The following is a 114,024-nucleotide window of genomic DNA, read 5'->3' on the forward strand; positions in this document are numbered from 1 at the left end:
GCCGGGGCATCGGACTCGCGCTCGCGCGCGGTCTGGCGGAGGCCGGCTGCACGGTCGTGCTGAACGGACGCGACAAGGACCGGCTCGCCGAGGCCGCTGCCGGGCTGCCCGGCGACCGGGTGCACACGGCCGCGTTCGACGTGACCGACGGATCATCGGTGGCCTCGGGGGTCGCCGAGGTCGAGGAGCGGGTGGGCCCGCTCGACATCCTCGTCAACAACGCGGGCATGCAACTGCGCGCCCCGCTCCTGGAGTTCGGGGAGTCCGACTGGCACCGGATCCTGGACACCAACCTGACCAGCGCCTTCCTGGTCGGCCGTGAGGCGGCGCGCCGGATGACGGAACGCGGCCACGGGAAGATCATCAACATCTGCTCGCTGCAGAGCGAGGTGGTGCGGCCCGGGATCGCGCCGTACGCCGCCACCAAGGGCGCCCTGAAGATGCTCACCAAGGGCATGTGCGCGGACTGGGGGCCCTACGGAGTGCAGGTCAACGGCCTGGGCCCGGGCTACATCGAGACGGAGCTGACCCGGACGCTGGTGGAGGACGAGGAGTTCGGCGCCTGGGTGCGGCGGCGCACTCCGGCCGGGCGCTGGGGCCGTACGCAGGACCTGGTGGGCGGGGTGCTGTTCCTCGCCTCCCCCGCGGCGGACTTCGTCAGCGGGCAGGTGCTGTATGTCGACGGCGGTATGACGAGCGTGCTGTGACCTGCCGGGAGGCGGCTGTGATGCTGGGGTGTGTGATCCACGGTCAGGGCGATCTGCGGGTGGCGGAGCTGCCGGTGCCGCGGCCCGGACCGGGTCAGGCGCTGGTCGCCGTGCGGTACGGCGGGGTGTGCGGGTCCGATCTGCACTACTGGCGGCACGGCGGGGTCGGCGACTTCCGGCTGAGGGAGCCGATGGTGCTCGGGCACGAGGTGGTCGGGACGGCCCTCTCCTATGGTGACGGCGCGTCAGGCCCCCCTCCCGGTACGGCCGTCGCGGTGCACCCGGCGACTCCCTGCGGGGTGTGCCCGGAGTGCGCCGACGATCGGCGGAACGTGTGCCGGGACACGCGCTACCTCGGCAGCGCGGCCCGCTTCCCGCACGTCCAGGGCGGTTTCGCCGCCCAGGTCGTCGTACCCGCCGAGCAGGTGCGGCCCCTGCCGGCCGGGCTCGACCTGCGGCGGGCGGCACTCGCCGAGCCCCTGTCCGTCGCTCTGCACGCGGTGCGGCGGGCCGGTGGGGTGGCGGGCCGACATGTGCTGGTGACGGGCGCCGGGCCCATCGGGTGTCTGGTGGTCGCGGCGGCGAAGGCGGCCGGGGCCGCGCACGTCACGGTCTCGGATCTGCTGCCCGAGGCGCTCGCGTACGGGCGGATCGCCGGGGCCGGGACGGTCGTACGGGCCGATGATCCCGACGACCGCGGGTGGCCGGACGAGGTCGATGTGGCCATCGAGGCGTCCGGGGTGGCCGCGGGGCTCGACGCGTGTCTGCGGCGGGTGCGGCGGGGCGGGGTCGTCGTGCAACTGGGGATGCTGCCGGCGGGGCACAGTCCGATCGCGGGGAACCTCGTGGTGAGCCGGGAGACCGAGCTGCGCGGGGCGTTCCGCTTCGACGGTGAGTTCGACGAGGCGCTGGCGCTGCTGGCCGGGGAGCCGGCGTTCGACGGGCTGATCAGTGCGGTGGTTCCCGTGGGGGAAGCCGAGTCTGCTTTCGCCCTGGCCAGTGATCGGAGTCGGTCCTGCAAGGTGCTGTTGGATTTCGCCCCCGCGCCATGGACCTGACCGCCGGTAGCCGCGTGCGGGTGCGTCGTGGCTGTTCGCGCAGTTCCCCGCGCCCCTGAAGACTCAAGGACGCCACAGAGGGTGCTCCCGGTCCGCCCACTCGCTGCTCACCCTGCCCGTGCGCATACCCCTCCTGGATTCCGGGTCCGCCAGGGCCATGCCGATGTGGCCGGCCAGGACGATGCCGATGGTGAGGGCCAGCCAGTCGTGGACGAAGGTGGCGCTGGTACGCCAGAGCAGGGGGGTGAGGTGGGTGAACCACATCATCAGGCCCGTGGCGAGCATGACCAGGGTGGCGCCGGCGATCCAGGCCGCGTAGAGCTTCTGGCCGGCGTTGAACTTGGCCGCGGGGCGGGACGACCGGCTTTTGTCGCGGTGCAGGGCGGCGCGCAGCCAGGTGCGGTCGTGCGGGCCGAAGCGGTTGAGGCGGCCGAGGTCGGCGCGGAAGGCCCGGGAGGCGAGGGCGGCCAGGACGGGGACGGGCAGAGCGAGGCCGGCCCACTGGTGCAGGGTGACGACCAGGGCGCGGCGGCCGACGAGTTCGGCGAGCTGGGGGATGTAGAGGCAGGCCGCGGTGACGACGCAGATGCCCATCAGGACGGCCGTGGTGCGGTGGGTCCAGCGCTGCAGCGTGGTGAAGCGGCGCACGTCGGCCGTGACCGGCGGTGTGTCAGCTCGTAGGGGCATCGTCGCGTCCGTTCGAGCGGCCCACCCAGGCGTCGACGTCGTAGCCGCGCTCCTCCCAGTAGCCCGGCCGGACCTCGTCGGTGACGGTGATGCCGGAGAGCCACTTGGCGGACTTGTAGAAGTACATGGGCGCCACGTAGAGGCGGACCGGGCCGCCGTGGGAGTGGCCGAGGTCCTTGTCCTGCATGCGCAGGGCGACCAGGACGTCCGCGCGGCGGGCCTGATCGAGGGTGAGGCTCTCGGTGTACGTGCCGTCGAAGCAGGTGAAGCGGATGGCTCTGGCCGTGGGGCGGACCCGGGCGGCGTCCAGGATCCGGGACAGGCGTACGCCCTCGAAGGGGGTGTCGGGCACGCGCCAGCCCGTGACGCACTGGACGTCGCGGACCATGCGGGTCTGGGGCAGGGCCTTGAGGTCGTCGAGGGTGTAGGTCGTGGGGCGGTCGACCAGGCCGTCCACGGTGAGGCGGTAGGTGCCGGCGTTCTTGCGCGGGACGGAGGAGGCGACCGAGTAGTAGCGGAAGCCACCGCCGTTGGGGAGCAGGCCGGTCAGGCCGGTGGGGTCCTTGTCGGCCGCTCCGCCGAGGAAGGCCTCCAGGCCGCGTTGCAGCGGGGGTGCGGCGACCACGCCCGCGGCGCCCAGGGCGAGGGTGCCGAGGAAGACGCGGCGGCCGATCGGGGTGCCCCGCTCTTCGGGGCGCTCGTCGTTCACACCCTTGGGTACGTCCTGGTTCACGTTCTCATTCGAGCACCCGCGGTCCCGGTACGACAGGGATCGCGGGTGCTCGTCAGACTTCCGTAACCACTTCTTACGCGGGCCGCGTCAGGTGGAGGCCGCCTTGTCGAGCTGGAACGCCTCGTTGCCGAGGCCGATCCGGGCGTGCTTCTCGGGGGCGCGGGCGCGCAGCACCAGGCCGAGGACCACACCGGCGAGTGCCGCGAGGCCGATGATGCCGGGAAGCACCCAGCTCAGCGAGGAGCCGGGGCCGGCGCCGACCAGCACCTCGAAGTCCTTCACCGTGTAGCCGGCGATCACCAGCAGGGCGATGCCCGCCAGCGCGGACGTGACCAGCCGCCAGGCCTGGGCGCCGGCGGCGCCGCGGCGGACGAAGAAGACGACGACGGACAGGGACGCCGCCGCCATCAGCACGATCACGCCGAGGGCGCCGATGTTGCCGAACCAGGTGAACAGGTGCAGGACGGGGGCGGTCGGGTCGCCGGCCGGCTTGTCGTCGGCGAGGGCGAAGGCCGCCACGACCACCACGGCCACGACGGTCTGGAGCAGCGAGCCGGTGCCCGGGGCGCCGCTGCTGCCGCTGGTGCGGCCGAAGGCGGCCGGCAGCAGCCCCTCGCGGCCCATGGCGAAGGCGTAGCGGGCGACGACGTTGTGGAAGCTGAGCAGCGCGGCGAACATGCCGGTGACGAACAGGACGTGCAGGATGTCGGTGAAGGTGCCGCCCAGGCGGGACTCGGTGAGGAAGAACAGCAGCCCGGCGCTCTGCTTCTGGGACGTGCCGACGATGGCGGAGGGGCCGGCGGCGACGGTGAGGGCCCACGAGCTCAGCGCGAAGAAGACGGCGACCCCGCCGACGGCGAAGAACATCACCCGCGGCACCAGCACGTGCGGGCGGCTGGTCTCCTCGGCGTAGACAGGGGCCTGCTCGAAGCCGAGGAAGGCGGCGATGCAGAAGCACAGCGCGGTGCCGACGCCCGCGCCGGTGAGCGTGTCGGGGTTGAAGGCGTGCAGCGACAGGCCCTCCTTGCCGGGGTCGGCGAGGGCGGCGATGTCGAAGATCACGACGAGGAGCACCTCGATGACCAGCAGCACGCCGAGCACGCGGGCGTTGACGTCGATCTTCAGCCAGCCGAGCAGCCCAACGGCGAGCGCGGCCGCCAGGGCCGGTATCCACCAGGCGATCTCCAGGTCGGCGTAGGTGGCGAAGAGCCCGGAGACCTCGAAGCCGAAGATGCCGTAGATGCCGACCTGGAGCGCGTTGTAGGCGACGAGGGCGACCAGGGCGGCGCCCGCGCCGGCGGTGCCGCCGAGGCCGCGGGAGATGTACGCGTAGAAGGCGCCCGCGTTGTGGACGTGGCGGCTCATCTCGGCGTAGCCGACGCTGAACAGGATCAGGACGACGCCGAGGGCGACGAAGAGCAGCGGCTGGCCGACGATGCCCATCACCGCGAATGTGGTGGGCATGACACCCGCGACGACCATGAGCGGGGCGGTCGCGGCGAGGACGGAGAGCAGCAGGCCCCCGGTGCCGAGCCGGTCGGCGCGCAGGGCGCGCTCCTCCCCCTTGAACGTACTGATGCCGCCGGAGGCGGATGGGCTCGTTCTCGAACTGTCCGTGGTCATCGGGGGAGCGTCCTCACTCTTCGGGTCGGGGGGTCAAACCGTGCCGAGCGCCCTGGCGCGGGCGGCGGCGAAAGCGGTGTGCGGGTCGCGGTCCGGATACGACCAGGGCGCCGGGGTGGCGTGGCGGCCGATCCGGTGGAACAGGGCGGCGGCCTCGGCGCCCCGCCCCTCGCAGAACTTGGCGTGGGCGAGGAAGTTCAGGTCGATCAGCCGCCGCGGGTGCCCCTCCAGCTCCCACTCCAGCCACCAGTCGAAGGCGGCCTTCATGACCTGCCGGGCGCGGCGGCCCGTCCAGTGGCCGGAGGCGGCCGGGTCGGCGGGTGCGTGCCCGGCGGCGGCCAGCACGCGGTACCGCTCGGCGTGCGCGATGACAGGCAGGATCGCGAGGGGGGAGTCGGCGGGGGCCTGTTCGGCGGCCCAGTTGGCGAAGTCGTAGACCTCGTGCAGCGGGTCCGGACCGGCCTCGGTACGGCGGGCGGCGAGCCGGGCGATCATCAGATGGTGAGCGTGGTGGTGGTCGGCGTAGCGGGCGCGGACCGCCTCGAAGCCGCGGATCACGTCCTGGTCGGCGCCGACCGCGCAGTCCAGCATGAGCAGGCCGAGCCAGGGGGTGGGGTCGGCGGGAGCACGGGTCACGGCGGTCTGGCAGGCCTCGCGGGCCCGGACCGGCTTGACCTTGCCGTGCACGGCGCGCCGGACCTGGGCGAGGGCGAGCAGCACCGAGGCGTCGGCGGACTCGGGTTCGGCGAGCAGCCACTCCCGGGCCCACGCGGCGCAGTAGGACTCGCGGGCGAGGACGGTGACGCGGTGGCCGCGCCGGTCCCAGTCGTCCCCGGTGTGGACCAGCAGGGAACGGGCGTTCTGCCAGCGGCCCTGCGCCAGCGCGGCACGGGCGGCCACGAGCTCGGCGTCGTCGAGGGCCTCGTCGAAGGCCTGCGCCGCACGTCTGCGGCCACGGCCGAGGGGAGGCGGGGGTGGAGACACCGCGAACTTCCTCACGCGCTCTTCTTGTGTTCCGGCTCACGGCGACAGGGGGAGCGCGGTGTGCGCACCGCCATGAACTGATCACGCACAGCCAACCCCCAGCCAAGGGTCGTCGTCAAGGGCCACCTGGGCGTTACACGCGTCAATTGGCGTTACTTGTGAGGCAATTGTGATCCAAGGGGCATGGGAGACGGGTGTGACGAGCATCCGATTGATCCGTTTCGCCCTTTGTGACGTACGTCATAGCGTGGGCTGCCGTCGCCCCCGACGATGGCATGACGTACGGGCGCGCCGGGCGGAGCCGGCCGGTACAGTCGGCCCCTACGCAACCGTGACCCGACCTGACGATCGAGGTACACCGCGTGTCGGTTCCAGTACTGGCGCTCGCCCTGGGCGCCGCCTGCTGTCTGGGCTTCGGCTTCGTCCTCCAGCAGAACGCGGCTCAGCGTGCCCCGCTGAGCGACTTCCTCTCCTTCCGCCTGCTGATCGACCTCGTGAAGGTGCCCCGCTGGCTCGGCGGCATCGCGCTCATGGTGGTCGGCATGGGGCTCGGCGCCGCCGCCCTGGGGCAGGGCGAGCTGTCGCTGGTGGAGCCGCTGCTGGCGACGAACCTGCTCTTCGCTCTCGCGCTCTCCCGCAAGCAGACCCGGCAGCCGCTCGGCCGCCAGGGCTGGGCGGGCCTCCTCCTGCTGGCGGGCGGTGTGACCGCGTTCATCGTGGCGGGTCAGCCGGAGGGCGGCGCCGCGACGGCCGACCCGGTGCGGCAGTGGCTGATCATCGGGGTCATGATCGGGCTCGCCCTGCTCCTCACGACCCACGGCAAGCGGACCCGGCTGAGCTCCGGCCCGGTGCTGCTGGCCCTGGCCGCCGGGCTGCTCTACGGCGTGCAGGACGCACTGACCAGGGTCAGCGGGCAGAAGGTCGCCGACGGCGGCTTCGCCGAGCTGCTCACCGGCTGGGAGCCGTACGCGGTGCTGGCGCTGGGCGTCACGGGCCTGGTGCTCGTGCAGAGCGCGTTCGAGACCGCGTCCCTGCGCAAGTCCCTGCCCGCCCTGACCGCGGCGCAGCCGCTCGCCGGGATCGTCTGCGGCGTCGGCTTCCTCGGCGACCGGCTGCGCACCGACGCGGCGGCCCTGACCTGGGAGGCCGGCGGTCTGCTGGCCGTGGTCGCCGGGATCGTGCTGCTGGGTCTGCATCCGGCGATGCCGCACGGGGCTCCGGAGCGGGCCCGAGTGGCCGCACCCGCGGTCAGCCCCGCCTCGCCCTGACGCGCCTCGCGCCGCCCGGGGCGCGTGTCCGGCCGGCAACACCTGGGGCGCGCGTCCGGCCGGGATCGCTCGGAGCGCGCGTCCTGCTTGGATGAGGCCATGAGCGCTGCTGACGAGATCCTCGACATCGTCGACGAGAACGACCGGGTCGTCGGGCAGTGCCCGCGCGGCGAGGTCTACGCCCGGGGACTGCGCCATCGCTGCGTGTTCATCCAGGCCCGGGACGCCGAGGGCCGGATCTTCGTGCACCGGCGCACCCCGACCAAGCTGGTCTTCCCCTCCCTCCACGACATGTTCGTCGGCGGAGTCGTCGGCGCGGGCGAGTCCTACGACACGGCGGCCCTGCGCGAGGCCGAGGAGGAGCTGGGCGTGAGTGGTCTGCCGCAGCCGCGGCACCTCTTCACCTTCCTCTACGACGACGGCTCCGGCCGGACCTGGTGGTCGGCGGTCTACGACGTCCGCTGCGAGCTCCCGGTGCAGCCACAGGTCGAGGAGGTGGCCTGGCACGACTTCCTCTCCGAGGCGGAGGTCGAGCGGCGTCTGACCGACTGGGAGTGGGTGCCGGACGGGCTGGCGGCGTACGAGCGGCTCAAGGCGTTCCGGTCGGCCGGCTGAAGCGGAGGCGGACCGGGCGCCCGGGTAGGGTCGCGCACGTGATCGAGTTCGTACGGAACGTCCGGCTGTGGTTCGCGCCCACGGAGGTCCGGGAGGACGGCGAGACGCCGGACTACCGGTTCTCGCTGGCGAACGAACGCACCTTCCTGGCCTGGCTGCGCACCGCGCTCGCGCTGATCGGCGGCGGCTTCGCCGTGGACCAGTTCCTGCCGGACCTGCGCTGGGCCTGGCGGGTCGGGCTGGCGCTGGCGCTGCTGGCCGCGGGCGTGCTGTGCTCCCTGCGGGCGGTCAACCACTGGGTGCGCTGCGAACGGGCCATGCGCCGGGGCGAGGACCTGCCGGTGTCCCGGTTCCCGGCGCTTCTGAGCCTGGTCGTCGCGGTCGTGGCCGTCGCCATGGTCGTGGTGGTGCTCGTGGGGTGGGAGGCGTGAGCGCCCCGGCCACCCGGCCGCGGGACCCCGACCGCGATCCCGGAGTGCAGCCCAGGAGGACCCGGCGCACGACACCGCCGGACACGGGTGTCGCCGTACTCGCGGGGAGCGAGCGGTGAGCGCCCCGGCCACCCGGCCGCGGGACCCCGACCGCGATCCCGGGCTGCAGCCCGAGCGCACCCGGCTCGCGTGGCGGCGTACGACGCTGTCGGGCACGGTCGTCACCGTGCTGGCGGTGAAGACCGTGCTGCACGGTGGGGCGTCGGCGGCCGGAGTCGTCGCGTGCGCGCTGTGCTGTGTGCTCTGGCTGGGCTTCCTGCGCGTCGCCCACCGGCGCATCCACACCCTCTCGACCGCCCCGAGCCCCACCGCGTTCGCCCCCCGGCACGCGGCGGCCGCGGTGCTGTGCACGGTGGCGATGGCGGTGTGCGGAGCCGCCCTCGTGCTCTAGGACGGCCCGTTCCGCACCGGCCCTCCGGGGCGTGGCTCCTCACCGGCCCTCCAGGGCGTGGTTCCTTACTCGCCCTCGCCCTCGCCGCCCCAGTCCACCGTCACCACGATCTTGCCGCGGGTGCGGCCCTCCTGGTTCAGGCGGTGCGCGTCCGCAGCCCGCTCCAGGGGGAACGTCTCGTCGACGTGCACGCTCACCACGCCCTGCTCCGCGAGACCGGCCAGGTGCTGGAGGTCCTGCGCGTCGGGGCGGACGAAGTAGTAGCGGCCGCCGTAGGTCACGACGTCGTTGTCGGCGATCGAGACCAGCCGGCCCTCGGGCGCCAGCAGGTTCGCCGACACCTTCAGCGCGTCCCCGCCCACCGTGTCGAACACCGCGTCCACCCCCTCCGGGGCCAGCCCGCGCACCCGCTCGCCGAGGCCCTCGCCGTACACCACCGGCTCCCCGCCGAGGCCCCTGACGAAGTCGTGGTTGGGCTCGCTCGCCGTACCGATCACCCGGGCACCGAGGTGGACGCCGAGTTGCACGGCGATCGAGCCGACGCCCCCGGCCGCGGCGTGCACCAGGACGGTCTCGCCCCGCTTCACCTGGAGCACCTTGATCAGCACCTGGTACGCGGTGAGCCCGACCAGCGGCAGCCCGGCCGCCTCCTCGAAGGAGAGGTTGCGCGGCTTGCGGGCGAGGGTGCGCAGGGGCGCGGCCACGTACTCGGCGAAGGTGCCGCGGGAGAGGAAGTCCTCGCGCACGTACCCGATGACCTCGTCCCCGACGTCGAACTCCGAGACGGCCACGCCCGGCCGTACGACGACGCCCGAGACGTCCCAGCCGGGCACCACGGGGAAGACGGGGGCGAGGATCCCGTCGAGGTATCCCTCGCGGGCCTTCCAGTCGACGGGGTTCACGGCCGCCGCGCGCACCTTCACCAGCACCGCGTCGGGGCCGACCTTCGGATCGCGGACCTCGCCGAACGCCAGCACCTCGGGTCCGCCGTACCGTGAGTAGCTGATGGCCTTCATGGCTCTGACCTTCCGGGCTCGTCGCGCGCCACGCAAGCCGGATGGCCTGAACGAACCGGCCGAAACCTCCCCGGTCGCCTCCCGTGGACAGTCATCGGCCTATCGTGGCTCCGATCACGTTTCGGCCCCGCTCTGGACGACATACCGACCGGTCGGCATCATGAGTCGGGTACCTGTCCACCCCGCCCGTAGGAGCGACGCATGAGCCCCGACCACCCGCCCGGACTCGATCTCGAACGGTTGCGCGGCCTGCTCGACCGCGAGCGGCCCGGCCTGGTGACCGGCCCGCTGTCCGGCCGGCTGATCGAGGGCGGACGGTCGAACCTCACCTACGCGGTCTCCGACGGCACCTCCCGGTGGGTCGTCAGACGCCCCCCGCTCGGCCACGTCCTGGCCACCGCGCACGACATGAAGCGCGAGCACCGGGTGATCAGCGCCCTGCACCCGACCGCCGTGCCGGTGCCGGAGCCGGTGCTGCTGTGCGAGGACGAGGAGGTGCTCGGGTCGCCGTTCTACGTCATGGAGTTCGTCGAGGGCACCCCCTACCGCACCGCCGACCAGCTCCTCCCGCTCGGTGCGGAGCGGACCCGGGGCGCGGTGCTGAACCTGGTCGACACGCTGGTGGCGCTGCACGCGGTCGACCCGGGCGAGGTGGGTCTCGCCGACTTCGGCCGGCCCGAGGGCTTCCTGGACCGGCAGCTGCGGCGCTGGGGCAAGCAGCTGGACGCCTCGCGCAACCGCGACCTGGACGGCATCGACGAGCTGCACGCCGCCCTCGGACGCGAGCTGCCCGACTCCCCCGCCCCGGCCGTCGTGCACGGCGACTACCGGCTCGACAACGTGCTGATCGGCGAGGACGACCAGATCAAGGCGATCCTCGACTGGGAGATGTCGACGCTGGGCGATCCGCTCACCGACCTCGGCCTGCTGGTCATGTACAGCATGCCGCTCGGCATGCCCGACTCCCCCGTCTCCACGACCGCCGAGGCGGCCGGGCACCCGGCGCCGTCGGAACTGATCGAGCGGTACGCCGCGCGCTCGGGGCGCGACGTCTCCGCGGTCTCCTGGTACACGGCGTTCGCCTGGTTCAAGCTCGCCGTGATCCTCGAGGGCATCCACTACCGCTACACGCTGGGCCAGACGGTCGGGCGCGGCTTCGACCGCATCGGCGACCTCGTCCCCGTCTTCGTCCGGCACGGACTGACCACGCTGCACGAAGGCCTCCAGGAGGGCTGATCCACATGGACTTCGCTTATGACGCGCGCACCGAAGAGCTGCGCGGCAAGCTCCTCGCCTTCATGGACGAGTACGTCTATCCCGCCGAGGCGGTCGCTGACGAGCAGCGCGAGCGGCTCGCCTCCCCGTGGGAGACCGTGCCCGTGGTGGAGGAGCTGAAGGCCGAGGCCCGCAGGCAGGGCCTGTGGAACCTCTTCCTGCCGGACTCCGAGTACGGTGCCGGGCTCACCAACCTCCAGTACGCGCCGCTCGCCGAGATCACGGGCCGCTCCCCGCAGCTGGCGCCGACGGTGACCAACTGCGCGGCGCCGGACACCGGGAACATGGAGGTGCTCACCCAGTTCGGCGACGAGCAGCAGCGCAAGCAGTGGCTGGAGCCGCTGCTGGCCGGCGAGATCCGCTCGGCGTTCGCGATGACCGAGCCGGACGTGGCCTCCTCCGACGCCACCAACATCACCACCCACATCGAGCGGGACGGCGACGAGTACGTCATCACCGGCCGCAAGTGGTACATCTCCGGGGCGATGCACCCCGACTGCAAGATCTTCATCGTGATGGGCAAGACCGACCCGGACGGGGAGGACATCCGCCGCCAGCAGTCGATGGTGCTGGTGCCGCGCGACACCCCGGGTGTCACCATCAAGCGGGCCATGCGGGTGTTCGGGTACGAGGACCACTACCACGGCGGTCACGCCGAGGTGATCTTCGACCACGCCCGCGTGCCGGTGTCCAACCTGATCGGTGAGGAGGGCGGCGGTTTCGCCATCGCGCAGGCGCGGCTCGGGCCGGGGCGGATCCACCACTGCATGCGGCTGATCGGCATGGCGGAGCGGGCCATCGAGCTGATGTGCCGCCGGGCCGTGTCACGGACGGCGTTCGGGAAGGCGCTGGCGCAGCAGGGCGTGGTCCACAACTGGATCGCGGACGCGCGGGTGACGGTGGAGCAGCTGCGGCTGCTGGTGCTGAAGACCGCCTGGCTGATGGACACGGTGGGCAATCGCGGTGCGCACACCGAGATCCAGTCCATCAAGATCGCCACGCCGCGGGCGGTGGTAAACATCCTCGACCGGGCGATCCAGCTGCACGGTGCCGGTGGGGTGAGCCAGGACTTCCCGCTGGCGGAGCTGTACGCGGGGGCGCGGACGCTGATGATCGCGGACGGGCCGGACGAGGTGCACCAGCGGTCGCTGGCGCGGCGGGAATTGAAGCGGTACGTGTGACGGGCCAGTGAAGCGCTACGTGTGACGTGCTGCGGGCGGCCGGGGCGGCGGGGGCCTCCCCGGCGCCCCGGCCGCCCCTCGCCGTCAACGGACGGATGCGGCCGCCCGGGGTGTGGACGGGATGTGAAACTTCGCACGGTCTCGTGCCCGGCCGTCTGGGTACGGACCCTGTTCAGGGGGCGAATGCGACGCGGATCCCTCCTTCGTCGGGCCCTGTGCGAGCCCGGTGGTTGCACCACGCACCCGGACTGCGGGACTGTGCTGCGAGAACATTCAGTCTTCGCGAAGTGAGGTGTGGGTCACGCGTAGGGGCCCTGTACATGACTTCTTCCCCGGCCAGACCCCACACCGGTGCGGTGAGCACGGTGAGCGTCGCCTCCGCCCCGTGCCCGGTGGTGGTCCTGGACGCGGACGGGCACATCGCGGAGCTCAACGCTGCGGCCGGCGCTCTGCTGCCCACGGCACGCGTCGGTCGGCCGCTGTCCTCCCCCACCTGGCTCGCCGCCGGTGACCGGGCCCGGCCGGTCCCCCTCAGCGGGACGGTGGGCGACCGGTCGTTCTCGGCGCATCCCTCCGTGGCGGCGGACGGCCGCACGGTCTGGTGGCTGATGGAGGAGACCGCCTACCGCTCCGCAGTGGGAGAGCTGGAGGCGGAGCGCGCACGCACCCGGTTCCTCACCGAGGCCTCCGGCGCTCTGCTGGCCTCGCTGAACCTGGAACGGTGCATGGAGGTCACGGCCCGCCTGGCCACCGAGCATCTGGCCGATGCCGCGCTGGTCATCGCCCCCAGCGTCGCCAGGACACTGCCGGTGGTCGCCTGCGACCAGCGCGGCGAGCTCACCCGCAGCACCGTGTCCGAGGCGCCATATTCCGTGCCGGGACTCGCCGAGGCGCTGCGGGGCTTCCCGCCGGTGCCCTCGCGGTGGATAGACCCCGCGACGGCGCCGGACTGGCTGATCCCGGCGGGGTTCGGCGAGGTCGGCTCGCTGGTGATCACACCGCTGCCGGGGCTCGGCGTTCCGGCCGGGGCGCTGATCCTGCTGCGCCGGGCGCAGCAGGACGCGTTCAGCAAGGCGGAGGAGTCGCTGGCCGGGGTTTTCGCCGCCCGGGCCGGCGCGGCGATGTCGGCCGCCCGCCTCTACGCGGAACAGAACTCGATCTCCGACACCCTCATGCGGGAGCTTCTGCCGCCCACGCTGCGGCAGACGGAGGGCGTGGAGTTCGCCGGCGGCTACCGGGCCAGCAAGGACACGGAGCGAATGGGCGGCCAACCGCATGAGCGTGGCCGACGAGCACGCCGCCACCGCCATCAACGACCGGGTCATCGCCGTCCTGTCGGCCCGGCGTCCGGCGAACAGCCGGGGCCGGATCACGGTCGCCTGCGTGGACCAGGAGTGGCACGCCCTGCCCGCGCGCCTGGTGTCCGAGACGCTGCGGCTGCGCGGCTGGCGGGTGGACTACCTCGGCGCGCAGGTCCCCACCGCCCATCTGATCAGCCACATCCACCGCACCGGACCGGACGCGGTGTGCCTGTCCAGCTCGCTGCCCACCCGGCTGCCTCTCGCGCACAGCGCGATCACCGCCGTCCAGGCCGCCGGCACCCCGGTCATGGCCGGTGGTCTCGCCTTCGGTGCCGACGGCCGCTACGCCCGCCTGCTGGGCGCCGACGCCTGGGCGCCCGACGCCAGCGCGGCGGCGGACCGGCTCGCGACTCCATGGGGCTGTCGATCCTGCTCGAGATCCACCGCTCCGCCGGCCGGGACGGCATCGCCTTCCACCTGGGGGGCGTCGGCCCGGCGCTGCTGCGCCTGCTCGAACTCACCGGCACTTACGAGTACCTGACGAGCCCTCAGCGCTCCGGGACGTCCGCCGGGAGCCGCTACGGCCGCACCTGAGGCGGGGCGGGACGGCCACTCCGGGACGTCCGCCGGGAGCCGCTACGGCCGCACCTGAGGCGGGGCGGGACGGCCGCTACGGGCGCAGGGCGCGCAGCAGCAGGTCGGCCAGGTGGTCCGCGACCTGCTGGGGCGTGAGGGGCCCGTCGGGGCGGTACCAGGTCGACAGGTGGTGGACCGAGCCGAAGTGGTAGTCGACCACGAGGTCCGCCGGGGTCGCCTCGGAGAAGACGCCGGACTCCTGGCCCTCCTCCACGAGCGCGCGGAAGCGTTCGTGGTAGCGGCGGCGCTCGGCGCGGACCTGCTTGTCCTTCTCGGGGCTGAGGTGGTGCATGGAGCGCCAGAAGATCATCGCGTCGTCGAGGTTCTCGATGGTCGTCACCACGACGTCCGCGGCGGCGTGCCGCAACCGCTTCTCCACCGGCTCGTCGGCACCGGCCACGGCGTCCAGCCGCTCCTGCTGGATGCGCAGCACGCGCGCGTACACCTCGTGCAGCAGGTCGTCCTTGGAGCCGAAGTAGTGGTACAGCGCCCCCTTGGTGACGCCGGCCGCCTCGACGATCTCCTGCACCGAGGTGCGGTCGTAGCCCTGCTCGGCGAAGAGCCGGGTGGCGGCGGCCAGGAGCCGCTGAGGCACGGGCGTGCCGTCCGAGTCCGTGGTCCTGGGCACTGCCGCCACCTGCCTTTCCGTTCTGCTGTCAGTTGCCTTGCGTACGGGAACGCAGTTCCCGCCGGAGGATCTTCCCACTGGCCGTCTTCGGCAAGTCCGGCAGGATCTCCACCTGGCGCGGATATTTGTAGGCGGCCAGTCTCTCCTTGCAGTAGGCGGCGAGTGCATCCGGGTCCGTGTCGGCGTCCGGCCGCAGGCTGATGTACGCCTTGACGGTCTCCCCGCGGTACCCGTCGGGCACGCCGACGACGGCGGCCTCGCGCACCGCCGGGTGCGTGTAGAGAACGTCCTCGACCTCGCGCGGCCACACCTTGAAGCCGGAGGCGTTGATCATGTCCTTCTTGCGGTCGACGACGTAGAGCCAGCCCTGTTCGTCCATGAAGCCGATGTCGCCGGTGCGCAGTTCGGCGCCGGGGAAGGTCTCGGCGGTGGCGTCGGAGCGGCGCCAGTAGCCGGGCACGACCTGCGGGCCCCGGACGACGATCTCGCCCTGCTCCCCGAAGGGCACCTCCTCGCCGGCGTCGTCGACGATCCGTACGACCGTGTCGGGGCCGGGCAGTCCCACGGCGAGGGTCCCGGACACCGGGTCGACCGGCGCCTCGAGACCGGGCGGCACGGAGGCGCAGGGCGCGGTGCACTCGGTCAGTCCGTAGCCGTTGCGAATGTACGGGCCGAAGCCGGCCCGGAACTTCTCCACCAGGGCGGGCGGCAGCGGGGCACCGCCGGAGGAGATCACCCGGAAGGAGGAGAAGTGGTCGCGGGTGACGGAGGGGTGAGCGGCCAGTGCCATGAACGCCGTGGAGGGTCCGACGGTGTAGTGCGGGCGGTGCTCGGTGAACGCGTCCAGCACCACGCCCGACTCGAACCGGTAGGCCAGCACGAGCGTGCCCCGGCTGTTCAGGCAGGCGCCGAACTGGCAGACCATGCCGGTGATGTGGAACAGCGGCGCCAGCGCGAAGTACACGGGCCGCTCGGGCAGACCGAGGCCGGTCCGCTGCCGCTCGGCGTTGTACATGATGTTGCCGTGCGTGTTGGTGGCGCCCTTGGGCGTGCCGCTCGTGCCGGAGGTGTAGCTGATCAGCGCGATGTCGGAGGGGCCGGGATCTCGGTCCTCGGGCGCCTTGTGCCCGGCCCGTGCCACGGTCACCAGGTCGTCGGCGTCGGGGGCCTGCGGCAGGCGCTCGAAGGTCAGCACGCGCGCGTCGTCGCGGCTCTGGAAGTCCAGCTCGCACCCGGTGAGCACGATCCGCACCGGCGAGTCGGCCGCCGTCTCGCGCAGATACGACTCCCAGGCCCGGTCCGAGCAGATCAGCGCGGCGACCTCGCCGTCCCCCAGGACGTGGGCCACCTCGCCCGACTTGTACATCGGGTTGACGGGCACGACGACCGCGCCCGCCTTCCACGCGCCCAGCAGGGCGAGCACGAAGTGCGGGGAGTTCTGCAGCAGCACCGCGACCCGGTCGCCGCGCCGGAGACCGCGGGCGGCGAGGTGCCCGGCGACGGAGTCGCTGAGCTCGTCGACCTCCCGGTAGGTGAGCCGGCCGTCGAAGTAGGCCAGGAAGTCACCGCCGGGCGTCTCGGCCACCGCGGCGCGCAGTGCGTGCACGAGGGAGCCGGCCGGGCTGATCGCGCCCTTCTGGGCGTCGCTGAGCAGGCCGAGCCAGGGCTTGGCCGCGTAACGGGACTCGGTCACCGGGCCTCCTCCCACTGCTGCTGGATGCGGTTCATGCCGGACAGCCACCGGTCGGGGTCACCGGCCCGGGCCCGGTGGTAGGCGGCGACCTCGGGATGCGGCAGGATCAGGAAGCGGTCCGCCTCGATGCCCTGGAGCAGCGCGTCCGCCACGGCCTCCGGATCGATCGCGGTCGGCTGCAGCACGAGGTCGCCCGCGCTGCCGGTGGCGGCGAGCATGTCGGTGCGGACGCCCTGCGGGCAGATCGCGTGGACCTTCACCCCCCGGTGCCGGTACGTCAGGGAGAGCCACTCGGCGAAGGCGAGCGCGCCGTGCTTGGTGACGGCGTAGGGCGCGGCGCCGATCATGGTGAGCAGCCCGGCGGCGGACACGGTGGAGACGAACCGGCCGCTGCCGCGCTCCAGCCAGGCGGGCAGCAGTTCCTGCGCGGCCCGCACATGAGCCATGACGTTCACGTCCCAGGACAGGGCCCACGCCTTCTCGTCCAGCGGCTGCCCGGGTGCGATGCCGTCGGCGGCGACACCGGCGTTGGCGCAGTAGACATCGACGGTCCCGCCGAGCGCGTCGCGGGCGTCGGCGACGATCGCCGAGGCGTCGCCGGGCACGGCGATGCCGCCGATGCCGTCCGCGACCTGCTTGGCCCGCTCGGCGTCGAGGTCGTTGACGACGACCCGGGCCCCTTCGGCGGCGAACCGCCGGGCGAGCGCGGCCCCGATCCCGCCGCCGGCCCCCGTGACAACGACTCCGGCCTCTTGAAAGGCTCCCACCATCGGTCTCCTCAGTCGCGGCTCTGCAATGGCACCAGACTAACCGGTCGGTATGTACCACGGAAGGGGTGTCGACACCCCCCTTGAGGAGCGCGGGGCTGTACCCATATGCGGCTCCGCCGCGTGGGCGCGACAGGCCACAGGCGGCCCGCGGCCTCCCCACGGCCCGCGGAAGCGCATACCGTGCCCATGCCGGCCGTCCCCGCTCAAGGAGGTCACCCTATGCGCCCTTCCAGACGAGCTGTCATCACCACCGCCACGGCGGCAGCCGTATCGGCCACGTCCACCGCGTCCGCCGCCCAGCGCCGCAGGCGACTGCGCACCGGCTTCGAACGACTCGCCCAGGACGGCTACTCCCTGCTCGACGGCCAGAAGGTCGGCATCGTCACCAACCCCACCGGCATCACCCGCGACGCCCGCCACATCGTCGACGTCATGCACGCCGACACCCGCGTCGGCCTCACCGCCGTCTTCGGCCCGGAGCACGGCTTCCGTGGCACCGCCCAGGCCGGCGGCTCCGAGGGCCGTCACGACGACCCGGCGACCGGCCTGCCCGTCTACGACACGTACCTCAAGAGCGGCCGGGCGCTCGCGGACATCTTCACCGCGTCCGGTGTGGACACCGTCGTCTTCGACATCCAGGACGTCGGCGCCCGCTTCTACACGTACATCTGGACGCTGTACGACTGCATGGAGGCCGCCCAGCTCGCCGGCAAGCGGTTCGTCGTGCTGGACCGGCCGAACCCGGTGACCGGCCGCGCGGCCCTCGGCCCGGTCCTGCACAAGGAGTTCGCCACGTTCGTCGGGCGGCAGCCCGTCTCCCAGGCACACGGGATGACCGTCGCCGAGCTGGCGCGGCTGTTCAACGAGGAGTTCCTGACCGAGGCCGTGACCCTGGAGACCGTGACGATGTCCGGCTGGAGGCGCTCGGACTTCTACGACGCCTCCGGGCTGCCCTGGGTGCCGCCGAGCCCGAACATGCCGACTCCGGAGACGGCCCTGGTGTACTCGGGGACGTGTCTGTTCGAGGGCACGAACCTGTCGGAGGGGCGGGGCACGACCCGGCCGTTCGAGCTGCTGGGCGCGGAGGGCGTCGACCGGCGCTGGGCGGCCGCGGCGAACGAACTCGCCCTGCCCGGGGTCCGGTTCAGGGAGGCCTACTTCGCGCCCACCTTCTCGAAGTTCCAGGGGAAGACGATCGGCGGTGTACAGGTCCATGTGCACGACCGGGCCGCCTTCGATCCGGTCCGCACGGGGATCGCCCTGCTCGTCACCGCCAAGCAGGTATGGAGCGGTTTCGCCTGGCGCCCGGACAACTGGATCGACAAGCTCACCGGCTCCACCCGCGTGCGGACGATGATCGACGCGGGCGCCGACACCGACGATGTGGTGGCGGGGTGGCAGGGGGATCTGGCGGCGTTCCGCAGGACGCGGCGGACGTACCTGCTCTACCGCTGAGGCGAATGCGCCCGTGACGTATGGCCAAGCTCCCCCGTTGGCAGGACGATACGCCACATCGTGGCGTCACCCGGGGACCAGGGGGCCTGTCATGCCGGATCCGGCGATGAGTGTGACTCCCTACTGGGAGCTGACCTTCGACGCGGACGGGGACCCCGGGGGCCGCGGGCGCGACCGGCTGCTCGCCGGGGTGACCGAGCGGGGTGTGCGCGATCTGATCGTCTTCGCGCACGGCTGGAACACCGACCGCTCGGGCGCGAACCGCCTCTACGACCGCTTCTTCGCGCCCGTGCCGCGGCTGGCCCCGGCGGCCCGGGTCGGATACGTCGGGGTGCTGTGGCCGGCGATGCGGTTCTCCGACGAGCCGATCCCGGACTTCCCGCGGGCCGTGGCGGCCGAGCCGGCGAGGCGTCCGGTGCTGGACAAGGACACCCGGCACGCGCTGCTGGAGACGTTTCCGGGCCGGGCGATCCTGGTCGGCCAGATCGCCCGGCTGCTGGAGCAGCAGCCGCCGGAGGAGGCCGAACTGGAGGAGTTCGGGCGGCTGGTGCGGACCCTGGTGGAGGTGGTGGCGCCCGGGCCGCAGGCACTGTTCACGGCGGACACGGTGGCGGAGGGCGTGCCGCAGAGTGAGCCGGAGATGTTCGCCGGGTCGTCGGCGGCGGCCTGCGAGGAGTTCGCGCGGGCACTGGCGGAGCTCGAAGCGTCCGGTTTGCGGGAGGGATTCAGGATCCCCAACCCCTGGGACGGTGCGCACGAGCTGCTGCGGCAGGCGACGTACCACGCGATGAAGCGGCGTGCGGGAACCGTCGGGGAGCGGGGCCTGGGCCGGGTCGTCGGGCAGCTCGCGAAGGCGGCTCCGAAGGTGCGGGTGCACCTGGTCGGGCACAGTTTCGGCGCGCGGCTGGTGTCGTTCGCCCTGCGGGGCCTGCCCGAGGGCGTGCGCACGGTGAAGTCGGTGACGCTGCTCCAAGGGGCCTTCTCGCACTACGCGTTCGCGGCCCGGCTGCCGCACGACGCCCGGGCCGGAGGGGTGCTCCAGGGGCAGCAGAACCGCGTCGACGGGCCCCTGGTGTGCTGCCACTCCCGGCACGACGCGGCCCTGGGGACGATGTACCCGCTGGCCTCGCGGATGGCGGGCGACAGCCGGTCGGTCACCGACCTGGACCTGAGGCGGGCCCTGGGCGCCAAGTGGGGCGCGATGGGCCACGACGGGGTGCAGGCGGTGCCGGGCACGCGTGCCTACACCCTCGCCGAGGCCCTGGAGGCGAGACTGCCCGCCTCGGGGTGCGTGAACGTCGACGCGGCCGCGGTGGTCCGACGCGGCGGGCCGCCGGCCGGTGCGCACAGCGACATCCTGCACGCGGAGCTGGCCCGGCTGGTGCTGGCGGCGGGCCGCGTGCGCTGACCCGCCGCCGGTTCACGCGTCACCGGGTGTGAGGTGGTCACCGGTGCGCGGTCGACACCGGTGCGCGGTCGACACCGGTGCGCGGTCGACACCGGTGCGCGGTCGACACCGGTGCGCGGACGACACCGGTGCGCGGACGACACCGGTGCGCGGACGACACCGGTGCGCGGACGACACCGGTGCGCGGACGACACCGGTGCGCGGTCGACACCGGTGCGCGGTCGTCACCGGTGCGCGGTCGTCACCGGTGCGCGGTCGTCACCGGTGCGTGGTCGTCACCGGTGTGAGGTGAACTCCACGACCTGCTGGTAGGTCGGCCGGTTCTGCCAGCTGATCTTGCCGTGCTTGATGCCGCCGAGGGTGCGGTGGTTGATCGAGTCGGCGCACCACTGGTCGCCCGCCGCGCACACGTCGTCGCCGGGGTAGACCTGGGCCGCGGTCTTCGCGGCCGCCTGCTTCAGGGTGCCGATGAGGGTGTCCCGGCAGGCGCCGAAGTTGCCGTCGCCGCAGTACGTGCGGGCCAGCGGCCCCTTCACCTGCTCACCGAGGACCGTGCGGATGTCCTTGTCGACATAGCTCCACCAGCCGTACTGGAAGGAGCTTCCCGCGTGGGAGCCGGTCGGGCCGTGCGCGGCCGAGGGGGACTCGTCGACGGGGAGGTTGGCAGTGACGGCCGTGTAGAGGTCGCTGCCGAGGCCCGGTTCGAACTCGGCCTTGACCAGGAGCGGCCACCAGGCGTCCAGGATGCGGATCGCGTCGGTGTCGGCGTACTTCTTCGAGCCGGCGGTGGTCTCCGTGCGCTTGCCGCCGGCGGCGACCCAGGCCTGGAGTTTGCCGACGGCGGCCGACGCGGCCGGGTCGGTGACGGGCGAGCTGGTGACGACCTTCAGGAGCCTGGGCAGGACGTCCTCGGCCCGCAGGTCCGCCAGTGCGGCGTCGGCCATGGCCTTCACCAGGGCGGCCCGGGTCACCCCGCCCTGCCGGACCAGCTTCTTCACCCGGTCCTCGAGGAGGTTGCCGCGGTGCACCGAACCGTTGCCCCAGGGCGCGGTCGTGTAGTCCCTGGCCTGCTTGTTGTTCCAGGAGACGTAGTAGTCCTGGTCGGTGGAGTGGGGGTGGGCGGAGGGCGGGGTGTAGTCGGCCGTGTTGGTCGCCGGATTCCAGCCGCGCCACTCGTAGGCCGGCCGCGCCCACACCGGGAACTCGGCGTCGACGCCGCTCGCGCGGACCGGGTTGTCGCCGCTGTTGTAGTACGCGGTGTGCTCGGAGTCGGCGTAGAACCAGTTGAAGGTGTAGTTGATGTGCTGGACGGCCTTCTGGAAGGTGTCCGGGCCCTTGACGTAGTCCGGGTCGTTCAGCATCTGGAAGCCGATGATGGAGTCTGCCTCGTGCAGGAAGGACGAGCGCAGGGTGGTGTAGACGACCTTCTTGCCGCCGACCGTCGCGCGGTACTCGACGGGGCCGTACTTCGTGCGCCAGACGCGCATGGTGTACGAGCCGGCCGCCGTGCCGTCGGCGACCGTGGGCTTCCAGGCGTTCTTCTGCTCGATCTTCTCCATCGGCGTGCAGGTGCCGCGGTACAGGTAGTGGTAGTCGTCCTGGCACAGCTCGACGGCAAAGGAGTCGATGATGTCCTGGCCGGAGGTCGTGGCGCTCCACGCGTAGTCCTGGCCACGGCCGAGTTCGACGTACATGCTCAGGCCCGCGAAGGAGGCGCCGCGGGCGCTGATGCCCGGGCCCTGGATCTCCTGGAGCAGGAGCAGCTGGGGGGCGAAGTAGCCGGTCTGCGGACCGAACACGGCGACGGGGTGGCCACTGGCGGTGTGTTCGCCGCTGACCACGAGGGCGTTGGACATGCCGCGCTTGGCGGACGACGTGGCGGTTTTCGCCGCTTGACCGGACGCGCCGGTCGCGGCGGCCGTCGCGGCGCTGCCGGTGCGGTCGTACACGAGCGGCTCCGGCTCCACCGAGCCGGCGTCGGGCAGCGCCGTGCCCTGCGGGTCGGCCGGCTTGGTGCCGTACGGGAAGCTGCCGTCCTGCTGGGTGAGGACGGCCTCCGGGTCGTTGCGCATCCGGAAGGACTCCCAGACCTTGGTGCCCTCGGTGACGCCGTACCTCTCCTGGGCGGCCAGGAGCGAGAGGGCGTTGTTCACCTCGCCGCCTCCGCCGGAGCCGAACAGCGCGCCGATGACGGAGGCCAGCGCGACCAGGTCGGTGATCTTGAAGTGCTCGATGGTTCCGGCGTTGGTGACTGAGTCCTTGTGCCCGGTGAGTACGTACTCACCGGGGAAGGTGCGCCCGCTGTCGGAGGCGTCGATGTAGGAGTTGATGCCGTCGAGGTAGGCCCTGGCGTCGGCGAGGGCCTGCTGTCCGCGTTCGCCGTTGGTGGCCACGGCGTTGTCGATCTGCGCCTGCAGATCGGCCTCGCTGTACGGGGCGTGCCGCCAGAACTGCTGTTCGAGGCCCTGGTTGGAGGGCGCACCGCCCGCGAAGGAGGTCAGCTGACCGCGCCCCACGTGCCGGAAGACGTCCATCAGCCACAGCCGGTCCTGGGCCGCCGCATAGCCGGCGCCGAACTCCGTGCCGTATCTGGTGGTACCGGTGATGTGCGGCACACCGGTCTTCTTGTCCCGGACGATCGTCACGTCACCGCGGCCGGCGGGTTTGACGCTGGAGGCGACCTGGTCGGCGGGCACCCCGAAGGACGCGTCGTTGAAGAAGTCGTTGATCTTGTCGCTGGTGAGGCCGGGGTGGCCCTTGGCCAGGTTGGCGTAAGGCCCGAGCTGGTCCTCGGCGTGCTCGGGCTGGATGCCGAAGGCCTGGTTGAGGAGGATCTGGGCGAGGGTGGCGTTGCCGTTCTGGCCGGGCGGGAGGATGTCCGAACACTGGTTGCCGCAGTGGTCGTTCGCCGCGGCCGTGACCTGTGCCGCAGCTGTTTCCGAGGCGGCAGCCGGGGCAAGCGGCGACAAGAGACCTGCGATCAGGGTGCATACCGATGCTGTCTTCAGGAACCCGGGGATTCCGCTGGGAGTTCTCATTCTGTCGAGAACGGTGCGTGGGGCACGCCGTGGCATGGGGGGCTCCTCCCGACGGGGGTGGGCCGGATGTTACCGCCGGTATCCCCCGGCTTGAAGATGAACGAGCGTCACTTTTTGAAGTCAGCACAACAGGCACACGGGCCACGGCAGTCGACTCGCGAGCCTCTTCGGGCCGCTTATGGAGGCCATTTGAAATCGGATGGAGCCGATTCGCTTGTCGATACGTCTATTCGGCGACGTCCGTACGACGACGCCGAAGTGACCGGATTACAGGTGCAGGTGTGACGGAGGTGCAGGACGATGGCGGGTTTCCGGAGTCTGGCGAGACAGGTCCGCGATCCGCGGTGCGATCTGGCCTTGCGGCGTTATTCGCTGCGCAAGTGCCTTGAGAGGTTCGCGCCTTACGGACACAGGGCGACCTGGGACCACCTCTGCTCCCGGGCGGGGTTCGGTCCCGAGGACCGCTCCCCCGATCCGGTGCGGCTCGTGGCCGCACTGGACGAACTGGAGGAGGCGCGGGCGGTCTGGCTGGCCTACGAGGTCGAGTTCGCCGAGCGCCGCAAGAAGGAGAAGCACGACGGGCTGCGCAGGCCGGGCAGTGTGGACGACTGGCACCGGCTGACCTGGGGCGGCTTCGGTGTGGCGTGGTGCGACGATCCGGCGGTCCATCCCCGTGAACCGCTGGCCGAGGTGCTGCGCCGGCTGATCGCAGCGCTGGAGCGCGAGCCGGGCTCGTACTGCCCGGTGTGCGACGGGCAGCAGCTGGTGTGGAGGTACGACCTGGACCACGAACCCTCGTCCGGTCCGGTCTGCACGGACTGCGGAATCCTGGTGCCGCGCCCCGTGCTCACGCCCGAGTCCCTGGCGTACGCCCGGCGGACGAGGCTGTTGGTGTCGGCTTGACGGAAGCGGGTGCGGGGGGGTGCGCCGGGGATGCCGCACCCCCACTGTCGGTGGCGACTGGCACCATCGACGGCATGATGCAGGTGTGCCTGAACGGTTCGCGGACGGCCGCTGACGGTGTGGCCGTGCCGCTGACACCCGAGTCGATCGCCGACTCGGCCGCCGAGGCCGTCGCCGCCGGGGCGACGGACATCCATGTCCATCCCAAAACGCCCTGCGGGCGGGACACGTTGTCGCCGCGGGTGCTCGCGCCGGTGCTGTCGGCGATCCGGGCGCGGGTAGCGGTGCCGGTGGGCGTGACCACGGGCGCGTGGGCGGAGCCCGGCCCCACCGCCCGGCTGGAGCGGATCCGCGACTGGACCGTGCTGCCCGACCACGCCTCGGTCAACTGGCACGAGCCGGGGGCGGAGGAGACGGCCGCGCTGCTCATGGAGCTCGGGGTGGGCGTGGAGGCCGGCATCTGGTCGGGCACGGACGGGGCCGAGCGGTTCGCGGTCTCACCGCTCGGGCCGAAGGTTGTGAGGGTCCTGGCAGAGGTGACGGACACGGACCCGTCGGCCGCCGCTTCCTCCGCGCGGGCGCTGCTGTCCGGCATCGGGACCGCGCACGGACGCCCGGTGCTGCTGCACGGCGAGGACGGGGGCGCCTGGCCGGTGCTGCGGCTCGCCGGCCGGCTGGGCCTGGCCACGCGGATCGGGCTGGAGGACGTCCTGGTCCGGCCGGACGGGCAGCGGGCGGGGTCGAACGCCGAACTGGTCGCGGCCGGGCTGGCGGAGTACGGGGCGAGCCGGGCGGGCGTTACCCGCGACCGCCCCGGTCGACCATCAGGCGGGAACCCGTGAGGCGTTCACCGAAGGCGTCGTCGGGGTTGGACAGGACGCAGGATTCGAGGGAGAGGCAGCCGCAGCCGATGCAGTCGGCGAGGTGATCCCGCAGCCGGTTCAGCTGATTGATGCGCTCTTCCAGTTCGGTCCGCCAGACTTCGGAGAGGTGCGCCCAGTCCTCCCGGGTGGGCGTGCGCTCCTCGGGGAGTTCCGCGAGCGCTTCGCGGATCGTCGCCAGCGGGATGCCGACCCGTTGCGCGGCCCGGATGAAGGCGACCCGGCGGAGCGTGTCACGCGCGTACCGGCGCTGGTTGCCCGAGGTCCGGCGACTGGCGATCAGGCCCTTGGACTCATAGAAGTGCAGGGCCGAGACGGCGGCGCCGCTGCGCGCCGCGAGCTGGCCGACCGTGAGCTCATGGATCTTCTCTGGAATCTGGGGCACCCCTCGAACCCTACCCAGTCCGTTGACACAGCCCCCACGGCCGACCATGCTAAGCAGTCGCTTAGAGATTGAGCGCGCAGACCCCCTGTACACGAGAGGCCTGGAAGACATGGCAGAGCCGAGGATCTTCACGTCCGTCGACGACCTGAAGTCGGCGGTGGGCGACCACCTGGGGTACACCGACTGGCTCGACATCGACCAGAAGCGGATCGACCTCTTCGCGGAGGCCACCGGCGACCACCAGTGGATCCACGTCGACCCGGAGAAGGCCGCCGCCGGCCCCTTCGGCACCACCATCGCGCACGGCTATCTGACCCTGTCGCTGCTGCCCCTCTTCGGGCCGCAGCTGATCGCGGTCGAGGGCGTGAAGATGGGCGTCAACTACGGCACGAACAAGGTGCGTTTCCCCGCCCCCGTCCCCGTCGACTCCCGGCTGCGGGCCACGGCGACGATCAGCGCCGTCGACGAGGTGCCGGGCGGCGTCCAGGTGGCCGTCGCCTTCAGCGTCGAGCGCGAGGGCGGCGACAAGCCGGTCTGTGTCGCCGAGTCCGTGGCGCGCTACTACCTCTGAGACCCGGGCTCCCGGACCTCAGGCCGTCGCACCCCGGGCCCCGACCATCCGCAGCACGAGGTCGGCGTACAACTCGCCGACCTGCTCCGGCGTCCGGGGCCCGTCGACGTTGAACCACCGCGCCACGTCGATGCAGAGGGACAGCACGGCCAGCGTCGTGCCGTGCACGTCGATGACCTCGAACTCGCCCGAGCGCGTGCCCTCCTCGATGATCCCGCGTACCTCGCCGTCGACCTGGCGACGGAGCGCGAGGATCTCGGCGCGGGCGTCGGGCCCGAGCGACTCGAGTTCGTACTGCACGACCCGCGCGGTGGTGCGCCCGCCCGCGTGCCAGCGCACGAAGGAGCTCACCGCGTCGGCGAGCCGCTCGGTGGGGCTGCCCTCGCGCCGGGACGCCGTCCGCAGGATCTCCAGGGCCTTCTCGTGCCCGATCCTGCTGATGCGGTGCAGCAGATCTTCCTTGGTCTTGTAGTGGATGTAGAGCGCCGCCGGGCTCATCCCGGCGCGGCCCGCGATGTCGCGGGTCGTCGTGGCGTGGTAGCCACGCTCGGCGAAGGCCTCCACCGCGGCGACCAGCAGCCGCCGCGCCGCGTCGGGCGTGACCTCGCCCCACGCCTGCGCCTCGCCGCCGGCCGTCTCCTCCGCCGTACTCATCGCTCGCCCCTCTCCACTGGCAGGAGCAACACCATACCGCCGACGGTGAGCGAGCGCTTAGTGCGGCCGCTCAGCGCTTCTCGTAGGGGGCGTACGAGGGGGCCGCCCCTGCGCTCTCCTGCCGGTCCCGGATCACCTTGGACAGGGTGAAGGCCGAGGTGACCAGGTACAGGACGGCGATGGCGAGGAAGGCCCGCACCCAGGCGTCGGCGCTCAGCTGGTAGATGCCGATGGCGGTGGCCGCCATGGCGACGGCGAAGGAGGCGACGGCCTGGCCGTAGAAGGCGGCCGTGTTCTGCTGCTTGCCCGGTGTGTCACTCATGGGGGAAAGCATCGGCGGACGTGGCCCGCGCCACATCCGCCGAAATACTCAGGCGCGTACTCAGAACGCCGAGACCCCCGTCAGCGCCCGCCCGATGACCAGCTTCTGGATCTGGCTCGTGCCCTCGTAGAGGGTCATCACGCGGGCGTCCCGCAGCAGCTTGCCCGCCGGATACTCGTCGATGTAGCCGTAGCCGCCGAAGACCTGGAGCGCGTTGTTCGCGGCGCGGACGGCGGCCTCCGAGGCGAACAGCTTGGCCTTGGACGACTCCACGGCGAACGACCGCCCCCGGTCGATCAGGTCGGCGACCCGCCAGGTGAGCAGGCGGGCGGCGTCGACGTCGAGGGCGATGTCGGCGAGCAGCTCCTGGACGAGCTGGTGGTGGGCGATGGTCCTGCCGAACTGCTCGCGCTCCCCCGCGTACCGCACGGCCACGTCCAGGGCGGCCTGGGCTATGCCCACGCAGCCCGCCGCGACCGACATCCGGCCCTTGGCGAGGGCCGACATGGCGATCGAGAAGCCCTTGCCCTCCTCCCCCAGCAGGGCGGAGGCCGGTACGCGCACGTCCTGAAAAACGAGTTCGGCGGTGGCCTGGCCGCGCAGCCCGAGCTTGCCGTGGATGGTGCGGCGGGTCAGGCCGGGCGTGTCGGTGGGGACGAGGAAGGCGGAGACGCCCTTGTGGCCGGGGGCCTCCGTGGAGCGGGCGAAGAGCAGGACGACGTCGGCCCAGGTGCCGTTGGTGATGAACGTCTTGGTGCCGCTCAGGACGTAGTCGTCGCCGTCCCGTACCGCCCGGGTCGCGAGACTGCCCGCGTCCGAGCCCGTGCCCGGCTCGGTCAGGCCGAAGCAGCCGACCGACGCGCCGGACGTCAGGCCGGGCAGCCAGCGGCGCTTCTGCTCCTCGCTGCCATGGGCGGCGACGGTCTTGGCGACCAGCCCGAGGGAGACCGAGACGACGCCGCGCACCGACGAGTCGCCCCGGCCCAGCTCCTCCGTGACCAGGCAGTACGCGAGGTGGTCGCCGCCGGAGCCGCCGTACTCCTCGTCGATCGTCAGGCCCAGGAAGCCCACCTCGCCGAGCTTCTTCACGATCGCCCGGTCGACCTCCTCGGCACGGTCCCACGCGACGACGTGCGGGGTGATCTCGCGCTCCACGAAGTCCCGCGCGAGCTGCCGGACCGCGCTCTGCTCCTCGCTGAGCTCCAGATTCACCACAGGTCACCCCATTGAAAGCCGTACATTTAAATTAGCACTGCTAGTTTTGCTGTGCAGCCCTACTATGTGCGCCATGGCCCGACCGCGCAAGCCCTTGCTCAGCACCGACCGGATCGTCGAGACGGCCCGCGCGCTCGTGGACGCGGAGGGTCTGGCCGCCGTCTCCACGCGGCGGCTCGCCGCCGAACTGGGCGTCAGCGGGCCCTCGCTGTACAACCACTTCCGCACCAAGGACGAGATCCTGGAGGCGGTCGCCGACTCCGTGAGCGGCCAGGTGGACCTGTCGATGTTCCAGGACGGCCGGGACTGGCGGACCGCGCTGCACGACTGGGCCGTCTCCTACCGGGCCGCCCTGCGCGACCACCCGAACATCGTGCCGGTGCTGGCCCGCGGCCCCGGCCGCCGCCCGGCCGGGCTGCGCCTCGCGGACGCCGTCTACGGCGCGATGGTCGCCGCGGGCTGGCCGCCGGCGCAGGCCACGTCCATCGGCGCGCTGATGCGGTACTTCGTGATGGGCTCCGCGCTCGGATCCTTCGCCGGGGGTTTCGTGGACGACGCGAGCGCCTACGACCCCGCCGACTACCCCCATCTCCAGCAGGCCCATCTCCTCGCCGAGCAGCAGGAGAAGATCGACGAGCGCGCCTTCGAGACCGGGCTGACGGCCCTGCTGGACGGGCTGGCGCAGCAGTACGAGCAGGTGCGGCGCACGGCGTAGGCCACGCCCTGGACACTTCGGCGGTGGCCGAACCGTCCGTGTTCCATGCTGGGGGCAGCTGGCGGCGATCGCGTACGCCGGTGGTGTCGTGGCGCAGAAGCCGGCGCTGGGCACGGCGAGCCCGCTGCAGGTGACGACGTTCGGCTGCCTGGTCGGCGCGGTGCTGTGCCTGCCGTTCACGGGGCAGCTCGTTCCAGGAGGCCGCGTCGGCGCCCGCCTCGGCGACGCTCAACATGGTCTACCTGGGCGTCTTCCCGACCGCGCTGGCCTTCACGACGTGGGCGTACGCCCTGTCCCGCACGACCGCGAGCAAGATGGGCGCGACGACGTACGCGGCGCCCGCGCTGGTCGTCCTGATGTCGTGGCTTTTCCTCGGCGAGGTGCCGGGGGTGCTCACGCTGGTGGGCGGTGTGCTGTGCCTGGCCGGTGTGGCGGTGTCCCGGTCGAGGTCGCGGGCGGCGGCGCGGGCCGTGGCTCCGGGAGCGGTTCCGGAGCCACGGCCCGAGGAGGCCGAGAGGGCCGAGGAGGCCAAGGAGGCCGAGGACTCAGCCCGCTGACTCGGCCTTCGTCTCCGTCTCGGCCTTCACCTCCGGCTCCGACTTCATCTCCGTCTCGGCGCTCGTCTCCGTCCCGGCGTCCGACCCCGACTCGGCGTCCGTCGACGCCTCCGCCGCGCGCGCCCGGTCCGCGAGGATCTTGATCGACACCAGGGCGATCACCGAGAGCGCGACGATGTACCCGGACACCGCCATCGACGTGCCCGTCGCCTCCAGCAGCAGCACCATCATGAAGGGGGCGAGCCCGCCGCCCGCCACGGCCGCGATCTGATAGCCGAGGGAGGCGCCGGTGTAGCGCATCTCGGGCGTGAACAGCTCGGCGAACAGGGCGGCCTGGGGGCCGTACATGATGCTCAGGAAGCAGCTGGCGACGAACGTGCCGACCGCGAGCCACAGCAGGGAACCCGTGTCGATCAGCAGGAAGAGCGGTACGGCCCACAGGGCGATGCCGGCCGCGCCGAGGGCGTAGATCCGGATGCGGCCGACGCGGTCGGAGAGCGCCGCGGCTGCCGGGATCAGTACGAGCTGGGTGAGGCTGACGCAGAGCGAGACGGTGAGCACCGCGCTCTTCTTCATGTCCAGCTCGCGGGTCGTGTAGTCGAGGACGCCGGTGATGAGGATGTAGAAGGTGGCGGTGTTCACCGCGAAGGAGCCGCCGGCCAGGAACACGGTGCCGAGGTGGCCGCGCAGGATCGTGCGCAGCGGCGAGCTCTGCTCGGCCTCCTCCTGCTCGGCGAGCGCCCGCTCGGCCTCGCGGAACGCCGGGGTCTCCTCGACGCGCGTGTGGATGTACCAGGCGAGGGCGAGGACCAGCAGCCCGACCAGGAACGGCACGCGCCAGCCCCAGGCCGCGAACGCCGAGTCGGTGGTGAGGGCTCCGGCCAGCAGGAAGACGGTGTTGGCGGTGACCACGCCGATGGGGACGCCGAGCTGGACGACACTGCCGTAGACACCGCGTTTGCCCTCCGGGGCGTACTCGGTGGCCAGCAGCATCGCGCCGCCCCACTGCGCGCCGACGGCGACGCCCTGCGCGACCCGGAGCAGGACGAGCAGGATCGGGGCGGCCACGCCGATCGTGTCGTAGGTCGGCAGCAGGCCGATGGCCGTGGTGGACACGCCCATGAGGGTGAGCGCGAGGACGAGCATCGGCTTGCGGCCGCGCTTGTCGCCGAGGTGGCCGGCGACGATGCCGCCGACGGGGCGGGCGAGGAAGCCGACGGCGAAGGTCGCGAACGAGGCGAGGACGCCTGCCGTGGCGCTGCCGGCGGGGAAGTAGAGGTCGCCGAGCACGAGGGCGGCGGCGATGCCGAAGACGAAGTAGTCGTACCACTCGACGGCCGAGGCGAGCGCCGCCGCGGTGGCCACCCGGCGGCGGTTGCCGACGGCGGGCGTGGTCGTGACGGGCTGAGCGGAAGGTGCCGTGTCCATGCGGTGCACGCTCCGGGGGGTGCGGGGGACGGAACGGGGGGTGGCTCGAGTTCCGGGGAACGTACTGACCGGACGGTATGCCCGTCAACGGGTCGCACACCAGGAGTTTTGCCTGTACTCGGCATCGACCGCGGGCCCGGACATGCCGAAGACCCCGGCCTCGCGAGGAGGCCGGGGTACGCCGGAGCCGGGACTAGTGCCGCGGCAGGCAACGTTCGCCCCGTCGCGACGCCCGGCACGCACTCTCGCCGCACCGGGCACAAACCCAAGTACATCCAGTACGAGGGCATGCACCCGGCACGCCGAGAGCACGCACCGGACGCCGCTCCTTGACGGGCAAACGTTGCCTGCCGCGGCACTAGAAGACGACCAGGGCCCGGCCGCCCTTGCCCGCGAGCATGTTCTCGAAGGCCGCCGGAATGCCGTCCAGGGAGATGCGCTCGGTCACCAGCGCGCTCAGGTCGAGGCGGCCCGCCCGGATGTGCTCGGCCAGGACAGGGAGGTCCTGAGCCGGGTCGGAGTTGCCGTAGACGCAGCCGGAGAGGGTGCGGCCCCAGTGGAAGATCTCCAGGGCGTTGAAGGTGACCTGCTGGTCCTTGCCGCCGATGCCGACGACCGTGGTGCGGCCGCCGCGGCGGGTCGAGTCCCAGGCCGCGCGGATGCTGACCGCGCGTCCGGCGCACTCCACGGCGACGTCGACGCCCTGCTTGCCGGTGAGGCCGCGGATCTCGCGGGCGGTGGTGTCGGAGGCGACGACGTAGTCGGTGGCGCCGGCCGCCCGGGCCAGCTCCTCCTTCTCGGCGGACACGTCCACCGCGACGATCTTCGAGGCACCCGCGATCCGGGCGGCCTGGAGGGTGGCGAGACCCACTCCCCCGACGCCGAACACCGCGACCGTCTCGCCGGCCCGGACCCGGGCCGAGTGGTGGACGGCGCCGTAACCGGTGAGGACGGCGCAGCCGAGGAGGGCCGCGTCGGTCAGCGGGACGCCGTCCGGGACCGGCAGGGCGCAGGACGCGGAGACGACCGTCTCCTCGGCGAACGCGGCGACGTTCAGGCCGGGGTGGAGGTCGGTGCCCTCGGTGGTGCGGGCGTAGACGTCGGCGGCGCCGCTGAGGGCGTTGGCGCACAGCCACACCTCTCCGAGCGAGCAGGCGTGGCAGGCGCCGCAGGACGGGGCCCAGTTGAGGACGACCCCATCGCCGGGCGAGACGTGGCCGACGCCCTCGCCGACGGCGACGACCGTGCCGGCGCCTTCGTGGCCGAGGACGGCGGGGACGGGCACGCGCATGGTGCCGTCGGACAGGGACAGGTCGGAGTGGCAGACCCCGGCGGCGGCGAGCCGGACGCGGACCTGGCCGGGTCCGGGGTCGGGCAGGTCGATGCCGGTGATCTCCAGCGGGGAGCCGATGGCGGGCAGGACGGCGGCGCGGACAGCCATGACGGAAGGGACTCCCTGACTAGAACTGGAGGGACTTGGTCTGGAGGTACTCGGCCAGGCCGTGCACGCCGAGTTCGCGGCCCACGCCGGACTGCTTGTAGCCGCCGAAGGGCGCGAGGGGGTTGAAGCGGCCGCCGTTGATGTCGACCTGGCCGGTCTCCATCCGGCGCGCGAACGCCACCGCCTCCGCCTCGTCACCGGCCCAGACGGCGCCGGCCAGGCCGTACACCGTGCCGTTGGCGATGCGCAGGGCGTCCTCCTCGTCCTCGTACTTCAGGATCGACAGGACCGGGCCGAAGATCTCCTCCTGGGCGATGGTCATGTCCTCGGTGACGTCCGCGAAGACGGTCGGGGCGACGAACCAGCCCTGCTCGCGCGGGGCTTCGGGGCCGCCGGCGACCAGGCGGGCGCCCTCCGTGACACCCTTCTCGATGTAGCCGCGCACCCGGTTCTGCTGCTTGGCGTTGACGACCGGGCCGATCCGGTCGCCGTACTTGGCGGCGGCGGCAGCGGCGAGCTCGACGGCCTCGTCGTACCGGTCGCGGTGGACCAGCATCCGCGTCCAGGCGCTGCACGTCTGCCCGGAGTTGGACATGACGTTGGCGACCCCGACGTTGACCGCCTTGGCCAGGTCGGCGCTCGGGAGGATGACGTTGGCGGACTTGCCGCCCAGTTCGAGGGCGACCTTCTTGATCTGTCCGGCGGCGATCGCGGCGATCTGCCGTCCGACGGCGGTGGAGCCGGTGAAGGAGACCAGGTCGACGCCGGGGTGCTCGGCGAGGGCCTGTCCCGCGACCGGGCCGAGGCCGGTGACCAGGTTGAAGACGCCCGCCGGGAGCCCGGCCTCGTGCACGGCGTCGGCGAACAGCCGGGCGACCAGGGGGGTGTCCTCGGCGGGCTTCACCACGACCGTGCAGCCGGCCGCGAGGGCCGGGGCGACCTTGGCGACGATCTGGTGCAGCGGGTAGTTCCAGGGCGTGATCGCGGCCACGACACCGACCGGCTCGTGGTACACGACCGAGTTGCCGGTCTTCTCCTCGAAGGCGTACGTCGCCGCGAGCTCGGCGTAGGAGCCCGCCACCGCGATCGGCACGCCCGCGTGGACGGCCTGCGAGAACTTCAGCGGCGAGCCGAGCTCGGCCGTGACGGTCTCGGCGATCTCGTCCGCGCGGGTCACGAGCACGTCCCGCAGGGCGGCCAGGCGCGCCGCGCGCTGGGCGGGCGGGGTCGCGGCCCAGCCCGTCAGGGCGGCGCGGGCGGCCCGTACGGCGGCGTCGACGTCCTCGGCGGTGCCCGCCGGGACCGTGCCGATGACCTGCTCGTCGACCGGGTTCACGACCTCGATCACGTCCTGGCCGGCGGCGGGGCGCCAGGCGCCGTCGATGTACATGCCGTCATGTGCCTTCATCGCGCATCCTCCGGGGCGGGGCGTCGTCGTCCGACACATAAACTAGCGACGATAGTTTTCTGGCGCCAGACACCCCTGCTCATCACAGCACGCGGACGGCCGCGGCCGGATGTGCCGCTCCTCACTCCCCCAGGTCGGGCAGACGATCCGGGTGCGGGCAGATCCGGTCGCCGTGCTGGTCGAAGACGAAGAGGTGGGCGAGGTCCACGAGGAGCGGTACCTGCATGCCGTGACGGAGGGCCAGGTCCGGGGTGGTGCGGACGATGAGATCGCCGGGCAGGCGCGCTTCGGCGGTCGCGGGGACGGCGGCGGCCTCCGGGCGGTCCAGGGCGATCACGGGCCCGGCCCGCCCGGCCCCGGACCGCTCCCGGAGCCGCGTGAGGACCGAGCCGTCGCGGCGGCGCCGCCGGGCGGGTCGTCCGGGGCGGGGGCGCGGGGCCTCCAGTTCGGGGACGACGGCGGGGCTGGAGCCGGTGGCGAAGTGGACGAGGATCTCGTGCCCCTGGAACTCCACGTGCTCGACCAGGCCGGTGATCGGCACCTCGCCGGGGCGGGCCGCGCTGTGCTTGGCGATCCGGACGGCCTCGGAGCGCAGCCCGACGATGACCTCGCGGCCCTGCTGGACGCGCAGCAGTTGGTGGTCCAGGGAGAGCGGCTCGGGCAGGCGCAGGAACTGCTTGCCCAGGCTGATGGTCATCGCCCCGTCGAGCGGGGCACGCACCAGGCCGCGCAGCAGGTTGATGCGGGGGGTGCCGATGAACGCGGCGACGAAGACGTTGCTGGGCAGCGCGTAGACCACGCGGGGGCTGTCGACCTGCTGGAGCACACCGCCGCGCAGTACGGCGACGCGGTCGCCGAGCGACATGGCCTCGGCCTGGTCGTGGGTGACGTAGATCGTGGTGACGCCCAGCTCCTGGGTGAGCCGGGAGATCTCGGCCCGCAGATGGGTGCGGAGCTTGGCGTCGAGGTTGGACAGCGGCTCGTCCATCAGGAACGCGGAGGGGTGGCGGGCGATGGCCCGGCCCATGGCGACCCGCTGGCGTTCGCCGCCGGAGAGCTGGCCGGGCAGCCGGTCGAGGAGGTCCTCGATGCCCAGCATGCGGGCGGTGGCGTCGACACGCGGGCGGGGGTCCGCGCCCGGATCCTCGATGCGCAGCGGGAACCCGATGTTCGCGCGGCTGGTCATGTTCGGGTACAGGGCGAAGTTCTGGAAGACCATCGCCATGTCCCGGCCGGACGGCGGCAGGTCGTTGGCGTACTCGCCGTCGAGCAGCAGTCGGCCCTCGTCGATCTCCTCCAGCCCGGCGATCATTCTGAGCACGGTGGACTTGCCGCAGCCGGACGGGCCGAGCAGCACGAGGAACTCGCCGGGTGTGATGTCCAGCGACAGCCGGTCCACCACGCGGGCGCCCCGCGTGTAGGACTTGCTCACGTCGTGCAGGGAGATGGCGCGTGTCATGAGGTGCCCCCGAGGGGTCATCAGGGCGCTGGTGCTCCGCGGTCGGAAGCCCCGTGCGGGCCGTACGGGGCTGTGGGTCACGGAAGTTAACGGATTGTGCGCGGCCTGGGGAAGAGACCGGACACGATCGGGGGCTTCGGTCCATCTGGTGAGAAGGCCGACGGTCCGGTCAGGCCGCCGGCCGGGAGCGGTCCGGGTCAGCGGATGCCGGTGAGGTGGGCGAAGACGACCACGTTCCCGGAGTAGCCCTTCCTGCGGTCGTGGCTGCCGCCGCAGGTGATCAGGCGCAGCTCCGGACGGCCCCGGGCGCCGTACACCTCCTGGCTGGGGAAGTGCGCCTGCCTTCTCGTACGACCTGTGCGCCGGTGCGGGGCCCGGCGGGGGCGTGGGGGTCGACCGGCCGAGCAGCGGTGCCGGTGCCCGAGGGGCGCGGCGGGGTGGCCTCACCTGCGCCGGAGGCCCCGGGCAGGGCAGCAGCGCCTGCACCGGACACCCCGGGCAGGGCAGCCGTCCCCGTGCCGGAGCCCGCCGGGTGGGCGGCGGCGGTGAAGTCCGGTGGAGGGGCGTGACCGTGCCGCCGGGTTCTTCGCCCCGGTCCCAGGAGACTCCGACCACCACCGGCAGCGAAACGGCCACCACGATCGTCCGCGTCAGCCGATAGGCACGCCTCGTGCCTCGGGAACCTCGCCGCCCTCCTCCTCCGAAGCGTCGGGCCCGTCCGGCTCATCAGGGTCGCCCGTCTCCTCTGGTTCCTCCGGCTCCCTCGGCGACCGCACCGCGACCCCGGACGACAGCAGCAACAACACGCCCAGCATCACGAACGGCGCCGCCACACCCGCGACTTTGGCGATCACTCCCGCCGCGGCGGGCGCGGCGGCCTGGCCCAGCCGGTTGCCGGTCAGGCGCAGGGCCAGAGCCGTGGAGCGGGCGTCATCGGGGGCGGCCTGGACGACCGTCGTCATGGACAGCGGCTGACCGACCCCCAGGCAGAAGCCCAGCGCGACCAGCAGCAGGCCGAGCGCCCACACCGGCACCGGCAGGGCGATGCCCGCGCAGAGAAGGGCCGCGAGCAGACAGGTGAGCGTCAGCAGCAGGGTTCGGCCGAGCAGCCGCAGCAGGGGCGTGAGCACCATACGGCAGGCGATCGTCGCCGCGGCGCGCAGACTGAGCAGGACGCCGATCACGGACGGCGCGATGCCACGGTGTTCGCCGACCACCGGCAGGTAGGCGGTCAGGATGTCCGTCGCCGACAGCACGGCGAGGCTGATGAAGATGCCCGCCGGCACCCCCCGGGTGCGCAGGATGCCCCCGACCGGGATCCGGTCGCCCTTGTCCGGGCGGGACGCGGACGCCGTACGGCGGTGCTCGATGCGCCACAGCGAGGTGAACGCGACCGCCGCCGTCGCACCCGCCACGATCAGGGCGAGCGCGCTGCTGCCGGCCATGTCGTCGCCGCCGATGAGCGCGCCCGCGACGACCGGGCCGACCAGCTGGCCGAGGGCGGCGCCGATGGTGAAGTGGCCGAAGTTGCGGTCCTGTTCGTGCGGCGCGGACTGGCGGGCGACCAGGGACTGGGAGCCGATGACGAAGCACAGGTGCCCGAGGCCCATCACCCCGCTCCACAGGGCCATCGTCCACAGGGAGCCGGCGACGCCGCTGAGGGCGCAGCCGCCGGATATGAGCACCACGCCGACCGGCAGCAGGGGTGCGCAGCGGCCGTGGTCGGTGCGACGGCCCAGGGGCACGGCGGCGAACAGGGGCAGCAGCGCGTAGACACCGGCGATCACACCGATCGCGCGCTCGTCCGCGCCCAGTGCGAGGGCCCGGTAGGAGACGGCGGGCCGGGCCATCGACACCGCCCCCTGCGCGAAGCTGAAGGCGATGACGAGGCGGAGCAGCCAGCCGCGGTTCCCACCGGGCCTCACGATGACGTCCTCCACGGGGTGGCTAGTGCCGCGGCAGGCAACGTTTGCCCGTCAAGGAGCGGCGTCCGGTGCGTGCTCTCGGCGTGCCGGGTGCATGCCCTCGTACTGGATGTACTTGGGTTTGTGCCCGGTGCGGCGAGAGTGCGTGCCGGGCGTCGCGACGGGGCGAACGTTGCCTGCCGAGGCACTAGATGATCCCGAACAGCATGCCCGCGCCGAGGATGACCAGGCAGGTGAGGGCGGCCCACTTCACGACGAACTTGGTGTGGTCGCCGAACTCCACCTTGGCCATGCCGACCAGGACGTAGACGGCCGGGACGAGCGGGCTGGACATGTGCAGCGGCTGGCCGACCAGCGAGGCGCGGGCCATCTCCAGCGGGGTGACACCGTGCGCGGCGCCGGCCTCGGCGAGGACGGGCAGGACACCGAAGTAGAAGCCGTCGTTCGACATGAAGTACGTGAGCGGCAGGCTCAAAAGGCCGGTGACGAGGGCCATGTGCGGGCCCATGCTGCCGGGGATGACGTCCACCATCCACTTGGCCATGTGGTCGACCATGCCGGTGCCCTGGAGGACGCCGGTGAAGACGGCGGCGGCGAAGACCATGCCGGAGACGTTCAGGACGTTGTCGGCGTGGGCGGCCAGGCGGGCCCTCTGAGCGGGGATGTGCGGGAAGTTCACGGAGAGGGCGAGCGCGGCGCCGATCAGGAACAGCACCGGGATCGGCAGCCACTCCATGATCATGGCGGTGAGCAGGGAGACCGTGAGGAGCGCGTTGAACCAGTAGAGCTTGGGGCGCAGGGTTTCCCGGTTCGGGTCGAGGCCCTGGAAGCCGTCGTCGTCAGCGGAGTCCGCGGAGTCCCCGGCGCCCTCGGGAACGTCGGTGCCGGAGCCCGTGCCACCCGTACCGGCCGCGGCGCCCTTGCGCATCGAGACCTTGCCGTCGCCGGAGCCACCGGAACCGACGAGGACCGTCTCGGTCTCCTTCTCCTCCTCCAGCACGTCGTCCAGCGTCAGCACGCCCAGCCGCCGGCGTTCGCGCACACCGAGGACGTAGGAGAGGACGAAGACGAAGAGCAGGCCCACCAGGAGCGCCGGGATCATCGGGACGAAGATGTCGCTGGCGTCGAGCTTCAGCGCGGTCGCGGCGCGGGCGGTCGGGCCGCCCCACGGAAGGGTGTTCATCACGCCGTTGGCCATGGCGGCGACACCGGTCATCACGACCAGGCTCATCTTCAGGCGCTTGTACAGCGGGTACATCGCCGAGACGGTGATCATGAAGGTCGTCGAGCCGTCGCCGTCCAGCGACACGATCGCGGCGAGCACGGCGGTGCCGACGACGATCCGCATCGGGTCGGCTTTGCAGAATTTGAGAATGCCGCGGACGATCGGGTCGAAGAGACCGACATCGATCATCACGCCGAAGTAGACGATCGCGAACATGAGCATCGCCGCGGTGGGGGCGAGGTCGGTCACGCCGTCGAGGACGTAGTCGCCGAGGTGGGCGCCCTTGCCGACGAACACGCAGAACAGCGCGGGAATCAGCACGAGCGCCGCGATCGGCGACATCTTCTTCATCATGATCAGGACCAGGAAGGTCGCGATCATGGCGAAGCCGAGGATGGTCAGCATGAGTGGATACCTAACGTTCGCCCTTGAACATCCCACCAGGGCCGGCGGTGTCCGAGACGTTAGGTGCGTTCAAGCAGCGTTAACAAGACGTTGACGTGCGAGCAATAAGCGCAAAACTGCTGGTCACAGCTTTGCTCAGGTCAGAGCGGTGAGCTTTTCGGTCACTGCGGGGGATTCCGGCGCGGCTCCGGGGGTCACCTCGACGGGCACGCCGTTGAGGACCGCGTTGCCCGACAGCGGGTCGAGCAGACGGCCGTCGAGGAGCTGGTTGACGTTGACGCCGGGGTCGGTGGAGGCGTGGCTGAGGCGGGTGCCGGGACGGTCGTGGCCCCAGCCGTGCGGCATGCTCACCACACCCCGGCGGACCGCGTCGGTGACCTCGGCCGTCACCGTCACCTCTCCCCCGGCGCCCTTCACCCGTACCGGCTCCGCGTTCTGCACGCCCAGCCGCTCGGCGTCCTCGGGGTGGATGTGCAGGGTGCAGCGGTTCGAACCGCCGGTGAGGGCGGGCACGTTGTGCATCCAGCTGTTGTTGGAGCGCAGATGACGGCGGCCGACCAGGACCAGTCCCTCGGGGCGTTCTGCGAGGGCCGCGCGCAGGCGGGGCAGGTCGTCCGCGATCGGGCCGGGCAGCAGCTCCACCCGGCCGCTGCGGGTCTTCAGGGGCTGCGGCAGGCGGGGTTCGAGCGGGCCGAGGTCGATGCCGTGCGGGTGCGCGAGCAGCTTCTCCAGACTGAGCCCGTCCGGTCGTACGCCGAAGCCGTCGCCGTAGGGGCCGAGGCGCAGCATCAGGTCGAGCCGGCGCTCGGGGCCGGTGTCGCCGGTGAGCCGGCCGGCGAGCTCGCGCGGGTCGCCGCCGTGGACCGGCGAGTGCGGCTCCTTCACCGCCTTGCCGAGGGTCTGGTCGATGACCATGTGGTCGACGGCCGCCGGGTCGGCTCCGCTCGAGCAGGGGAGACCCCAATCGGTGACGGCCAGGATCAGCCGGGCCAGGATCTCCGTCTCCGCCATGCGGCCGGGTTCCAGGGGGATCGCGGGGCGGGTGTAGCGGACCTGGTTGCGTACGGCGAGGGTGTTGAAGGCGAAGTCGTGGTGCGGGCTCTGGGAGGGCGGGGGCGGGGGCAGGACCACGTCGGCGTGGCGCGAGGTCTCGTTGAGGTACGGGTCGACGCTGACCATGAAGCCGAGCGAGTCGAGGGCCCTGTCGAGGCGGTCGCCGTCGGGCGCGGACAGCACGGGGTTGGCGGCGACGGCGATCAGCGCGCGCACCGGCTCGCCCTCCTCGGTGGCGGTGTCGATCTCCTCCGCGAGGGCGGAGAGGGGCAGTTCGCCCTTCACCTCGGGGTGCCGGCTCACCCGGGAGTGCCAGCGCCCGAGGGCGAAGCCGCGGCCGGGTCCGGCGGGGCGCGGGGTCTTGTCGGTGGCGGCCTGCGGGAAGAGCGCGCCGCCGGGCCGGTCGAGGTTGCCGGTGAGGATGTTCAGGACGTCGACGAGCCAGCTGGTCAGGGTGCCGTGCGGGACGGTGCAGCTGCCGATGCGGCCGTAGACGGCGGCGGTGGGGGCGGCGGCCAGCTCGCGGGCGAGGGTGCGGATGACACCGGCCTCGACGTCACAGGCCTCCGCGACCGCCTCGGGCGTGAACTCCTTCAGCTCTCCGGCGAGTTCCTCGATGCCCTGGACGTGCGGGGTCGGGTCGACGAGGCCCTCTTCGTAGAGCACCTGGGCCATCGCCGCCAGCAGCAGCGCGTCGGTGCCGGGCCGGACGGCGATGTGCCGGTCGGCGAGCTTCGCGGTGCGGGTGCGCCGCGGGTCGATCACGACAAGGGTGCCGCCGCGGGCCTTGAGGGCCTTCAGCTTGCCGGGGAAGTCGGGAGCGGTGCACAGACTGCCGTTGGACTCCAGCGGGTTGGCGCCGATCAGGAGCAGGTGGTCGGTGCGGTCGAGGTCGGGCACCGGGATGGCGTTGGCGTCACCGAAGAGGAGGCCGCTGGAGACATGCTTGGGCATCTGGTCGACCGTGGAGGCGGTGAAGATGCTGCGGGTGCCGAGCCCGGCGAGCAGGACGGTCGGGTAGAGGGCACCGGCCATGGTGTGCACGTTGGGGTTGCCGAGGACGACCCCGACGGAGTTCGGGCCGTGCCGCTCCACGACGGGCCGGATGCCGGCGGCGACCGCGTCGAAAGCCTCTTCCCAGGTGGCCTCGCGCAGCTCGCCGTCCCGTCGTACGAGCGGGGTGCGCAGCCGGTCGGGGTCGGAGTCGACGGCCCCGAAGGAGGCGCCCTTGGGGCAGATGAACCCCTGGCTGAACACGTCGTCGCGGTCACCGCGGGCGTGGGTGACACGCGTTCCCTCGATGGTGAGGGTCAGGCCGCAGGTGGCCTCGCACAGAGGGCAGATACGCAGGGCGGTGCGGGACACGAGTCCTCCCGGGGCGGCGGCTACGGTGACGCGCTGACGCACCCGAGCATACCGACCGGTATGCACGAGGGGGAGGCCCTCGCGGGATTCGATCGGTCGGACAGTGGAGACCCTCGGAGGATTCAGCCGGCCGGACAGAGGAGACCCTCAGAGGATTCACGTCAGTCGAGCAACGGAGACCCTCGGAGGATTCAGCCGGCCGGACAGAGGAGACCCTCGGAGGATTCACGTCAGTCGAGCAACGGAAACCCTCGGAGGATTCGGCCGGCCGGACAGTGGAGACCCTCGGAGGATTCACGTCAGTCGAGCACCCAGGCCAGATAGGCCCGCAGCATCTCCCGGGCCTCGTCGATGATCCGCTCGTCCCCCTCCGGCGCGACCCGGAACGCCAGGTGCACGAGGGTGTCGGCGGTCTCGACGGCGACGAGGAAGACACGGCGCAGATCCTCGTCGGGCTCGCGGTCGAGGTATCCGGAGAGCAGCCCGGCGAGGCGGTCGGCGACGCGGTGGTTGGGTTCGGCGCGGGCGCCGACCGGGACCTGGTTGCCGAAGTCGACGAGGGAGAAGCCGGGCGCGGTGCGCTTCATCTCCAGGTACTCGTCGAGCACGACGTCCATGGCCGTGCGCCAGCCACCGTTCTCACCGGTCTGCCCCAGGCGCTCGGTGACGCGCACGGTGTACCGCTCCAGGTTGCGCTGCGCCAGCGCGTCGGCCATCTGGCGCTTGTTGCCGAAGAAGCGGTAGACCGAACCGATCGGGACCGAGGCCCGCTGGGCTACGGCACGGGTGCTCAGGGCGTCGTAGCCGACCTCGTCGAGGAGATCGGCGCAGGCGTCGAGGATCCGGGTCAGTCGTTCGGCACTGCGCCGCTGCACGGGCGCACGACGGAGCGATGTCGCGGGGGGCACGGGCTTCATGATGCCCCTACGGCGCGGTCGGGTGAACCTCGCCCCCCGGTGTCCGTGCCCTGCGTCCTGGCCTTGCGCCGGGAGGCCGCGTCCGGCGAGATGCCCGGGCCGGGCTCCGAGGAGGTGATGTCGGCCGTGCTCTCCACGGGCTTGCCGTCCACCGCCCACACGGTGCCGTCGTCGGCGTAGAGGCGGGCCGTGACGTGGTGGGTGCCGCGCGGCACGAGGCGGGTGTCCAGGCGGTAGGCGCAGGCACGCAGCCGGGCGACGGGGCGGCCGTCGACAAAGAGGCGCGCGAGACCCCGTCCGGCCACCGCGCGGGCCGCCGCACCGGTCGGGGAGAAGCGGAAGTTCCGCACGCTCAGGCGCACGTCCCAGCCGCCGGCGGCGTCGGGCTGCACCTCGATGCCGACGTCGGGGGCGTCCTCCTGCCCGACCTCGCGATAGGGCCGCCCCTCCTGGTCCCGGTCCTCCAGAATCTTGCCCACCGGTGTCGCCGACCCGGCACCCTCCCGGGCGTCGCCGGAGCCGCAGCCCGCGGATCCGGCCAGCAGGAGGACACAGACCGCGAGCGCAGCAAGGGGTCTCCGTGTCCACGTCATGTTCGGGAGCGTAGAACACACGTCCGGCCCGGCGGATCGTTCTCAAGTCGGGTTCAGGTCATCCGTCGAGAGGATGCCGCGCGCCCCTCTTGCGTCGGGGAAATCGCAATCCTACGGTACTGCATAGGAATCAACCGGCAAGGGAGCAGCGATCATGGGCGATGGGGGCACCACCCGCGCGAGCGGGTTCGAGCCTGGAGGAGCGCGGAAGACCGCCGAGGGGCTGGCCTACCTCTCCGGCTTCGGCAACGAGCACAGCTCGGAGGCCGTCCCGGGCGCGCTGCCCGAGGGCCGCAACTCGCCCCAGCGGGCCCCGCTCGGGCTGTACGCGGAGCAGCTGAGCGGTTCGGCGTTCACCGAGCCGCGGGCGCACAACCGCCGCTCGTGGCTGTACCGGATCCGCCCCTCGGCGGCGCACCCGGCGTTCACCCGGACCCACAGCGGCTCGATCCGCACCGCCCCCTTCACCCAGACCGTGCCCGACCCCAACCGCCTGCGCTGGAACCCGCTGCCCGACCCGGGGCCCGAGACCGATTTCCTGGCGGGTCTGTGGACCCTGGGCGGCAACGGTGACGCCACCCAGCGGACCGGCATCGCCGTGCACCTCTACTCGGCCAACGCCTCGATGGACCGGGCGTTCAGCGACGCCGACGGCGAGTTGCTGATCGTCCCGGAGCGCGGCGGGCTGCTGCTGCACACCGAGTTCGGCCTGCTCCATGCGGAGCCGGGACATGTGGCGCTCGTTCCCCGTGGGGTCCGCTTCCGTGTGGAGCTCCAGGACACGGCGTCCGACGGCGGGCAGAGCCCGACGGCCCGAGGCTATGTGTGCGAGAACTACGGCGCCCCCTTCCGCCTCCCCGACCTGGGCCCGATCGGCGCCAACGGGCTCGCCAACCCCCGGGACTTCCGCGCACCGGTGGCGGCGTACGAGGACGTCGAGGGCCCGGTGGAGGTGGTGAACAAGTTCTGCGGCAACCTGTGGACGGCCACCTACGACCACTCCCCGCTCGACGTCGTCGCCTGGCACGGAAACCATGTGCCGTACATCTATGACCTGCGCCGTTTCAATGTGCTCGGCACCATCACCTACGACCACCCCGACCCGTCGATCTTCACGGTGCTGACGTCCCCGTCGGACACCCCGGGCCTGGCCGGTGTCGACTTCGTGGTGTTCGCGCCGCGCTGGCTGGTGGGCGAGGACACGTTCCGGCCGCCGTACTTCCACCGGAACGTGATGACCGAGTACATGGGTCTGATCGAGGGCGCGTACGACGCGAAGGCGGAGGGCTTCGTGCCGGGCGGCGGTTCGCTGCACAACATGATGTCGGCGCACGGCCCGGACCGGGAGACGTTCGACCGGGCGAGCGCCGCGGAGCTGAGGCCGCAGAAGATCGACGACGGTCTGGCGTTCATGTTCGAGACGCGCTGGCCGCTCACCCTCACCCCGCACGCGGCACGCGCGGAGCACCTCCAGCGGCGCTACGACGACGTATGGCAGGGCCTGGAGCGGCACTTCCGCCCCTAGCGGGCCCCTTGCACTGATCATTTCCTACCGGTACGGATGGCCCGTGACCTCCTTCGCCCCGGATTCCATCGTCCTGAACCGCAAGCTGCCGCTGTGGTACCAGGTGTCGCAGTCGCTGCGCGCCTCGATCCTCGGCCGCTCGCCCCAGGACCCGCTGCGGCTGCCCACCGAGGAGCAGCTGGCCGGGCACTACGGCGTGAGCGTGCTGACGATGCGGCAGGCGCTGAAGGAGCTGGAGGACGAGGGACTGATCTCGCGCCACCGCAGGCGGGGCACGTTCATCGAGCCGCACGCGCGCCGGGGTTCCCCGGTGCGCCTGCTCGGCTCGGTGGACGCGATCGTGGCCCAGCAGTCCGGCATGACGACCGAACTGCTGGACCACGGCAGCGCGCCCGTGCCGGGCGAACTCGCCGAGTTCTTCCCGGATGTGCGGGAGGTGTCGACGTACCACCGGCTGCGCAGCGACGAGAAGACCGGTGAGCCGACGAACCACGCCCGCAACTACGTGCGCCCCGAACTGGCCGCGCGGATCGACCTGGACGACCTCGTCCGGTGGCCCATGACCAAGGTGCTGCGGGACGTGGTGGGGGCGGACATCAGCCGCATCACGGACACGGTGGAGGCGCGGCTGGCCGACCCGGTGACCTCGAAGCTGCTCCACGTCCCCCTGTTGAGCCCGATCCTGCACTACACCGGGGTGACGTACGACGCCGACGGGCGGCCCCTGGACGTGGCCGTCATCCACTACCGGGGGGACCGGTTCTCCTTCACGGTGACCCTGGACGCCACGTGAGCGCTCCGCTGGAGGCACCGCGTCCGTCCGCGCGCCGGTGGGGGCCGGTCGCGCCGTTCCCCGCGCCCCTTCGGGGCGCTGGATACGTCGTACGATGCCCAGCGTGACGCACGACGACGCTCCGCTGCTGGCGGACCTCATGCCGTGGTCCGTCGCACCGCCGCGGCTCGGCCGGGGCTGGCCGGCGGCCCCCGACGCGGGGTCCCTGAAGGCCCGTTGGGACGCCCTGGTCAAGGCCGAGGGCCCCGACCGCGAGTCGCTGTTCGAGCCGACGCGGTCGCGCACGCTGCACACGGCGGTCGGCCGGTTGCCGGGCCGAAGCGGCAGCGGCGGCACGGAGAAGCTGGTGCGCGCCTCGGGACCCTGCCCGGAGCCGGTGCGCGTGCTGCTCGCGCCCTACGACGAGCAGTGGCTGATCCCCGACCAGCGACTGATCGACGCGGCCCGCCCGGAGCTGTGGCGGGTGGCGGACGAGCGGCAGGTCTTCGTGGCGGAGGCGCCCGGGGCCACCCCTCCCCTGCTCGCCACCTCACTGCTCCCGCTGCTCCGTCCCGGCCGGGTCCGCCCGCTGTTCCGCCGCCCGGGCGGCAGCGAGCCGAATCTGGCCCCGGGTCTGCTGGAGCACCTCGGCAGCCGGCTGGGCAGCGCCCCGTCGCCGCTGGACGTGCTCGCCTGGATCACGGCCACGGCCCGCCCGGACCTCACCGTCCCGCTCACCGGGGACGCCGACGCGTGGGAGCGGGGCCTGGAAATGGGGCACCGGATGCTGTGGCTGATGCGCCGCGACGGCGAACGCCCGAAGCTGCCCGGCGGCCGCCGCCCCTACGTCCGCGCCCCGCTGCCCTCCCGGCCCGTGACGCTGCGCTACGACCGGGACGAGGAGGCCCTGTTCCTGGACGAGGGCCGCGTCTCCCCGGTGCCGCCGCAGGCCTGGGACTTCGAGGTGGGCCAAGTGCGTGTCCTGGAGCAGTGGTTCGCGACCCGCGTCGCCGTCCCCGAGCCGGGCACGCTGGCGGCGATCCGTCCCGCCACCTGGCCCCAGACCTGGACGTCGGAACTGCTGGAGCTGATCACCGTCCTCGCGCTCCTGGCCGAACTGCGACCGCTGGAGGAGCCGGAGCTCCCCGACCCGGTCACGGCGTCGGAGCTGGGCAAGGCCGGCGTCCTCCCGGTGCCGAGCGCGGCCCGCCGCCCGGCGTCGGTGCTGGAGGGGCCCGAGGAGGGCCCCGAGGGGCAACTGGCGCTGCTCTAGTCGCGCCGGCTGCGCGACTCGGGGTCGAAGGCGTCCAGGAGGCGTTCGAGCGCCCGTCTGAACACGGCCTCCAGATCGACCGGCCCGCTCTGCTCCGTGAAGGCCGCCGTCATCCGCGGATAGGCGCCGGTGGCGATCCGGCTGCCCAGACAGGCCATGCGGACCGCGTTCTCCTCCTCCGCCGGCGGCCGGTCAGCTGGGCGGTGCGACGTTCCTGCTGCCGCTGCTGTCCAGCGCCTACCTCCCGACGAGCGGGCTGCCGGGCTGGCTGCGGACGGTCGCGGAGTGGAATCCGATCAGCGCGGTGGCCACGGCCCTGCGGGACCTCTCCGGCAACGCGCCGGTGCCCGACGGGGCGGCCTGGCCGGTGGCCCACCCGGTCGCGGGGTCGCTGCTGTGGTGCGCCGTACTGCTCGGGGTGTTCGTGCCGCTGGCCGTGCGCCAGTACGCGCACGGGGAGCGGTGAACGGGCGGCCTGAGCCGCGGACGTGGCCCCCGGTCACTGCCGGGCGGGGATGAGGCACCGACAGGGGGCGTGCCGCGCTCGGGAACACACCTGGCGTCGCTGCGAAGCCGCGGGGATGACGGACGACGAGTGTCGCAGCGCTGCGCCAGGGGCGGTGTGACCGCCCGAGCGCGGACCCCTACCTGCTGCCGAACAGCGAGCGGCGCAGTCGACGCAGCGGCGCGAAGAGCGAGACGCGACGCACGCGCGCGCCCCTGCCACTGCGGTCGTGCGGCTGACGCGCGGTCAGTTCCCGCATCAACGAGGTCGCCTCGACCGTCTCCCGCTGAGGGACGGCGGGGCCGCCCAGCACCGAGAGGTGGCGGTCGAGGCGCGAACTGGTCGCGCTGCTCCCGCAGGTGATCGCAGGGACCCTGGCCCTGCTGCGCACTGTTATCTGATCCATGTCACTCCCCACCCGTACGAGTCCACCCGGCCCGGGCAGGTTAACCCTATCGCCCCGTCCGGGCACTCGTGTATCGCGGTCACAGGATTCACCTTCCCCATAAGGGGGTTGACGATGTATCTCCGATCACTCTCCGAATCCAACAGATTTTAGGGCGAGTTGGACGATCGGCTGGGTAGTGGGCTGTGACGATCCCCCGCCGGGCTCGACGGTCACGGCCAGTGACGTCGCGGAGGTGCCCAAACCCGTTGCGACCAGGGGCGTGTCGCCCTCGAAGAGCCCGAGGGAGCGCGGTTGCGCGCCCGGGCGCATGAGCCACAACTGGTGCACGCGGCCGCCCGCGGGCGTCCCGTGTCCGCCGAGGGTGACCACCGCGCTCCCCTCCGTGGCGGAAGCGACCACTCCGATGGTGCGGCCCCGGCCGTCGCGGCCACTGCTCGCACGGGCGTCCGGAGCTGCCAGAACGTGGGCGATCTCACGTGACCGGTCTTGCTCGGCGGTCAGCCGGTCCTGGGTCCGGTCCGCCTGCACGGCGAACAGCGAGGCGACGACGAGGGCCGCGGCGGCGGTGGCCGTGGCGAAGGGCACGAACAGCGGGATCCGGCGCCGCTGCCGCTGCCGCGGCGGCGGCTTGTTGCCCCAGACGTGCGGCGGCAGCTGTGTCGCCCGCGCCGGCTCACGCGCCGCGCCCCGGGGCGGCGGGTCCTGCGGGGTCGTCCGGACGGCGAGCATGACCCGGTCGCGCAGCGCGGCCGGGGGCGGGGCGGCGGTGGACCAGGCGAGCCGGACGGCGTCCTCGGTCAGGGCGCGCACCTCGGCGGCGCAGCGGTCGCAGTCCCGAAGGTGCTTTTGGAAGCGGACCCGCTCCGGGGGTTCGAGGGCGTCCAGTGCGTAGGGCGCGGCGAGCGAGTGAAGGTCCTCGCGGCGGAAGAGGCTCATGCCACTCCTCCCAGGCACTCGCGCATCCGGGTCAGCCCGTCCCGCATGCGGGTCTTGACGGTGCCCAGCGGCAGGGAGAGCTGCTCGGCCACTTCACGGTACGTGTAGCCCTCGTAGTAGGCGAGGGTGACCGACTGGCGTTGCAGGACGGTGAGCCGGTCCAGGCAGCGGCGCACCCACTCGCGTTCGAGGCCGGCCTCGACCTCCTCGGTGACCTGGTCGAAGGCGGGCTGGTTCGCGCGCAGTGCCTCGCGCTGCTCGCGCTCCCCGGCCGCCCGGGCGCTGCGGACCCGGTCGACGGCGCGGCGGTGGGCCAGGGTGAGGATCCAGGACATCGCACTGCCCCGGCCGGGGTCGAACTTCGCCGCGGAGCGCCACAGTTCGAGCAGCACCTCCTGAGCCACCTCCTCCGACTGGGCGGGGTCGCGCACCACGCGCCGTACGAGACCGAACACCGGGCCGGACACCACTGCGTACAGCTCCTCGAACGCCTTCTGGTCCCCACCTGCAACGAGCAGCAGCAGCTCGTCCGCCTCCACTCGGTCCCCCTCTCCGAGGCCGCACCGGGCCTGTCCCCTCACGCGAGGCATTCGCAACGCACACACCTCCGGACGGTGTTACGGATCAGCGCGCCGAAAACGCGGGTCGCCCGGCGATGAAACAACTTTCCCCACTCGCCGTAAGAACGTTTGAGATTCGACCAATCCGCTCTGCCGACCACTCCGAATGGCGTGTGTCAGGCAAGTTGGCACCGAGGACGGACGGCATGACACCTACCTTCAGGACCGGCGCGGGGCGCCGGAGCATCGCGACCGTGATCTGTGGTGCGCTGGCCACCGGCGGGCTCGCCGCCGCCGGTGTGACCGCGCTGGCCCCTGAGGAGGCCTCCGCCTCCAGCCACCGCGAAGCCCCGCTGATCTCGGGGACCCCGCAGTACGACAACACCGACGTGTACGCGTTCGTCAGCCCGGACAAGCCGGACACGACGACCATCGTCGCGAACTGGATCCCCTTCGAGGAACCGGCCGGCGGGCCCAACTTCTTCCCGTTCGCCGAGGACGCCCAGTACGACCTGCGCATCGACAGCAACGGGGACGCGCAGGAAGACCTGCTGTTCCGGTACACGTTCAAGACGCACACGAAGAACGACAAGACGTTCCTCTACAACACAGGCCCGGTCGAGAGCCTCGACGACCCCGACCTCAACATCACGCAGACGTACGACCTCGAGCTGATCAAGCTGAAGAACCTCAAGGCCGTGTCGAAGACCAAGGTCGCCGACGACGTGCCGGTGGCGCCGTCGAACGTGGGCAAGGCGTCGATGCCGGACTACCACACCCTGCGCAAGCAGGCGGTCCACAAACTCGCCGGGGGCGCCCAGACGTTCGCCGGGCAGGCCGACGACCCGTTCTTCCTGGACCTGCGCGTCTTCGACCTGCTGTACGGCGGGAACCTCTCCGAGGTCGGCAACGACACCCTCAAGGGCTACAACGTCAACTCGATCGCCCTCCAGGTGCCCAACAGCTTCATCACCGAGTCGCACGAGCAGCCGGTCGTCGGCATCTGGTCGACGACCCAGCGCAAGAACGCCAAGGGCTACTTCTCCCAGGTGTCGCGCCTGGGCAACCCGCTGGTGAACGAGGTCGTCAACCCGCTGAAGGACAAGGACAAGTTCAACGCGTCCACGCCGCGGGACGACGCCGAGTTCCTGGAGAACGTCACCAACCCGGAGCTGCCCAAGCTCATCGAGGCGATCTACAAGATCCCGGCACCCGCCGAGCCGCGCAACGACCTGGTCGACGTCTTCCTCAAGGGCGTCAAGGACCTCAACCAGCCGCCGCATGTGACGCCGTCGGAGCAGCTGCGCCTCAACACGTCCATCAAGCCGGCCGCCAAGCCCAAGCGACTGGGTGTCCTGGACGGTGACAACGCGGGCTTCCCTAACGGCCGTCGCCTCACCGACGACGTGATCGACGCCTCGCTCCAGGTCGTCGAGGGCGAACTGCTGGGCGCGAAGAACGACCTCGGTGACGCGGTCGACAAGAACGACAAGAAGTTCGAGAAGTCCTTCCCGTACGTGGCCCTGCCGACCGAGGGTTCGCGCGGCCCGCTCGCCAAGGGCGTGGACGGCGGCAACGACGTCCGCAGCCAGCTGGGCGACGCCCTCCAGCCGGCCGGCGCCGAGGGTTCGGACGACACGCGCCTGATGGCCGCCTCCGCGGGCGCCGGGGCGGGCGGCATCGTCCTGATCGGCGCGGCCTTCATGTGGTGGCGCCGTATGCGGAACCGGGCCTACTGACCCGCTCCGCACTCACGAACCGGAGCGGCCCGTTCCCCGTCCCCCACGGCGCGGGCCGCGCCGCCGAGTCCACTCCCCCACCCGCACATCCGATCGAGGAGAGGTCATGCCTGCGCGTACGACCGACAGCACACCGGAGAGGCCCGACGACGACCACGCGCCGTCGACGGCCCCGGAGCCCTGCGCCGGTGACGACGCGCCCACCCCTCCTCCGGCCGGCGAGGGCGAAGCCGAGGACACGGCCGGCGTCGGGGCCGAGGGCAAGGAAGAGAAAGAGGACAGGACCGGGGCCGACTCCGGTCAGCGGATCGTCGCGGTGCGGCGGGCCGCCGACGGGGGGCGGCGGTGGCGGGCTCTGCATCTGACGGGGTGCGCCGTGCTGCTGGCGGTCGCGGTGACCGGTGGGGCCATCGCGGTCGGGGGCGGGCAGGACCGCGGGGCCGGGGTCGACGCCGTCTCCGCGGCCGGGGCGTTGTCGCCGGGCGACCTCGCCCGGGGGGATCTCGACGCGGGGATCGCCTCCCTGCAGAAGCATCTGCGCGCCCAGCCCAAGGACTTCGGCAGCTGGGCCACCCTCGGGGTCGCCTACGTCGAGCAGGCCCGTACGAAGGGCGACCCCTCCCGGTATCCGCAGGCGCAGCGCGCCCTGAAGCGGTCCCTCGGGCTTGAACCCGGCAACGACCAGGCCCTGGCGGGGCAGGCCGCCCTCGCCGCCGCCCGGCACGACTTCCCCGGCGCCCTGACCCACGCCGACCGGGCCCTGAAGCAGAACCCCTACAACGAACGCGCCCTGTGCACCCGGATCGACGCCCTCGTCGAACTCGGCCGGTACGACGACGCCGCGAAGGCCGCCGACACCGCCGACGACAGGCGCCCCGGGATCCCCGTCTTCACGCGGTACGCGTACGTGCGCGAGCTGCGCGGCGACGTCCGCACGGCGCGTGAGGTGCTGGAACGCGCCCTGGGCTCGGCGCACGCGCCGGCCGACGTCGCGTACGTCGCCACCAGCCTCGGTCAGCTCGCCTGGAACCAGGGCGAGTACAAGACGGCCCTCGACCACTACGCCCGTGCCCTCGCCGCCGACGACGCGTACCTGCCCGCCCTGGAGGGCCGCGCCCGCGCGCAGGCCGCGAGCGGGGACGGGACGGCCGCCGTGCGGGGGCTGGAACAGGTCGTCGCCCGGTTCCCGCTGCCCGGCCCGCTCGTCGCCCTCGGCGAGCTGTACGAGGACCGCGGCGGCGACGGCGACCGGGCGAAGGCCGGCGACCAGTACGCCCTCGTCGACGCCTGGACGGCCCTCGCCCGCGCCGGCGGCGCCAACACCGACCTCGAGACGGCCCTGGCCGCCGCCGACCACGGCGACGAGAAGGAGGCCCTGCGCGCCGCCCGCGCCGAGTGGGACCGCCGCCACAGCGTGCACACCGCGGACGCCCTCGCCTGGGCCCTGCACGTCAACGGCCGGGACGAGGAGGCCCTGCCGTACGCCCGCCGGGCGACCGCCACCGGCTACCGCAACGCCGTCTTCCTCTATCACCGCGGCGTCATCGAGCGCGCCACGGGCGACAAGCGCGAGGCCCGCACGCACCTGAAGGCCGCGCTGGACCTGAACCCCGGCTTCTCGCCGCTCGGCGCGCGTGAGGCCCGTACCGCACTCAAGGACCTGGAGGGGAACCGGTGACCCTGCGCCGGCTGTTCGCGTCCGGCGCCGCCGTCCTCACGGCCGCCTGCGCGCTCACCCTGCTGCCCGCCGCCACGGCGAGCGCCCACCCGCTGGGCAACTTCACCGTCAACCGCTACGACGGCCTGGTCGCGGCCCCCGGCGAGCTGCGGGTCCATCACGTCGAGGACCTCGCCGAGATCCCGGCGACCCAGGCCGGGCCCGACATCGAACGGCTGGGCATCGCCATGTGGGCCCGCGAGCGGTGCGCCACGGCCGCCGAGGACAGCCGCGCGTCCGTCGACGGACGCGCGGTCGCCCTCACCGCCGAGCGCGGCCACGCTCGCGTGCGGCCCGGGCAGGCGGGGCTCGACACCCTCCGGGTGGAGTGCGAGCTGACCGCGCCGCTCCCGTCGGACGAGAGGACCCTGTCCCTCGGCTTCCGCGGCGCGGGTGCCTCGACCGGCCCGGGCTGGCGGGAGATCACGGCGCGGGGCGACCGTATGACGCTCGCCGCTTCGGATGTGCCTGAGAAGTCGATATCGGACGAACTGACGAGCTACCCGGAGGAGTTGCTGTCCTCCCCGGCCGACACCGCGTCGGCCGCCCTGCGGGTGCGCCCCGGCGGCGCCGCCCTGGCCGAGGAGGAGTCGGACGCCCCCGCGGCCTCCGTGCTCCCGCGCGGCGCGGACCGCTGGACGCGTGCCCTGGACGACCTGGTGGCCCGGCAGGACCTCACCGCCGGCTTCGCCGCGCTGGCACTGCTCGTCGCCGTCGTCCTGGGTGCGATGCACGCGCTCGCCCCGGGCCACGGCAAGACCATCATGGCCGCGACGGCGGCGGCCCGGGGCGGCCAGGCGAGGATGAAGGACGTCCTGCCCATGGCCGCCTCGGTGACCATCACGCACACCCTGGGCGTGGTCGCGCTGGGCCTGCTGGTCACGGCCGGCTCGGCGGCGGCGCCCTCGGTGATCGCCTGGCTCGGCGTCGCCAGCGGCCTCCTGGTGACACTGGCGGGCGCGAGCCTGGTCCGCCGCGCCCTGCGCAACCGCGCGCACACCCACCACCCGCACGGTCATCCGCACGGCCCCCCTCACGGCCACGGAAGCCACACCCACGACCACGACGGCCACACCCACGATCACGACCATCACGGCAAGCACGACCACGACCACAAGCACGACCACGACCACGACCACCCGCACGATCACAGCCACCCTCACTCCCACCCCCACACGATCGAGCACACCCACGGCGGTTCCACCCACAGCCACGCCATCGCCCCCACCCTGCGCGGCACGATCCTCATGGGCTTCGCTGGCGGGCTCGTGCCCAGCCCGTCGGCGGTGGTGGTGCTGGTCGGCGCCGCCGCCCTCGGGCAGGCCTGGTTCGGTCTGCTCCTCGTCGTCGCGTACGGCGTCGGGCTGGCGCTCACCCTCACGGCCGCCGGGTACGCCGTCGTCAAGGCGGGCAGCGGCATGACCCGGCTCCTGGACCGGCGCCCCCGCTGGACGGGGGGCCCGATGGCGGCCCTGGTGCGCCGCACCGCACCGCTCGGTTCGGCCTTCGCCGTGGTGGTTCTCGGCGCCGGACTGGTGTTCAAGGGGGCGGCATCCGCACTCGGCTGAGTTACGTTCGTGAGACATCGGGCGTCAGGAGAAAGCGGACGTCGTGAGGAAAACCGACCTCATGGGGAAGACACACCCCATGAAGATTTCGCCCGGCTGCGAATGGGGGCGCCGTGTTCGAAGAACCGGGCCATGAGCGTGTGATCGCGGGCCGCTACCGGCTCCTGGCACCGCTGGGCGAGGGCGGCATGGGAACGGTGTGGCGCGCCCGCGACGAGGTGCTGCACCGCGAGGTCGCCGTCAAGGAGGTGCGCGCCCCGTCCGGCCTGGCGGGCGACGACGTGCAGCGGATGTACGCGCGGCTGGAGCGGGAGGCGTGGGCGGCGGCCCGGGTCGCCAACCGCAACGTGGTGACCGTGTACGACGTGGCCACGGACGACGGCCGGCCGTGGATCGTCATGGAACTGGTCCGCGGCCTCTCCCTGGCCGAGGTCCTCGACGCCGAGGGCCCGATGGCGCCGCAGCGCGCCGCGCACATCGGCGCCGAGGTGCTGGCCGCGCTGCGTTCCGCGCACGAGGCCGGGGTGCTGCACCGCGACGTGAAGCCGGCCAACGTGCTGATCTCGAACGACGGCCGGATCGTGCTCACCGACTTCGGCATCGCCATGGTCGAGGGCAGCTCGGCGCTGACCATGACCGGGGAGGTCATCGGCTCGCCCGAGTTCCTCGCCCCGGAGCGGGCGCTGGGCCGTACGCCGGGCCCGGAGTCGGACCTGTGGTCGCTCGGGGTGCTGCTGTACGCGGCGGTCGAGGGCCACTCCCCCTTCCGTCACGACACCCCGCTGAGCACGCTGCGGGCGATCGTCGACGAGGAGTTGCCGCCTCCGTACCGGGCCGGTCCGCTCGCCCCGGTGATCGAGGGGCTGCTGCGCAAGGATCCGGAGCAGCGGCTGCCGCCCGAGCGGGCCGAGGAGGATCTGCGGGTCGTCGCCGCAGGGGGTTCCGCTCGTCCGGACACCACGCGGGCGGTTCCGTTCCCGCCGGCGGTCGTGGGCCACCCCGAGCCCGCTCCCACGCCCCCGATGCCGTTCCCCGGCCGTCCGGCGGCGTCCGGGTCGACCGCGACCACGACGGCCGCCGGCCGGGACGGGGAGCGCAGGACCGGGCGGGTGCTGGTCGCGGGTGTGATCGCGCTGGCGCTCGCGGTGGGCGGGCTGACGTACGCGCTGCTGAACAACGGGGACGGTTCCGACGGCAACGACCAGGGCGCCGGGGACGGTACGCCCACGGCGACCAAAGGCCCGCCGCGCAGCACCGGGAAGGAGAAGTCCAGCCCGTCGCCGACCCCGAGCGAGTCGAAGGAGAGCAGTCCGCCGCCGCAGTCGGTGCGGGTCGCCCTGCAGGGCAGGCGTACGGATTATGCGGGCCCGTGTCCGCCGCCGAACGCCCAGGCGCCCGAGTTCACGGCGACGCTCACGGTGGGCCGGTTGCCGGCCGAGGTGAGCTACCGCTGGGTGACCCAGGACGGCCAGGTCCTCGACGGGGGCTGGAAGACGCTGTCGTTCGCGGAGGGCGGCGGCCGTTCGAAGCGGGACACCGTGCGGGTGACGACCGAGGAGGAGAGCGGGACGTTCGAGAACGAGATCAGCGTGGAGGTGCGCGAGCCGGTGCGGACGACGTCCGAGTCGGTGCCGTTCTCGGTGGCGTGCGAGACGGAGACCCCGACGGGCGGGGCCTCCCCTTCTCCCTCCGGTACGGATCCGGACCCGGGCTCGGATCCGGAGTCGAATGCGGATCCGGACTCCGGCTGAGCGGTCAGTCGTTGCTGTTGAGCACGGGCAGATAGCCGCCCGACTGGCCGGGTGCCTTCGGGTGGTACGACTCGCCGATGTTCAGCCAGCTGACGCTGTGCAGCCAGGAGTCGCCGGAGCAGATCTCGTGGCCGGTGAACGCGGTGCGTACGTCGCCGAAGGCGAAGCCGTGGTTCGCGGCGCGCTTGGCGATGGCGGTGTTGAGGTGGTCGGAGGCGTCGTTGATGGCCTTGCGCTTGGTCTCGGACAGACCGAGGCAGGTGGCGCCGAGCTTGTAGAAGCGGGGGTAGCCGAGGACGACGACCCGGGCGGCGGGGGCCTTGGAGCGGATGGCCGAGTACACGCCGTCGAGCTTGCCGGGCAGCGTGGAGTCGACGTACGCGCGGGCGGTGTTGATGCGGGCGACGCAGGAGCTGTCGGACTGGGTCACGCAGGTCGTCATGACGTCGGCGAATCCGGCGTCGTTGCCGCCGACGCTGATCGAGACGAGGGCGGTGGAGGCGCTGAGCGGGGTGAGCTGACTCGCCAGAACATCACCCGTTCGGGCGCCCGAGCAGGCGGTGAAGTCGAAGGTCGAGGGTGAGTGGGCGGCGGCCCAGAGGTAGGGATAGGCCTTGGTGCTGCGCTTGCAGTCGCCGCTGGAACTGATGTAGCTGCCGGCTCCGACTCCCGAGGAATAGGAGTCACCGAGCGCCACATAGCCGCCAGTTGCGGCGAGTGAGGACGCCTGCGCCGTCGCTGCCCCGGTGAGGGCGGTGCCGACGGCGAGGAGGAGCGAGCTCACGAGGACGACAAGTCGGGAACGTCTCATGGAACCTCCCTTTAGCAGGATCTCTGCCATAACCGTCGTAGCAGCTACGCGTGTTGACAGGAAGTGTCCATGCCAAGTCTTTTCGGCCCTTCCCGGCTTCACGTGGCCTGTTCACGACGGGTTGTGTTACGCGCCCACCTCCCCCTGTTGCGCGGACATGACAAATTTGTTGACGGGTGCTCAACTCCCTTGTTCTACGCCGGTAGTTGGCCGACGCTTTACTCCGGCCGGGAGCGGAACGCGACGCTCCCCGGCCCGTGTGCGCGAGCACGCGCACATCCCCCACATGACGCGCGCCCCACCCAGGCGCGCGCCGCCTAGAGGAGGACTCCCTCGTAATGGCACAACTGCGCAGCAAGAGACTCGGGTTCGCCGCACTCACCTCGCTGGCGGCCGCCGCCCTCGTGGGCGGGCTCACCACCGTTCCCGCCCAGGCCGCACCCGCCGAGGGCCGGGTGCTCGCCGCGGGCTCCCCGACCGCGATCAAGGACAGCTACCTCGTCACGCTCAAGAAGAGCGCGGGCCTGAAGGCGTCCTCGGCCGCGGGCAAGAGCCTGGTGAAGGAGTACGGCGGCTCGGTCGACAAGACGTTCGGCAAGGCTCTGAACGGCTACTCCGCCACCCTCTCCGCCACCGAGGCCAGGCGGCTCGCCGCCGACCCGGCGGTGGCCTCCGTCGAGCAGAACCAGCGCGTCACGCTCGCCGCCACCCAGACGAACGCCCCCTGGGGCCTGGACCGCGTCGACCAGGCCTCGCTCCCGCTGTCCGGCACCTACACCTACCCGGACAGCGCGGGCAGCGGTGTGACGGTCTATGTGATCGACACCGGTGTGCGCATCACCCACCAGCAGATCAGCGGCCGTGCCTCACACGGCTACGACGCGGTCGACGGCGACAACAACGCCTCCGACGGCAACGGCCACGGCACCCATGTGGCCACCACGATCGCGGGCACGACCTACGGCGTCGCCAAGCAGGCGAAGATCGTGGGCGTGCGGGTGCTGAACAACAGCGGCTCCGGCACCACGGCCGGCGTGATCGCGGGCATCGACTGGGTCACGCAGAACCACTCCGGCCCCTCGGTCGCCAACATGTCGCTCGGCGGCGGCGCCTCCGCCACCCTGGACACGGCCGTCCGCAACTCCATAGCCAGCGGCGTCACGTACGCCGTCGCCGCGGGCAACAGCAGCACCACCGCCTCCTCGTCCTCCCCCGCCCGGGTCGCCGAGGCCATCACGGTCGGCGCCACCACCAGCACCGACGCCAAGGCGAGCTACTCCAACTACGGCTCCGCCCTGGACATCTTCGCGCCCGGCTCCTCCATCACGGCCGGCTGGCACACCAGCGACACCGCGACCAACACCATCTCCGGCACCTCGATGGCGACCCCGCACGTCGCGGGCGCGGCGGCGGTCTACCTGGCCGGTCACACCTCGTCCACCCCGGCCCAGGTCGCCACGGCCCTGGTGAACGGCGCCGTCACCGGCAAGGTCACCAGCGCGGGTTCCGGCTCGCCGAACCGGCTGCTGCAGATCGTGCAGTGACCGGCGTCCGCACCGGCACCTGAACACGTGTTCCCCGGAGGCCCTGATCGCCTCCGGGGAACGCATGTTTATGGGACGGGAACGTGCAACTCGCGTCGCACAAGGTGTCTGACGCAACGGCCAAACCAACAAAAACGTGAGCGGCTGTTCCAGGTCTTGCCATACGGGTTCAATCGTCAATACCGTCATACATCTCACCCGCATCGGTCCGTCAGTACGCGGCTCCAGGGGAGGGCTCAAGGACCGCGACGAACCGGCGCGGGGCGCGGTAGGGGGGTGCCGTGCTCGGTGACCGCACGTGGTGACCGGGCCGTGCCGCGCGGTCGGCTGCCGTTTTCGCGGCCGGCCAGCTTTGCCAGCTCACCCGGCGTGCCCGCAGCTCCATTCGGCGTGCCTCGAGTGAGAACCCCCCTTTCGAACCGGATTGGATCCGGACTGCCCTGGGGGGGCGGTCCACCGGACGAGAGGGACCAGACTCATGAGCTCAGTTCTGCAGCCGGCCGCCGCGGAGCAGCATCCGCCGGTCGCCGGGAAGTACCGGCCCGTCTCCTCGCACCTGGCCATCGCGCCGCCGGTGAGCGTGGTCATCCCGGCCATGAACGAGGCGGAGAACCTTCCGTACGTCTTCAAGTCCCTGCCCGACTGGATACACGAAGTGGTCCTGGTCGACGGCAACTCCACCGACAACACCGTCCAGGTGGCCCGTGAGCTGTGGCCCGAGGTGAAGGTCGTCGAGCAGCGCGGCAAGGGCAAGGGCGACGCCCTGATCACCGGGTTCCAGGCCTGCACCGGCGACATCATCGTGATGGTCGACGCGGACGGCTCGGCGGACGGGGGCGAGATCCTCTCGTACGTCTCCGCCCTGGTCTCCGGCGCGGACTTCGCCAAGGGCTCCCGCTTCGCCAACGGCGGCGGCACCGACGACATGACCTTCATCCGCAAGCTCGGCAACTGGGCGCTGTGCACGGTCGTCAACCGCAAGTTCGGCGCCCGCTACACCGACCTCTGCTACGGCTACAACGCGTTCTGGCGGCACTGCCTCGACAAGATCGACCTCGACTGCACCGGCTTCGAGGTCGAGACGCTGATGAACATCCGGGTCGTCAAGGCCGGGCTGAAGGTGCAGGAGATCCCGAGCCACGAGTACCTCCGCATCCACGGCGTCAGCAATCTGCGGGCCGTGCGGGACGGACTGCGCGTGCTCCGGGTGATCCTTCAGGAGCGCTCCAACCGCCGTGCGCTGCGCCGCCGTTCGCCCCAGTCTCCGATGCTGGACGCGATGCGGGGAGAGGTGTCTTGAGCGGTCCCGGCATCTCCGTCGTGATCTGCGCGTACACCGAGGACCGCTGGGAGGACATCCTCGCCGCGGTCTCCTCGGTCCACGCGCAGTCGCGGCCGGCCCTGGAGACGCTGCTGGTCGTCGATCACAACGTGACCCTGCGGGAGCGGCTGGCCAAGGAGTACAAGGAGTTCTCCGACGACGCCGTGGTGCGGGTGCTCGCCAACGCGGGCCCCCGCGGCCTGTCCGCCGGCCGCAACACCGGCATCGCCGCGGCCCGCGGCGAGATCGTGGCCTTCCTCGACGACGACGCCGTGGCCGAGCGCGACTGGCTGCGGCACTTCGCCGAGGCGTACACCGACGACCGGGTGATGGCGGTGGGCGGGCGTACGGTGCCGGTCTGGGCGTCGGGGCGGCGGCCGGACTGGTTCCCGGAGGAGTTCGACTGGGTGGTGGGCTGCACGTACCGGGGCCTGCCGCGCGGCCGGGTGCGGGTGCGCAACGTGCTCGGCGGCAACGCCTCGTTCCGCCGCAGCGCCTTCGACGCGGCCGGGGGCTTCGCCACCGGCATCGGCCGGGACGGCGACAAACGCCCGCTGGGCTGCGAGGAGACGGAACTGTGCATCCGCCTCAGCCGGGCCCGGCCCGACGCGGTACTGCTGATCGACGACCGGGCGGTGATCCACCACCGGGTGCCCGAGATCCGCGAGCACTTCCGCTATTTCCGCACCCGCACCTACGCCGAGGGCCTGTCCAAGGCGCTGGTGGCGCGCAGCGTCGGCGCCGAGAAGGGCCTGGAGTCGGAGCGCCGGTACGCCACCCGGGTCCTGCCGGCCGGGGTGGCCCGGGGACTGCGGGACGCCCTGCTGGCCCGGCCGGGCGGTGCGGGCCGGGCGGGGGCGATCGTGGCCGGGGTGCTGACGGCGGCGGGCGGTTACGTCGTCGGCAGCGTCCGGGCGCGCCGGGGCGGGACCACGTTCCGGGTGCCCGAGGTGGAGGTGGCGGCCCGTGAGTGACGTCCGCGTCCCGATCCTGATGTACCACGCGGTGTCGACCGACCCGAACGAGGCGACCCGCGCCCTGTCGGTGACCCCGGAGGCGTTCGCCGAGCAGATGGCGGTGCTCGCCGACCGGGGCCTCACGCCGGTCACCACGGCCGGACTGGCGGCGTGCTGGCGCTCCGGCCGCGCGCTGCCCGAGCGGCCCGTCCTCATCACCTTCGACGACGGCTACGAGGGCGTGCACCGGCACGCCCTCCCCGCCCTGGCCAAGCACGGTTTCCCGGCCACCCTGTTCGTCTCGACCGGGTGGCTCAGGGGGCCGTACGACACCGGGGGCGGCCTGGACACCATGCTGGACTGGGACCAGGTGCGCGAACTCGCGGCGGCGGGCGTCGAGATCGGCGGGCACAGCCACAGCCACCCGCAGCTCGACCAGGTCTTGGACGCCACCCTGCGGTTCGAGCTGATCCACTGCAAGGAGATCGTCTCGGACCAACTGGGCACCGTCCCGGCCTCGTTCGCCTACCCCTACGGCTACTCCAGCCGCCGGGTCCGGCAGGCGGTGCGCGAGACGGGCTACGCCCAGGCCCTCGCCGTCGGCAACGGCCTCGCGCGGCGCGCGCAGGGGCCGTACGCGCTGCGGCGGGTGACGGTGCGCCGCAGCACGGACATCGAGGAGTTCGAGCGGGTCGTCGAGGGCCGCGCGATCGCCCGTACGTTCGCCGGGGACCGTGCCCTGACCAAGGGGTACGCCGTCGTCCGCAGGGTCCGGCAGGCTCGCCGGCTGGTCTCCCGCTCCGTGGGCTGACCTGCACGGGGGCGACATGCCGCGTGCACCTGGAAACCGGGTGCACGCGGCGTCCCCGTGCCGGATCATGGCGGGCATGTCTGGAAACCCGCACGAGGCGCTGCCGATCCGGCTCAACGTCGACGACTCCGACTCCCCGTCCGACGTCGTCGACGCGCTGTTCCTCGGCCGCTTCGCGACGGGCGAGCAGCCGTTCTCCCACGCGGTGAACATCGACCGCGTGCGGTCCGGTGCGACGCTGCTGCCGCCCGGCGCCCGGGTGCTGCGTGTCGCCCGGGACGACGACCGCAGCGCGACGCTCGCCGAGGGCGACGGCTGGACGCTGCTCATCTCCCGCTGGAACCGGGGCGCCGACGTCACGGTCACGGCGACCGGCGAGGACCTCGCGAAGAAGATCCTCGACCAGGCCACGGACGGCGCGGCGGACGAGCCCGAACCCCAGCCGGAGAACGTCACGATGGGCTTCTGGTACGTCTCCCCGCGCCGCGGCCCGCACCGCACCACCCGCCAGATCGCGGCGGGCACCTGGGACGAGGTCCGGCCCAACTACACCGCGCCGGTGGCGGACGCCATGGACCGTCTGATGAAGACGACCCCCGAGGACATCGCGGGCCGGCTCCTGCTGCTGCACGGGCCGCCGGGCACCGGCAAGACCTCGGCGCTGCGGACGCTGGCCCGGTCCTGGCGCGACTGGTGCCAGGTGGACTGCGTCCTGGACCCCGAGCGGCTCTTCTCCGACGTCGGCTACCTCATGGACATCGCCATCGGCGAGGAGGACGCGACGGGCAAGGGCCGCTGGCGGCTGCTGCTCCTGGAGGACTGTGACGAGCTGATCCGCGGCGAGGCCAAGCACACGGCGGGCCAGGCCCTGTCGAGGCTGCTGAACCTGACGGACGGCCTGCTCGGCCAGGGCCGCAACGTCCTGGTCGGCGTCACGACCAACGAGGACCTGGAGCGCCTGCACCCGGCCGTGGTCCGCCCGGGCCGCTGCCTCGCCCGGATCGAGGTCGGTCCGCTGACCCGCAACGAGGCGGTGAACTGGCTGGGCCGGGAGGACGGCGTCGGCCGTGAGGGCGCGACGCTGGCGGAGCTGTACGCGCTGCGCCGGGGCACATCCCCGACGTCCCTGCCGGAGCCGCGCGGGGGCGTCGACGCGGGCCTGTATCTGTAGGAGGTCCCCGCCCGCCGGTGTTTTGATGGGTGTATGACCCTGTTCGTCGGCACGTCCGGGTGGCAGTACAAGGACTGGCGGGACGTCCTGTACCCCTCCGGGCTGCCGATGCGGCTCTGGCTCGAGGCGTACACGCGGCACTTCGCCACCGTCGAGATCAACAACGCCTTCTACCGGCTGCCCGCGCGCGAGACGTTCGAGGACTGGCGGGGGCGGGTGCCCGGGGACTTCGTCGTGGCGGTCAAGGCGAGCCGCTATCTGACGCACATCAAGCGGCTCAAGGATCCCGAGGAGCCGGTGCACCGCCTGATGAGCCACGCGGCGGGCCTCGGCGACCGGCTCGGCCCGGTCCTGCTCCAGCTGCCGCCCACGCTGCGCGCCGACCCGGGCCTGCTGGACGCGTGCCTGGCCTGCTTCCCGGCCTCGACTCGGGTCGCGGTCGAGCCGCGCCACGACTCCTGGTGGACACCGGAGGTCCGCCGCGTCCTGGAGTCCCGGCGCGCCGCCCTGTGCTGGGCCGACATCCTGGCCCGCCCGGCGACCCCCCTGTGGCGCACCACCGACTGGGGCTATGTCCGCTTCCACCAGGGCCGCGCCCAGCCCTGGCCCCGCTACGGCCGCCGCTCGCTGGCCACCTGGCTCGACCGCATCGCCACAACGTGGTCGGGCGGCGAGGACGTCCACGCGTACTTCAACAACGACCCGGGCGGCGCGGCGGTGGAGGACGCGATGGCGTTCGCGCGGGCGGGGAGGTCTGCGGGGCTCGACATCACGCGGACACCCGAGCATCTGGCACGCGCCGGCTGAACCCCGGACCTTCGCCACGACTGGTGTGCGGCGGAAGGCCGTAAGCCGACCGCGGCGCAGTCCTGGCCGGTCGCGCACTTCCCCGCGCTCCTCACGGGCATCGCCCTGGGGGCGCGGGGAACCGCGCGAGCAGCCCCACCGGCCCGCACCCGGACGACAGCCCGGCCCGACCAGCAGCCCGACGCCCTACTCCCCGTATGCCGCCCGCAGGGCGTCCCGTACCGCTGCCAGCGCATCGGCCTCCGTGAGCCCGAGCCGCCGGGCCCGCTCCACGTAGGCCTGCGCCGCGCTCGCCAGCTCGCGGTCCGCCGCCGAGCCGGCTGCAGCCACGAACGTGCCGTTGCGACCTCGCGTCTCGATCACCCCGTCCGCCTCCAGCGCCCGGTACGCCTTGGCGACCGTGTTCGCGGCGAGGCCCAGCGACTCGGCCAGCCCTCGCACGGTCGGCAGGCGGTAGCCCACCGGCAGCGCACCCGACCGTGCCTGCTCGGAGATCCGCGCCCGCACCTGCTCGTAGGGCGGGGCACTGTCGTCGATGTCGATCTTCAAGGTCACAGGCCGATTGTCGCGCACCCGGCGGAAAATGAGAGGCACCCCGGTCGGCTCCACGCGTAGCGTGCGCCTCCATGACCGTGATCGTGCGCGACCTGCGCCCCGGCGTCCGAGCCGATGCCGAGGGGTTCTCCGACACCCGCCGCCTCGCCCTGCCGTACATGCTCTCCACACCCGAGTCCGTGGTGCACACCCTGACGCACGTCCACCCCGACGCCCACTTCGGGCAGCTCGTCGCCGAGGAGGACGGCGAGATCGTCGGCACCGCCCAGATCAGCGTCGCCCACGACAGCACCGAACCGGGCCAGGGCTCGGCCACCATCTATGTGCGCCCCGACCGCAGGAACCGCGGCGCCGGTTCGCTCCTGCTGCGCACCGCCGAGGAGCGCCTGGGGCGCCTGGGCGTCACGAAGCTGTTCACCTGGGTGCTGGACGAGCCGGACAACCGCGCCTTCGCCGAGCGGCACGGCTTCCGGGCCAGCCGCTCCGCCTGGTTCCTGCGCCTGGACCTGGCGGCGGGCACGCTGCCGCCCCGAGCGGACGTCCCCTCCGGCGTCGAGCTGCGCACGGCCGCCGACTTCGCGGACGACCCGCGCCCGATGTTCGAACTGGACGCGGCGACGTCGTCGGACGAACCGAGCGACATCGACGTCGAGTTCACCGACTACGAGGCCTGGGTCGAGGAGCACTGGAAGCACCCGCTCCTGAACCGCGATCTGACCACGGTCGCGGTCGTCGACGGCCGGCCCGCCGCGTTCAGCGTGGCGTACACCGACGGCGCGTCCCGCTATGCCACGGCCATGACCGGCACCGCCCGGGAGTTCCGCGGCCGGGGCCTGGCGAAGCTCGCCAAGAACGACTCCCTGCACCGCGCCCGCGCGGCGGGATGCACGGAGGCGTTCACCGGCAACGACACCGGCAACGAGCCGATGATCGCCATCAACAAGTGGTTCGGCTACGAGATCTGCGCGAAGGAGGTGCGCTATGTCCGCGAACTCGGCTGACCTGCCCGCGCGGCTGGAGGTCGTGCTCGTCAAGGCCGGCCGTACGAAGATCCGTTACGCCGGTGAGCTGCTGGCGGACGACGGGACGCGCGTGGCGGTCCGCGCACCCTGGGCGGGCTCCGGCGTCCGCGACTTCGGGTTCGTGCGCTTCGAGCCCGGGGACGTCTTCACGGAGTACTACTGGCGCCACCGCTGGTACTCGGTGAAGGAGGTCCGCTCCGCCACGGGCGCGCTGAAGGGCTGGTACTGCGACGTCACCCGCCCGGCGCGGCGCTCCGGTCCGGAACTGGTCGTGGAGGATCTCGACCTGGACCTGTGGCGCTCCGCGGACGGCACGGACGTACGGCGCCTGGACGAGGACGAGTTCGCCGAGAGCGGCCTCGGCGCGTCGGATCCGGAGGCGGCGCGGGCCGCCCTGGCCGCGCTCGACGAGCTGGAGTCACTGGCCCGCAGCGGCGGGTTCACCGCGCTCCTGGCCTGACGGGCGGATCTCGGCGACCACCGCGTACCGCTCGTCCGTCACCTCCCCGCCCCACAGCAGCGGGTCGTCCGAGAGCCGCTCCACCCGCACCGGTGAGGCGATCGGCTCGAGCAGTGCGGTGAGCCACTCGGCGGGTATGCCATCCGGCTCGATGCCGCCCCACACGCCCTCGACCAGCACGAGCCGCCCGCCCGGCCGCAGCAGCCCGCGCCAGTGCCGCAGAGCGCGGCCGGGGCCCGGCAGGGCCCACAGGACGTGCCGGACGAGCACGGTGTCGAAGCGCTGCTCCCCGACCGGCGGTGACGCGGCGTCCCCCACGAGGAACACCGCGTCGCGCCCGGCGAGCTTCTCCCGGGCGAGCGTCACCATGGCCGGGGAGAGGTCCACGCCCGTCACCCGGTGACCCTGCTCGGACGCGAGGAGTGACAGGCTGCCGGTGCCGCAGCCGAGATCGAGGACGTCTCCCGCCCGCCCGGGCAGCCAGCCGCGCAGCCGCGCGGCCCAGGCGCGGCGCACCTCGGGGTCACGCAGGCCGTGGTCCGGCTCCGCGTCGAAGGAGGCGGCCTCGGAGTCCCAGTCCACGTTCGTCATGGGCCCAAGAGTGACACCCGCCACTGACACTCGAATCGTGACTGCCGCCACTGACAGACCGGGAGCGATGAGCAACTCTCCCCCGAAAGGTCTACCTCCGTGAGAACGCGGAACCCGGTAGACCCTCAAGGAGGCAGCCATGCGCCGTGTGACCGTGCAGAAGCCCCTGAAGAAGACGGATGTCCGCCGGGTCCGTGAAGAGGCCGACGAGTGCCTCGCGGGGCGCCCGGAGGTCCGCAGGGACATCGCCCGCATCTGGTGGCCGGACGCCTGAACGGCCGGTGCCGATCATGAGACGCACTCCTCAGAGCAGCCTCTTGCGGTAGTGGACGCGGTCGTAGGGCCCGTCCACGCGACGATCCACCAGTTCGTAGCCGTATCTCGGATAGATCTGCTGGTTCTCCCACATCAGCGCGTTCGTGTAGAGCCTGGCCTCGGGCCGCCCGAGCGCACGCGCGTGTGCGTCCACGAACCGCAGCAGCCGCCGCCCCACTCCCCCGCCGTGCGCGCAGGGGTGGACGGCGATGGTGTCGAGGAAGAGATGGTCCGCGAACGCCTCGACCACGACGAGCCCGGTCACGGGATCGCCCGTCACGAACACCTTGCCCGCGGCCACGTTCGCCGTGTGGTCCTCTTCCATGGGCTGCGGCACCCGCCCGATGCGCGCGATGCAGGGGCGGAAGGCCGCGTCGATCACGTCCGCGACGACCGGTACGTCGGCGGCCCCGGCCGGCCGGATGTCCTCGTCTGCCATGCCGCGACGGTACCTACCTGATGCCAGTCCGAACACTCCCTTAAGCGGGCCATAAGGATCTCCTCCACCCGCCCTCAGCAGGCGATTTCACGGTTCTCACGGGCTAGCTTCGGAGCACCCCACGGGATCCGGCCCACCCGGGCCCGGACCTGTCCCATGAACTGTTCGAGGAGTTCCCGCATGCCCGCACGACGCCAGGTGGCCACCGTCGCAGCCCTCGGCAGCCTCCCGCTCGCCCTGACCGCGCTGACCGCCGCCCCGGCCGCCGCGCACGGTTCGATGGGCGACCCGGTCAGCCGGGTCTCGCAGTGCTACGCCGAGGGTCCCGAGAGCCCGAAGTCGGCCGCGTGCACGGCGGCTGTCGCGGCGGGCGGCACCCAGGCCCTCTACGACTGGAACGGCATCCGCATCGGCGACGCGGGCGGTCGGCACCAGCAGCTCATACCGGACGGCAAGCTGTGCAGCGCGAACAACGCCGAGTTCAAGGGGCTCGACCTCCCCCGCGCCGACTGGCCCGCGACCGGCGTCCGCAGCGGCTCGCACACCTTCAAGTACCGCGTGACGGCCCCTCACAAGGGCACCTTCAAGGTCTACATCACCAAGCCCGGCTACGACCCGGCCAAGCCGCTCGCCTGGAAGGACCTGGATCTCGCGAAGCCGGTCGCGACGTCCACCGACCCGGCCGCGGCCGGTGGTTTCTACACCTTCTCCGGCGCCCTGCCCCAGCGCTCCGGCAAGCACCTGCTGTACGCGGTCTGGCAGCGGTCGGACAGCCCGGAAGCGTTCTACTCCTGCTCGGACGTCAGCTTCGGCGGCGGCGCGACAGGCGGCGCCGGCAATGCGGCAGGCGGCGCCGCTCCGGCCCCGTCCGCCTCCGCTCCCAGCGAGAAGCAGATCAAGGACGGCAACGCCAAGTCGACCGTCGAGCACCACGGGCACGGCGACAACGACCCCAGCACCTCGGCCGAGCCGGCCGCGGCTCCGAAGGAGAACACGCCGAACCGGCCGAAGGCCGCCGCACCCACAAACAACCGGCCCGAGGCGGCCGGTGCCACGGAGAACCTCGCCGAGACCGGCGGTGACAGCACCACCCCGTATGTCGCGATCGGCGGCGCGGCGGCGCTGGCCCTGGGCGCCTCGGCGCTGTTCCTGTCGGCCAGGCGCCGGCCGGTGAGCGGCGGCCCCCAGCGCCGCTGACCCTCACCGCCCCACGACCCGGGGCCTGTCCGGCGGCTCAGGCCGGACAGGCCCCGAAACGTTTCCCTGGCACGTGTCAACGGACGACACGCCAACGGGTGACACGTGTCATTCGAAGGCCGACAGACAGGTGGTGGGTTTGGCCCGCCCCGGATCGAGGGCGTTGGCCACCTCGTGGAAGACGACCCGGTCCAGCAGCCCGACGGCCACGTGCTCGGACAGGTCGACGGAGCACAGGTCCTGGAGCAGGACGTTGCGCACGTCCGGCCCGTTCAGGTACTGACTGCGCCACGGCGTGACCACCTCGTCGTACTTGGTGGCGATGACGGTGTACCGCACGCCGGGCACGGTGTCGCCGCCCGCGTTGAGCTTGCTGAGGAAGGCGGAGCCGGTGACCTGGTCGGCGAGGGCGGGGGTGTTCTTCGACAGCAGGTCCGCCGCGCCCGGGAAGTAGGGCAGCAGCTTGGTGAATCCGTTCAGGTCGGTGCCGTGGTTGCTGGGCGCGATGCCGACCAGGGCGTTCACCTTGGCGGCTCCGCCGAGGAACTTCAGGTAGTAGCGGGGCATCATGCCGCCCTGCGAGTGCCCGACGACGTCGGTCTCGGCGGCTCCGGTCGCGGCGAGCACCTTGTCGACGAAGTCCTTCAGCTGTCCGGCGGACTTCTCGGCGGGTCCGAGGCCGTGGAAGAAGGGGACGCCCTCCAGCTGGCCGTAGTCGAGGGAGAAGACGCAGTAGCCGCGGACCTTCAGGTAGGGGGCGAGGCCCAGCCAGTTGTCGACGGAGTTCCCCAGGGTGCCGTGGACGAGGACGACGGGGCGGGGGTGGGCGGCGGACGGCTTGCAGGAGTAGTCGTTCCAGCCGGAGCTCGGGGCGCCGGCGGCCTGGGCGGTGGTGGCGGGGACGGTGAGGGCGGCGGCGGTCAGCAGCAGCGCGGACAGGGGTCTGAGCACTCGCTTCCAGGGCAGCATCGGGTGATCTCCTTGCGGCTCAAGGGGGATGCGACGGCACGGTGCCCTGTGATCCGGATCACGAGGATGCTGTTCACTCGTCAAGTTACGGGCGAGTAGTCAAACTGGGAAGTTACGCGTCAGTAAAAACTCGCAGTGGTATCGGGCGCGCGCGACTCCGGCCGACACGCCTTCACCAGGCAGGCCGGATGGGCCCGTGCGGTGCGATGCGCAGCAACTGCCGGCCCAGCGAGCGCACTTCCCGCTCCCCCAGCAGGTCTCCCCACTCCCGCACGGCTTCCGCGGCCGCCTCCTCCGCGGCCCGGGTGCAGGCCCACCCCCGCTCGGTCAGCACGACCAGCCGCGCCCGCGCGTCCTCGGGGTGCGGCCGCCGCTCGGCGTACCCCTTGCGCACCATGTCGTCGACGAGCTGGCTCGCGGCCTGCTTGGTCACCCCGAGATGGGCGGCGAGGTCGGTGACCGTGGCGCCGTCCGGGGCGAGCCGGGCGAAGGCGAAGCCGTGCGCGGGCCGCACCCCTTCGAAGCCGCGGGCGAGCACGCCCTCGTGGATGCGTTGCGTGAGCCCGCCGGCGACTGGCTGGCCGACGGCACCCGCATCGTGCCGCCTGGGCCAACTGACCTCAGGAGCAGGGCTCTACGCCGCCCGCCCCCCTAGTCCCCCGGGCATCACCGCCCGCGGCCCGAACTTCGCCCGCGCCTGGTCCGCGACCTCCTCGATACGGCGGACCTTCTCGTCCACCGGGTCGAAGGTCAGCTGGTGGGAGGCCTGGTCGGCGGGGTCGAGCCCCTCGGCGCGCAGGGCGATGGCCCGCACCCGGGCCCGCTGCAGCCCGAGTACCTCGTACATGCCGTACGCGGCCCTGGTCAGCTCCGGGGAGTGCGCGGTCGGTTCGGTCAGAGTGCGGCTGCGGGTGGTGGCGGACCGGTCGGCGTAGCGCACGGTGAGGGTGAGCGTGCGGCAGACCTTCTCCAGGGCGCGCAGCCGGGCGCCGATCTCCTCGGCGGCCGACAGCAGCGCCCGGCGGTGCCGCTCCGGGTCCAGCTCGTCGCGTCCGAAGGGGCGTTCCGCCGCGAGGGACCGGGAGACGGCGTTCGGCACGACCCGGCCGCGGTCGACGCCGTTCGCCTTCTCGCGCAGCTCACGGCCGGGCTTCGCGCCGATCAGCCGTTGCAGCGTGGACAGCGGCGCGGCGGCGACCCGGCCGAGGGTGTCGAGGCCGTAGTCGCCCAGCGTGCGGGCGGTCGCGGTGCCCACGCCGGGCAGCGCGGCGACGGGTCGGTCCGCGAGGAACTCCGCGATGGCCTCCGGCTCGTCGGGCACCGTACGCGTCACCCCGGGGGCCGCGTCGCGCAGTGCCATCCGGGCCAGCATCGGCCCGGGCCCGGCCCCGATCACGCAGTCGACGCCGTGCAGCGCGAGCGATCGCACCCGGACCACCGAGGCCAGTTCGACGGCGTCCCGCCGGAAGTACCGCTCGGCACCGCGCAGGTCGGCCAGCGCCCCGTCCGGTGGCAGGGCCTGGACGACGGGGGTGAACTCCTCGAGCATCCCGAGCAGACGGGGCAGATCCGCCTCGCTCGTCGGAGGCAGCTGGAAACGTACGCAGAGGATGGTCATCCCGCACTCCCCGGACTCTGGTGCCACAACTTCCTTGTGTTCGCGGGCCCTTCGCCCGCCGGACGCAGATCGGCCCAGGGGTGCATCTCGTACCCCGTGGACATGCGGATCTTCCGCTGTTCCATCGGATCCTTGGCCGCGGAACCCGTTGGCGCGGGCGCACCGTCCGACCCGGCGAGCCGCCGCCGCGCGGCTCCCTCGCCGTCGTCACCGGAACCGCCGCCGGCGGAACCCTCCTCGCCGGAACCACCGTCACCGGAATCGGGGGCGGGCCCGGCCAGCCGGGCCGCGACCCCCTCCAGCCCCTCCTCCCGGCGCACTTCCAGCAGGTCCGCGAGGTTCCAGGCGGCGGCGCCCACCACGCTGAGGCTGCGCGGGCCGCGGCGCTGCACCACCCCGCGCACCAGCAGCAGCCAGGAGTGGAAGACGGTGTGGGCGCAGGCGTCGTGGGAGTCGTCGAAGAAGGCGAGGTCGACCAGGCCCGTGCCGTCGTCCAGGGTGGAGAAGATGACGCGCTTGCCGGACCGGATCGGCGGCGTCTGGGTGGCCGCCTTGGCGCCCGCGACCAGCACGGTCTCCCCGTGCCGGGCCTCGCGCAGCCGCCGCGCCGAGACGACGCCCAACTCGTCGAGGAAGACACGGTGGTCGTCCATCAGATTGCGCGAGGCGTCCATGGACAGCACGCCCAGCTCAGCGCTGAGCCGCTCCGAGGAGGTGAGGTCGGGCAGCCCGGCCGGCGCGGTCCTGCGCCCACCGGCCAGCGGCAACTGACCACCGCCCCCGCCCCGGGCGCCCCGGTGCAGCTCGGTCAGATGCAGTTGCAGATCACGGCGGTTGGCGCCGAACGCGTCCAGCGCTCCCACCTGCGCGAGCCGCCGGGCCAGCGGCCGGCTGGGCCGGCCCCGCTCCCAGAAGTCGACCAGCGAGTCGTACGGCTGCCCCTCGGCGATCCGCGCCGCCTCGGCCTCGCTGATGCCGTGGACATCGGAGAGGGCCAATCTCAGCCCCCATTTACCGGACACCAGTTCGATACGGTGGGCGACTCCCGATGCGTTCACGTCCAGCGGCAGCACCGGCACCCCCCGCCGCCGCGCGTCCGCCAGCAGCAGCCGCTTCGGGTACATCCCGGGGTCATGCGTCAGCAGCCCGGCGTAGAAGGCGGCCGGGTGATGCGTTTTCAGCCATGCCGACTGGTAGGTCGGCACGGCGAAGGCGACCGCGTGCGCCTTGCAGAAGCCGTACGAACCGAAGGCCTCGACGATCTCCCAGGTCCGCTGAATCGTTTCCGCGTCATACCCCCGGGCCGCCGCACGCTGCGCGAACCACACCTTGATCCGCGCCTGCGACTCGGCGTCCGACAGCCCGCGCCGCACCCGGTCCGCCTCGCCGCGCCCGCAGCCGGTCATGATGTCGACGATGTCGATGATCTGCTCGTGGAAGACGACGACCCCGTACGTGTCCCGCAGCGGCCCCTCCAGATCAGGGTGCGGATAACGGATCGGCGCCCGCCCGTGCCGTGCCTCGATGAACGGCCGCACCATGTCGGCGGCGACCGGCCCGGGCCGGAACAGCGAGATGTCGACGACGAGGTCGTGGAACGTGGCCGGCTGGAGCCGCCCGACCAGATCCCGCTGACCGGGCGACTCGATCTGGAAGCACCCGAGCGTCTCGGCGGACTGGACCAACCGGTACGTCTCCGGGTCTCCCGGCGGCAGGGCGTCCAGGTCGACCCTCACCCCCGACACCCGCTGCACCTCCCCCACCGCGTGCGCCATGGCCGACTGCATCCGCACACCCAGCACATCGAGCTTCAGCAGCCCGAGGTCCTCGACGTCGTCCTTGTCGAACTGCGACATCGGAAAGCCCTCGCCACTGGTCGGCATGACCGGCGTACGCGCGAGCAGCGAGGCGTCCGACAGCAGCACCCCGCACGGATGCATGGCCACCCCGCGCGGCAGGGCGTCCAGCGCCTCGACCAGCTCCCACAGCCTCCCGTACTTCTCCTTCTCCCCGGCCAGCGCGCGCAGCTCGGGCAGTTCCTCCAGCGCCGCACGGGCGTCCCGCGCCCGGATATGGGGAAAGGACTTGGCGATACGGTCGATCTCGGCCGGATCCATCGACAGAGCAGCCCCCACATCACGTATCGCGTGCCGCACGCGATACGTCTCCGGCATCGCGACCGTCGCGACCCGTTCGGTGCCGAACCGGCCGATGATCGCGCGGTAGACCTCCAGCCGGCGCGCGGACTCCACGTCGATGTCGATGTCGGGCAGCACGACCCGTTCCTTCGACAGGAAGCGTTCCATCAGCAGCCGGTGCTCGATCGGATCGGCGTGCGCGATCCCGAGCAGATGGTTGACGAGCGACCCGGCCCCGGACCCGCGGGCGGCGACCCGGACGCCCATCGTCCGTACGTCCTCCACCACCTGGGAGACGGTCAGAAAGTAGGAGGCGAAGCCGTGGTGGGCGATGATGTCCAGCTCGTGGTGCATCCGCTCCCAGTACTCCCGCCGCCGGTCGTATCCGCGCAGCACCAGCCCGGCCGCCGCCCGTGAGGCCAGCGTCCGCTGGGCGGTGCGGCGCCCCGCGCCGACCAGATGCGGCTCGGGAAAGTGGACGGTGCCGATCCCGAGATCGTCCTCGGGGTCGACCAGGCACTCTGCGGCCGTGGCCTCCGTCTGCTCCACCAGCCGGTGAGCGGTCTCCCGACGGAACCCCGCGGCCTCCACGATCCGCTCCGCCACACCGACCATGTCCACGGCACCCTTGAGCCAGGCCGCGCCGGAGTCCAGCCCCTTGGCCGGGTCGATGGGCACCAGCCGCCGGGCGGCGTCCAGCACGTCGGCGACCGGCCCGAGCCCCGGGTCGGCGTACCGCACCGCGTTGGTGAGCACGGGCCGGATGCGCTGCTCGGCGGCGAACCCGACGGTACGGGCGGCCAGCCGCAGCGACCCCGGCCCCGTCCCCTCCCGGCCGTGCCAGACGGCCTCCAGCCGCAGGTCGTCGCCGTAGACGTCCCGCCAGGGCGCGAGCAGCCGCGCCGCCCGGTCGGGCCGCCCCGCGGCCAGGGCGCGCCCGACATCCGACGCGGGCCCGAGCAGCACGGTCAGCCCCTCGGCATGATTGCGCCCCCAGGGCAGCAGGGGCGCTCCCTCCCCTTCATGGGCAGCCGAGACGAGCCGGCACAGCTCCCCCCACCCCCGGGCACCGTCCCGGGCGAGAAAGGTCACGCGGGGAGCCGACTCATCGACAAAGGCACCACCCCGCACCGGGGTCCGCCGCCGCCGCTCAACCCTGGGCTCCGCACCCGCAACCGCCAGATCGACCCCGAACAGCGGCCGGACCCCCGCCTTCCCGCAGGCCTTCGAGAACCGGACCGCACCGGCGAGCGTGTCGCGGTCGGTCAGCGCCAGGGCGTCCATGCCCCGCTCGGAGGCACGTTCGGCCAGCCGCTCCGGGTGCGAGGCTCCATAGCGCAACGAGAATCCGGAGACGGTGTGCAGATGCGTGAACCCCGGCACACGCACCTCCCGCACTCGTGAGCCACACCAGCTCTCGAACATCTGTTCCCAACTACCTCACCCCCACCATACCCCCATCCTCGAATGTATGTGCGACATCCGTTCGGCCCCGCCCCACCTGCGGAAACACCCCATATCCCCCGACCGTGGAGGCATGCCGCGCAGCTCGTTCCCCGCCGAGGTGAGAGACGCCGTCACCCCGCGGGCCACCCTGCTCATCTTCGGTGTGATCGCGCTCCAGCTGCTGTTCATCGCCTCGTACGTGGGAGCGCTGCACGACCCCAAGCCCAAGGACGTGCCCTTCGGTCTCGTCGCCCCCCAGGCCGCGGCCGCACAGGCGATCACCCGACTCGAACGCCTCCCCGGCTCCCCCCTGGACCCCCGCGCCCTCCCCGACGAGGCGACGGCCCGGACCCAGCTCACCCAGCGCGACATCGACGCGGCCCTGATCATCGATCCCAGGGGCAGCACCGACACCCTCCTGGTCGCCTCCGGCGGCGGCAGGGTCCTCTCCACCACGCTGACAGCCCTCGTCACCACCCTGGAGAAGTCCGAGCGGCGCACGATCCGGACGATCGACGTGATCCCGTCCGCGCCCCACGACCCCAACGGACTCTCGTCCTTCTACCTGGTGATCGGCTGGTGCGTGGGCGGCTACCTGGGCGCCGCGGCCCTGGCCATCAGCGCCGGGGCGAAACCCTCCAACCCCACCCGCGCCGCGATCCGCCTGGCGGTCATGACCCTGGTCGCGATCACCGGCGGCCTCGGCGGAGCCCTCATCACCGGCCCCATCCTGGACGCCCTGCCGGGCAGCACCGCGGCCCTCTGGGGCCTGGGCACCCTGATCATCTTCGCCGTGGGCGCGGCCACCCTCGCCCTCCAGGGCGTCTTCGGCACGATCGGCATCGGCCTGGTCATCCTGCTGGTGGTCATCCTCGGCAACCCCAGCGCGGGCGGCGCCCTCCCCCCGCCCCTCCTCCCACCCTTCTGGAAGGCGATCGGCCCGGCCCTCCCCCCGGGCGCCGGCACCTGGTCGACGCGCTCCATCGCCTACTTCGACAACAACGCGATGACGACATCACTCCTGGTCCTGGCAGCGTGGGCGGTGGCGGGAACAGCGATCACCTTGGCGGCGGCCACGGTACGAAAGCATGCAAACCCGACGTAACCCAGCCGGCGACGACCCGCGCACGCGCACGGCGAGAAGGGGCCGTGTCGGGGGGTGCCCGCCCGCAGCGGTTGGCTCGTCAACGAACAGTCAGTCGGCGTCCGACCCCATCGCGCCGTTCCGAGGACGGACACCCCCCGGCACGGCCCCGACCCACACCCCACACCAAGGCGCAGGCGCGCACCCCCACCCGGCGCCACCCGAAACGCACACGCACCCCCCACCCGGCGCCACCCAAACGCACACGCACCCCCACAACCCGCCCCACACAGCGGAAAGCCCCACTCCTCACAAGGAGCGGGGCTTCCACAAACTCCGAGCGTCAGCCGATCTGCGTCCCGGTCGCCGACAGCGCCTCGGTCACCGGCTGGAAGAACGTCTCCCCGCCCGAGGTGCAGTCACCGCTGCCACCGGACGTGAGCCCGACCGCCTTGTCGCCCGAGAACAGCGACCCGCCACTGTCACCCGGCTCCGCGCACACGTCGGTCTGGATCAGCCCGTTCACGATGTCGCCGTTGCCGTAGTTCACGGTGGCGTCCAGCCCCGTGACCTTGCCCTCGTGCACCTGTGTGGTCGACCCGCTCCGGGTCACCGCCATGCCGACGGTCGCGTCCGCCGCGCCCGAGATCTTCTGGGTGGACCCGTTGTAGAGGTTCACCTCACTCGGGTGAGCAACCTCCGCGGTGTACTTGACCAGCCCGTAGTCGTTGTCCGGGAACCGGGAGTCCGCGTTGGTGCCGATCTCCTTGCCGCTGGAGTCCGACCACGTGGAGATGCCCTCGGTGCAGTGCCCGGCGGTCAGGAAGAACGGCTCGCCGCCCTTGACCACGTTGAAGCCCAGCGAGCAGCGCCCGCCGCCACCGGTGATCGCATCGCCACCGGCGATGAAGGGCCTGTACTCCCCCTTCGACCGCTTGAGTTCGGCCTTCGCCCCGAGCCCGTCCACGACCTTCGTCAGCGTCGTCCACTCGGCCTTGGACACCGTGCGGTCGGCGGTCACGACGACCTTGTTCGTCGTCGGGTCGGTCACCCAGGCGGTGCCCGGGATCGTCGCGTCCTGCTTCAGCGTGCTGCGGGCGCTCTTGAGCTCGGCGAGGGAGTTCGCCACGACTCTCGCCTTGGCGCCGGCCTTCTCGACGGCCTGGGCGGCGGCCTCGTCGAGCACGTTCACCACGAGGCTCTTGCTCTTGGCGTCGTAGTACGTCCCGGCCGCGTCGCCACCGAGGTCCTCGGCCAGCGTCGAGGCGAGCTTTCCGGCCGCCGTGACCGACAGGGTCCGGGGTGCGGACGCCTCAGGGGTCTCACTGGCGTTCGCGGTCTGGAACGTCACTCCCGCGGCAACCAGCGCGGCCATGCCCGCGCCTGCCACGACTGCACGCCGCTTGGGTATGCGTCGGTGCTTCAACTTCTGTCCTCCTGTGGGGGGTCGGCGCGAGAGGTTGTGGGGACCTCACGAGCCGGAAGGCTTCGTTGACGAGCGCCCACTATTCCGAGGACAACGGGGAGCACACAAGGGTGAGTTCGAGACGCGCGTAGACAGCGCTTCGCCCGCCCCGCCATTTTGACCGTCCGCGATCAAAAGGGACCCAACCCCCACGCGTTCACACTGCAAACATTACGCGTGAGTAATGTGTGCCCACTCTGCGAGGTCTACACGTGGCTGAAATTCGCCCCCGTGACGGCCTGTCAGAAGAGCCGCCCACAAAACCCAAACCCCCGCGAACAACACGAAGCCCCCGCACGCGTCGCGTGCGGGGGCGATGAACCGTGAAGTGCTGCGAACTGCCGCCGGGGCCTGGTGGACGACCTAGTAGACGCTGACGCCGTAGGCGCTCAGGGCCTCCGTGACGGGCTGGAAGAACGTCGTGCCACCGGAGGAGCAGTTGCCGCTGCCGCCGGAGGTCAGACCGTATGCCGTGCCGTTGCTGCCGTAGAGCGAGCCGCCGGAGTCACCGGGCTCGGCGCAGACGTTGGTCTGGATCAGGCCGGACACGACGTCTCCGCCGCCGTAGTTGACGGTGGCATTGAGGGCCGTGACACGACCGCTGTGCGTACCGGTCGTGGAGCCGTCGCGGATGACGGTGGTGCCCACGCTCGGGGTGGCCGCACGCGTGATGTCCACGCCGTTCGCGGTACCGGGACGGCTGACGGACCCGCTGTAGCGCACGATGCCGTAGTCGTTGCCCGGGAAGCTGGAGCCGGCGGTGGAGCCGATGACCGTGGTGCGGCCGGAGTTGGAGTACCAGGTGCCCGCGCCATCGGTGCAGTGACCGGCGGTCAGGAAGTACTCGGTGCCGTTGCTGGCACGGACGTTGAAGCCGAGGGAGCAGCGCCAGCTACTCGCATAGATGGCGTCGCCGCCCTGGATGAGCTTGTTGAACTTGCCGGGGGTGCGCTTGATCGTGAGCGCGTCGGCGTTGCCGCCGGCCTGCTGCTTGATCTTCGCTATCTCGGCCTGCGTGACCGTGCTGTCCACGGTCACGAGCACGCGGTTGGTCTTGCTGTCGACGGCCCAGGCGGTACCCGGGATGTCGGCCTTCAGCAGCGAGCCGCTGGCGCTCTTGAGCTCGGCGGCGCTGAAGGTGGTGGGGGCATCGGACGCGTTCGCGCTGGGGATCGCGATCGCTGCGGCGGCAACGAGGCCGGTGGAAACGGCGATCAGCCGGGTCCGTCTCGAAATGCCACTGCGAGGGGTGGTGCGCTTGATCCTCACTTTTCGTTCCTCCACAAAGGAAGTCGGGGGCCCTCGTGGGGTTTCGGGCCCGTGAGGCGCAGCCTGAGGCCGGCCGTCCGGATTCCGAACATGCCGTGCCCCTGACAAGCGCTGAGGGGGAGTATTCGGCCGAACGGCCGGTCGGCGCAAGAGTGCCTTTCGGACTTCGGCCTTTGACGGTTCTTTACGAAGCGACTCCTGGCCGGCTCCCGCACCGCGGCCCCACCGTCACGCCAGCGTGCGCTCCCCCGCCGCGACCTCGGCGTCCAGCGTGTTCCCCGGCGGCGGGAAGGGGCAGACGAAGTGGTCGGCGAAGGCGCACGGCGGCAGCAACGCGGTTGAAGTCACCGTCGTACGCCCCTCGGCGTCCGGCGCGGCGGGGTACAGGAACCGGAATCGGTAACTGCCGCTCCCGCTGGTGGCGCCGGCGAACACGGCCCACAGCGAGCCGTCGCCCTGGAGCGACACCTGAAGGCTCAGCTCCCGCCCCTCCAGTGCGAAGACCGGTTCCCCGCCGAGCCCGAGCCCGCGCTCCCGCCCGTCGGCGTTCGGCACCCGGACCGTGCGGCCGGTGTCGTCCGGGGTGAAGCGCCCCGTCACCGCCCAGCGCTGGTCGTACGGCGTGACGCGCAGACCGTCGAACGCCCGGCGTGCGGAGGATTCCGGGTCGAAGTCCCGCAACCCCACGCCCCCTCACGCACCAGCCCGACCAGCCGCCGCTCCCCGTACGCCACCCGGGCCGCGCTCGCGGGCCCCGGGTCGGCCGCGAGCCGCACCTCGCCACCGAAGGGCTGTCCGGCCACGGTGAGTCCGTCCGCCTCGGTGGCGGTCAGCACCACCGCGTCGCCGTCGCCCGCCAGGACCCGGGGATGTCCGGAAGTCGACCGTCCGGATAGTCCTCGAGCCAGTGGGTGCCGATGAGCGCGAGCGGTCCGTACGGCGCCGACACCGTCGCGGCGCGTCGCCCGTGCCACCGCTGCGCCAGTCCCCGGAAGCGTCCGCCGTCATACGGACGACCCTGCCACATGGGGCGGGCCGACCCTCGTAGGGCCGGCCGTCGCAGATCCGGCCGTCGCAGGTCCGGCGATCGTAGGGCCTGCGATCACGGACGGGTCAGCCGTCGCAGGGGCAGCAGCAGTCGCACCCGTCGCAGTCACAGTCCCGGCAGACACCCTCGCGCTTCTTTCGGGACCACGGCCCCTCGTACTCCTTGGCGCAGCACAGCTTGCAGGTGCAGCACAGCAGCCAGAACATCCCGCAGCCCGCCCAGAACCCACGCCGGCGGGGCGGCCGGGGCGCCGGAACGCCCCCACCGAAACCACCGCCACCGAACCCACCGCCGAACCCGTCCCCGCCGTACGCCCCTCCCCCACCGACGTACGGATTCCCGCCACCGCCCGCGTACGGGTGCTGCGGGGAGCCGGAAGGCCCCTGCGGCTGCTGCCCGTAAGGCCCCTGCGGCTGCTGTCCATGAGGTCCGGGCTGGCCGTGGGGTCCGCCGCCCTGGTGGGAGGCGCAGACCGGCACCGTGCCGAACGCGCGGTCGACCGAGCGCCGCAGTTCGTGCACGAGCAGCAGATGCACGAGCTGCGCGTCGGTGAACTCGGCGTCGCGCAGCGCGAGCCGCACGCCGTGCACCGCGTCGTCGGCGAGCCGCCGGACCTCCATCAGGGGGGTGCCGGTCGCGGCGATCGGGTTCCAGGCGCCTGACGCGGCATCAGCGTGCAGGTCCTCCACGGCGTCCAGCAGATGCGCGAGCCGCCCGAAGAGACGCCCGGCCTCGGCGAGCGGCCCGGCGTTGTCCGGCCGGCCGGCGAGGACCGCGGTGTGCGCGAAGGCCGCGGCGGTCGCGGTCTCGGCCGGTTCGGTGATGGCCAGGAGCGGCGTCCCGGGCCCGGCCAGCGCCTCGATCCCGGCCTGCCGGTCCACGGCGTCGACCAGGAGCGCGGTGTCGAATCCCACAGCGGAGCCGGTCCGCGCACCGGCCGTGTCCCAACTCACGGCGACCCGGCGCGCGGCACGCGCCACCGGTTCGCGGGCCAACATCCCGTCACCGTCGGTGACGTGGTCGCGCACCTTCGCCGACGCCAGCACCAGGGACACGGCCGCCGCGAGGCGGGCTCCCTCGCCCTGCGCGACGGAGGCGGTGCGCATGCCGCGCAGCGGGCACGGCCCGGCCGTACGCCGGCCACTGCCGTCCGCCTTCGCCTGAGCCTCCGTCAGAACGGAGACGAGCAGCCCGTCATAGTTCGTGACAATCCGGGCGAACTGCCCGTGATCTCCGCGCAGTGCGAGGCAAAGCCCGCACAAATGCGCCATCCACTGACTGGTGAGCTTCTCCCCGAGCCGGTGTCTGCAAGGCCTGACGATTCCGAACACGACGCTCCCCCGAACTCCATGACGACGTTGAGCTGCGGCATCGTACCGGCCCCGCATTCACCCGTACGCCCCGACCGTCACCCGTACGCCGAGAAGAATCATATTTCACTCACAGTCAGCAGCCGTTTGGGAAACGGCCCTTGGGACACACGGACTCTCGACGGAATCGCTGTGCACCAGTACCGTCACAAACCCCCCGTGCGGCGTCTATCCACTTGGCGCGCCATCCGCATCATGGACGACCATAGGGATGCGGAAAGCAGAAAGACCGCTGTGAGAGGAGGCGTCCATGGGATCGGTACGCAAGGCAAGTGCCTGGCTTGGCCTCGTCGACGACAACGAAGACGAGCGTTACTACGACGACGACTACTCCGACGGAAACGAGCCCGGGGAAGCCTGGGTCACCGATCCGCGAGTCAAGGTGGCCTCGGACGTCGCCGAGGAGAAGGGCCGCCGCATCGGCACGGTGACCCCGGACAGCTTCCGGGACGCCCGCGCCATCGGCGAGCTGTTCCGCGAGGGCGTGCCGGTCATCATGAACCTCACGGCCATGGAGGCCTCCGACGCCAAGCGCGTGGTCGACTTCGCGGCGGGGCTGATCTTCGGCCTGCGCGGTTCGATCGAGAGAGTGTCGACGCGCGTGTTCCTGCTGACCCCGGCGAACACGGAGATCGTCAACGGCGATCCGGCCGGGCACCGCAGGGACGGCTTCTTCAACCAGAGCTGAGGCAGGGCCGCTCACCGGCCCTGCCCCCGCGCGGGGATCACGGGACCGGCCTACCGGAAGGCATCGAGTCCGGTGAGCGCCTTGCCCAGCACGAGCTGGTGCATCTCGACGGTGCCCTCGTAGGTGAGCACCGACTCGAGGTTGGTCGCGTGCCGCATCACGGGGTATTCGAGCGAGATCCCGTTGGCGCCGAGAATGGTCCGGGCCGTACGGCAGATCTCGATCGCTTCCCGGACGTTGTTGAGCTTGCCGAAGCTGACCTGCTCGGGACGCAGGCGGCCGGCGTCCATCCGCCGCCCCAGATGATGGGCGAGCAGAATTCCCTTGTGCAGTTCGACCGCCATGTCGGCGAGTTTGGCCTGGGTGAGCTGGAAACCGCCGATGGGCCGCCCGAACTGCTCCCGCGACTTCGCGTAGTCGACCGCGGTCTCGAAACTGCTGCGGGCCGCGCCCATGGCGCCCCAGACGATTCCGTACCGGGCGTGGGACAGACAGCTCAGGGGTCCGCGCAGGCCGGTGACCTCCGGAAGGACGGCGTCGGCGGGCAGCCGCACGTCGTCGAGCACGAGCTCGCTGGTGACGGAGGCCCTGAGGGACCACTTGTGCTTGATCTCGGGAGCGGAGAACCCATGGCTGTCGGTGGGCACCGCGAACCCGCGGATCCCGTCCTCGGTCTGCGCCCACACGACGGCGACGCCGGCGACCGACCCGTTGGTGATCCACATCTTGCGGCCGTTGAGGATCCAGTCGGAGCCGTCGCGCTTGGCGTGCGTCCGCATGGCGGCGGGGTCGGAGCCGTGGTCGGGCTCGGTGAGCCCGAAGCAGCCGATGACCTCGCCGGCGGCCATACGCGGCAGCCACTGCCGCTTCTGCTCCTCGCTGCCGAAGCGGTGGATCGCGTACATGGCGAGGGAGCCCTGCACGGAGACGAGGGAGCGGATGCCGGAGTCGGCGGCCTCCAGCTCCAGGCAGGCGAGCCCGTACTGCACGGCTGACGCGCCGGCGCAGCCGTACCCGTCCAGGGACATCCCGAGGGCACCGATACCGCCGAGTTCCTTGGCCAGCTCCCGGATCCCCGGCAGCTCCCCCTTCTCGTACCACTCGGCGACGTACGGCAGCACCCGGTCCGCGGCCCACGCCCGCACCGTGTCCCTGATCCCGAGGTCCTCCGGCTCCAGAAGGTCGTCCAGGCCGAGGGGATCGGCGGGATCGAAGGAAGGCAGCTTGGACGAACCGGACATGACGACACCCTCCGAAACTCTTTAACTAGCACCGCTAGCCAAGACGCTACGACGTCCGCCCTCCCACGCACCACCCGTAGCTGCCAACTGGCAGCCGATCTCGCCAGTGGCCACCACCACACCGCGGGCCACCTCCCCCGCGCGCAGCCCAGTCCGGCTCCCCAGCCGGCAGTCCGAAGCAGACGGCCCGCCCCGCAGCCCTCCCACCACAAGCCGCCGGCGGCGCGGTGCCCCCACGGCGACCCCAGCCTCTCGGTCGGCAGTCACGGGTGGTGCGTGGGTGGGCGACAGCAGCGCAGTCACGGGTGGTGCGTGGGTGGCGACACCAGGGCGTCAGACCGAGACGCGTGACTCCGCCGCGTCCCGGGGGGCAGGCAGCTCCACCGGACCCGGCTCGCACTGCATGGCCCGGGGCAACCGCAACGCCATCACCGCGCCGAGCAGCAACAACCCCGCACTCACCAGCAACGTCACATGCAGCCCGTGCACGAACGCGTCCCGGGCGGCATGCCGCAGCGCCGCACCGGCGGACCCGCCCAGCTGCGCGGCGACCTCGTACGCCTCCCCCAGCGAATGCCCCGCCGAGGAGGACGCCGACGCCGGCACCCCGGGCACGCCCGAGAGCCTGGGCGTGTACGCCGCGTTCATCACCGTGCCGAGCAGCGCGATCCCGATGCCCGCCCCGAGCTGGTACGACGTCTCCCCGATCGCCGCCGCCCCACCGGCCTGCTCCTGCGGCGCCTCGCTCAGCATCGACTCGTACGCCCCGAAGAGCGTCGTCTCGAGCCCGAAGCCGAGCAGGACGAACCCGCTCACCATCAGCGCACAGTTGTCGGTCCGGCCCAGCGCCGTCAGCAGCACCACCGCGAACGCCGTGAGGCAGAACCCGGCGCACACCATCCGCCGCGGTCCGAACCGCCGCAGCATCCGCGCCCCGGCCAGGCCGGCCGCCATGGCCGCGAACGTCAGCGGCAGCAGCCGCAGCCCGGTCTCCAGCGGCGACAGCCCGAGCACCAGCTGCAGATACTGCGCCGCGATCAGTTCCAGCCCCACCAGCGCGAGCATCGCCAGCACGATGCACCCGACGGACGTGCTGAACGCCGGCCGCGCGAACATCTTGAGGTCCACCAGCGGATACGTCCGCCGCCGCTGCCGCCGTACGAAGGCGACCAGCAGTGCGGCGCCCACCACCAGCGACGGCACGGTGAGCAGGCTGCCCAGCGACTCCCCGCTGCCGAGCCGCTTCACGCCCAGCACGACACCGAACAGTCCGGCCGCCGCCATCAGCGCACCGACCACGTCCCAGGGACCCCTGCCGTCACCCTTCGACTCGGGCAGCAGCAGTCGTCCCACCGGAAGGCTGACCAGCATCAACGGAATGTTGACGAGGAACACCGAGCCCCACCAGAAGTGCTCCAGCAGGAAGCCGCCGAGCAGCGGACCGACCGCCGCGCCGACCGCGGCCACGGCGCTCCAGATGCCGATCGCGAGCGCCCGCTCGCGCCGGTCCGGGAAGACCTGCCGCAGGATCGAGAGGGTCGCGGGCATGATCATCGCGCCGCCCACGCCGAGCAGCGCCCGCGCCACGATCAGCACCTGGGCGCTGTCGGCCAGGGCCGCGAGCCCGGAGGCGACGCCGAACAGCGCGTACCCGAGGAGCAGGACTCTTCGGCGGCCGATGCGGTCGCCCAGTGTGCCGAACAGGATCAGCAGCGAGGCGCAGACCAGTGGGTAGACGTCGACGATCCAGAGCAGCTCGATCCCGCCGGGCCTCAGGTCCTCGGTGACGGCGGGGACCGCCACATGCAGCACGGTGGCGTCGACGGCGACCAGCAGCAGGCTGACGCAGAGGACGACGAGAACCACCCAGCGGTTGGCACCGGCCCCGGCCGCCCGACGGCGCAGCGCAGCGGCGGCCGTGGTCGTCCCGGACATGTACGTACCTCCCAGAAGCTTCCTCGCGATCGGCGGGCTCACGGGGTGGGGGACGCCCCCGCGACTCGGCCGGAGAGGAGCGGTGGTCCCCGGCCCGCGCAAACGAAAAGCGAGTGACACGTCAGAGTACGCGAGTCCCCGACGGAGACCAGTGGCGGACCTCTCACACCCCCGGCGGAAGGATGTGGCGTACGCCACTTCCTCCCACCTCGTCCACGCCCCGGCCGGCCGGGTGGTTCCGGCCCGGGTCGATAATCGGGCGCGTGACCGATCTTGAGACGCGCGCGGCTCCGACCCGCGCCGGGGCGCTGCGCCGGGCGGCCCCGGCGCTCGCCGGATACGTGGCCGTCCGCGCCCTGGGCCTGCTGGCCCTGTTCCTGTGGAGCGCGGCGCGGGACAAGAGCGCGTACACGCTGCTGACCGCCCGCTGGGACGCGCTCTGGTACGTCCGGGTCGCCGAGCTCGGCTACGGCTACGAGGTGCGGCTGGCGAACGGGGACGTGCACTCGAATCTGGCGTTCTTCCCGCTGCTGCCCTGGCTGGAGCGGCTGGTGGCGGCGGTGTCTCCGCTGACGTACGCGGACGGCGGGTTCCTCGTCAGCCTGGTCTCCTCGCTCGCCGCGGCCTGGGGGATCTTCGCGGTGGCGGACCGTGTGTACGGCCGCCGGGCCGGGGTGTGCGCGGTGCTGCTGTGGGCCGTTCTGCCGGTCGGGATCGTGCAGTCGATGGCGTACAGCGAGTCCCTGTTCACGGCGCTCGCGGCGTGGTCGCTGTACGCGGTGCTGACCGGCCGCTGGGTGACGGCGGGCATGCTGGCCCTGTTCGCGGGACTGACCCGTCCGGTGGGACTGGCCGTGGTGGCCGCGGTGTGGGTGGCGGCGCTGGCCTCCTTCGCACGGGACAGGCGCGCGGCCGGCACGGGTGCCCGGGACACACAGGACGCCCCCGACGCCCCGCGCACCCCGCCCGGCCCGGAAGCCCCGGCCGGCCCGGACACTCCGCCCGGCGAAACCCCGGCCGGCCCCGGGACCCGGCTCCGGCGGATCCTCGGCATGGTCCTGGCCCCGCTCGGCACCGCCGGCTACGTGCTCTGGGTCGGGCACCACACCGGCAAGGGTCCGCTGGGCTATCTGGACGTCCAGGCCGGATGGCGCAACGGCTTCGACGGCGGCCGGGCCTTCGCCCGGTTCGTCGCCGACAAGTTCACGTCGTTCCCGGCGGCTGTGGCCGGTATCGGGCTGACCATCGGGGTCGCGTCAGTCGTCTGGCTGTATGTGACCGGAGTACGTCAGCGCCAGCCGCTGCCGCTGCTGGTCTACACGGGGGTCGTGACCGCGCTGGCCCTGTGCGCGTCGAGCTACTTCGGCTCGAAACCGCGTCTTCTGCTGCCCGCCTTCCCCCTGCTCCTGCCTCTAGCACTGGCCTTGGCCGGAGAACGTATCCGCAGGTCAGCGGCGGTGCTCGGGGGCGTGGCGGTGGCCTCGGCGGTGTACGGGGCGTTCTGGCTGAACGGCTCGGGTCCCCCCTGACCCGCTGTGAGCGCGAGGGGAATTCCGCGCCATGCCCGGGTGAACGAATTCAAAAGCGCAATAAAACCCCCATCCGGAATGATCAAAGGAATTGAAGGCCACAGCGGCCGACGATTACAGATTCGCTGGAAATAAACCTCCACCTGAGAGGAATCCCACATCACATCGTCATCACAAAGCCGTTGATTCGCCCGGGATCTGAGCTCACTCGCTGTAACGTCGATTGGGTGCGTACCGAACCGAAGCTCACCCGTCTGGACCGGGTGTTCGCCCGGCTGGACCGTGAGCCGGAACGACCGGCCCACATCGATGTGCCGAAGATGAGCAGGCACCGCATCGTGCTCTTCGCGGCGACCCTGGCCTTCTACGGCGCGATCGTGTGGGCCGTGGTGATCACGTCCTGGCTGGTCCGGCTCGACTGGCAGGTCATGTTCTTCCGCCCGTACCAGCAGTGGTCGGAGATCCACTGGTTCGTCGACTACTACGTGGTCCTCGGCCAGCGCGGCCCGACCGCCGTGATGGTCGCGGCCTGGCTGGGCTGGCGCTCCTGGCGCCAGCACACCCTGCGGCCGATGCTCGCGCTCGGCGTCTCACTGCTGCTGCTGAACATCACGGTCGGCGCCGCCAAGTACGGCATGGGGCGCCTGGGACCGCACTACGCGACCACGATCGGCTCGAACGAGATGTGGCTCGGCGGCGATATATTTCCGAGCGGTCACACCGCGAACGCCGTGGTGACCTGGGGAATCCTGGCCTACCTGGCGTCCAGCGCGAGAGCGCAGCGCTGGCTGTCCGCCGTGTCCGCGGTGACCTCGCTCGGCGTCGGGATGGCCACCGTCTACCTCGGTACGCACTGGCTGAGCGATGTGCTCCTCGGCTGGACCGCGGGTCTGCTGATCCTGCTCGGCCTGCCGTGGTTCGAGCCGCTGATCGCCCGTGCCGAGGACGCGATCTTCGACCTGCGCGACCGTCTGCGGGCCCGCAGGCGCCGCACCCCGGCCGAACCGGTCGGCGCGCCTCCCGTGCTGGTCACGCCCGTGCCGGCCGACCGCGAGGATGTCGCGGCCCGTTCGCCCCGGGCCCCGGTGTACCTGGCGCCCGGCCCCCACACCACCCGCTCGGAGCGCACGCCGATCACCCCGGCCGGCAGCCGTCGCCCGCCGCACCCGGAGCGCCACCCGCGCGGCTCGACCCCGTCCGCCCGCCCCGTGACGGGCGGCTGACCACGGGACGCGCGCACCCCGTCCGGCATGGCGAAGGCCCCGGTTCCGCAGCGGAACCGGGGCCTCGCCGGGTCTCAGCCCTTCCAGGCCCGCGCCACCCGGCCGCCCTTGACCTCGAAGTTCAGCCGGCCCACGCGGTACTCCATGGTGATGATCGCCCCGGACGGCAGCGCGCGCACCGTCGGCCAGCCGCGCTCCCGCGCGAGGCGTTCGGCCCGGCCGGCCTCCAGGCCGACGTAGGTGTCCGGGCTGTCGTCGGGTTCCGTGGGGGGTGTCGAAGTCGGTGCCATGCCGCCACGCTATGTCCTGCCCGGCGAGCGCGGAAGTCCAGGGCCCGGCCGGTCACTGTCCGCCTCCGGTCACGCTTCTGTCACAAGATCACGACAGGAGTTTCGGGCGTCTTCCGTCACACGGACGAGCGGTTCCGTACGCCTTCCGCAGGCATTCGATCGTAATTCCCGCGTGTCACATGAGCTCATGGAAAAGCCCGGCGGAAAGTGCCGGGAGAAGTGCCGGTGAGGCTCCATTCCTTTCCGGTGCCGCACCGGCCCGGCGGGTCGGCACGGTACGGGAAATGCATGGCTTCGGCACCGAGAGGCCGGTACGCCCCCTGTCGGAGCGCGCGGTGACGCGAGCATCATGGCGTGAGCTCGCGGGCAGGTGGGGCGCGGGCTGCGGCGCGCCCGGCACGCGATGAGCGAAGGGGCGAGCGAGCGATGGGGACGCAGACCACAGAGGCCGTGGCGCCGTCCGTACCGCGCACGCGGCACGGACGGGTGGTGGTCGACTGGCTGACCACGACGGACCACAAGAAGATCGGCCATCTCTACCTGGTCACGTCGTTCCTGTTCTTCCTGATCGCCGGGGTGATGGCGCTGCTGATGCGCGCCGAGCTCGCCCGCCCGGGCCTGCAGATCATCGACAACGAGCAGTTCAACCAGGCGTTCACGATGCACGGCACGATCATGCTGCTGCTGTTCGCGACGCCGAGCTTCGCGGGTTTCGCGAACGAGCTGATGCCGTTGCAGATCGGCGCGCCCGACGTCGCCTTCCCGCGGCTGAACATGCTCTCGTACTGGCTGTTCCTGTTCGGCGGGCTGACCGTGCTCGGCTCGTTGCTGGTGCCCTCCGGGCCCGCCGACTTCGGCTGGTTCGCCTACGCCCCGCTCAACAGTGCGGAGCGCTCGCCGGGTCTCGGGGCCGATCTGTGGATCATGGGGCTCGCGCTGTCGGGCTTCGGCACGATCCTCGGCGCGGTCAACTTCATCACCACGATCATCGGGATGCGCGCCCCTGGCATGACGATGTTCCGGATGCCGATCTTCGTGTGGAACACCCTGTTCACGTCGATCCTGATCCTGATGGCGTTCCCGGTGCTCGCGGCGGCACTGCTGGTGCTGGAGGCGGACCGGCGCTTCGGCGCGCAGGTCTTCGACGCGGCCAACGGCGGGGCGATCCTGTGGCAGCACCTGTTCTGGTTCTTCGGCCATCCCGAGGTGTACATCATCGCGCTGCCGTTCTTCGGCATCATCACGGAGATCATCCCGGTCTTCAGCCGCAAGCCGCTGTTCGGCTATCTGACGCTGGTCGGCGCGACGATGGCGATCACGGGCCTGTCGATGGTCGTGTGGGCGCACCACATGTTCGCCACGGGCGCGGTGCTGCTGCCGTTCTTCTCCTTCATGAGCTTCCTGATCGCGGTGCCGACGGGTGTGAAGTTCTTCAACTGGGCCGGCACCATGCTCAAGGGCTCGCTGTCCTTCGAGACGCCGATGCTGTGGGCGACGGGCTTCCTGGTGACGTTCCTGTTCGGCGGGCTGACGGGGGTGATCCTGGCGTCGCCGCCGATGGACTTCCACGTGACGGACTCGTACTTCGTGGTCGCGCACTTCCACTACGTCGTCTTCGGCACGGTCGTCTTCGCGATCTTCGCCGGGTTCTACTTCTGGTGGCCGAAGTTCACCGGGAAGATGCTCGACGAACGGCTCGGCAAGATCCAGTTCTGGGCACTGTTCGTCGGCTTCCACACCACGTTTCTGGTGCAGCACTGGCTGGGCGCCGAGGGCATGCCCCGCCGGTACGCGGACTACCTCGCCGCGGACGGGTTCACCGCGCTCAACACCGTGTCGACGATCGGTGCGTTCCTGCTCGGCATCTCGACGCTGCCGTTCCTCTACAACGTGTGGAAGACGGCCAAGTACGGCGAGAAGGTCAGAGTCGACGACCCCTGGGGCTACGGCCGTTCCCTGGAGTGGGCGACCTCGTGCCCGCCGCCGCGGCACAACTTCACGACGCTGCCCCGGATCCGCTCCGAGTCCCCGGCGTTCGACCTGCACCATCCGCAGTACGCGGCGGTGACTGCGCAGCCCGAGCCAGAGCGCCATCAAGCCGGTCCCGAGTCCTCCTGATCGCCTCGATCAGCTCGACCGGCTCCAGCACCTCGAAGTCGAAGCCCAGCATCATCACGTGGATGACCATCACATCGAGGCTGCCGGCGCCGCAGCGCAGCAGACAGGTGTCCGCGCTCTCCGCCTCCAGCACCCCGGCGGAGGGCGAGATGCGCTGGACGGCCTCCTCCAGGGGCGTCAGGAGCCGCACGAGGGCGTGGGTGGCGTACGCGCGCGTGGAGACGCCCTGGGAGACGTAGGCGGCCAGGTCCTCGGCCGGCGGGTCGCGCGGCACGAAGCGCGGCCCGTGCGGGGGCTTGGGCGTGATGCGGTCCACGCGGAACGTACGCCAGTCGTCGCGGTCGAGGTCCCAGGCGACCAGGTACCAGCGGCGTTCGGTGCACACCAGGCGGTGCGGCTCGACGCTGCGGCGGGTGGGGGTGCCGTCGTGGCCGCGGTATTCGAAGCGCAGCCGTTCGGCGTCCCGGCACAGGTGGGCGAGGTCGGTGAGCACGGCCGGGTCGACCGAGGAGGGCAGCGTGCTGCGCAGCATCGGCACGGTGACGGCGTTCAGCGCGCCCACGCGGCGGCGCAGCCGGTTCGGCAGCACCTGCTCCAGCTTGGCGAGGGCGCGTACCGAGGTCTCGCCGATGCCGTCGATGCCCTGTCCGGCGGCGGTGCGCAGTCCGACGGCCACGGCGACGGCCTCGTCGTCGTCCAGGAGCAGCGGCGGCAGTTCGGCTCCGGCGCCGAGCTGGTAGCCGCCGCCGGTGCCGGGGCTGGCGTTGACCGGGTAGCCGAGTTCGCGCAGCCGGTCGACGTCCCGGCGCAGGGTGCGGGCGCTGACGCCGAGCCGGCCGGCCAGGTCGGCGCCGGACCACTCGCGGTGGGCCTGGAGCAGGGACAGCAGACGCAGCAGGCGGGCCGAGGTCTCCAACATGGGGCGAGTCTGTCAGGCCTTGCGGACAGCTGTTGTCCTCAAGGCTCGTAGGGCAGTTGCGGGACGGTGAAGCAGGTGCGGTTCATGTCCCCCTGCCCGACCCAGCCTCTGCCGTCCTGCCAGCGGGCCACCGACAGGCAGGTCCGGCTGGTCTTCGGAGGTTCGGGCAGGCGGTCGAAGCGGACGGGGAGCAGCAGTCCTCCGGCGGTGTAGCCCTGGCTGCGGTTCATGTGGGTGTCGACGCAGGCGCGCGTGATGCCCGTGGCCGCGCAGGACGTCGCCGCGTCCGTGAACCACCGCGCGGCGGCCCACCCCTCCAGCTGCCACTGGGAGTGCGTCTTCAGGTCCTTCGTCGCCTCGCGGAACTCCCGTACGGCCGTGTTGCCGGTGTCCTCGAAGTTGCGGCTGGCGCCGGTCGCCCACAGGGCGTTGCGGCAGCGCGGGGCGTCCTGGTAGTCGTCGGCGACGGTGGACGTCCAGTTCTGCACGTTGGTCACCTTGGCGGTGACGTGGGCGCCGGCCTCGTCCATGGCCTGGCAGAGACGGGCGTTGCCGTGCCCGTCGATGGCGTCGAACACCAGGTCGGCGCCCTGGTCCTTGAGGTCGGCGGCGACGGCGCGGAAGTTGGGCAGGGCGAAGTCGACCTGCTCGGTGACGACCTTGTAGCCCTCGGCGCGCAGACCGCGTTCGACGAGCCGGGCGTAGGCGGCCGAGGCGGACTGGTTGTAGGAGACGACGGCGGCGGTGCGGGCGCCGTGCTCGCGTTTGAAGTAGCGGTAGACCTCGGTGCCGCCGTACAGCGTGCCGTTCCAGCCGGGGGTGCCGTCGCGGGGCGCGAGGCTGCCGTAGATGCCGTAGAGGTGCGGGTAGGTGTCGTAGGCGGTGCCGATGGGCTGGCCGCCGATGTCGGGGACGCCCGCGCGGGAGACGCGGGAGGCGCCCGCGTAGTCGAGTGCGGTGGTGGCGACCAGGGCGACGACCTCGTCCTCCTCGACGAGCTTGTGCACGCATTCGTTGTTGCCGACGCCACTGCCGCCGTCGTCGCAGGTGCGCACCTCGACCCGGCGCGCGTCGACGCCGCCGCGCGCGTTGAGCCGGTCGAAGAAGGCCCGGGCGCCGTCGCGCGGGCCGGTGAAGGCGCTGCCGCCGACCGGGCTGGTGGCGCTGGTGATGATGCCGACCCGCAGGGGCGCGGCGTCGCGGGGCGCGGGGGTGCGGTCGTCGTGTTCGAAGTCGCTCTCCGGGAGCCGGCTGCCGCAGGCCGCGCTCAGGGCGAGCAGCAGCACCGCGGCTACGGCCTCAGCAGCCCGGGATCGGTGACGCATTGCCGCTCATCTGCACCAGCGCGCACAGCGTCTTGGCGGACAGCTTCCAGGTGCCGTTCTGCTCGACGGCGCTCCCGGAGGCGTCGGGCAGGACCGTGGCGCCCTTCAGTGTGAGCGTGTACGTCACGTTAGCCCCGGTCGCCGAGGTGAACTCGATCTTGGTGACCTGCGCCTGGACCTGCCCGCCGCGCTCGTCACCGCTGAAGGCCTGCAGGACCGGGCCCATCCGGTCGCCGTTCTCCAGGACGGCCTGCTTGTCCTCGGTCGAGGTCTTCGGGTCGAAGAACTTCTGCCAGTTCTGTTTGATCTCCGCCTCCGCGGCGGCCCGGTCCGCCGGCGCGGAGGCCGGCGCGCTCGTGGTCCGTTCTGCGGTGGGTGTGGGGGGCGTCGACTCGCTGCCGCCGCCACTGTCGTCACCGCACGCCGCGAGGGCCGGCGCGAGGGCCAGAACCAGGGCGGCCGCGATCGCCGTGCCCCGTCCCGCGGTGCGTGGACCCCCCGTCGCGTTCCCCCGCTTGAGGCCGCTGCCGAGAACCATCTGGCTCACCACCGGGTGTCGGTCCGGGCCATGTGCGCCCGGTGCTTTCAGGGTCGGCTTCCACAGGGCATAGTGCAAGCGATCGGCGGACTTGAACAGGCAGCCCGACGCACGCACAGCCGATTCCGACGTGTGGGAGCCAGCGATGCGGACCAGCCGACTGCGGACCGTGCATCCCGTCCTGTGGGCCGCTTGGGCGGCCCTGGCCGCCGGCGCGGTGCTGTGCGTCGTCGGCTGGTACGGAGTCTCCGGCGAGCGTTACGCCGAACGGCAGCTGCCCTACCTGGCCTCCTGCACGATCCCCGGCGCCGCGCTGATCATCGCCGGGGCGGTGCTGCTGGCCCGCGGCCGGGAGTCGATCGCCGCCCGGCGCGTGGAAGAGCTGTACGGCCTGCTGGTGGAGGAGGGGCCGGCCGGGCCGGAGGAGACGGGGCGGGCCGTGCTCGCGCCGCTCGCGGTCAGCGGCGACCTGCTGATGGTGCCGGGCGGCACGCTGTGGCACCGCGCGGACTGCCCGCTGGTCGCGGGCAAGGCGGAGGCGGTCCCGGTGGACTCCAAGCTGGTGGCGGGCGGCGAGCTGGATCCGTGCCCGATCTGCGAGCCGGCCGAAGAAACCGACTGATGTCCTCGCTGACGTACGACCTCACGCTCGCCGGGCTCTCGGTCGGCAGTGCGGCGGCGCTGACCGGGATCGGCCTGATCGTGACGTACCGCGCGACGGGCGTGCTGAACTTCGCGCACGGCGCGATCGCGATGGTGTGCGCGTACGCGCTGCGGCAGTGCGTGGTCGAGTGGGGCTGGCCGCTGTGGCTCGGGGCGTCGGCGACGCTGCTGGTGCTGGCGCCGGGGCTGGGTGTGGCCCTGGAACGGTTCGTGTTCCGGCCCCTGGCGGTCCTGGGCGGCGATCCGGCGCAGACGCTGGTGGCGTCCATCGGGGTGTTCGTGCTGCTGGTGGGCGGGGCGGCGCTGCTGTGGGGGCAGGGGGCGCGGGCCGACGCGCCGGTGCTGGTGCCGGACGAGCCGTGGGGGCAGCTGGCGGTGGTGCTGGTGCTGGCCGCCGGGGTCGCGGCGGTGGTCCGCCGGACGCGGTTCGGGCGGGAGCTGCGGGCCGTGGTCGACGACCGGCGGCTCGCCGAGCTGGGCGGCATCGACGCGGACCGGGTCGCTGCCACGGGCTGGGCGTTCGGCTCGTTCACGGCCGGTCTGACGGGTGTGCTGCTGGCGCCGTACGTGCGGCTCGACCCGTACGGTCTTTCGCTGCTCGTGATGGAGGTCGTCGCGGTCGCGGTGGCCGCCCGGATGCGGAGCCTGACCGTCGCGGTGGTCGTAGCGCTGGGGATCGGGGTGGCGCAGAGCCAGCTGACCCGGCTGCACCCCTCGGGCTGGGCCGAGCCGCTGCTCCAGGCGGCCGGCACGAACCTGTTCGTCGTCGCGCTGCTGGTCGCCGCCCTGGTCCTGCCGGGCGTCGGGGAGCGGGACGCGCTGCCCCGCACGGCCACGGCGCGCGTTCCGACCCCGCCAGGTGCCTGGATCGTGGTGCTCGTGCTGTTCCTGCTGCCGCTGGGGCTCGCCGGCCGGGACCTGCACACCTCGGTCCAGGTCCCGGCGCTGGCCGTGATCCTGCTGTCCCTGGTGGTGGTCACCGGCCGCGGCGGCCAGATCTCGCTGGGGCAGGCGGCGTACGCGGGCCTGGGCGCCCTGTTCACGGCCCTGCTCGCGGCGGGCCGCTTCCCGGGGCTGCCCGCGCTGCCGGAACTGGCCGCCCTCGCGGTGGCGGTGGTCCTGGTGGCGCCGCTCGGCCTGCTGACCGGCTGGCCGGCGATCGGCCGCCGGGGCCTGGCCCTGGCGCTGGCGACGTTCGCGGTCGGGGTGGGGGTGAGCCGCTTCGTCTTCGCCCAGCCGTACGCCACCGCGGGCCTGTCGCTGGGCCGCCCCGCGGGCTTCGACGGGGACCGGGCGTACTACGTCCTGGAGCTGCTGCTGCTCGCGGTCGCGCTGCTGGCGGCGCACACGCTGCGCCGGGGGCGGACGGGCCGGGCCCTGGCCGCCATGCGGGATCACGAGCGGGGCGCGCAGGCGGCGGGCGTCGGCGTGCCCTCCCTGAAGCTGCTGGCCTTCGTCGCGGGCGCCGCGCTGGCCGCGCTGGGCGGCGGCATGCTCGGCATGGGCCTGCGTGCGTTCGACGCCGCCGCCTACGACCCCGTGCGGGGCCTGCTGTGGTTCGCGGCGGTGGTGGTGCTGGGCGCCGACAGCACGCTCGGCGCCCTCGCCGCGGCGGCTCTCCTGGTCGGGCTGGACGCGGGCACCCGCGGCGGGTTCGCGGCGGCCCTCATCGGCATCCTGGCGATCCTGGTGGGACGTTTCCCCGGCGGCCCGTACGAGGCCCTGCGCACCGCGGCGGAACGCCTGCGGCCGCGCCGCGCCCCGGCCCTGACGGCGGTGGGCGCCCGGGCCCGCGGAAGGCTGCGCCCGGCGGAGCCGGAGGCGGCCCGGAGGGCACCGGTGCCGAGCGGCGCGACGGGCGTGACACGCGGGGCTGAGGGCGCGGGAGCGGGGGGCCGACGCGAACTTGGGGGCGACGTGAGCGGATCGGGTCCGCGGGGCGACGCGGGCCGTTCGGGACGTGGTCCGTCGGGCCGCGCCGCCACCCACCTGCCGGGCGACGACGGCCACCCGTCGGCCGGACGGTACGCGGGCGACGACGGCCACCCGTCGGCCGGACGGTACGCGGGCGACGACGGCCACCCGTCGGCCGGACGGCCCGAGAGGGGCCCCGAGCCACCCGACTCCTCCGCGGCCGCCAGTCCGGGGGCGACGCCCGAGAGGTCCGGGCCCTCCTCCGCCACCCGGGCCGACGCGACCCTCGGCCCCTCTTCCGGCCCTCGGACACGCCCGGCGGCGCCCGGCGGCGGCGCGCCGCCGTCCACGGGACCGACCAGCGCCCCCGCCCCCTCCGGTCCCCTCCTCACCGCCCGCCACCTCCACGCCCACTACGGCCGCTTCACCGCCCTCGACGGGGTGGACCTGGACGTCTCCCCCGGCCGGATCACCGCGGTCGTGGGGCCCAACGGGGCCGGGAAGAGCACGCTGTTCCACTGCCTGGCCGGGACGCTGCGGCCCGCGCGGGGGACGGTGCGGCTCGGCGGGCGGGACATCACCGCGCTGCCCGCCCACGCCCGCACCCGGCTCGGCGTCGCACGCACCTTCCAGCAACTGGCCGTCTTCCCCGCGCTGACCGTGGCCGAGAACGTGCGGGTGGGTGCCGAGCAGGGGCGGGTGACCGACCCGGGCGCCGTGGAGCGCACCCTCAGGCTGCTCGGCCTCGACGGCCCCGTGCGCGCTCTGCCCGCCGCCGGGCTGCCCACCGGGACACTGCGCCGCGTCGAACTGGCCCGGGTCCTCGCGGGCAGCCCCCGCGTCCTCCTCCTCGACGAACCCGCCGCGGGTCTGGACACCGCCGAGGTGTCCGCCCTGGCCCGGGTCCTGAAAGCCCTGGCCGCCGAGGGCGCGGCTCTCCTCGTCGTGGAGCACGACCTGGATCTGGTGGCCGGTCTCGCCGACGTCGTGCACGTGATGGCCGCGGGCCGGATCGTCGCCTCCGGGCCGCCCGGACGCGTCCTGGACACCCTGGAACCGGAGGCCGGCCGATGACGACCGTCGCCCTGCGCCACGCGCGCGTGCGCTACGGCCCCCTGGAGGCCCTGCACGGCATCGGCCTCACCGCCCCCGGCCCGGGCCTCACCGTGCTGCTGGGCCGCAACGGCTCCGGCCGCACCACCGCCCTGCGCGCCCTGGCGGGCACGGTGCCCCTGTCGGGCGGCGCGGTGCTGTGGGACGGCGCCGACGTGACCCGCGTACCCGCCTACGAACGGGCCCGGCGCGGCATGTGCCTGGTGCCGGAGCGGCGGGCCGTGTTCGGCTCGCTCACCGTGCGCGAGAACCTCGAACTCGCCGCGCGCGACCCCGCCGTGGCCCTCGACGCCTACCCGCAGCTGCGGCCCCTGCTGCAGCGGCGCGCCGGCACCCTCTCCGGCGGGGAGCAGCGGATGCTCGCCCTCTCCCGGGCGCTGCTCGCCCGGGCGCGCGTGGTGCTCGTCGACGAGCCCGCCCAGGGCATGTCGCCCGCGGTCGCGGCCCGGACGTACGCACTGCTGGGCGCGCTCGACGCGTGCGTGGTGGTCGCCGAGCAGCGGCTGCCGCCCGCCCTGCGGGAGCGGCCCGCGATCGTCTACGAACTGCGCCGCGGGGCCGTCGTGTTCGCCGGGGAGGCGGGTGAGCTCGACGCGTGATCCGGGACGCCGAGACCCCGCCCGGTCGGTCGACCGGACGGGGCCCGTGTCCCGGCGAGGGGGAGCAGCGGCTCAGAACTGGAGGCGCAGGCCGGGCACGATCACGTCGGGATCTTTGCCGATGGCGGCCTTGTTGGCGGCGTAGAGGCGCTGCCAGGTGGTCCCGTGCCGGGCGGCGACGCCGCTCAGCGTGTCGCCGCGGCGGACGGTGTAGTCACCGCGGGAGGAGCCGCGGTCCGCGTGTTCCGTGGAACGCGCCGGCGCCTTCGACGGTTTCGCCGGGGCCTGTTGGGGGGAGGTGACCGGGTCGGCGGCGGGTGCGCCGCCGCTCGCCCCGGCGCGTGCCGAGCAGGTCGGCCAGGCGCCCCATCCCTGGGCGCGCTGGACCTTGGTGGCGACGGCGATCTGCTGGGACCTGCTCGCCCGGTCGGCGGTGGGCGCGTAGGCCGTGCCGCCGTAGGCGTTCCAGGTGGAGGGGGCGAACTGGAGTCCGCCGTAGTAGCCGTTGCCGGTGTTGATGTGCCAGTCGCCGCCGCTCTCGCACTGGGCGATGCGGTCCCACACTCCGCTGTCGGCCGCCGCGGCGTTCCCGGTCGCGGCCAGCAGTCCGAGGGGCGCGAGCAGTGCGGCCCCGGCGAGGACCGCCGTCGTTCGAACCTGGTTCCTCCGGGCGGTGGAGCGAGTGATATCGGCACATTCGGACATGTAGGTCCCTCTCGGAACACCCGGGCTTCCCCCAAGGCGTGACGCCACTCCCGCGCCATGGGGCGCGGGGGTCGCGCTCGCCCCGTCCACCGGAGCGGTGCCGCGCCGGTTCCTGGGAACCCGGCGGCCGGTGGACGTACCCGAGCGGTGCTCGTTGCACACAGCGGAGGAATCTAAGGAGGCCGGCGGCTTCCATCAACCAGTCGCCCGTCCTGGCAGGCCAGTTCGGTAATACCTTGGGTAACGGCTATTTCCGGACATCCACTTCATTCGCGGATTTCCTGATTTGTCGGCCCACCCTCCCGGCGATCTGTGACCCACTTCACCCCCTCAAAGCCCTTGCCACAACGGCGAGTTGACGGTGAGTGCGGGATTCCGCGCCGAGCGTGACCCTGTGCGCTGGTTGGTTCGATTCCGTTCGCCCTGGGGCGTGACTCCCGCCACAGATCGCCCGTTGTCTTCTTCATGAGCCGGGACCTACCCGGACCACGGGCCGGGAGCAACCCGGCTTTGCCACGCACCGCATTCCCGAGGGAGCCACCCGTGCCGCGCATGCTCGACGTCAGCGACGAGGTACGCGCCGAGATCGGCGACGAAGAAGCCGACCGCCTGCTCGCCGGAGAGACCGCCCCGGGCAGCTACGACTGCACGTCGTGCCGCACGCCGGGCGACTCCGAGCAGGAGCGCACCAGCACCGTCCTGTTCATCGGGGACGAGACCGCCGTCCTCGCCTTCGCCCACGCCGGCTGCCTGCCCTCACAGGTCGTGCAGGTCACCGAGGAGCAGCTGCGGGGCGCCGTGAAGTCCATCACCGGCGACACCGTCGACCTGGAGCCCGACAAGACGGTGCCCGAGCAGGCGGTGCTCGGCGTGACCAGCGGGCTCGTCCTGATCGGCGGGGAGCTGCACCCGGCCCTGGTGGTGGAGCCGACGGGGCCCATCGCCCGGCCCGGCACGACCGGGGCCGGCGACGACTTCCTGCCGCTGCTCATCGAGCAGGGCTTCATGCCCCTGACCGACCTGTCCGCCGTACCGCCGGTGCTGCACGGCTGGTCGGTGCTGCTCGCCGTGGGCCAGCTGCACGCGGTGCTCCAGCCCGGCAGCAACGGCGGGCAGCCGGTGGCCTGGTGGCAGGCGCACCAGCCGCTCCAGGTGACCGACCCCTGGCGCGCGGCCGCCAACAAGCACCAGCAGGTGCTGATGTTCGCCGCGCCCGTCGGCTCGATCGGCCGCCAGCCGCGCGAGGACCTGCTGCGGGACGCGCTGGACAAGGCGGCGGCCAACGGCAAGCTGGTCGCCTCGGCGCTCCCGCTGGCCGGCACCTGAGCCGCGCGTCACCCGCGCAGCCCGTACACCCGCGAAAGCCGTACCCGGGCCGCATCCCTTGACCCGCGGGGTCGTTTGGACATACGTGCACGCATACGAAGTTCCCCGCCGCCACTCCTTCTCGCCGATTCCGTCCGCGCGATCGGCTCAGGACTCCCAGGGCGGCCCATCGGCCACGCCGATCTACGACGCGCTCTACGCCGAGTACGTCAAGTCCTTCCGCGCACTGCCCGGCGATCGCAGCGGCGAGGAGAAGCTGGGCTTCACCGCCTTCGGGAACACCCCGCACGGTTCGGGCTCGTACGGGGGCGGCTCGTACGGGGGCGGGTCTTACGGCAGCTCCTACAGCTCCTACAGCGCCTACAGCGCGGGCGCCCAGAGCGCCCGCCATGCCGCCGGGCAGCAGCCGCAGTGGCAGCGCGTCGGCACCATCGGCGCTCACGGCACGGGCATGCACTACGTGCCCGCCGGGCTGCCGCCGGGGCGGCGCGGCGACGTCTGAGCGAGCACCGGACACCGGAAAGGGCGGCCCCGACGGGGCCGCCCTTTCCGGTGTTCTCGCGTTACTTCTTCTTGCCGCGCTTCTCGCGCACCCGCACGGAGATGTGGATCGGCGTCCCGTCGAAGCCGAACTCCTCGCGCAGGCGGCGCTCGATGAAGCGCCGGTAGCCCGCCTCGATGAAGCCGGAGGCGAACAGCACGAACCGCGGCGGCTTGGTGCCCGCCTGCGTGCCGAACAGGATGCGGGGCTGCTTGCCGCCCCGGACCGGGTGCGGGTGGGCGGCGACGAGCTCACCGAGGAAGGCGTTCAGCCGGCCCGTCGGGACCCGGGTCTCCCAGCCCGCCAGGGCCGTCTCGATCGCCGGGACCAGCTTCTCCATGTGCCGCCCGGTGCGCGCCGAGACGTTGACCCGGGGTGCCCAGGTCACCTGGCCGAGCTCGGTCTCGATCTCCCGCTCCAGGTAGTAGCGGCGCTCCTCGTCGAGGGTGTCCCACTTGTTGTAGGCGAGGACGATCGCGCGGCCCGCCTCGACGGCCATGGTGACGATCCGCTGGTCCTGCACCGAGATGGACTCGGAGCCGTCGATCAGGATGACCGCGACCTCCGCCTTCTCGACGGCGGCCGCCGTGCGCAGCGAGGCGTAGTAGTCGGCGCCCTGCTGGAGGTGGACGCGCTTGCGGATGCCCGCCGTGTCGACGAACTTCCAGGTGACGCCGCCGAGTTCGATCAGCTCGTCGACCGGGTCACGGGTGGTGCCCGCCAGCTCGTTGACGACGACGCGCTCCTCGCCCGCCACCTTGTTCAGCAGCGAGGACTTGCCGACGTTCGGGCGTCCGATCAGGGCGATGCGGCGCGGACCGCCGATGCCGCCCCCGCCGAACGTCTCACGCGGCGCCTCGGGGAGCACTTCGAGGACCTGGTCCAGCATGTCGCCGGTGCCGCGGCCGTGCAGCGCGGAGACCGGGTGCGGCTCCCCCAGGCCCAGCGACCACAGGTAGGACGCGTCGGCCTCGCCGCTCGGGCCGTCCACCTTGTTGGCGCACAGCACGACCGGCTTGCCGGCCTTGCGCAGCAGCCGGACGACGGCCTCGTCGGTGTCGGTGGCGCCGACCTTGGCGTCGACGACGAAGACGACCGCGTCGGCGGCCTCGATGGCGTACTCGGCCTGGGCGGCTACGGAGGCGTCGATACCGAGGACGTCCTGCTCCCAGCCGCCGGTGTCGACGACCTTGAAGCGGCGGCCGGCCCACTCGGCCTCGTAGGTGACGCGGTCGCGGGTGACGCCGGGCTTGTCCTCGACGACGGCTTCGCGGCGTCCGATGATGCGGTTCACCAGAGTCGACTTGCCGACATTGGGGCGGCCGACGACGGCGAGCACGGGCAGCGGGCCGTGGCCCGCCGCCTCGATGGCGCCCTCGACGTCCTCGGGGTCGAAGCCCTCCTCCGCGGCGAGCTCCATGAACTCCGCGAACTCGGCGTCGCCGAGCGCCCCGTGGTCATGCTCGAGCGCGCCCTCGGACGCGTCCGAGCCGTCGGGCTGGATGTGGTCGTTCATGAAGTCCGTACCTCGTCGTTCATCGTGGTGGTCGGTGGAGTACCCGCTGTTCCGGGCTGATCCACTACTCAGTGTCGTCTAGCGCCCGGTGAGGCGCCTGGCGTTTTCCAGGTGGGCCGCGAGCTGCTTCTGGATGCGCCCGGTCGCCTCGTCCAGCGCCTTGCGCGTCCGGCGGCCGCTGCCGTCGCCCGCCTCGAAGGGCTCTCCGAAGACGACGTCGACGCGGGAGCGCAGCGGAGGCAGCCCCTTTATCAACCGTCCGGGCTTGTCGGAACTTCCCAGCACGGCCACCGGGACGATCGGAGCGCCGCTGCGCACCGCGAAGTACGCGAGGCCGGCGCGCAGCGACGCGAAGTCGCCCTCCCCCCGGGTGCCCTCCGGGAAGATGCCGAGCACGCCGCCTTCGGCCAGGACGCCGAGCGCCTGGGTGATTGCCGTGCGGTCGGTGGTGTCGCGGTCGACCTTCACCTGCCCGATTCCGAGCAGGAAGGGGTCCAGCGGTCCGATGAACGCTTCCTTCTTGATCAGGAAGTGGGTCGGCCGGGGCGCCACACCCATGACCATCGGACCGTCGATGTTGTGGGAGTGGTTGACCGCGAAGATCACCGGGCCGCTCGCGGGCACCCGCCAGGCGCCGAGCACGCGCGGCTTCCACAGCCCGTACATCAGGCCGACGCCGATGCGCCGCCCGACCTCGGCACCCCGCGCCGAAGGCAGCTCGGTCACTTTCCGGCCCGCTTCTCCTCGACGAGGGTGACGACGCACTCGATGACCTGGGCCAGCGTGAGCTCGGTGGTGTCCACCTCGACGGCGTCGTCCGCCTTGGCGAGCGGGGAGGCCTTGCGGCTGGAGTCGGCGGCGTCCCGCTTGATCAGGGCCTCGCGGGTGGAGTGGACGTCGGAGCCCTTCAGCTCGCCGCTGCGGCGGGCGGCACGCGCCTCCGGGGAGGCGGTGAGGAAGATCTTGAGGTCGGCGTCCGGCAGCACGGTCGTGCCGATGTCCCGGCCCTCGACGACGATGCCCTGCTCGGCGGAGGCGGCGATCGAGCGCTGCAGCTCGGTGATCCGGCTGCGCACCTCGGGCACCGCGCTGACCGCGCTGACCTTGGAGGAGACCTCCTGGGTGCGGATCGGACCGGCCACGTCCACGCCGTCGACCGTGATGGTCGGGCCCTCCGGGTCGGTGCCGGAGACGATCTCGGGCTTGCCCGCGACGGCGGCGATGGCCGACGGGTCGTCTATGTCGATGCCGTTGCTCACCATCCACCAGGTGATCGCCCGGTACTGGGCGCCGGTGTCCAGGTAGCTCAGCCCGAGCTGGGCCGCCACGGCCTTCGAGGTGCTCGACTTGCCGGTGCCGGCGGGGCCGTCGATGGCGACAATCACTGGCGTGGCGCTTTCCACAGTGGGGACCTTCCTGGACCGGCTCGGCGGGGGTGAGGGCGAGAGTGCCCCGCACAAGGTTACTGGGTTCGCGTCACTCGTCCGGCCGCGCGTCGGCCGGCTCCCTGCGTCCCGCCTACTGCCGGAGCGCCCAGCCCCTCTCCCGCAGCGCGGCGCTCAGGACCGGGGCCGCCTTCGGCTCCACCATCAGCTGCACCAGACCGGCCTGCTGCCCCGTGGCGTGCTCGATCCGAACGTCCTCGATGTTGACGCCGGCCAGGCCCGCGTCGGCGAAGATCCGGGCCAGCTGTCCCGGCTGGTCGTCGATGAGCACGGCCACGACCTCGTAGGCCCGGGGCGCGGAGCCGTGCTTGCCGGGGACGCGGACCTGCCCGGCGTTGCCGCGCCGCAGCACGTCCTCGATACCGCCGGCGCCCTCGCGGCGCTTGTGGTCGTCGGAGGACTGCAGGGCGCGCAGGGCCCGCACGGTCTCCTCCAGGTCGGCGGCGACGTCCGTGAGCAGGTCGGCGACCGGCGCGGGGTTCGCGGAGAGGATGTCGATCCACATCCGGGGGTCGGAGGCGGCGATCCGCGTCACGTCCCGGATGCCCTGCCCGCACAGCCGTACGGCGGCCTCCTCGGCGTGCTCCAGCCGCGCGGCGACCAGGCTGGAGACCAGGTGGGGCATGTGGGAGACGAGGGCGACGGCACGGTCGTGGGCGTCGGCGTCCATGACGACCGGCACGGCCCGGCAGTGCGAGACCAGCTCGAGGGCGAGGTTCAGCACCTCGGTGTCGGTGTCCCGGGTCGGGGTCAGCACCCAGGGCCGGCCCTCGAAGAGGTCGCCGGTCGCGGCCAGCGGTCCGGACTTCTCCCGGCCCGACATGGGGTGCGAGCCGATGTACGCGGACAGGTCGAGGCCGCGCGCCTCCAGCTCGCGGCGCGGCCCGCCCTTCACGCTGGCGACGTCGAGGTAGCCGCGTCCCGCACCGCGGCTGATGGCGTCGGTGAGCACGTCCGCCACGTGCGCGGGCGGGGCGGCGACGATCACGAGGTCGACGGGCCCGTCCGGCGTCTCGTCCGTGCCGGCGCCGAGGGCGGCCGCCGTACGGGCCTGCTCCGGGTCCGGGTCGGCGAGGTGCACGGTGACGCCCCGCTGGGACAGGGCCAGGGCGGCGGACGTCCCGATCAGGCCGGTGCCGATGACGAGTGCGGTCCTCACTGGGCGATGTCCTTGCGCAGGGCGGCGGCGGCACCGAGGTAGACGTGGGCGATGTCGGCGCGGGGCCGGTCGGACTCGATGTGCGCGAGGACCCGGACGACACGCGGCATGGCGCCTTCGACGTCCAGCTCCTGGGCGCAGATGAGGGGCACGTCGACGATGCCCAGCTTGCGGGCGGCGGCGGCCGGGAAGTCGCTGTGCAGGTCGGGCGTGGCCGTGAACCAGATGCTGATCAGGTCGTCGGCGGCGAGATCGTTGCGCTCCAGGATCTCCGTGAGCAGGGCTCCGACCTGCTCGTCCATGTGCCCGGCCTCGTCCCGTTCGAGTTGGACGGCGCCCCGGACCGCTCGTACCGCCACGGCGATGCTCCTTGCTGACGTGCGTGTCGCTCTACGTCCGACCAGCCTAGTCAGCCCGGGCGGCCCGGGTGCGCGGCGCCCGCCCGGTGAGACGCCAGGATCGGCATGTTCGGGCAAGTTCGGTGCCAAGATGATGCATATTCCGATTCATCCCTCTTCAGCACTTTCGGAGTGACGACATGACCTACGAGACCACGCGCCGCACGGTTCTCCTCGCGACGGGCGCGACCGGCGCGGCGGCGCTCGTCACGGCCTGCGGCGGAGGAGGCGGCGACAGCGGCTCCACGTCGACGCAGTCCCCCACCGGCGGGGACGCGACGAGCGGGCCCGCCGGCCAGGTCCTGGCGAACACCGACGAGATCCCGGTCGGCGGCGGCAAGATCTTCAAGGACGAAGAAGTCGTGGTGACCCAGCCGGAGCAGGGGCAGTTCAAGGCCTTCTCGGCGATCTGCACCCACCAGCGCTGCCTGGTGTCCACCGTCTCCGACGGCACGATCAACTGCCCCTGCCACGGCAGCACGTTCCGCGTCGCCGACGGCGCGGTGGCGCACGGCCCGGCGACCCGGCCGCTGCCCGCCGAGAAGATCACGGTGGAGGGGAACTCGGTTCGCCTGACGTGAGGACGGCCCGCGACCGGGGCCGAGGCGTCACGCGTCCCACAGCGCCCCGAGGGTGAGCAGGTCGGTCCGGTACTCGACGCGGTCGGCCCACTCGGTGGGCCAGGCCTCCGCGCCCAGGTAGGCACCCGCGAAGGCGCCCGTCAGGCAGGCGATCGAGTCCGAGTCGCCGGCGGTGCAGGCGGCGCGGCGCAGGGCCGTCACCGGTTCGTCGACGAAGAGCAGGAAACACAGCAACCCGGTCGCCAGGGCCTCCTCGGCGATCCAGCCCTCGCCGGTGGCCAGGCAGGGGTCGGTCTCCGGCGAGACGGTGCGCACGGCGTGCCGGAGCCGTTCGAGGACCTCCAGGCACTCGTCCCAGCCGCGCGCGATGAACTGCCCGGGGCCGGGGTCCCCGGCCCGCCGCCACAGGTCGCCGAGCCAGCGCTCGTGGTAGTGGCCGCGGTTCTCCAGGGCGTACGAGCGGAGCAGGCCGATCAGCCCGGTCGGCTCCGCGCCCTGCGCGAGCAGGCGTACGGCGTGCGCGGTGAGGTCGGACGCGGCGAGCGCGGTGGGGTGCCCGTGGGTGAGGGCGGACTGCAGCTGGGCGGCGCCCGCGCGCTGTTCGTCGCTCAGGCCGGACACCAGGCCCAGCGGCGCGACGCGCATGTTGGCACCGCAGCCCTTGGATTCGGTCTGGCTGGCGTCCTGCCAGGGACGGGACTCGTCCTTCAGCAGATGGCAGGCCTTCATGCAGGTGCGGCCCGGAGCCCGGTTGTTCTCCGGGGACTGGTACCAGTTCACGAACTCCTCGCGCAGGGGCCGCACCATTCGCAGCGGGGCGAGCACCCCGCGGTCCATCGCGGTCCGCACCGCGTGGCCCAGCGCCAGTGTCATCTGGGTGTCGTCCGAGACGACGGCGCGCTTCGGCAGCTCCATCTCCCGCCAGGGCCCGCACTTGGCGAGGATCGCCGGGACGTCGTCGAACTCGGTGGGAAAGCCCAGCGCGTCGCCGAGGGCCAGGCCCGTGAGCGCTCCGGTGGCGGCTTGCTTGTGGACGAGCGTGGTCATGCGGGGTGTCCTTCCCGGGCGGGCCGGAGGAGAGGCGGGTGGAGGGCGGTGGCGGTGCCGGCGCGGTACAGCGCGGCGGGTTTGCCGCGGCCGCCGGTCAGTCGCGCGGCGCCCGGGACGGGTGCGACGAAGCCCGGCGTGGCGAGCACCTTGCGCCGGAAGTTGGGCCGGTCGAGCTCGGTGCCCCACACGGTCTCGTAGACCCGCTGGAGCTCGCCGAGGGTGAACTCGGGCGGGCAGAAGGCCGTGGCGAGGCAGGTGTACTCGAGCTTGGCGCCGACGCGGTCGTGGGCGTCGGCCAGGATGCGGTCGTGGTCGAAGGCGAGCGGCCCCGCCGTGCCGTACGGCACCCAGCGGGCCTGCGCCGCGTCGCTGCCGCCGTGCGCCTCGGGGGCGTCGGGCAGCAACGCCGCGAAGGCGACCGAGACGACCCGCATCCGGGGATCGCGGCCGGGCTCGCTGTAGGTCCGCAGCTGCTCCAGATGCAGCCCCGAGACATCGGACAGGCCGGTCTCCTCGGCGAGTTCGCGCCGGGCGGCCGTCTCCGCCGACTCGTCCGGCTGCAGGAATCCGCCGGGCAGCGCCCAGTGCCCGGCGTACGGCTCCTGCCCGCGTTCGACGAGCAGCACGTGCAGCGTCCCCTCCCGGAGTGTGAACACCGCGAGGTCGACGGTGACGGCGAAGGGCTCGTGGGCGTATGCGTCGTAGCCGTTCATGGCGAACGCCGAAACACCCCCTTTAATAGTCAGCACGACTATAAAAGGGGGTGCGGGTGACTCACAAGCCCTCGGAGAGACGGGGTCCCTAGAGGTCGACCTCCTGCATCAGCATGCCGACCTCCGTGTTGGACAGCCGCCGCAGCCAGCCCGACTTCTGGTCGCCCAGGGTGATCGGCCCGAAGGAGACCCGGACCAGCTTGTCGACCGGGAAGCCGGCCTCCGCGAGCATCCGGCGCACGATGTGCTTGCGGCCCTCGTGGAGGGTGACCTCGACGAGGTAGTTCTTGCCGGTCTGCTGGACGACCCGGAAGTGGTCCGCGCGGGCGTAGCCGTCCTCCAGCTGAATGCCGTCCTTGAGCTGCCTGCCCAGGTCACGCGGGATGGGCCCGACGATGTGCGCGAGGTAGGTCTTCTTCACGCCGTACTTCGGGTGGGTCAGCCGGTGGGCCAGCTCGCCGTGGTTGGTGAGCAGGATGACGCCCTCGGTCTCGGTGTCGAGCCGGCCGACGTGGAAGAGCCGGGTCTCGCGGTTGGTGACGTAGTCACCGAGGCACTGCCGGCCTTCCGGGTCCTCCATCGTGGACACGACACCGGCGGGCTTGTTGAGCGAGAAGAACTGGTAGCTCTGCGTGGCGACGGTCAGGCCGTCGACCTTGATCTCGTCCTTCTCCGGGTCGACGCGCCGCCCCTGCTCCAGGACGATCTCGCCGTTGATCTCGACGCGGGCCTGCTCAATCAGCTCCTCGCAGGAGCGCCGGGAGCCGAAGCCCGCGCGGGCGAGGACCTTCTGCAGCCGCTCGCCCTCCTGCTCGGCGCCGGGGAAGGTCTTCGGGAGCTTGACCTCCTTCTTCCCGGCGTAGCGGTCGCGGTTGCGCTCCTCGACCTGCGCCTCGTACTCACGCGGGCGTGCCGGGGTCGTACGTCCCTGCCGCTGGGGCTGCTTGGGCCCGCCCTTGGCGCCGCCGCGCGCGGCACCGCCACGCCCGGCCTTGGGGCCGTCCTTCGTCGCCCCGGGGCCCACGTCGTAGCGCCGCTCCTCCGGGCGCGGCTTCTTCGGACGGCCGCTGCCCTGCTTGTCGTCGCGGTTGTTGCCGGCGCCGCGGAAGTTGCCGCGACCACCACCACTTCCGCCGCGGCCGCCGCTGTTGCCACCACGGCTCCCGCCGTTGTTTCCGCTGCTGTTCCTGCCGCTGCTGCTTCGCATCAAAGTTCCGTCTGGTCGTCTTCGTCGTGGGTCCCCGGGTTCCCCGGGCTGCCCGGCACGTCGTCGTCAGGCGCGTCCGGGTCGAACGACGGTACGCCTTCCTGGGTCTCGGCCTCGATCGCCTCCGCCTCGGGGAGGAAGGGCGCGAGTTCCGGGAGCTCGTCCAGACCGCGCAGGCCCATCCGCTCCAGGAAGTAGTTCGTCGTCCTGTACAGGATCGCACCTGTTTCGGGTTCCGTGCCCGCCTCCTCTATCAGACCGCGCTGGAGGAGGGTGCGCATGACACCGTCGCAGTTGACTCCGCGGACGGCCGAGACCCGGCTGCGGCTGACCGGCTGCCGGTAGGCGACGACCGCCAGGGTCTCCAGGGCGGCCTGGGTGAGGCGGGCCTGCTGGCCGTCCAGGACGAAGCGCTCGACGGCCGGGGCGTAGGCGGCCCGCGTGTAGAAGCGCCAGCCGTTCGCGACGTACCGCAGCTCGAATCCGCGGCCCTGGACGGTGTACTCGTCGGCCAGCTCGCGCAGGGCATCCGCGATCTGGCGCCTCGGCCGCTCCAGTATCTTCGCGAGGTGCTCCTCGGTCGCGGGCTCGTCCACGACCATGAGGACGGCCTCCAGGGCCGGTTTCAGATCGAGGTCGGCGACGGTACGCGGTCCGGCCGGCAGCTCGGTCGTTCGCTCGCTCACGCCTTCTTCTCCTCCTTCGGCGGCTCGGGCGGCCGGTCGAACTCGTCGGTGACGGTCGGGGTCTCGTCCCCGTCCCCGCCGGTCCATCGCACGAGCAGGTCCCCGAGCGCGGTCTCCTGCTCCAGCGCGACGGCCTTCTCGCGGTACAGCTCCAGCAGGGCGAGGAACCTCGCCACGACGGTCAGAGTGTCGTCGGTGTCCGCCACGAGGGCCCGGAAACTGGTTTCGCCCAGCTCCCTGAGCCGGGCCACGACGATCTGCGCCTGCTCCTGCACGCTGACCAGCGGGGCGTGGATGTGGTCCACGTAGACCTGCGGCTTGGGCCGCGGCTGCATCGCCTTCACGGCGAGCTTGGCGAATCCATCCGCCCCGATGCTGATGACGACGTCGGGCAGCAGCTCGGCGTGGTGCGCTTCGAGGCCGACGGTACGGGGGTAGCGCCGGGCCTCGTCGTCGAGCCGCCCGCTGAAGATGTCGGCGATCTGTTTGTACGTGCGGTACTGCAGCAGCCGGGCGAACAGCAGGTCCCGTGCTTCGAGCAGCGCGAGATCGCCCTCGTCCTCCACCTCGGCGGCGGGCAGCAGCCGCGCGGCCTTCAGATCGAGCAGGGTGGCGGCGACGACCAGGAACTCGGTCGTCTCGTCCAGGTCCCAGTCCGGCCCCATCGCCCGGATGTGGGCCATGAACTCGTCGGTCACCTTCGACAGCGCGACCTCGGTGACATCCATCTTGTGCCGCGAGATCAGCTGCAACAGCAGATCGAAGGGCCCCTCGAAGTTGGCGAGCCGAACCTTGAAGACCCCGTCGCCCGCCGCCGCGTCGGTGGTACCGGGAGGGGGCGGTTGGCTCGGGGCGGGGGCGGAGGGCCTGTCGAGCGCGCTTACCGCATCCGCAGGCCGCGTCTCGGCGCCGGCCCCCCTCGATACACCCCCGCCCACCGGCCCGGCCACGTCCACAGGCGGCGCCATGGGCCCGGACACGCCTACGGGCGATGCCGTGATCCCGACCACGTCCGCGAGAGGCGCCGCAGGTCCGACCGCCTCCGCAAGCCGCGCCGTGGCCCCGGCCACGCCCACAGGCGGAGCCGTAGGCCCGGCCGCGTCCGCAGGCGGAGCCAAGGGCGCGGCCGCCTCCACAGGCCGCGCCGAAGACCCGGCCACGTCCACAGGCGGCGCCATAGGCCCGGCCGTGTCCACCGGCCCGGAAGGCGCGGCTTTCAGGGATCCGGTCGGCGCAGCCGAGACGGGCCTGGCGTCGTCGGGCGAGAAGTTCGGCTCGGCCACCGGGGCGGCGGGGCCCGCACGCGCGGCTGCCGCGCTCGCAGGCGATGCTCCGTACTGGTCCGTCACCGCCCGCGGCTCAACCGGCGGAGCCGTCCCGTCGCTCTCCGCGGGAGGCATGGGCGACTCGGCCGCCCCGCTCCCGGGCCGCTCGGCCGGCAGCGCGGCGGGGCCGGCCTCCTCTGGTGCGAGGGGCGGCTCGCCCTGCTGAGGCGGGGCCTCCGGCGGCCCGACCTCTGGCCGCTCAGCCGGCGGAGCCGTCCGCGGAGCCCCCGGCCCCCTCCCCAGCGCACGCCGGCGGCCTGCCGGGCCGCCGGGGGGAGGTGGGAAAGCGTTCGAGGTCATGGCCCTCGCAGGCTACCGCTACCGCCCGCGCAGTCGTCGTACGAGGATGCTGGCGTCTCCGCGGGTCTCCAGGTCGGCGAGGACCACCGCGACCGCCTCGCGGACGATGCGTCCGCGGTCCACGGCCAGGCCGTGCTCGCCACGGAGCACCAGACGGGCGTGCTCGAGGTCCATGAGCTCCTCGGCCGACACGTACACCGTGATCTTCTCGTCGTGCCGCTCACGGCCGCTGGGGCGGCGCGAGGGACTCCGGCCGCGCTTGCGGGGCGCGGCCCCTGCGGCACCGGTGGCAGAACCTTCCTGCGCCGTCTGCTGACGGGCGGAGCCGGAGCGCTCTGCGGCCGCGGAACGGCTGTGGGCCTCCCCGGCCTCGGCCGGCTCCGCGTCCGCCGCGACATGCTCCGGACCCTCACCGTCACCGCCCTGCGCGGGTACCGACTGCGGCGCGTCCTCCCCGGCCGCCGCGTCGCCCTCCCCCGCCGGAGCGGGCACCCGGGCGTCGCCGTTGGCCTGACGCCTGGGCTGGGACGACTGAAGCGCCATCCCCCCTGTCGTACGGAAGAGTTCGTCGGCCCCCGGCAGACTCACTCGGCGTGACACCGGGCGAGCACCTCCCTGGCGAGCTGGCGATAGGCGGCGGCACCGACGGAGTTGGAGGCGTACGTGGTGATCGGCTCACCGGCGACCGTGGTCTCCGGGAAGCGGACCGTGCGCCCGATGACCGTGTGGTAGACGTGGTCGTCGAACGCCTCGACGACCCGCGCGAGCACCTCACGGCTGTGCACCGTGCGCGAGTCGTACATCGTGGCGAGGATACCGTCGAGCTCCAGCTCCGGGTTGAGCCGTTCCTGGACCTTCTCGATGGTCTCCGTCAGCAGGGCCACACCACGCAGCGCGAAGAACTCGCACTCCAGAGGCACTATCACCTTGTGCGCGGCCGTCAGGGCGTTCACCGTGAGCAGGCCGAGCGAGGGCTGGCAGTCGATGACGATGAAGTCGTAGTCGGGCAGCAGCGGCTTCAGGGCGCGCTGCAGCGTCGACTCGCGGGCGACCTCGGAGACGAGCTGGACCTCGGCCGCCGACAGGTCGATGTTGCTGGGCAGCAGGTCCATGTTGGGGACCGCCGTCTTCAGCAGCACCTCGTCGGCCGCCATCCCCCGCTCCATGAGCAGGTTGTAGACGGTGAGGTCGAGCTCCATCGGGTTGACGCCGAGTCCGACCGACAGCGCGCCCTGCGGGTCGAAGTCCACGAGCAGGACCCGGCGTCCGTACTCCGCGAGCGCGGCACCCAGGTTGATGGTCGACGTGGTCTTGCCCACGCCGCCCTTCTGGTTGCACATCGCGATGATTTTCGCGGGTCCGTGTTCGGGCAGCGGGCCCGGGATCGGGAAGTACGGCAGCGGGCGCCCGGTCGGACCGACGCGCTCGCGGCGCTGTCTGGCCGCGTCGGGCGCAAGAGTGGCCGCGTACTCGGGATCGGGCTCGTACTCCGCGTCGGGGTCGTAGAAGTGCCCCTCGGGCAGTTCGTCGTAGTCGGCGAAGTGGTTGTGGGGCGCGCCACTTCCGTCGCCGGCCATGGCGTTCACGTGATGGCCATCCATCTTCTGGTGTGCTGTGTGAGTCGCCTGCTGACTCTGGTGGGCTGCGAAGGTGCGCACAGCGACGGAGCCGACAGCCGCGAATCCCGCGGGCTCCTGGTCCCGTGCAGGCATTCCTGGTTGGCCACCCCCGGGAGTAAATGTCGACTCATTCACAAGTCGTCTTACCTCCTTGGTGACCAGGAAACTTCTAGACAGGTCAGCGTGGCACCATGCCGACAGCTGGCGACTCTATGGCGTGTCGGGCGTCCGCAGCAACACAATCCGCCGGACCCGGCCCGATGTGTCGGCAATGAAACATCCCGCTGTCAAGGGCGTACGGCCGTCGCACGGCAGGTTTCACCGGTGTGCGAATCGGTTGAAGGGTTACGTTCGAGGCGAGTTGCGCGAGAATCGCGAAGTGACCATACACACATCCGGCCGGACCTTGTCGGGCAAGGTCCGGCCGGATGGGCGGCGTTGACGACCCGTTATGGGGTCCCCCCGATCGAGCGAAGCCGAGATCGGGGGAGTATCGCCTTTGCCGGTTGGTCACTTAGCCGACTTTCCGGCTGTGCGGGCTCAGCCGAGCAGCGAGGTCAGCTCCACGTGCTCCACGCCGTGCGCCTCGGCCACCTCGCGGTAAACGACCTTGCCGTCATGCGTGTTGAGGCCCTTGGCCAGCGCCGGGTCGCGGCGCAGCGCGTCCACCCAGCCGTGGTTGGCCAGCTCGACGATGTACGGCAGCGTCGCGTTGGTCAGCGCGTAGGTGGAGGTGTTCGGCACCGCGCCGGGCATGTTGGCGACGCAGTAGAAGACCGAGTTGTGGACCCGGAAGGCCGGCTCGGCATGGGTGGTCGGGCGGGAGTCCTCGAAGCAGCCGCCCTGGTCGATCGCGATGTCGACAAGGACACTTCCGGGCTTCATCCGCGAGACGAGCTCGTTGGTGACCAGCTTCGGGGCCTTGGCGCCCGGGATCAGCACGGCGCCGATGACGAGGTCGGCCTCCAGGCAGCCCTTCTCCAGCTCGAAGGCGTTGGAGACGACGGTCTGGATCTTCGTGCCGAAGACCTTGTCCGCCTCGCGGAGCTTGTTGATGTCCTTGTCGAGCAGGGTCACGTGGAAGCCCATGCCGATGGCGATCTGCGCGGCGTTCCAGCCGGAGACACCGCCGCCGATCACGACAGCGCGGCCGGCCAGCACGCCGGGGACACCGCCGGGCAGCACACCGCGGCCGCCGTTGGCGCGCATCAGGTGGTAGGCGCCGACCTGCGGGGCCAGCCGGCCCGCGACCTCGGACATCGGGGCGAGCAGCGGCAGCGCGCGGCTGGGCAGCTCGACGGTCTCGTAGGCGATGGCGGTGGTGCCGGACTCCAGGAGGGCGTCCGTGCACTCCCTGGAGGCGGCCAGGTGCAGGTAGGTGAAGAGCGTCTGGTCCTTGCGGAGGCGGTGGTACTCCTCGGCGATGGGCTCCTTGACCTTCAGCAGCAGGTCGGCGGCGGCCCACACCTCGTCGGCGGTGTCGAGGACCTGCGCACCGGCGGCGACGTACTCGGTGTCGGGGATCGAGGAGCCGACGCCGGCGCCACGCTCGATGACGACCTGGTGGCCATGGCGCACCAGCTCGTGCACGCCGGCGGGGGTGATGGCCACCCTGAACTCGTTGTTCTTGACCTCGCGGGGGATGCCGACCTTCACGTCGATCACGGTCCTTGGCTCAGAGGGCATGGGGGGTTCTTACTAAGACATACCCGGGCACACACGGGCACACCGGGAGAGACCGCAGGAGAACGTGCGGCAGAGCCAGTCTAATGAAGGTGTTCTCGCTGTCTAGCCTTTCATTGCATCAATCTTCGACTGATGCGGTACGGATTTCGCAGGCGTCAGGGTCATTTTGAAGGTTTGAGTCGTCGAGAATCCGCTCGGCGGCGCCCCGGTGCAGCGCGGCCGAGGCAGGGTCACCGAGGTGTTCGAGGGTGTCGGCGACCCGCAGGTGCAGGGCCGCCTGCAACCGCGGATCCTCGGCGCGCCGGGCCCACTCCACGGCCTCCCGGCAGGTGCGCAGCGACTCCTCCGGGCGGCCCGCGTACTCCTGGACCCGCGCCAGCTCGCTCAGGGCCCGCGCCTGGGCGGCCACGTCGCCGTTCTTGCGGTGTCCGGCGATCGCCGCGCGCCAGTTCCGCAGGGCCTCGCCGTAGCGGCCGGCGAAGGTGTGGGCGGCGGCGATCCGCCCGTAGAGCCGGGCGGCCTCCGCGCGCTCGTCCCGGGCGAGCCGCTCGACCAGGGCGCGCCCGAACCAGTCGGCGGCCCGGTCGAAGTCGCCGAGGTCCAGGTGCGCACCGCCTACGGATTCCATCGCGCGGCCGGTCGCGTACGGGTCGTTCACCTCGCGTCCCGCGTCCAGCGCGGCCCGGTAGCGCGTCAGCGCGTCGGCCGTGCGGCCGGTGCGGGCGTCGAGGTCGCCGAGGTTGAGCAGGGCGGCGGCGCGCTCGCGGGGCAGTTTCCGGCGCTCGGCGATGCCGAGGAGCATGCGGTGGATGTCGTAGAGGTCGGGCGCGGCGGCCTGGGTGCCGATGTGGGCCGCCATCGCCCGGACCAGCTGGGACATGAGCCGTCGTGCCAGGGTGTCGAGCTCGCCGTCGGCGACCGCGAGCCGGGCCGAGGCCAGCAGGGCGGGCCGGGTCAGGCGCAGCCAGTCGGCGGCGGCCCGCGGGGTGGGGAAGCGCAGGGCGCGCGGCATGTCGAGGAGTTTCTGGCGGGCCTGGGGGCTGTCGGTCTCGGTGATGGCCCGGCAGGCCTGGAGCAGCCGTACGGTCCGCTCCAGCATGCGGGCACGGGCCAGCTGGAGCTCGGCGGGGCGTTCGTGGTGCTCGGCGAGGATCCGCAGCTGCGGGTGCAGACAGCCGGGCACCTCGTACTGCGGCAGCGGGGAGTCCACCGCGCGCAGGAAGCCCAGGGCGACGAAGTCGTCGAGGAGGGTGCGGGCGCTGCCGACCGAGGAGCCGACGAGGGCGGAGGCGGTCTGCGGGTCGACCAGCCCGGCCGGGGCGAGGGCGAGCAGGCGCAGCATCCGGGCCGCGGCCGCGGGCAGGGCGGCGTGGGCGAGCCGGAAGACCCGGGTCAGGGCGGTGCCCTCGGTGTCCTCGGCGCGCAGCTGCTTGGCGAGGTCGGAGACGGCGGCCTTGGGGCGGGCCGCGAGCCAGCCGCCCGCCAGTATCAGGGCGGCGGGCTGCCCCTGGCACTCCTCGGCGAGGCCCTCGGCGGCCCGGGGGTCGACGGTGATGCGGACCGAGCCGGTGTGACGGGCCAGCAGCTCCACCGCGGACTTGGCGTCCAGACCGCCCAGGGTGCAGGGGCGGACGTCGGAGATGCCGGTCAGCGGGCCTTCGGAGACCGCGACGACGAGGCAGTCCGGCGTGTCGGGCAACAGGGCGTCGACCTGCTCGGCGTCGGCCGCGTCGTCCAGCAGGAGCAGAACCCGGCGGTCGGCCAGGGCGGTGCGCAGGGCGTCGGTGAGGTCGTCCACGCAGGCACCGGCCGGCGCCCGCTCGTCCAGGGCGGTGAGGAGGTCCCGGGCGGCCCGGCCGACGGGGACGGGGGTTCCGTCGGGTTCGGTGAGGCTTGCGCGCAGTACCCCGTCGGGGTAACGGTCCGCAACCTGCCGGACGAGTTCCTCGGCGAGTGCGGTACGGCCCGATCCGGGCCGGCCGGCGATGAGCAGCACGCGCGCGCGGGGTGCCTTGCGGCCGGCCAGGGTGTCCAGTCCGGCGCGCTCGATATCGGCGCGCAGTTCCTTCAACTCCCGTGTGCGGCCCAGGAACTCGATCTCCCCGGCAGCGCGCCCGGCCGGCCGCACGT

General features: G+C 72.3%; 98 protein-coding genes and 6 pseudogenes (2 of these 104 cut by a window edge). 45 read left to right on the top strand and 59 right to left on the bottom strand.

The annotated features are described in order from the left end of the window. Together HDC93_RS10415 and HDC93_RS10420 are read left to right on the top strand one after the other, a co-directional pair. Positions 1 to 707, top strand: partial view of an SDR family oxidoreductase gene (locus HDC93_RS10415; protein ID WP_185009427.1) — the 3' portion only. Its footprint begins 58 nt before the window's first position; the window shows 707 of its 765 coding nt (coding positions 59-765); the start codon falls outside the window, past its left edge; its stop codon occupies positions 705 to 707. Between the two features lie 20 nt (positions 708 to 727). Further along, on the top strand, positions 728 to 1,765 hold the full coding sequence (locus HDC93_RS10420; protein WP_185009429.1) for an L-idonate 5-dehydrogenase: 1,038 nt from the start codon (positions 728 to 730) through the stop codon (positions 1,763 to 1,765). 63 nt (positions 1,766 to 1,828) lie between these two features. Here the strand turns inward: HDC93_RS10420 and HDC93_RS10425 are convergent, their stop codons facing one another. The 4 genes from HDC93_RS10425 to HDC93_RS10440 form a co-directional block, all read right to left on the bottom strand. Continuing rightward, the gene (locus tag HDC93_RS10425) at positions 1,829 to 2,452 is read right to left on the bottom strand and encodes a cytochrome b/b6 domain-containing protein (protein WP_185009431.1); all 624 of its coding nucleotides are present in this window, start codon (positions 2,450 to 2,452) and stop codon (positions 1,829 to 1,831) included. After that, positions 2,436 to 3,161: a molybdopterin-dependent oxidoreductase gene (locus tag HDC93_RS10430; protein ID WP_185009658.1), complete on the bottom strand. Its 726-nt coding sequence runs from the start codon at positions 3,159 to 3,161 to the stop codon at positions 2,436 to 2,438. Before HDC93_RS10430 ends, HDC93_RS10425 begins: the two co-directional genes overlap by 17 nt. Positions 3,162 to 3,272: 111 nt before the next feature. After that, a complete protein-coding gene (locus HDC93_RS10435) occupies positions 3,273 to 4,808 on the bottom strand; it encodes an APC family permease (protein WP_185009433.1) in 1,536 nt (511 codons plus the stop codon). A gap of 33 nt (positions 4,809 to 4,841) precedes the next feature. Further along, positions 4,842 to 5,792 carry a hypothetical protein gene (locus HDC93_RS10440; RefSeq protein ID WP_185009660.1) on the bottom strand — a complete coding sequence of 317 codons (951 nt, stop codon included), beginning with the start codon at positions 5,790 to 5,792 and terminating at the stop codon, positions 4,842 to 4,844. A 362-nt stretch (positions 5,793 to 6,154) separates the two neighbouring features. Between HDC93_RS10440 and HDC93_RS10445 the strand changes: the two genes are divergently transcribed. The 4 genes from HDC93_RS10445 (at position 6,155) to HDC93_RS10460 (ending at position 8,557) form a co-directional block, all read left to right on the top strand. Continuing rightward, positions 6,155 to 7,060: a DMT family transporter gene (locus HDC93_RS10445; protein ID WP_185009435.1), complete on the top strand. Its 906-nt coding sequence runs from the start codon at positions 6,155 to 6,157 to the stop codon at positions 7,058 to 7,060. Positions 7,061 to 7,159: 99 nt separating this feature from the next. Then, positions 7,160 to 7,675, top strand: coding sequence for an NUDIX hydrolase (locus HDC93_RS10450; protein ID WP_185009437.1), 516 nt, complete (start codon positions 7,160 to 7,162; stop codon positions 7,673 to 7,675). Between the two features lie 38 nt (positions 7,676 to 7,713). Continuing rightward, positions 7,714 to 8,106: a DUF202 domain-containing protein gene (locus HDC93_RS10455; RefSeq protein ID WP_185009439.1), complete on the top strand. Its 393-nt coding sequence runs from the start codon at positions 7,714 to 7,716 to the stop codon at positions 8,104 to 8,106. Positions 8,107 to 8,221: 115 nt separating this feature from the next. Next, positions 8,222 to 8,557 (top strand): DUF202 domain-containing protein, encoded by a 336-nt coding sequence (locus HDC93_RS10460; protein ID WP_185009441.1) that lies wholly within the window; start codon positions 8,222 to 8,224, stop codon positions 8,555 to 8,557. A 65-nt stretch (positions 8,558 to 8,622) separates the two neighbouring features. Here the strand turns inward: HDC93_RS10460 and HDC93_RS10465 are convergent, their stop codons facing one another. Further along, on the bottom strand, positions 8,623 to 9,573 hold the full coding sequence (locus tag HDC93_RS10465; RefSeq protein WP_185009443.1) for an NADP-dependent oxidoreductase: 951 nt from the start codon (positions 9,571 to 9,573) through the stop codon (positions 8,623 to 8,625). A gap of 201 nt (positions 9,574 to 9,774) precedes the next feature. Between HDC93_RS10465 and HDC93_RS10470 the strand changes: the two genes are divergently transcribed. The 3 genes and pseudogenes from HDC93_RS10470 to HDC93_RS10480 all read left to right on the top strand — a co-directional run. Further along, positions 9,775 to 10,809, top strand: coding sequence for a phosphotransferase family protein (locus tag HDC93_RS10470; RefSeq protein ID WP_185009445.1), 1,035 nt, complete (start codon positions 9,775 to 9,777; stop codon positions 10,807 to 10,809). Positions 10,810 to 10,814: 5 nt separating this feature from the next. Beyond that, entirely contained in the window at positions 10,815 to 12,029 is a 1,215-nt protein-coding gene (locus tag HDC93_RS10475; protein WP_185009447.1) for an acyl-CoA dehydrogenase, read from the top strand. 1,260 nt (positions 12,030 to 13,289) lie between these two features. Continuing rightward, positions 13,290 to 13,739 (top strand): annotated as a pseudogene (locus HDC93_RS10480) (B12-binding domain-containing protein); the annotation flags it as partial. A 261-nt stretch (positions 13,740 to 14,000) separates the two neighbouring features. Here HDC93_RS10480 and HDC93_RS10485 read toward each other — a convergent pair. Genes HDC93_RS10485 through HDC93_RS10495 form a run of 3 tightly spaced genes read right to left on the bottom strand, consistent with a single transcriptional unit; the run spans position 14,001 to position 17,057 of the window. Continuing rightward, positions 14,001 to 14,594: a TetR/AcrR family transcriptional regulator gene (locus HDC93_RS10485; protein ID WP_185009450.1), complete on the bottom strand. Its 594-nt coding sequence runs from the start codon at positions 14,592 to 14,594 to the stop codon at positions 14,001 to 14,003. A 28-nt stretch (positions 14,595 to 14,622) separates the two neighbouring features. Further along, positions 14,623 to 16,287, bottom strand: coding sequence for an AMP-binding protein (locus tag HDC93_RS10490; protein WP_185009452.1), 1,665 nt, complete (start codon positions 16,285 to 16,287; stop codon positions 14,623 to 14,625). Beyond that, a complete protein-coding gene (locus HDC93_RS10495; protein ID WP_185009454.1) occupies positions 16,284 to 17,057 on the bottom strand; it encodes an SDR family oxidoreductase in 774 nt (257 codons plus the stop codon). Before HDC93_RS10495 ends, HDC93_RS10490 begins: the two co-directional genes overlap by 4 nt. A 219-nt stretch (positions 17,058 to 17,276) precedes the next feature. Here HDC93_RS10495 and HDC93_RS10500 point away from each other — a divergent pair, with 219 nt between their 5' ends. Next, positions 17,277 to 18,512 (top strand): exo-beta-N-acetylmuramidase NamZ domain-containing protein, encoded by a 1,236-nt coding sequence (locus tag HDC93_RS10500; RefSeq protein WP_185009456.1) that lies wholly within the window; start codon positions 17,277 to 17,279, stop codon positions 18,510 to 18,512. A gap of 91 nt (positions 18,513 to 18,603) precedes the next feature. Next, positions 18,604 to 19,920: a serine-threonine protein kinase gene (locus tag HDC93_RS10505; RefSeq protein WP_185009458.1), complete on the top strand. Its 1,317-nt coding sequence runs from the start codon at positions 18,604 to 18,606 to the stop codon at positions 19,918 to 19,920. Between the two features lie 275 nt (positions 19,921 to 20,195). On the opposite strand, the gene HDC93_RS10510 is transcribed toward HDC93_RS10505, so the two are convergent. Further along, a complete protein-coding gene (locus HDC93_RS10510; protein ID WP_185009460.1) occupies positions 20,196 to 22,994 on the bottom strand; it encodes a penicillin acylase family protein in 2,799 nt (932 codons plus the stop codon). 264 nt (positions 22,995 to 23,258) lie between these two features. On the opposite strand from HDC93_RS10510, the gene HDC93_RS10515 reads away from it, so the two are divergent. Both HDC93_RS10515 and HDC93_RS10520 read left to right on the top strand, forming a co-directional pair. Next, positions 23,259 to 23,861, top strand: coding sequence for a hypothetical protein (locus tag HDC93_RS10515; RefSeq protein ID WP_185009462.1), 603 nt, complete (start codon positions 23,259 to 23,261; stop codon positions 23,859 to 23,861). Between the two features lie 74 nt (positions 23,862 to 23,935). Beyond that, a complete protein-coding gene (locus tag HDC93_RS10520; protein ID WP_185009662.1) occupies positions 23,936 to 24,703 on the top strand; it encodes a 3-keto-5-aminohexanoate cleavage protein in 768 nt (255 codons plus the stop codon). Here HDC93_RS10520 and soxR read toward each other — a convergent pair. Further along, positions 24,660 to 25,127 carry a redox-sensitive transcriptional activator SoxR gene (gene soxR / locus HDC93_RS10525; RefSeq protein WP_185009464.1) on the bottom strand — a complete coding sequence of 156 codons (468 nt, stop codon included), beginning with the start codon at positions 25,125 to 25,127 and terminating at the stop codon, positions 24,660 to 24,662. The two genes, HDC93_RS10520 and soxR, sit on opposite strands and share 44 nt — an antisense overlap. Before the next feature lie 109 nt (positions 25,128 to 25,236). Between soxR and HDC93_RS10530 the strand changes: the two genes are divergently transcribed. Continuing rightward, on the top strand, positions 25,237 to 25,698 hold the full coding sequence (locus HDC93_RS10530) for a MaoC family dehydratase (RefSeq protein ID WP_185009466.1): 462 nt from the start codon (positions 25,237 to 25,239) through the stop codon (positions 25,696 to 25,698). Positions 25,699 to 25,716: 18 nt separating this feature from the next. Here HDC93_RS10530 and HDC93_RS10535 read toward each other — a convergent pair whose 3' ends face one another. From HDC93_RS10535 to HDC93_RS10545, 3 genes are all read right to left on the bottom strand, one after another. Continuing rightward, positions 25,717 to 26,352, bottom strand: a complete 636-nt coding sequence (locus HDC93_RS10535; RefSeq protein ID WP_185009468.1) for a TetR/AcrR family transcriptional regulator — start codon at positions 26,350 to 26,352, stop codon at positions 25,717 to 25,719. A 70-nt stretch (positions 26,353 to 26,422) separates the two neighbouring features. Continuing rightward, positions 26,423 to 26,674 (bottom strand): YiaA/YiaB family inner membrane protein, encoded by a 252-nt coding sequence (locus HDC93_RS10540; protein ID WP_185009469.1) that lies wholly within the window; start codon positions 26,672 to 26,674, stop codon positions 26,423 to 26,425. 60 nt (positions 26,675 to 26,734) lie between these two features. Continuing rightward, complete coding sequence (locus tag HDC93_RS10545) at positions 26,735 to 27,886, bottom strand: acyl-CoA dehydrogenase family protein (RefSeq protein ID WP_185009471.1); 1,152 nt, start codon at positions 27,884 to 27,886, stop codon at positions 26,735 to 26,737. A 76-nt stretch (positions 27,887 to 27,962) separates the two neighbouring features. On the opposite strand from HDC93_RS10545, the gene HDC93_RS10550 reads away from it, so the two are divergent. Together HDC93_RS10550 and HDC93_RS10555 are read left to right on the top strand one after the other, a co-directional pair. After that, complete coding sequence (locus tag HDC93_RS10550) at positions 27,963 to 28,604, top strand: TetR/AcrR family transcriptional regulator (RefSeq protein ID WP_175431634.1); 642 nt, start codon at positions 27,963 to 27,965, stop codon at positions 28,602 to 28,604. A gap of 58 nt (positions 28,605 to 28,662) precedes the next feature. Further along, positions 28,663 to 29,161: pseudogene (locus tag HDC93_RS10555) on the top strand (DMT family transporter); the annotation flags it as partial. Here the strand turns inward: HDC93_RS10555 and HDC93_RS10560 are convergent. The 9 genes from HDC93_RS10560 to HDC93_RS10605 form a co-directional block, all read right to left on the bottom strand. Continuing rightward, positions 29,150 to 30,589 (bottom strand): MFS transporter, encoded by a 1,440-nt coding sequence (locus tag HDC93_RS10560; protein ID WP_185009473.1) that lies wholly within the window; start codon positions 30,587 to 30,589, stop codon positions 29,150 to 29,152. The pseudogene HDC93_RS10555 and the gene HDC93_RS10560 sit on opposite strands and share 12 nt — an antisense overlap. Before the next feature lie 358 nt (positions 30,590 to 30,947). Continuing rightward, positions 30,948 to 32,030 carry a Zn-dependent alcohol dehydrogenase gene (locus tag HDC93_RS10565; protein WP_185009475.1) on the bottom strand — a complete coding sequence of 361 codons (1,083 nt, stop codon included), beginning with the start codon at positions 32,028 to 32,030 and terminating at the stop codon, positions 30,948 to 30,950. Between the two features lie 19 nt (positions 32,031 to 32,049). Then, positions 32,050 to 33,438: an aldehyde dehydrogenase family protein gene (locus tag HDC93_RS10570; RefSeq protein WP_185009477.1), complete on the bottom strand. Its 1,389-nt coding sequence runs from the start codon at positions 33,436 to 33,438 to the stop codon at positions 32,050 to 32,052. 121 nt (positions 33,439 to 33,559) lie between these two features. Beyond that, a complete protein-coding gene (locus HDC93_RS10575) occupies positions 33,560 to 34,897 on the bottom strand; it encodes an ABC transporter ATP-binding protein (RefSeq protein ID WP_185009479.1) in 1,338 nt (445 codons plus the stop codon). Positions 34,898 to 35,547: 650 nt separating this feature from the next. Then, a complete protein-coding gene (locus HDC93_RS10585) occupies positions 35,548 to 36,822 on the bottom strand; it encodes an MFS transporter (protein ID WP_311774529.1) in 1,275 nt (424 codons plus the stop codon). Positions 36,823 to 37,009: 187 nt separating this feature from the next. Further along, on the bottom strand, positions 37,010 to 38,452 hold the full coding sequence (locus HDC93_RS10590) for a CitMHS family transporter (protein ID WP_185009481.1): 1,443 nt from the start codon (positions 38,450 to 38,452) through the stop codon (positions 37,010 to 37,012). 135 nt (positions 38,453 to 38,587) lie between these two features. Then, positions 38,588 to 40,870: a molybdopterin oxidoreductase family protein gene (locus HDC93_RS10595; RefSeq protein ID WP_185009483.1), complete on the bottom strand. Its 2,283-nt coding sequence runs from the start codon at positions 40,868 to 40,870 to the stop codon at positions 38,588 to 38,590. A gap of 299 nt (positions 40,871 to 41,169) precedes the next feature. Beyond that, positions 41,170 to 41,787 carry a TetR/AcrR family transcriptional regulator gene (locus HDC93_RS10600; RefSeq protein WP_185009485.1) on the bottom strand — a complete coding sequence of 206 codons (618 nt, stop codon included), beginning with the start codon at positions 41,785 to 41,787 and terminating at the stop codon, positions 41,170 to 41,172. Beyond that, positions 41,784 to 42,380: a hypothetical protein gene (locus HDC93_RS10605; protein WP_185009487.1), complete on the bottom strand. Its 597-nt coding sequence runs from the start codon at positions 42,378 to 42,380 to the stop codon at positions 41,784 to 41,786. Before HDC93_RS10605 ends, HDC93_RS10600 begins: the two co-directional genes overlap by 4 nt. 154 nt (positions 42,381 to 42,534) lie before the next feature. Here HDC93_RS10605 and hmgA point away from each other — a divergent pair, with 154 nt between their 5' ends. From hmgA to HDC93_RS10620, 3 genes are all read left to right on the top strand, one after another. Further along, complete coding sequence (hmgA, locus tag HDC93_RS10610; protein WP_185009489.1) at positions 42,535 to 43,905, top strand: homogentisate 1,2-dioxygenase; 1,371 nt, start codon at positions 42,535 to 42,537, stop codon at positions 43,903 to 43,905. Positions 43,906 to 43,948: 43 nt separating this feature from the next. Further along, positions 43,949 to 44,698, top strand: a complete 750-nt coding sequence (locus HDC93_RS10615) for a GntR family transcriptional regulator (RefSeq protein WP_185009490.1) — start codon at positions 43,949 to 43,951, stop codon at positions 44,696 to 44,698. A gap of 94 nt (positions 44,699 to 44,792) precedes the next feature. Continuing rightward, positions 44,793 to 45,950, top strand: coding sequence for a type ISP restriction/modification enzyme (locus tag HDC93_RS10620; protein WP_185009492.1), 1,158 nt, complete (start codon positions 44,793 to 44,795; stop codon positions 45,948 to 45,950). On the opposite strand, the pseudogene HDC93_RS10625 reads toward HDC93_RS10620, so the two are convergent. Then, positions 45,947 to 46,132 (bottom strand): annotated as a pseudogene (locus HDC93_RS10625) (TetR/AcrR family transcriptional regulator); the annotation flags it as partial. The gene HDC93_RS10620 and the pseudogene HDC93_RS10625 overlap by 4 nt on opposite strands. Positions 46,133 to 46,134: 2 nt before the next feature. On the opposite strand from HDC93_RS10625, the pseudogene HDC93_RS10630 reads away from it, so the two are divergent. Beyond that, positions 46,135 to 46,416 (top strand): annotated as a pseudogene (locus tag HDC93_RS10630) (ABC transporter permease); the annotation flags it as partial. Positions 46,417 to 46,594: 178 nt separating this feature from the next. On the opposite strand, the gene HDC93_RS10635 reads toward HDC93_RS10630, so the two are convergent. The 3 genes from HDC93_RS10635 to HDC93_RS10645 form a co-directional block, all read right to left on the bottom strand. Continuing rightward, positions 46,595 to 46,861, bottom strand: a complete 267-nt coding sequence (locus HDC93_RS10635; RefSeq protein WP_030850794.1) for a hypothetical protein — start codon at positions 46,859 to 46,861, stop codon at positions 46,595 to 46,597. 126 nt (positions 46,862 to 46,987) lie between these two features. Then, positions 46,988 to 47,800, bottom strand: a complete 813-nt coding sequence (locus HDC93_RS10640) for an anti-sigma factor domain-containing protein (RefSeq protein WP_185009494.1) — start codon at positions 47,798 to 47,800, stop codon at positions 46,988 to 46,990. Next, the gene (locus HDC93_RS10645) at positions 47,797 to 48,339 is read right to left on the bottom strand and encodes a sigma-70 family RNA polymerase sigma factor (RefSeq protein ID WP_185009496.1); all 543 of its coding nucleotides are present in this window, start codon (positions 48,337 to 48,339) and stop codon (positions 47,797 to 47,799) included. The genes HDC93_RS10640 and HDC93_RS10645 overlap by 4 nt, the downstream gene beginning before the upstream one ends. 227 nt (positions 48,340 to 48,566) lie before the next feature. Here HDC93_RS10645 and HDC93_RS10650 point away from each other — a divergent pair, with 227 nt between their 5' ends. The 4 genes from HDC93_RS10650 (at position 48,567) to HDC93_RS10665 (ending at position 55,135) form a co-directional block, all read left to right on the top strand. Continuing rightward, positions 48,567 to 50,099 (top strand): DUF4331 domain-containing protein, encoded by a 1,533-nt coding sequence (locus HDC93_RS10650; RefSeq protein ID WP_185009498.1) that lies wholly within the window; start codon positions 48,567 to 48,569, stop codon positions 50,097 to 50,099. A gap of 106 nt (positions 50,100 to 50,205) precedes the next feature. Next, positions 50,206 to 51,777 (top strand): lipopolysaccharide assembly protein LapB, encoded by a 1,572-nt coding sequence (locus HDC93_RS10655; protein WP_185009500.1) that lies wholly within the window; start codon positions 50,206 to 50,208, stop codon positions 51,775 to 51,777. Next, positions 51,774 to 53,384, top strand: a complete 1,611-nt coding sequence (locus HDC93_RS10660; RefSeq protein WP_185009502.1) for a nickel transporter — start codon at positions 51,774 to 51,776, stop codon at positions 53,382 to 53,384. The genes HDC93_RS10655 and HDC93_RS10660 overlap by 4 nt, the downstream gene beginning before the upstream one ends. A gap of 113 nt (positions 53,385 to 53,497) precedes the next feature. After that, positions 53,498 to 55,135 carry a serine/threonine-protein kinase gene (locus tag HDC93_RS10665; RefSeq protein ID WP_311774530.1) on the top strand — a complete coding sequence of 546 codons (1,638 nt, stop codon included), beginning with the start codon at positions 53,498 to 53,500 and terminating at the stop codon, positions 55,133 to 55,135. A 4-nt stretch (positions 55,136 to 55,139) separates the two neighbouring features. On the opposite strand, the gene HDC93_RS10670 is transcribed toward HDC93_RS10665, so the two are convergent. Then, complete coding sequence (locus HDC93_RS10670; protein ID WP_185009504.1) at positions 55,140 to 55,946, bottom strand: SGNH/GDSL hydrolase family protein; 807 nt, start codon at positions 55,944 to 55,946, stop codon at positions 55,140 to 55,142. A 338-nt stretch (positions 55,947 to 56,284) separates the two neighbouring features. On the opposite strand from HDC93_RS10670, the gene HDC93_RS10675 reads away from it, so the two are divergent. From HDC93_RS10675 to HDC93_RS10700, 6 genes are all read left to right on the top strand, one after another. Then, complete coding sequence (locus HDC93_RS10675) at positions 56,285 to 57,490, top strand: S8 family peptidase (RefSeq protein ID WP_185009506.1); 1,206 nt, start codon at positions 56,285 to 56,287, stop codon at positions 57,488 to 57,490. 478 nt (positions 57,491 to 57,968) lie between these two features. Further along, positions 57,969 to 58,790, top strand: a complete 822-nt coding sequence (locus tag HDC93_RS10680) for a glycosyltransferase family 2 protein (RefSeq protein ID WP_185009508.1) — start codon at positions 57,969 to 57,971, stop codon at positions 58,788 to 58,790. Then, positions 58,787 to 59,785 (top strand): glycosyltransferase family 2 protein, encoded by a 999-nt coding sequence (locus HDC93_RS10685; protein ID WP_185009510.1) that lies wholly within the window; start codon positions 58,787 to 58,789, stop codon positions 59,783 to 59,785. Before HDC93_RS10680 ends, HDC93_RS10685 begins: the two co-directional genes overlap by 4 nt. Then, the gene (locus tag HDC93_RS10690; protein ID WP_185009512.1) at positions 59,778 to 60,578 is read left to right on the top strand and encodes a polysaccharide deacetylase family protein; all 801 of its coding nucleotides are present in this window, start codon (positions 59,778 to 59,780) and stop codon (positions 60,576 to 60,578) included. Before HDC93_RS10685 ends, HDC93_RS10690 begins: the two co-directional genes overlap by 8 nt. Before the next feature lie 76 nt (positions 60,579 to 60,654). Further along, complete coding sequence (locus HDC93_RS10695) at positions 60,655 to 61,749, top strand: DUF5925 domain-containing protein (protein WP_185009514.1); 1,095 nt, start codon at positions 60,655 to 60,657, stop codon at positions 61,747 to 61,749. A gap of 33 nt (positions 61,750 to 61,782) precedes the next feature. After that, entirely contained in the window at positions 61,783 to 62,556 is a 774-nt protein-coding gene (locus tag HDC93_RS10700) for a DUF72 domain-containing protein (protein ID WP_185009517.1), read from the top strand. Positions 62,557 to 62,742: 186 nt separating this feature from the next. Here the strand turns inward: HDC93_RS10700 and HDC93_RS10705 are convergent, their stop codons facing one another. Then, positions 62,743 to 63,111: a GntR family transcriptional regulator gene (locus HDC93_RS10705; protein ID WP_185009519.1), complete on the bottom strand. Its 369-nt coding sequence runs from the start codon at positions 63,109 to 63,111 to the stop codon at positions 62,743 to 62,745. Between the two features lie 71 nt (positions 63,112 to 63,182). On the opposite strand from HDC93_RS10705, the gene HDC93_RS10710 reads away from it, so the two are divergent. Both HDC93_RS10710 and HDC93_RS10715 read left to right on the top strand, forming a co-directional pair. Beyond that, positions 63,183 to 64,112: a GNAT family N-acetyltransferase gene (locus tag HDC93_RS10710; protein ID WP_185009521.1), complete on the top strand. Its 930-nt coding sequence runs from the start codon at positions 63,183 to 63,185 to the stop codon at positions 64,110 to 64,112. Beyond that, a complete protein-coding gene (locus HDC93_RS10715) occupies positions 64,093 to 64,593 on the top strand; it encodes a DUF402 domain-containing protein (RefSeq protein ID WP_185009523.1) in 501 nt (166 codons plus the stop codon). The genes HDC93_RS10710 and HDC93_RS10715 overlap by 20 nt, the downstream gene beginning before the upstream one ends. On the opposite strand, the gene HDC93_RS10720 is transcribed toward HDC93_RS10715, so the two are convergent. Beyond that, a complete protein-coding gene (locus tag HDC93_RS10720; RefSeq protein ID WP_185009525.1) occupies positions 64,552 to 65,184 on the bottom strand; it encodes a bifunctional 2-polyprenyl-6-hydroxyphenol methylase/3-demethylubiquinol 3-O-methyltransferase UbiG in 633 nt (210 codons plus the stop codon). The genes HDC93_RS10715 and HDC93_RS10720 overlap by 42 nt on opposite strands. 139 nt (positions 65,185 to 65,323) lie before the next feature. Between HDC93_RS10720 and HDC93_RS38280 the strand changes: the two genes are divergently transcribed. Then, the gene (locus HDC93_RS38280; RefSeq protein ID WP_260419511.1) at positions 65,324 to 65,458 is read left to right on the top strand and encodes a hypothetical protein; all 135 of its coding nucleotides are present in this window, start codon (positions 65,324 to 65,326) and stop codon (positions 65,456 to 65,458) included. 30 nt (positions 65,459 to 65,488) lie between these two features. Here the strand turns inward: HDC93_RS38280 and HDC93_RS10725 are convergent, their stop codons facing one another. Next, positions 65,489 to 65,938, bottom strand: coding sequence for a GNAT family N-acetyltransferase (locus HDC93_RS10725; protein WP_185009527.1), 450 nt, complete (start codon positions 65,936 to 65,938; stop codon positions 65,489 to 65,491). 180 nt (positions 65,939 to 66,118) lie between these two features. Between HDC93_RS10725 and HDC93_RS10730 the strand changes: the two genes are divergently transcribed. Further along, on the top strand, positions 66,119 to 67,135 hold the full coding sequence (locus HDC93_RS10730) for a lytic polysaccharide monooxygenase (RefSeq protein WP_185009529.1): 1,017 nt from the start codon (positions 66,119 to 66,121) through the stop codon (positions 67,133 to 67,135). Positions 67,136 to 67,243: 108 nt separating this feature from the next. Here HDC93_RS10730 and HDC93_RS10735 read toward each other — a convergent pair whose 3' ends face one another. The 4 genes from HDC93_RS10735 to HDC93_RS10750 form a co-directional block, all read right to left on the bottom strand. After that, positions 67,244 to 68,104 (bottom strand): triacylglycerol lipase, encoded by an 861-nt coding sequence (locus HDC93_RS10735; protein ID WP_185009531.1) that lies wholly within the window; start codon positions 68,102 to 68,104, stop codon positions 67,244 to 67,246. A 172-nt stretch (positions 68,105 to 68,276) separates the two neighbouring features. Further along, positions 68,277 to 68,654, bottom strand: coding sequence for a MarR family winged helix-turn-helix transcriptional regulator (locus HDC93_RS10740; RefSeq protein WP_185009666.1), 378 nt, complete (start codon positions 68,652 to 68,654; stop codon positions 68,277 to 68,279). A gap of 84 nt (positions 68,655 to 68,738) precedes the next feature. Beyond that, entirely contained in the window at positions 68,739 to 69,722 is a 984-nt protein-coding gene (locus tag HDC93_RS10745; protein WP_185009533.1) for a DNA polymerase thumb domain-containing protein, read from the bottom strand. After that, positions 69,719 to 73,243 carry a DNA polymerase III subunit alpha gene (locus HDC93_RS10750; RefSeq protein WP_185009535.1) on the bottom strand — a complete coding sequence of 1,175 codons (3,525 nt, stop codon included), beginning with the start codon at positions 73,241 to 73,243 and terminating at the stop codon, positions 69,719 to 69,721. Before HDC93_RS10750 ends, HDC93_RS10745 begins: the two co-directional genes overlap by 4 nt. Before the next feature lie 154 nt (positions 73,244 to 73,397). Between HDC93_RS10750 and HDC93_RS10755 the strand changes: the two genes are divergently transcribed. Continuing rightward, positions 73,398 to 74,411 carry a DUF3533 domain-containing protein gene (locus HDC93_RS10755; RefSeq protein ID WP_185009537.1) on the top strand — a complete coding sequence of 338 codons (1,014 nt, stop codon included), beginning with the start codon at positions 73,398 to 73,400 and terminating at the stop codon, positions 74,409 to 74,411. Between the two features lie 322 nt (positions 74,412 to 74,733). Here HDC93_RS10755 and HDC93_RS10760 read toward each other — a convergent pair whose 3' ends face one another. The 4 genes and pseudogenes from HDC93_RS10760 to HDC93_RS10775 form a co-directional block, all read right to left on the bottom strand. Continuing rightward, positions 74,734 to 75,816 (bottom strand): S1 family peptidase, encoded by a 1,083-nt coding sequence (locus HDC93_RS10760; protein WP_185009539.1) that lies wholly within the window; start codon positions 75,814 to 75,816, stop codon positions 74,734 to 74,736. A gap of 402 nt (positions 75,817 to 76,218) precedes the next feature. Beyond that, entirely contained in the window at positions 76,219 to 77,124 is a 906-nt protein-coding gene (locus HDC93_RS10765) for an alpha-lytic protease prodomain-containing protein (protein WP_185009541.1), read from the bottom strand. A gap of 228 nt (positions 77,125 to 77,352) precedes the next feature. Then, a pseudogene (locus tag HDC93_RS10770) lies at positions 77,353 to 78,132 on the bottom strand (DUF1684 domain-containing protein). A gap of 105 nt (positions 78,133 to 78,237) precedes the next feature. Then, a complete protein-coding gene (locus tag HDC93_RS10775) occupies positions 78,238 to 79,503 on the bottom strand; it encodes a DUF5685 family protein (protein WP_185009542.1) in 1,266 nt (421 codons plus the stop codon). Between the two features lie 289 nt (positions 79,504 to 79,792). Here HDC93_RS10775 and HDC93_RS10780 point away from each other — a divergent pair, with 289 nt between their 5' ends. Beyond that, positions 79,793 to 80,230 carry a cell division protein SepF gene (locus HDC93_RS10780; RefSeq protein ID WP_185009544.1) on the top strand — a complete coding sequence of 146 codons (438 nt, stop codon included), beginning with the start codon at positions 79,793 to 79,795 and terminating at the stop codon, positions 80,228 to 80,230. A gap of 50 nt (positions 80,231 to 80,280) precedes the next feature. On the opposite strand, the gene HDC93_RS10785 is transcribed toward HDC93_RS10780, so the two are convergent. Beyond that, complete coding sequence (locus HDC93_RS10785; RefSeq protein WP_185009546.1) at positions 80,281 to 81,471, bottom strand: acyl-CoA dehydrogenase family protein; 1,191 nt, start codon at positions 81,469 to 81,471, stop codon at positions 80,281 to 80,283. Between the two features lie 333 nt (positions 81,472 to 81,804). Continuing rightward, positions 81,805 to 83,406, bottom strand: coding sequence for an MFS transporter (locus HDC93_RS10790; protein ID WP_185009548.1), 1,602 nt, complete (start codon positions 83,404 to 83,406; stop codon positions 81,805 to 81,807). 263 nt (positions 83,407 to 83,669) lie between these two features. Between HDC93_RS10790 and HDC93_RS10795 the strand changes: the two genes are divergently transcribed. Beyond that, positions 83,670 to 84,935 carry a mannosyltransferase family protein gene (locus HDC93_RS10795; protein ID WP_185009550.1) on the top strand — a complete coding sequence of 422 codons (1,266 nt, stop codon included), beginning with the start codon at positions 83,670 to 83,672 and terminating at the stop codon, positions 84,933 to 84,935. Between the two features lie 227 nt (positions 84,936 to 85,162). Continuing rightward, positions 85,163 to 86,158 carry a phosphatase PAP2 family protein gene (locus HDC93_RS10800; protein ID WP_185009552.1) on the top strand — a complete coding sequence of 332 codons (996 nt, stop codon included), beginning with the start codon at positions 85,163 to 85,165 and terminating at the stop codon, positions 86,156 to 86,158. 74 nt (positions 86,159 to 86,232) lie between these two features. Here HDC93_RS10800 and HDC93_RS10805 read toward each other — a convergent pair whose 3' ends face one another. Next, positions 86,233 to 86,448, bottom strand: coding sequence for a proteinase inhibitor I78 (locus tag HDC93_RS10805; RefSeq protein WP_185009554.1), 216 nt, complete (start codon positions 86,446 to 86,448; stop codon positions 86,233 to 86,235). A 426-nt stretch (positions 86,449 to 86,874) separates the two neighbouring features. Here HDC93_RS10805 and ctaD point away from each other — a divergent pair. Next, positions 86,875 to 88,401, top strand: a pseudogene (gene ctaD, locus HDC93_RS10810) (cytochrome c oxidase subunit I); the annotation flags it as partial. Positions 88,402 to 88,444: 43 nt separating this feature from the next. Here the strand turns inward: ctaD and HDC93_RS10815 are convergent. The 3 genes from HDC93_RS10815 to HDC93_RS10825 are packed head-to-tail and all read right to left on the bottom strand — an operon-like array spanning position 88,445 to position 91,348. Then, positions 88,445 to 89,485, bottom strand: a complete 1,041-nt coding sequence (locus HDC93_RS10815; protein ID WP_185009556.1) for a YafY family protein — start codon at positions 89,483 to 89,485, stop codon at positions 88,445 to 88,447. A 38-nt stretch (positions 89,486 to 89,523) separates the two neighbouring features. Next, the gene (locus HDC93_RS10820) at positions 89,524 to 90,810 is read right to left on the bottom strand and encodes an ABC transporter substrate-binding protein (RefSeq protein WP_185009558.1); all 1,287 of its coding nucleotides are present in this window, start codon (positions 90,808 to 90,810) and stop codon (positions 89,524 to 89,526) included. After that, positions 90,785 to 91,348 carry a hypothetical protein gene (locus HDC93_RS10825; protein WP_185009560.1) on the bottom strand — a complete coding sequence of 188 codons (564 nt, stop codon included), beginning with the start codon at positions 91,346 to 91,348 and terminating at the stop codon, positions 90,785 to 90,787. The genes HDC93_RS10820 and HDC93_RS10825 overlap by 26 nt, the downstream gene beginning before the upstream one ends. 145 nt (positions 91,349 to 91,493) lie before the next feature. Between HDC93_RS10825 and HDC93_RS10830 the strand changes: the two genes are divergently transcribed. The 3 genes from HDC93_RS10830 to HDC93_RS10840 are packed head-to-tail and all read left to right on the top strand — an operon-like array spanning position 91,494 to position 95,637. Next, entirely contained in the window at positions 91,494 to 91,970 is a 477-nt protein-coding gene (locus tag HDC93_RS10830; RefSeq protein WP_185009562.1) for a hypothetical protein, read from the top strand. Then, positions 91,970 to 94,999, top strand: a complete 3,030-nt coding sequence (locus tag HDC93_RS10835; RefSeq protein ID WP_185009564.1) for an ABC transporter permease subunit — start codon at positions 91,970 to 91,972, stop codon at positions 94,997 to 94,999. The genes HDC93_RS10830 and HDC93_RS10835 overlap by 1 nt, the downstream gene beginning before the upstream one ends. Further along, positions 94,996 to 95,637: an ATP-binding cassette domain-containing protein gene (locus HDC93_RS10840; RefSeq protein ID WP_185009565.1), complete on the top strand. Its 642-nt coding sequence runs from the start codon at positions 94,996 to 94,998 to the stop codon at positions 95,635 to 95,637. Before HDC93_RS10835 ends, HDC93_RS10840 begins: the two co-directional genes overlap by 4 nt. A 72-nt stretch (positions 95,638 to 95,709) precedes the next feature. Here the strand turns inward: HDC93_RS10840 and HDC93_RS10845 are convergent, their stop codons facing one another. After that, positions 95,710 to 96,342 carry a transglycosylase family protein gene (locus HDC93_RS10845; RefSeq protein ID WP_185009567.1) on the bottom strand — a complete coding sequence of 211 codons (633 nt, stop codon included), beginning with the start codon at positions 96,340 to 96,342 and terminating at the stop codon, positions 95,710 to 95,712. Positions 96,343 to 96,885: 543 nt separating this feature from the next. Between HDC93_RS10845 and HDC93_RS10850 the strand changes: the two genes are divergently transcribed. Further along, positions 96,886 to 97,668, top strand: a complete 783-nt coding sequence (locus tag HDC93_RS10850) for a hypothetical protein (protein WP_185009570.1) — start codon at positions 96,886 to 96,888, stop codon at positions 97,666 to 97,668. Between the two features lie 85 nt (positions 97,669 to 97,753). Beyond that, positions 97,754 to 98,170 (top strand): hypothetical protein, encoded by a 417-nt coding sequence (locus HDC93_RS10855; RefSeq protein ID WP_185009572.1) that lies wholly within the window; start codon positions 97,754 to 97,756, stop codon positions 98,168 to 98,170. Between the two features lie 61 nt (positions 98,171 to 98,231). Here the strand turns inward: HDC93_RS10855 and der are convergent, their stop codons facing one another. From der to aroH, 5 genes are all read right to left on the bottom strand, one after another. Next, a complete protein-coding gene (der, locus tag HDC93_RS10860) occupies positions 98,232 to 99,725 on the bottom strand; it encodes a ribosome biogenesis GTPase Der (RefSeq protein ID WP_185009574.1) in 1,494 nt (497 codons plus the stop codon). 78 nt (positions 99,726 to 99,803) lie between these two features. Next, positions 99,804 to 100,451, bottom strand: coding sequence for a 1-acyl-sn-glycerol-3-phosphate acyltransferase (locus tag HDC93_RS10865; protein ID WP_185009576.1), 648 nt, complete (start codon positions 100,449 to 100,451; stop codon positions 99,804 to 99,806). Next, the gene (gene cmk / locus HDC93_RS10870) at positions 100,448 to 101,110 is read right to left on the bottom strand and encodes a (d)CMP kinase (RefSeq protein WP_381585052.1); all 663 of its coding nucleotides are present in this window, start codon (positions 101,108 to 101,110) and stop codon (positions 100,448 to 100,450) included. The genes HDC93_RS10865 and cmk overlap by 4 nt, the downstream gene beginning before the upstream one ends. Positions 101,111 to 101,243: 133 nt before the next feature. Further along, positions 101,244 to 102,329 (bottom strand): prephenate dehydrogenase, encoded by a 1,086-nt coding sequence (locus tag HDC93_RS10875; RefSeq protein WP_185009580.1) that lies wholly within the window; start codon positions 102,327 to 102,329, stop codon positions 101,244 to 101,246. Beyond that, the gene (gene aroH / locus HDC93_RS10880; RefSeq protein WP_185009582.1) at positions 102,326 to 102,688 is read right to left on the bottom strand and encodes a chorismate mutase; all 363 of its coding nucleotides are present in this window, start codon (positions 102,686 to 102,688) and stop codon (positions 102,326 to 102,328) included. The genes HDC93_RS10875 and aroH overlap by 4 nt, the downstream gene beginning before the upstream one ends. 179 nt (positions 102,689 to 102,867) lie before the next feature. On the opposite strand from aroH, the gene HDC93_RS10885 reads away from it, so the two are divergent. Beyond that, positions 102,868 to 103,308, top strand: coding sequence for a Rieske (2Fe-2S) protein (locus tag HDC93_RS10885; RefSeq protein WP_185009583.1), 441 nt, complete (start codon positions 102,868 to 102,870; stop codon positions 103,306 to 103,308). A gap of 27 nt (positions 103,309 to 103,335) precedes the next feature. Here the strand turns inward: HDC93_RS10885 and HDC93_RS10890 are convergent, their stop codons facing one another. The 9 genes from HDC93_RS10890 to HDC93_RS10930 form a co-directional block, all read right to left on the bottom strand. Then, complete coding sequence (locus HDC93_RS10890; RefSeq protein WP_185009585.1) at positions 103,336 to 104,355, bottom strand: ADP-ribosylglycohydrolase family protein; 1,020 nt, start codon at positions 104,353 to 104,355, stop codon at positions 103,336 to 103,338. Beyond that, a complete protein-coding gene (locus HDC93_RS10895) occupies positions 104,352 to 105,071 on the bottom strand; it encodes an NUDIX domain-containing protein (protein ID WP_185009587.1) in 720 nt (239 codons plus the stop codon). Before HDC93_RS10895 ends, HDC93_RS10890 begins: the two co-directional genes overlap by 4 nt. A gap of 88 nt (positions 105,072 to 105,159) precedes the next feature. Beyond that, positions 105,160 to 106,278 carry a pseudouridine synthase gene (locus HDC93_RS10900; protein WP_185009589.1) on the bottom strand — a complete coding sequence of 373 codons (1,119 nt, stop codon included), beginning with the start codon at positions 106,276 to 106,278 and terminating at the stop codon, positions 105,160 to 105,162. Then, positions 106,278 to 106,964, bottom strand: coding sequence for an SMC-Scp complex subunit ScpB (gene scpB, locus HDC93_RS10905; protein WP_185009591.1), 687 nt, complete (start codon positions 106,962 to 106,964; stop codon positions 106,278 to 106,280). The genes HDC93_RS10900 and scpB overlap by 1 nt, the downstream gene beginning before the upstream one ends. Further along, positions 106,961 to 107,932, bottom strand: a complete 972-nt coding sequence (locus HDC93_RS39290) for a segregation/condensation protein A (RefSeq protein ID WP_311774531.1) — start codon at positions 107,930 to 107,932, stop codon at positions 106,961 to 106,963. The genes scpB and HDC93_RS39290 overlap by 4 nt, the downstream gene beginning before the upstream one ends. A 675-nt stretch (positions 107,933 to 108,607) precedes the next feature. After that, positions 108,608 to 109,189 carry a hypothetical protein gene (locus HDC93_RS10915; RefSeq protein WP_185009595.1) on the bottom strand — a complete coding sequence of 194 codons (582 nt, stop codon included), beginning with the start codon at positions 109,187 to 109,189 and terminating at the stop codon, positions 108,608 to 108,610. Continuing rightward, on the bottom strand, positions 109,174 to 110,301 hold the full coding sequence (locus HDC93_RS10920; RefSeq protein WP_078625596.1) for a ParA family protein: 1,128 nt from the start codon (positions 110,299 to 110,301) through the stop codon (positions 109,174 to 109,176). Before HDC93_RS10920 ends, HDC93_RS10915 begins: the two co-directional genes overlap by 16 nt. Before the next feature lie 447 nt (positions 110,302 to 110,748). After that, positions 110,749 to 111,873: an alanine dehydrogenase gene (ald, locus tag HDC93_RS10925; protein ID WP_185009668.1), complete on the bottom strand. Its 1,125-nt coding sequence runs from the start codon at positions 111,871 to 111,873 to the stop codon at positions 110,749 to 110,751. 139 nt (positions 111,874 to 112,012) lie between these two features. Continuing rightward, positions 112,013 to 114,024, bottom strand: the 3' portion of a protein-coding gene (locus HDC93_RS10930; RefSeq protein WP_185009597.1) for a tetratricopeptide repeat protein. It continues 28 nt past the right edge of the window; only the last 2,012 of its 2,040 coding nucleotides appear in the window; its start codon lies off the right edge, out of view — the gene reads right to left on this strand; its stop codon occupies positions 112,013 to 112,015.

The sequence above is a fragment of the Streptomyces sp. AK010 genome, assembly GCF_014207295.1.
GTDB classification, from domain to species: Bacteria; Actinomycetota; Actinomycetes; order Streptomycetales; family Streptomycetaceae; genus Streptomyces; species Streptomyces massasporeus.

Bases quoted from the DNA above. Each gene is read 5' to 3' on its own strand.
- HDC93_RS10420 (WP_185009429.1), top strand. From the start codon at position 728: ATGCTGGGGTGTGTGATCCACGGTCAGGGCGATCTGCGGGTGGCGGAG.
- HDC93_RS10425 (WP_185009431.1), bottom strand. From the start codon at position 2,452: ATGCCCCTACGAGCTGACACACCGCCGGTCACGGCCGACGTGCGCCGC.
- HDC93_RS10435 (WP_185009433.1), bottom strand. From the start codon at position 4,808: ATGACCACGGACAGTTCGAGAACGAGCCCATCCGCCTCCGGCGGCATC.
- HDC93_RS10450 (WP_185009437.1), top strand. From the start codon at position 7,160: ATGAGCGCTGCTGACGAGATCCTCGACATCGTCGACGAGAACGACCGG.
- HDC93_RS10465 (WP_185009443.1), bottom strand. From the start codon at position 9,573: ATGAAGGCCATCAGCTACTCACGGTACGGCGGACCCGAGGTGCTGGCG.
- HDC93_RS10470 (WP_185009445.1), top strand. From the start codon at position 9,775: ATGAGCCCCGACCACCCGCCCGGACTCGATCTCGAACGGTTGCGCGGC.
- HDC93_RS10475 (WP_185009447.1), top strand. From the start codon at position 10,815: ATGGACTTCGCTTATGACGCGCGCACCGAAGAGCTGCGCGGCAAGCTC.
- HDC93_RS10495 (WP_185009454.1), bottom strand. From the start codon at position 17,057: ATGGTGGGAGCCTTTCAAGAGGCCGGAGTCGTTGTCACGGGGGCCGGC.
- HDC93_RS10500 (WP_185009456.1), top strand. From the start codon at position 17,277: ATGCGCCCTTCCAGACGAGCTGTCATCACCACCGCCACGGCGGCAGCC.
- HDC93_RS10505 (WP_185009458.1), top strand. From the start codon at position 18,604: ATGCCGGATCCGGCGATGAGTGTGACTCCCTACTGGGAGCTGACCTTC.
- HDC93_RS10510 (WP_185009460.1), bottom strand. From the start codon at position 22,994: ATGCCACGGCGTGCCCCACGCACCGTTCTCGACAGAATGAGAACTCCC.
- HDC93_RS10515 (WP_185009462.1), top strand. From the start codon at position 23,259: ATGGCGGGTTTCCGGAGTCTGGCGAGACAGGTCCGCGATCCGCGGTGC.
- HDC93_RS10520 (WP_185009662.1), top strand. From the start codon at position 23,936: ATGATGCAGGTGTGCCTGAACGGTTCGCGGACGGCCGCTGACGGTGTG.
- HDC93_RS10530 (WP_185009466.1), top strand. From the start codon at position 25,237: ATGGCAGAGCCGAGGATCTTCACGTCCGTCGACGACCTGAAGTCGGCG.
- HDC93_RS10535 (WP_185009468.1), bottom strand. From the start codon at position 26,352: ATGAGTACGGCGGAGGAGACGGCCGGCGGCGAGGCGCAGGCGTGGGGC.
- HDC93_RS10540 (WP_185009469.1), bottom strand. From the start codon at position 26,674: ATGAGTGACACACCGGGCAAGCAGCAGAACACGGCCGCCTTCTACGGC.
- HDC93_RS10550 (WP_175431634.1), top strand. From the start codon at position 27,963: ATGGCCCGACCGCGCAAGCCCTTGCTCAGCACCGACCGGATCGTCGAG.
- HDC93_RS10560 (WP_185009473.1), bottom strand. From the start codon at position 30,589: ATGGACACGGCACCTTCCGCTCAGCCCGTCACGACCACGCCCGCCGTC.
- HDC93_RS10565 (WP_185009475.1), bottom strand. From the start codon at position 32,030: ATGGCTGTCCGCGCCGCCGTCCTGCCCGCCATCGGCTCCCCGCTGGAG.
- HDC93_RS10570 (WP_185009477.1), bottom strand. From the start codon at position 33,438: ATGAAGGCACATGACGGCATGTACATCGACGGCGCCTGGCGCCCCGCC.
- HDC93_RS10575 (WP_185009479.1), bottom strand. From the start codon at position 34,897: ATGACACGCGCCATCTCCCTGCACGACGTGAGCAAGTCCTACACGCGG.
- HDC93_RS10590 (WP_185009481.1), bottom strand. From the start codon at position 38,452: ATGCTGACCATCCTCGGCTTCGCCATGATCGCGACCTTCCTGGTCCTG.
- HDC93_RS10600 (WP_185009485.1), bottom strand. From the start codon at position 41,787: ATGAAGCCCGTGCCCCCCGCGACATCGCTCCGTCGTGCGCCCGTGCAG.
- HDC93_RS10605 (WP_185009487.1), bottom strand. From the start codon at position 42,380: ATGACGTGGACACGGAGACCCCTTGCTGCGCTCGCGGTCTGTGTCCTC.
- hmgA (WP_185009489.1), top strand. From the start codon at position 42,535: ATGGGCGATGGGGGCACCACCCGCGCGAGCGGGTTCGAGCCTGGAGGA.
- HDC93_RS10620 (WP_185009492.1), top strand. From the start codon at position 44,793: ATGCCCAGCGTGACGCACGACGACGCTCCGCTGCTGGCGGACCTCATG.
- HDC93_RS10635 (WP_030850794.1), bottom strand. From the start codon at position 46,861: ATGGATCAGATAACAGTGCGCAGCAGGGCCAGGGTCCCTGCGATCACC.
- HDC93_RS10640 (WP_185009494.1), bottom strand. From the start codon at position 47,800: ATGAGCCTCTTCCGCCGCGAGGACCTTCACTCGCTCGCCGCGCCCTAC.
- HDC93_RS10650 (WP_185009498.1), top strand. From the start codon at position 48,567: ATGACACCTACCTTCAGGACCGGCGCGGGGCGCCGGAGCATCGCGACC.
- HDC93_RS10655 (WP_185009500.1), top strand. From the start codon at position 50,206: ATGCCTGCGCGTACGACCGACAGCACACCGGAGAGGCCCGACGACGAC.
- HDC93_RS10670 (WP_185009504.1), bottom strand. From the start codon at position 55,946: ATGAGACGTTCCCGACTTGTCGTCCTCGTGAGCTCGCTCCTCCTCGCC.
- HDC93_RS10675 (WP_185009506.1), top strand. From the start codon at position 56,285: ATGGCACAACTGCGCAGCAAGAGACTCGGGTTCGCCGCACTCACCTCG.
- HDC93_RS10680 (WP_185009508.1), top strand. From the start codon at position 57,969: ATGAGCTCAGTTCTGCAGCCGGCCGCCGCGGAGCAGCATCCGCCGGTC.
- HDC93_RS10695 (WP_185009514.1), top strand. From the start codon at position 60,655: ATGTCTGGAAACCCGCACGAGGCGCTGCCGATCCGGCTCAACGTCGAC.
- HDC93_RS10700 (WP_185009517.1), top strand. From the start codon at position 61,783: ATGACCCTGTTCGTCGGCACGTCCGGGTGGCAGTACAAGGACTGGCGG.
- HDC93_RS10710 (WP_185009521.1), top strand. From the start codon at position 63,183: ATGACCGTGATCGTGCGCGACCTGCGCCCCGGCGTCCGAGCCGATGCC.
- HDC93_RS10715 (WP_185009523.1), top strand. From the start codon at position 64,093: ATGTCCGCGAACTCGGCTGACCTGCCCGCGCGGCTGGAGGTCGTGCTC.
- HDC93_RS10720 (WP_185009525.1), bottom strand. From the start codon at position 65,184: ATGACGAACGTGGACTGGGACTCCGAGGCCGCCTCCTTCGACGCGGAG.
- HDC93_RS38280 (WP_260419511.1), top strand. From the start codon at position 65,324: ATGCGCCGTGTGACCGTGCAGAAGCCCCTGAAGAAGACGGATGTCCGC.
- HDC93_RS10725 (WP_185009527.1), bottom strand. From the start codon at position 65,938: ATGGCAGACGAGGACATCCGGCCGGCCGGGGCCGCCGACGTACCGGTC.
- HDC93_RS10730 (WP_185009529.1), top strand. From the start codon at position 66,119: ATGCCCGCACGACGCCAGGTGGCCACCGTCGCAGCCCTCGGCAGCCTC.
- HDC93_RS10735 (WP_185009531.1), bottom strand. From the start codon at position 68,104: ATGCTGCCCTGGAAGCGAGTGCTCAGACCCCTGTCCGCGCTGCTGCTG.
- HDC93_RS10745 (WP_185009533.1), bottom strand. From the start codon at position 69,722: ATGACCATCCTCTGCGTACGTTTCCAGCTGCCTCCGACGAGCGAGGCG.
- HDC93_RS10755 (WP_185009537.1), top strand. From the start codon at position 73,398: ATGCCGCGCAGCTCGTTCCCCGCCGAGGTGAGAGACGCCGTCACCCCG.
- HDC93_RS10780 (WP_185009544.1), top strand. From the start codon at position 79,793: ATGGGATCGGTACGCAAGGCAAGTGCCTGGCTTGGCCTCGTCGACGAC.
- HDC93_RS10785 (WP_185009546.1), bottom strand. From the start codon at position 81,471: ATGTCCGGTTCGTCCAAGCTGCCTTCCTTCGATCCCGCCGATCCCCTC.
- HDC93_RS10790 (WP_185009548.1), bottom strand. From the start codon at position 83,406: ATGTCCGGGACGACCACGGCCGCCGCTGCGCTGCGCCGTCGGGCGGCC.
- HDC93_RS10805 (WP_185009554.1), bottom strand. From the start codon at position 86,448: ATGGCACCGACTTCGACACCCCCCACGGAACCCGACGACAGCCCGGAC.
- HDC93_RS10815 (WP_185009556.1), bottom strand. From the start codon at position 89,485: ATGTTGGAGACCTCGGCCCGCCTGCTGCGTCTGCTGTCCCTGCTCCAG.
- HDC93_RS10820 (WP_185009558.1), bottom strand. From the start codon at position 90,810: ATGCGTCACCGATCCCGGGCTGCTGAGGCCGTAGCCGCGGTGCTGCTG.
- HDC93_RS10825 (WP_185009560.1), bottom strand. From the start codon at position 91,348: ATGGTTCTCGGCAGCGGCCTCAAGCGGGGGAACGCGACGGGGGGTCCA.
- HDC93_RS10830 (WP_185009562.1), top strand. From the start codon at position 91,494: ATGCGGACCAGCCGACTGCGGACCGTGCATCCCGTCCTGTGGGCCGCT.
- HDC93_RS10835 (WP_185009564.1), top strand. From the start codon at position 91,970: ATGTCCTCGCTGACGTACGACCTCACGCTCGCCGGGCTCTCGGTCGGC.
- HDC93_RS10840 (WP_185009565.1), top strand. From the start codon at position 94,996: ATGACGACCGTCGCCCTGCGCCACGCGCGCGTGCGCTACGGCCCCCTG.
- HDC93_RS10845 (WP_185009567.1), bottom strand. From the start codon at position 96,342: ATGTCCGAATGTGCCGATATCACTCGCTCCACCGCCCGGAGGAACCAG.
- der (WP_185009574.1), bottom strand. From the start codon at position 99,725: ATGAACGACCACATCCAGCCCGACGGCTCGGACGCGTCCGAGGGCGCG.
- HDC93_RS10885 (WP_185009583.1), top strand. From the start codon at position 102,868: ATGACCTACGAGACCACGCGCCGCACGGTTCTCCTCGCGACGGGCGCG.
- HDC93_RS10890 (WP_185009585.1), bottom strand. From the start codon at position 104,355: ATGACCACGCTCGTCCACAAGCAAGCCGCCACCGGAGCGCTCACGGGC.
- HDC93_RS10895 (WP_185009587.1), bottom strand. From the start codon at position 105,071: ATGAACGGCTACGACGCATACGCCCACGAGCCCTTCGCCGTCACCGTC.
- HDC93_RS10900 (WP_185009589.1), bottom strand. From the start codon at position 106,278: ATGCGAAGCAGCAGCGGCAGGAACAGCAGCGGAAACAACGGCGGGAGC.
- HDC93_RS39290 (WP_311774531.1), bottom strand. From the start codon at position 107,932: ATGGCGCCGCCTGTGGACGTGGCCGGGCCGGTGGGCGGGGGTGTATCG.
- HDC93_RS10920 (WP_078625596.1), bottom strand. From the start codon at position 110,301: ATGCCTGCACGGGACCAGGAGCCCGCGGGATTCGCGGCTGTCGGCTCC.